Raw genomic sequence first — 115343 nt, forward strand, 5'->3', positions numbered from 1 at the left:
GCGGTCGCGTTCGACCAGGAGCCGATGAGCTGTCGGTACACCCGGCGGCGGACGGACAGGAGCGGCACTGCCTGGATCTCGAAACCCGTCTGGATATTCGAGGCAGGCATGCCGATCCGGTCCGAACATCGGGGGCGGTGCACCGGCCGGTCCGAAACCGGTGCCACGCCCCACCCGTTGCCGCCGGGGGGATTCGCTGCCGGACCCCGGCGATGAGGGGTTGCGTACCCCCTCACCACCAGCGCCGGTTCCGCCTCGCCGCAACGCCTTGCGGTGTATCCGAGGGCGGAACGGGACCAGTGCGCGGGCGATTCGCAAGCCGTGGAGAAAACTGCGGCGTGTTTTTTGCTATTTTTTGCGATTTTCGGGTAAGGTATTGATTTCGTTTGGAAGTAATTTTTCTGGCTGGGAAAAACAGAGCGGTAAGTTCTGCATTCCGATCCACAAGAATTTGACCCAGCCATCAAAAACACATCGCCGTTGCCAACCCCATGGCCATTACGCTACAGAAACCAACTGCGACGACAGTCGATGGCCACCGGCCACATTTGCGGCATAGCCATGGAGAGCCGACATTATAAAGATTATGGTATTGCTGCACAGCGCCGTCGGCACCGACTGGCAGACCCCGCCGAAAGGGGTGGGTCTGAAGACGCTCTATGAAGCCGAAGAACAGGGTTTCATCCAGATCCGCGGTGAATTCCAGAAACGCCAGTTTCGGTTGACGAGCATGGGATACGAGTATGTCGAACGGGATAAACGGCGGCTGGAAGCGCGTCGGAGCTAGTTGTCGTCGTCTTCTGGTTGCGGAGGCGACAGACCCGTCACCTGCGATTTCTAACACTTAAGCGATGCTTGAGATGTTGAAATTGCTCTCTCTGCCAGAAGGGGAGAGAGAGGGTGGGTGCCGTGCCATTCGCCCTATCTCAACGATCGTCACAAGCAGAGAAAAATTCGAGGGTGCCACGGGTTGCCTCTCCTCTTGCGGGAGAGGACGAAAAATCATGAGCTTGGCTCAGCTAAGTCATAGATTTTTCAGGTGAGGGGTGCATTCTTGCGCTGACCACACATCGAGGCACCTTTATGGCCCACCACCATCACCCGCCGCCCATAAATCGAATGCGCGCCAGAGGAATGCGAAAGGATTCGACGCGGGCGGAAAATATGCTGTGGCAGGCCCTTCGGGGTGGGAAGCTGGAAGGGTTCAAGTTCCGGCGTCAGGTGCCGATGCACACTTACATCATTGATTTCGTCTGCTTCGACGCGAAGGTGATTATCGAGGTGGACGGCGCGCAGCATGCGGAAAGCGACGCCGATAGCAGGCGCGACGCGTATTTTCGCGATGAGGGCTTTGTCACGATGCGGTTCTGGAACGATGAGATTGAGAGGAACCTGGATTTTGTCTGTCTGAGTATCTTGGATCGTTTGCGGGGGCGTCAAAGCGCGGGGCGGGACCCCTCACTTGCGATTTCTAACACTTGAGCGGTGCTCAAGATGCTGAAATTGCTTTCTCTCCCACAAGGGGAGAGATAGAGCGGATGCCGCGCCTTTTGCGCATGTTCGCGACTTCGACAGCAGACGAGATTTTCGGTGGTACGGCAGGGTTACCTCTCCCCTTGTGGGAGAGGAAGAAAAATCATGGTCTTAGCTTTGCTAAGTCATAGATTTTTCAGGTGAGGGGTGGTGTCTGGCGCTGAGGGACAGTGTGCTGTGGCTTTTAGGTTCGCGGGTGGGGCTTGGACCCCTCACTTGCAATTTCTAACACTTGAGCGGTGCTCAAGATGTTGAAATTGCTTTCTCTCCCACAAGGGGAGAGATAGGGCGGATGCCGCGCCGTTTGCGCAATTTCCTCGCCCCTTAAAGGCTGAAGAGAATTTCGATTATACAATGTGGTTTGCTAGATAACTTTAGGAACTGTGATTTCTAGAGCTGTAACTACCCGATTACTATTGCTTTTCCCGTGTTACTGAATAAGTTTTTTGAGAAACTCAGCTTTCCATTGACTATCAGATTGTCGTGCGTCATTTGTGCATAGCAGGGGGCAGGAAAGCTGCCTGTTAATGTTACGAGTAATAAATCTTCCTCTGGCGGAACCCCCAGGCGTTGAGCAGCCTGTAGTTCTTGATATTCCATATTTTCTTTTGATTTAAATTCCAACTCCAAATTTATTCTATGTATTTCAGATTTTATTAAAATTTTAGGCGTTCTCGGGGTTGCTTCAATCTCATCAACATTATTTCTGCAAATCCAATCGTTCTTTCGCATCTCAGCGATCTTATTAAAGCATATGTCGTAAATATTCATTGATAGTGTATCAAAGCCATCGTCGTCTTTTTCAAAATATATTATGTCTATTCCGCATGCCGTAAGCATAGCGTCACATTGATAGGCGTAGTTTCCTCCGCATCTAAAAACAGTGTGTTTTCTTCTCCAGTTAAACTTACCACTAACCTGGGAATGCTCCAGTATCCGCTTCATCATGATGACGCCCGCAAAGCGCAATCATTCCTTCAATTTCATGATGATTTCGTTCACGCCATGGAGGATCGAAATGATGATATTCTAGATGCGGATTGCCGCAAAGAGGGCATCCGAAGCCGACCTCCCTTCTTAGAGCTGCTTTGACAACTTTGGGTATTGTTCTTGGGGTTTTACGGTCATGCATGGGTTTGCTATCCCGTTGATTTTTTTGACCGTCAGGGACATGGCCAGCGCGAGCTCTGGCCATGTCTAATAGTTGTGAAAACCAACCTAGTACTGGCCAATCCACCTGTAAATTATTGAAAAACCGCATGCGGATTTAAATATTGGATGTAACTCTGTCCATATTGGAAACTAGAACTGGCCAACTGCGCAAGCCAAGAAAAAAGCCGGAAATTCCCGGCTCTAATTTTTCAATACTTACGGAAGGAAAGGAAAGTCTTTCACATCAAGGACGGAATAGAATTTTTTCTTCGATGCTATGAATTCCGGGAAGATGCCAGCCTCGGCCAGGCACCGCTCGATTCCTGCGGGTGTCTTGCGGTTGCGATAGGCCAGCGTGCCCGAAGATACGAAGGCTTCGATGAAGCGCGTTAACTCGTCAGGTTCTACGACAGTCTGCAAGTGCCGCTTCCATGGGTTCTTCCGTTTCACCGAGGCAAGGTGCCCATCTTCGATGAGCGCGTTGACAACCTTATGGGACGACGAGATCGCCAGCTCGACATCGCGGAGAGTTAGACAGCTATGTATGAAACCCTGCGTCTTTTTGCGAACCTCAAAAGGGTTCACGGCGATGGCGGCCAAACCTGATCTGCCTTCAATCCGTGCGATGTCGAGCTCTCCATCGAGGAGAAGACGTACGACCTCGCCATTCTTGCAGTTAGCCATCTTGGCAGCCTGGCTTACGTTTACGCAGTCTTCCATAGGTGGACACGGTGGAAGCGAGTCGAGGCGGCGACCCAACTCCTCGACGTCGGCGCGCCGGAAGCACATCGTTGCCGTTACATGAACCTTTTTGCTTGGATCTCTAACGCCTGCCACGGCGTCTTCGAGACGATGGAGAATGCCGAAGTTTACGATGCTCGCTAGCTGCGATCGTTCCGTCCCGAGCGCAGCTACCGCTTCCTTAAAGCTGAGCGCTTGTTTGACCTCTAGGCAGAACTTCTCCATTTCATCAACATCGAGGACGATCCGGTGATAAGATTTTCTTGCGCATTCGACGCCCACTTTTTTGCTCAAGATGAGTAGGTTGCGAAGACGTAGAGGCTGTAGGTCGTATTCCAAAGCGGCGGAGTGCACGGAATGCAATCTTCGGCTTGTAACCGGCCCGAGATTTTCAGCACCCTTACCCAGCGGGATGGTATTCAAGGTGACCTCGCGCATCACCTTCCGAAACGGCTCATACTCTTCCGTTGGCGTCGCCGCCGCCAGGACGTGGTACATATAGCCAAAAAGGCCTTTCCCTTTTATATCCGAATCGGTTTGCTGAAAGCGCCCAGCCAACCTCTCGAGAAACGCCTGAAAATTGGCTTCTGCGGCGTGGATCATGTCGTAACCACATGCTGCAGAAGTCGCCACTTGGAGCTCCTCCAGCTTTCCATACTGCACATTGATGCCGAACTGTTCAACGAGTCCGACGGCCTCGCAGATCCGTCCAACCACGTGGATTGGGAACCTGTCCAGCCAGCGGTCTCCTTTGGGACCTGAACGAAGACGTCCTTCGACATATCCTTGATAGGCGTCCGGTTTAAATCGAGCCTTGGTTCCGGCGAGGGCCAAAATCTCCTTGTTGAAGAACGAAAGCTTCCCAGCGAAATCGTTTTCTAGATATTGGAGGGGCTCGTCCGATCTGAACGTGGAAATTGAGCTCTCGTGCTCCCTGCAAACGCTTACCGGACCCACCAGCCATTCAATCCTGCCGAAGGCTCGGAAGCCACGACGACCAGCGGCTGCGTGTTCGTCCTCGAGAACGCAGTGAGGGCAAACTCTCAGATGGGCTCTGCGCACCATCGCGCGGCTGAAGCGCTCTCCGGAGATTGTCCAAAACGGATCCGCTCTCGTGACAAGGCCGCGTGCAAGCGACGTTTTAGACGTTCCGAGTGCTGATGCAAATCGGGCAACGGCCTCCTCGCGACCCAATGCAAGCCCGCTGAATGTGAAACCAAGTCTGGTTGTAAATACGCGAGCGTTTTCATATCCGCAGGCCGCAGCTAGACGGGAGCAGTAGCTCATAAGGGATTCCCCTTCGTTAAAGGGGAGTAACTCAGCCAGTCGGGTCATTGCGGTCGTACTCCATATCTCGTGGCATTCTTGCCTTTCGCCTTAAGACGCGCGTCTACCCAGGCCCGATCCTCTTCCCTCAGCAGCGCGAGTGAAGGCTCAAGATCCTGCCAGTTGGAGGCCGAGAAAATGTTTCTGTTCGGTCGGCACCCTGAAAAGGACGCATAGGTATCGACGAAATCCTTGAGAGAAATGGAGTCGCGTCCAGCGAGAAGCGCAAGCTCGACCGCTCCGCGGATCATCTGAATGATGGAACCGAACTCCGCTTCGCAGGAGTGCGAGAGACGCTCGCGAAAGGCTTTTTCCCTATCCTGGAGATCTATGTCCATCTTCAGTCCACCATGCTTCGTCGCCACGGTGGCGAGCAATGTACCGATGAGGTCGTCGTCCCCGGAGATGGAGAGCGGTTCGAACGGCACCACTGTACGTCGGTTGTAGAGCTGTTTGCGCGCGAGGAAGAGAGCGAGAGGCGGCACTCCTGCCAGAATAAGACGCACGGGCCAGTCGGGCATCTGCGTCAGTCCTTTCAGAGAGTTTCCGATGACGGTTTCTTCGCGCAGCGTAGCCGTCTCGATCGCGTGCTGAGCCTCGTCTATGAAGATCCACATCACCTTATGGACTTTCAGGAGCCGACGGAACTCTTCCCAAGCTTTGTGCTCAAGCAAATTGGGACTGGCGGCGATGCCCAAGGCCTTCATCCCGGTCAGCGCGACGAGCTTTGGTGTGCATGGAGAAGGGCACTCGAAGCATATCAATGGATGGATCTGGACGCCGTCTTCATCGATATAGGAGGCCGTGGCCTTCAAGCTCTGTAGGTGCTTGATGACTGCAGTTGTCTTGCCGGCACCGGAATTGCCACATACGGCGACAATCCTACGCTTGTCCGGTGCGCCGGTAATTGGCGTCGCGACGCTGGCCACCATCGCTTTCAGCGCGTCCTGCAACAGCTCGTCACGTGTGAGTGGAATATACTCGGCGTAAATCAGCGAGATGCGGTCGGCCACCGTCAGCCGCTCCTCGCCGAGCAGGCCGCGGATACGGTCGATCGCAGCCTGACTGCGTCGCGCCTCATGTTCCTTGTCAAATCTAGCCATGTTGGATGTCCTATTCGTCATCGAAGATGTCGTTGCTAATGATGCGGACGGGCGACGTCTCTTGGTCGTCATTGTCGGCAGATGATTGGTTTGAAGTCGAGTTCTCTGGAGCCATCCCAATCGCAGGGCGGCCACCCGCTTCTGCTTCCTGGCGGAGTTCCTTCATTGTCCGTGTCTTGGCGTAGACCACAGGCTCGATGCGCAAGGCCGCGAAAAGTTCGTCGGACGGATGCCACTCGCCGACCGGGCGGGGTTCACCCTTGACGGGGCTGTCCATGATGTCGAAGACATGATCCATCTTTTTCTCGAAGCGCAGATAGTCATCGTCGGTCAGAACCGGGTTGACGAGGCCGGCCTCGAGCCGTGCCATGTCCGCCTGCTGTTTGAGCCAGCCAAATGTGTCGAGCATGGTCTGCCGGGAAGCTTTCCCGTTTTCGGCGTTGAACAGCTTCAGGCGTTCGGACGCCGCCAGCCACTGCCAGATACTCACGCCTTCCAGTTCGGAATGGACACATGGGACCTCGATCCAGCCGTCCGGCGTCAAAACCGAAATGGCGCCCAGGTTATGATTGTTAACGCGCCCAAGAAGCGGGGCTTTGTTCTTCTTCCGGCGCATCTGCTGGAGCTCCTTGCTCTGGAAGTAGAGACCCGCTACCCGGTAGCCTTTCTTGGAGGCCTTGCGGGTCACGTAGGTTCCGAACAGGTGGGTGCGTAAGGTGCCGGTCGGACCCGGCTGGACGCCGTGGACACCTGCGAGCTCATACCAAGTGTTGAGCGGCGTCGCCCCGTTCAGCTCTGAATGCGGCGCGTTATGATAGGCGTCGACGCACCAGCGGATCATGCATTCGGCGACCTGATCAGCTACCATGTTTGCGTATGCTTCTGCATCGTAGTCGCCCTTCTCGTCGGAAGACGACCAGGTTCGACCATCGAAGTAATTGAACATCTGGTGACTGAATGTTTGAAACCAGCGCTCAATGAAGCCGCGCCAGGAGGCGTCGCCCGCGCGAGGCAGAAAAATTTCGATCCCGGCGTCGTTCAGGGCGACTCGATAGGGTCGGTGCGCGAAATACATCGCGCTATCCGTCGCCACGGTTTCATGGGTCCCGCCCTGGGGCCAAGCAGACTGGCAACCGAGGCGTCGGGCAATTTCGGTCTTGTCGCGTGTCGACATCTCCAGGGCGGTCATGGCCGATTTGAGGGAAGGGGGTTCGCAGGTTACGTGGAGGGCGACGATTCCCCGGCTTGCCACGCAGATCATCGCCGTAATGGTGAGGCGGAGTCGTTTGATCTTCTTTTTCTGTGCTTTAGAAAGCGTTTTCCAGATGCCGACCTTCACGAGGAGCGTCTGAAGGTCTGTCTCGTGATCGTCGCATTCTACCCGTTCAAGTGGGCGGATAACATCAAGGCCGCCGTGCTCGGGCTGCCATTCCCGACGCGCCGCCTCTTTCCCGTTGCGACCGAGATCGCGCCACATTTCCGGCTGCGCGTTGAAGCGGTTGCGGAGCGTCTCCTCGCACGGGATGCGAAGCTGGTCATTCGGTCCGCGGAACTTGTTCTCTGCCTCGATCTTCCGCTCCATCTCGCGATGGATCGCCGCCAGATCCGGTCTTGTACGCGAGCAAGCCTCGCCGATGGCTTCGCTGAGATGTACGAACTCGTCCGGTGTGAAATACTCCGGCCGGTCGCGCCTGTAGTCATTTCTGAGGCAGATGGGATTGAAGTCGTTCGTCTCCATCTCGAGAATCCAGCTCTTGACGGTGGAAGGCTTGGGCTCGAACAGAGCGAGGGTGGCTTTCGTTCGGTAGGTAAGAGCTTTCGCGCCCTTGACGCTAGTCTGCATGTCCCGCCACTCGAGGGCGATCTGCGGGATGATACGGAGGAGTGGCTCGCGCGACTTGCTCACGACGGCTGGCATCGGCATGCCGTCGATGCGGGCGAGACGCCGCTTCTCAAGAAACTCCGATCGAAGTTCGAAAAATCTGCGGACAAAGAATTCTTTGCGGAGAACGTCCTCCTGATCGTTTGGTGTCAAGGTAGACAGGCTGCTGGAGCCGGAAAGACGAGCCTTAGCCGGACTTTTTCCGAAATAGCCGAACTCGACCGTCATAGGATTGCCGGGGCGATTTAGCCTTTCATTGAGTTCGGGCTGGGTAAAGCTTACGTTCGCGTTGGTCTCGTCCGTGCGACGCAGCACTGCCCCATTACGGTCACAGTGGAGGACGTAGTACTCGATGCCGAGGTCCTTGATCCGGGCATTTTCCGGAAGCCGGACGTATGGAAGCGACGCGGGGTTGTGCTGGAGAGCGAGAAGCTGTCTTAGATCGGGTTGCATGCTTATCTCTCAGTTTTTGTGATTGAATTTGACGAAGGGGGCGTCGACGAGCATGAGATCCGGCCGGACCGGTTCGAGGATCTCGTCATGGATAAGGCACCAGACCGCGTTCCAGCCGTGGGCGGGAATTCCCCAACCCGCCAGAAGGTCGCGGATGTGGACGGTGCCATGAAAGCGCGATGCATAATCCCGCAGACGGTCGTTGTCGGTTTTGGAGGAGTGCTTGAGGGCTCGAAGGATACTCTTCGCGTTCCAGCATCGTGCGTCCGTGGCTTCCTTTTCGGTGATGATGGTAGCGCCATCGGCAAAGCCATGTGGTAAGTTCTGGTCGAGGGTACCGATCGTGAAAGCCAAGCCGTCCTTTTCGAGCATGTCGGATGGTCTAACCCCGACGACGATCACGGTTCCCGTCGACATGGTGGCCCGATAATCGACCGTGTGCTGTGAAGTGCCGTCCTCCTGCCGGATTAGGACTGCCGAAGGCTGATCTTCGACGAGCACGACGTGCTTGGACGCACACATCATGTAAGCGAGATTGCGCTCATATGTGCTCGAGAACGTGATTGCCTTCCTCGTCTTGCCGTTGACGAGACTTCCGCGGCTGTGGGACTTCGTCCGGGCTGGGTACCAGCGCGACGGCGTCGGCTCCTCGGTCGGCTTCCAGACGGTAGGAATGCTAATCAGGTCTTCGAGTCCTTCGTCGTCGACACCGGAGGCGTCGAAAGGAAGATACTGTCCCGAGACTGGTTGCGAGGCACGAAGGAACAGTGTTTCGGAAGGGATCGCTTCCAAGGTCCGGTCGTAGCCGGATTCCAGTTCCTTGATGTAACGGATGATCTGTCGAATGCGGGTCATTGCAGCTCCTTGGGCGTGCGTTTCCCCGTGCCGACCAGGAAGGATGGTCGGTTTGGGAATGTTGATGAAGGGGGAAGGCGCCGCACTTTCGGAAGGTAAGGTGGGCACCGGATGCCAGTGTCGTTTCTAGTTGGGGCGGCGACGCGCGCGGAACGCGAAGTCATGTGCCTGACCCGAGGCACCTGCGGAAATGGGGTGATGGTGGATGGAGACGAAGTTCATCGAGGGCTCCTTTCGAGCGCGCAGGTTTCCTGTCCCGGCCACGTCGTGGTCGGGTCACTGATGATTTGCAGTCAATTTTCGGAAGGCACCGCTATGATGTGCGGCGAGGCTCTTCGAAGTCTTGGTCGAGTGGCATCGTTGCCTACCGATCGGTTGCCGAAGCCTTAGGGATCACGTCGTCAAGGTCTGGAATCTCGATGCTCCGGAGTGCCGAACCAAAAGTCCGGCCATCGAACACGGCAATGTCGGCACCCAGGCTCGAACGGTATGCTGCTCCCCGTCTTTTCGATTTCTCAGCTCGGAGGTTGGTGGCGACAGCGATCTGCGCGCGTTCTACGCGGCGTCGGAACGTGCGTTCGGAAGGCAACATACCGGCGTTTCCGAACTCTTCTAGAACCGCCCGTTCCAGCCGTTGATAGTGGTAACGGACTGACTGGTGTTTCAAACCGTTTACGCAAGAGGCGACCGCAGCATCGAATTGGGACAGCGTCCCTAAGCGGCGCGCTTTGCTGGCGTGCGTCTCAAGGCGAAGGCTCGCCTGAACAAGCCTTTGGAAGATTTCCTCGACCTGGGGTTTGAAAATCGGCATGCAGAGCGTGTGGTGAGAATACTTGTTGTCCATGTTGGTCTCCTTCATCCCGCGCGCCACGCCGTAGATGTTCAACGGTTCAGCGGCTCGTTTCTCCTGCGTTCAGGGACCTTTTAGCAGCGTTCGAAACAGCAGTGCGCGACCACTTCGATTTTGTGCTTACGGAACGAAAACGGGATATTTAATTAGGTTTTTCTAATGTTGGCCATCCTTGATGGCGAACAGATCGTGAGCGCAGTGCAGCCGGCGCAGCCTTTGTCAGGCTATTATGGAGAACCTTATTCGATGAACTCTCATGCCACGAACCCGAGATGACTGGATGAAGACGCTGATTCAGTTATCTAAAAATAAGTAAAAAGTCCACAAAATTAAATTTTCTTCTATGTATTGACGCCAGTTATCAAATTTTATGAAGTATACGCGCGCGTACGTAGGCGAATTGTTCGTTTATACATTGCCGAATTGTCAACATATCTAGGGAATCAATTTCGATAATTGTCAACAATTACGAATCTTTGCTTGTGTCTTGCAAGACTCGACCGAATCCTCTCTTAAAATATTGGAGGGAAATATGGCCAAGTTCATCAGAAATCGGCTTGACGAAATACAAGATCGTCTTGGGCCCACGCTACGCCGCATTGGACATAAGCCGATCGCGCGCCGTTCAGGCACGTCGTTCGCTATCGGTCTAGTTCCGGTCAAGGGTAATGTCTTCTCGTCGCCAGTTGAGATCATCTTCGACGATAAGAGCATTTCAGGGCTGTCGGAGGCGTCGTGGAAGCATGCTCACATGAGCGAGTACGTCTACAGCAGACGCGTGCTGGGAGATACGGGGTGGGAGTCGTGGAAGTATCACAGGGAAACTCGTCATGAGATCGAGGGGGAAGGCGACGCGATGTTCGAGTGGCTCTCGGCTTTCATCGACGAGCGTGAACTGATCCCCGACGCTACAAGAGCGCCGAATTGCCTTGTAAACTCGAACTGTGGAGATGCATATCTTTCGCTCGTTCAGAATTTTTCCGACGTGGAAATCGAAAGACTTCCATTTCTCGATGGAGGGATGGTCGTCGAGGCTTTATCGTTCGAAGACCACGAAGGGCGGGAAGTGAACATAACGATGAGTGCTGGTAGTCCTTGGGCGCCGATCTATATCAATCAAGAAAAGGTCGCTGTGTTTTGGCAGAACGACTCTACCGATCTCTGCAGGGTTATCCTCGGGCAAGAACGGGAAGCCGGCTTCCCGCGGTAGGACTTCCTCAACCTGGTGCCTCTTCCGGATACGGAGAGGCCTCCCAGGCGGCGATGTCCTCAAGCTCGCGACGAAGACGTTCGGCCTCTTCATCGCGCTGCCATTCCTCCTTCACGAGAACCATTGCACGCCTGACCCCAGCTCTCCGTTTGTGATTTCGCTCCACTTCGTTGAGATACTCCCCGCGAAGGACTCGCACAGCTTTTTCATATAGATCGTCCCTAGGCAGATCGACAGGCCTTGGCCCGCGACGTCGACGAGCGTTCAGTCTCAGCGTTCCGGATCTAATGGGTTGCGGAGTGACGGCGCGTTGCGGACCTATTTTTGAAGGGTCGATTACCGGCATCTTCACCTCACTGTCGAGATCGAAGACCTCACCAGTCAGCGCGCTTCGCACGGCCAGTCCCACCATACGCGCCATGACCGGAGGTAAGGCCGCCTGGATCATAGCCAATCTTTGGTTTTGTCCCTCCGCCTGGAACTGCCATTCCGGCGGAAAGCCCTGTGCAGCCGCCAAGGCTGCGAACGTGATGCGCGGTTTGAAGCTTGTGTCCTTAACCTCATCCAGAGATGGCGGTTCTTCTACGACGCGCGGTCCCAGAAAACCGGCCTTCAACCATGATTCCGCCTCTGCTTTGCGTTTTACTTGCAGACGGCCCGCCTGGGATTTGGGCGCGTCAGTCGTTTGCTTCGATGGGATGTCAGGAAGCATCGACATGCGGTGATCGGCGCACCACCGCATTATCCAACTATTGTAGAACTCCTGCTTTTCATCATTTGGACTTTCGGTCTCGTATGGCGCGATCGTCTCGGCGAGCACTTGCCCGGTACCTTTGATGTATCCGGGCGGTGGCGCCGTATACCAAGAGTTCTTTTTGAGCCGTTCCGCTATAGTTTCAATGCTGTCCGTCATGATCTGCGGTTTCTCGAAAAGACGGGGAAAGTCCTTGTGGATACCCACGAAGAAGTGCCGGTCGGTTGAGTGAGGAAGTCCGAACTCCTTGGTGTCGAGCGGAAAGTCGGCGACGTTGTAATCGCACGCTGTCAGGGTATTTACGATTCCGGCACGAAGCAGCAGAAAAGGGTGTTTCTCTCTGGCCCCGGCGTCGCACTCTAATATGAATGCCTTCGGCGATATCATGCGAATGATATCGATCATTTCAGGATAGAGGTCAGGTCTGCGAGAGTGCTTTGCACCCGGCATACAAGGAAGGCCGGCAGCGAAAAGGTCGACATTACGGAACCTCGAAAGCTCCTTCTCGCCGAGCTCTCTCACATTGATCTTGGTGACAGGCCAGTGAGGCTGGTTATGTCTGAGAGTCTCGACAGCCGGGTTGTGTTTGTCAAAAAGCGCCACATGCTTGAATCCCGCGGCCTGAAGCCCGATCGACATCCCACCGGCACCGGCGCATAACTCCAGAACTTCCAGCCTTGAGTCAGTCCCCGCTGGGAACGCCTCGTGGGAGAGCAGCGGCGACAGCGCTTCAAGTAGAGACAGGCGACCTTCGCCGATGTCCCGCAGCAAATCCAGGCCACCACGCATACCGAACTTTCCGTCAGCCAACTGACGAAGAGCGAAATATGGTGCCGCTAGCTGCCGTGCTTCGACGTCGGACGATTCGAGGAGCGTGTGTGTGTCACCGAACACATCAGTGTACGATGCCATAGCCTCGACCGCTGCGGCAGCCAGTTTTTTGTGACAGAATGCATGCAGTTCTTCGTCTTCGTCGAATTCGCCGTGATTCCATGATTCCTGAAAAGTTTGGAGGTCAAGCGCGATGGATTCGCTTTGGCGCTCCAATCTTTCAATCTTCCGCTTTGTCACATCGGTGGAGTAAGAACTCAGCACGGCTTTTCGACTTGCCTCTGACCTCGCGCATTCCCTGTCTGCATCTCGAACATTTTTTACTTCGTCGGCACGCAGAACCTTCGATTTGTTGAGGAGGCGGATGGTTTCGCGTTGCGCGACCTCGGTAGCCTCTGCGAACTCGTTGATCGCGGCGATCGAAATGCCGCTGCCGATCAGAAGTTCTCGATGAATAGAGAAGGGAGACGATTTTGGACTTAAGATGGCTGCAGTCTTCTGTAGCTGCTCGATCTCCCGGAGGGACATATTGGCGTGCATCGACAGGAATGTCTGGACTTGCGCCGAATCCAGTCCAGCTAGGTCATCTAAACAAAGCGCGGCGTCAACGTACAGCTTCGTGATTTCTTTATTTATCGAGATCAGTTTGTTCGCCATCTTGGACAGTTTGGCTTTCTGATCGAATAGCATTTGGTTGGTGGTCATGGAGCGGCTCCGAAAGGCATGGGCGACCTGTACCATCCAAAGGTTGAACTAACCCAAAAAGCTAAAGTGAAAGAACCATGAATTGACACGATTAGCGGTGCCACCGGCACGACTTGTCATCGTACGGAAAATTAATCCCGGAGACGTCCCTTTCAGGACGAGGTTGGGCTACCAGGGGTCTACACAGACGGCTTCTATCTCGCTGAGACAGAGGTGTGGTCGGATTACATTGTTGGATCAGCTAAGGACCCTTTTATTCTGGGCAATTCGATGGGTTCAACGGATATCACTACCCATTTTCCTGTCAAAGGGTTGTAGACGCCTGGAAGGCTGAAGTAACGGTCGATCTCCGCAAAATCTCCGTCGGTCGTCACGATGGGCGTTCCGTAGGTGATTGCGACCGCTGAGATCATCAAGTCGTGACTTACCCTTTGGCGTCTTTGGGCGGGGTTGGGAAACCAAAACTTCTTGAGCGCCGGACTAGCCATCATCTGCGCAAGTATGTCTTCCGTTTCACGCCCCAACCCCAAATAGAAGAAATCCGATTGTTCAATATCCTCAATCGCCCGTAGGACACGAGCTTTTGTGTCCTCGTCTCTTGAAAGATAAAGACCGCGCTTTATCTCCATTAGAACTGGAAAGCATATGCACAGGTGGGCGACTTCGGAGGCTTCCGCCAGCCAATCTCTTAGGCCTTCAGGTGGACGCTTCCTTGCACGAGCGCTGAGGATCGTCGTGTCCAGAAGCAGCATCCGCCTATTGGATTTAGCATCCTGTTTTAGCATCGTCTTTCCAACGATCGATTTGCCGTTGTCGGCAGAAAACAGTACAATTGAACCGGCGTCAAAATATTTGGTCTCATGGGACTTTGAAGGTACCAACTCGTATGAATAAGGCGTGGACTCGGCAGCGAGCGGAAAGTGACCCGAAAGAGCTGTTCGACGCGTCGAAAGACGGTCCGCAGATCATAGAGGATGTCGATGGTCACTTCGTCCTGACGTTTAGCCCCACGGGGAAGATGCCTGTAAAGGATTGGGCAAAACTCCCAGGTACTCTGGATGACGACGACAAGTTCTAGTCTCTGGCCCCACGACGACTTGCTAGAGTTCCAGCGATGTTTAGCGCGTCTCCCTACGGGTTTCTGCACGGTGGAATTCGAAGGTGATAGGTGGGGTGTAACAGTGCGCCGATCCAACGATCAAAGACGCATCTGGCTCTACGCCGAGCAGCTCTCTGGTAACGACGTCGTTTCGTTCAACTTTTATCTTGCATCAGGGAGGAGTCCCACTCTTAAACCCTGTGAAATGTCTTCTGCGAAAGTGGTGAGTTTTGTGGTGAACCTTTGCCCTCAACCAGACGACGCGGCTTCAAACTAGAAGCGGTGGGGTAGGAAACCTCTTTCAAGCAGTCTGCGTCTCGGCCCGGCGATCACAGGCCGAGTTCTAGCTGTGAGGTTTGTCCGCCCTCGTTGCTGAGTGATGACAGTGTGACGCCGACAAGCCGGATTGGTCTTTTGAATGGAAAGACAGACGCGAGCAAAATTTCAGCGGCATCGATGAGCATCTCGACGCTTGTAATACCTGAGACCAGTGTCTTGCTTCGTGTCGCCTGGGTAAAGTCCGAATATTTGATTTTGACAGTCACCGTTTTTCCGGTGATGTCGTGTGCTTCACAATAACGCCAGACCTTTTCGGCCAAAGACTCTCCTGAAAACTGGAGGGAAGAGGGTCTCAGGTCAGATAGTATCCCCGGCAAGGAAGACGATCTCGTTGCTAATGGTCGGCTCGTAGAAGACGATTTCAGCGGTGAGAGCACCAATGTCGTCGGGTGTGGTCAGCGTGACAGCAGTGTCGTAACTGCCGAGGGCGTTGACTGTGTGCGTCTGCAGATCAACGACGCCGAAATCCGGTTCGAAGAGATAGCTCATGAACATGCCGGTGGAGATGATGACCCACTGAGTCTTGCCATGAGCGAAGAAGTTCACGAACATCAAGTTGAGCGTCGAAGACGTCCTGCGGACCGCCTCGACCAATCGCTTCGAAATCGACCGAACTGCCAGGGGAAATAGCGCGGTATACCGGACTGCAACGCCGCCTTTGCAAGCTTCATCGGTGTATTAATCCCAGCCGCATAGCCAGCGCAGCCGATGACGGTGTCGTACCTCGAGAAAAGAGACGCCAGTTCGTCGATTGAGCACTTCATCAAATCACCTTCGACGATCTCGATGCCAAGGTCTCCGATTTCAGCGATGTCGCCCTGCTTCGCCGGCACATCTGATACAACAGCACTGGCGCGCAGAAAAACGCTGCTCTTCGCGCCCTCGACGTCCTTGGCGCGAAGAGCCAAGTTGCGCAGAACGGGCATGCCGAGTTCCCCGGTCCCGAGGACAAGAATGTTCCGAGACTTCACGGTGGAGGCTGTTGTGTTCATCGATCTGAATCCTTCAAAATCCTGTGTTGCCGCTATTTGGCAAGTCAGGCCGACGAAGAAAGGAAGGTACACGGGTGATACTGCAGTTAGTCGACAATGCTGCAGATGGCGGACCCAGACGTAACAGCCATCGGAAGAAAAATCAGAAACGCATCCGGCGGCCACCGCCTGCGAACGCCTTGATGTGATCGGCGAAGGCGAAGTAGATGTCTTTCTTGAAGTCTACGATCCACGGCAGCATGTCATGCCAGTCCCAATGTCACCATCGCCAGAACAGCATATCGACCGATCTTGGCGATGGACACCAGAAGAATGAACATCGGCAGGGGTTCCTTCAACACGCCTGCCGCGATGGTTATCGGATCACCTATGATGGGAACCCAACTCGCAAGCAGCGACCACTTTCCATAGCGTTGATACCACCGCTGGGCTTTTTCAAGAGTCGCTTCAGACACCGGAAACCAGCGACGGCCACGAAACCGTTCAAGTCCACGGCCCAATGTCCAGTTGATGACCGAACCGAGAATGTTTCCGGCACCTGCGACGGCAATCAGTGCGATCACGGAATACTCGCCCGTTACCAGCAGGACGACCAGCAAGGCTTCGGACTGAGCGGGCAGGATGGTTGCGGCAATCAGAGCCGTAAAGAAAAGACCGATATATACTGTCAATGTCAGTGATGCCTGTCTTTGACGATGCGTCAATGTAGCGATAATTGTCCTTCGGCACCAAAAGAACTAGCGCAGTCGCAAATTTTCTTCTTGCACCTCTAGCAGCTAGAGGTCGTAGAACTCCTCCCAGTGATAGTGAGGATTCCGAGATGAGCGATTCGCTGCAGACGAGATTTCGCGTTGGGGGCATGGACTGCGCGTCCTGCGCATCGAAGATAGATACTGCCGTCAGGCGCATGCCGGGTGTAACAGATGTGTCCGTCTCGGTCACTGCCGGAACGATGACGGTCAAGCACGACGAGACGAGCAATCTTGACGCGATTGCGAAGAAACTGTCCGGGCTCGGATACGATGCGACAGCCATTCAGGCAAAGGCGAAGGCAGGTGCTGCCGAAACCGTCCATATCCACGGCCCAGACTGCTCGCACGACCACGATCATTCAGGTCACGACCATTCCGGCCATTCCCATGATCAAGCTGGACATGAACACGGCCAACAATCCGATCCGGTCCAGCAGCAAGAGGTCGGCACGCCCGGACCACTGCAGGCGCGCTTCCGCGTCGGCGGTATGGACTGTGCCTCGTGCGCCGCAAAGATCGACACTGCAGTCAGGAGGATAGATGATGTCGAGGACGTGTCCGTCTCCGTCACTTCCGGGACGATGACAGTCAAGCATGGTCAGTCCGCAGACTTGAAGGCTATCGAGAAACAGGTCTCCGCTCTCGGCTATTCGATTGTTCCCATCGTTAAGAAGGCAACGTCGTCGAGCCAGAGCGGCTTGCATGAGGGCCACGATCATGGCTCAAAGACCGGGGAGGCCGACATGGAAGGTCTTCACGGCCACGACCATGGTCCGTCTGAAGGTCCATGGTGGAAGAGCAAGAAGGGTCGTCTCACTATAATGGCGGGTGCCGCGCTCGTGCTTGCATACGGTGTCGGCCATCTGTTTCCTTCCATAGAAAGATACGCGTTCATAGTGGCAATGATGGTCGGTCTCGTTCCGATCGCCCGCCGCGCCTTCATGGCGGCACGGGCGGGAACACCATTCTCCATCGAGATGCTGATGACGATCGCCGCCGTAGGCGCGCTGATCATCGACGCCACCGAGGAGGCTGCGGCGGTCGTCTTCCTGTTCCTGATTGGTGAACTCCTCGAAGGCGTGGCCGCAGGCAAGGCGCGCGACAGCATCAAGTCGCTGACGGCGCTGGTGCCCAAGACCGCTCTGCTGGAGGAAAATGGGAAGACCCGCGAGGTTCCTGCCGAGACGCTTGCAGTGGGCTCGATCATCCTCGTCCGACCCGGCGACCGTATATCGGCCGACGGTGTGATCGTTGCAGGCGAGAGCTCGATCGACGAAGCTCCTGTTACGGGTGAAAGCGTTCCGGTTCGCAAGGTCATCGACGACAACGTCTTTGCAGGTACCGTCAATGGTGATGCAGCACTACGCGTCAGAGTGACAGCAGCGGCTGCCGACAACACCATTGCGCGTGTTGTCCGCCTCGTTGAGGAGGCTCAGGAGTCCAAGGCTCCGACAGAACGCTTCATCGATCGGTTTTCCCGCTACTACACGCCGGGTGTGGTTGTCGTTGCTGCTCTTGTCGCGGTCATTCCTCCGCTGCTTGGCGGCGGTGACTGGAGCGAATGGATCTACAAGGGTCTTGCCGTGCTTCTCATTGGCTGCCCATGCGCGCTCGTCATCTCGACACCAGCCGCCATTGCCGCGTCGCTGTCGTCAGGTGCACGCCGCGGTCTGCTTCTCAAGGGCGGTGCTGTTCTGGAGGGGCTTGGCAAACTCACAGCGATAGCTTTCGACAAGACGGGTACACTCACCGAAGGCAAGCCAAAGGTGACGGATATTGTGCCGTTTGGCCGCAAGGTCGATGAAATCCTACGGTATGCTGCCGCACTCGAAATGGGATCAAGCCATCCGCTTGCCTTGGCAATTCTGGACAAGGCAAACGAGGACGGTATCGATGCTCCGGTTGCGACCGATGCAAAGGCGCTCGGCGGCAAGGGTGTGACCGCGTTGATCGACGGGGTGGAGGTGTTCCTGGGCTCGCCCAAGGCCGCTGCGGAACGGGCGACGATCCCGATGGCGCACTCGAAGACGATCACCTCTCTCAACGACGAGGGGAAGACCGTCTCCGTGCTCGTGATCGGTACAGTTCTCGCTGGTGCCATCGCCATGCGCGACGAGCCGAGGGCCGATGCCGTGGCAGGCCTCAAGGCCCTGACAGACGCCGGCATCAAGACCGTGATGCTGACTGGCGACAACAATCGGACGGCGACGGCCATCGGCGCCCAGCTCGGAATCGAGGTTCGTGCTGAGTTGATGCCCGAGGACAAGCAGCGGATCGTCGGCGAGTTGAAGGCGGAAGGGTTCGTGGTCGGAAAAGTCGGCGACGGCATCAATGATGCCCCTGCGTTGGCTGCAGCCGATGTCGGGATTGCAATGGGCGGCGGGACCGATGTGGCCCTGGAGACCGCGGATGCTGCCGTCCTGCATGGCAGGGTCGGAGATGTCGCCCTCATGGTCGATCTCTCGAAGCGCACAATGCGCAACATTTTCCAGAACATCACCCTCGCGCTTGGTCTCAAGGCAGTCTTTCTGGTCACGACTATCATTGGTGTCACCGGGCTGTGGCCAGCAATTCTTGCTGACACTGGTGCGACTGTGCTTGTCACCATGAACGCGCTGCGCCTGCTTCGCCCAATTCGTTGAGGAAGCGCGTTCTCCGCTGGTATGTTGCCGGGATATCTCAAGCATAGCCGACCCCCCTCGGCCATGCTCGGCGTGAGGGGCAATCCGCTCGAACTGGTTCAAGAACGCGGGCAGTCCGCGAGAATGGAGAGGACTTATGAAGCTCAGGATCATTACTTCTGCGGCGATCGCGGCGATCTTCGCCGCGACAGGCGTTCCCGTCTCCTCCGACGCACATGACTTCAAGGCGGGCACCCTCGAACTGAAGCACCCTTGGTCAGCCAAGGCCCCTCCGGTGGCGCCCGTACTTGGGGCATATCTCGTGATCGTCAATACCGGAGCGGAAGCCGATCGGCTTGTTGGCGGCAGCACGCCTGCCGCCGAACGTCTGGAGTTGCACGAGTCGACACTGGTCGACGGGGTCGCGCGCATGCGACCCGCGAAGCAGGGCATCGAGATCCAGGCTGGGAAGACCGTGAGCCTAAGACCGGGCGGCGCGCACATCATGCTCGTGAACCCCAGGCAGCGCCCAGGCGAGGGGGAGAAATTCAAGGCTACTCTGCAGTTCGAGAAGGCCGGTCCCGTCGAGGTCGAGTTCGTGGTTCAGTCAAAGGCGCAGGCCCCGTCGGCTTCCCAAGATCATGGTGCCCACACCAAGCAGTGAATTTGCGCGAGAGCGGAGGTCGAAGGGGTCTGAAGGTGTCTCCCAGGAACAGGTCGGGCGCCTTCGTCACCTTCGAGATGTCTGGAAATTCATTGTGTCGCTAATCGGCGGATACTTGCCAAGGGCACACCTCAAGTCAAAAGCATAGCTGGAGTTTCATGATTTTCTTGGCGTGACGGGGCAAACTGGCGTTTACTCGAAAGCGGAGATGAGACAGTTCCCGCCCGTCACAGAACCAACCATGCATGATGGTCCCGTAGCCCGTCAGTAGTTGATCAGCATTTGAGGGCTGGTTTCACCTCCGAACCGGGGCTTCACATCAAGCAAGGCGGCTGTTCTCTCGATGATCTCTTTGGTCATCGGCGCTGCGGTGGAAGCCGCAGTCCTTCCTCCGTTCACACCTGTTTTCGGCGCATCGATGATTGTCAGCACGACATATCGCGGCTTGTCCATCGGAAAGCCAGCGACAAATGCGTTGAAGTTGATGTCGCTGGCATACCTGCCATTTATGACCTTGTCAGCAGTCCCGGTCTTGCCACCCACATGGAAACCTTCGACCTGAGCGCCTCGGCCAGAACCCTTGAGGCCGTTCCAGTTGTAGAGGAACCGCATGTCCGCACTGGTCTTCTCTTTGATGACGGCGCGGGAAACCAGTGCTGCATCGTCTTTCGAACGTGGAAGGAAGGTGGGGTTCATGAGGTTACCGCCGTTGATCAGAGCTGCGGCAGCGACGGCGGTCTGGAGCGGGGTGGTGGCTACGCCGTGGCCGAACGAGATCGTGACGGAATTGATCTTCTTCCACGTCCGGGGTTGGGTAGGGGTCGCTACGCCGGGCATCTCCGTTTCCATCTTGGAAAGCAGCCCCAGTCTCGTCAGGAACTCCTGATGCCCCTCTATCCCGACCCTGTCGGCAACAGCCGCAGTTCCGATGTTCGATGAATACTGAAACACCTCCGGGATCGATAGCGGTCGGTTCTTTCCCTTGAAGTCCTTGATCGTGAATCCGCCCATACGGATGGGGCGGGACGCATCCATGACGGAATTCAAGGTGATCTTCTCGGCGTCCAGACCCATGGCAAGCGTAAAGCTTTTAAACGTTGAGCCCATCTCGAATGTGGCGTTGCTGATCCGATTGAACCAGCCTTTTTCGTATTCCTTGTCGACCGAGCCATCGGGGAGGGTGCGCGACGGCTGGTTCGGATCGTAGTCGGGCACCGAGGCCATGGCGATGACCTCTCCAGTTTCCACGTCGAGGATGACGGCACCTGCCGCTTCTGCCTGATAGTTCGTCATCGCGCGCGCCGCGATTTCGCGAACGATATGCTGGACGCGGACGTCGATCGAAAGCCTCACAGGCTCGAGCCTGGTATCGTTCGTCAGGCCCGTCGCTCGAAGGTCGGCATAACCTTGCTGATCGATGTACCTCTCCATACCCGCAAGACCGAGGTTGTCGACATTGACATGGCCGACAATATGGGAGGCGGTGGCAGCACCCGGATAGAAGCGTCGCTTCTCCGGACGGAAACCTATGCCGGGAATCCCAAGCGCAAGAATATCAGACTGCTGCCGGGGCGTGAGCTGGCGGCGCAACCACTGAAAGCCGGAACCGGATCGGAGCTTCCTGTGCGTGTCGCTCCAGTCAAGGTTTGGCAGCACGGTTGCAAGTTTCTCCACAACCTCGTCAGCGTCGACAATACGTCGCGGTTCCGCATAGAGCGACACGGTGTTGATATCGGTCGCTAGAAGCTCGCCATTACGATCGAGAATGTCCGGGCGCGTTGCGACGGCATTGGCGCTAGGATGAATGGATCCCGTCACCACCGGGTCGTTCAGGCCATACTGGACGAGACGTGCGCCAACGACAATGTACATCACCGCAAAGCCTGCAATCAGGAAGGTCAGCCTTTGTCGACTATCACGCTTGCGGCGTTCGGATGTGCCGACAAAGGCTTTAGTAACAGGCTTGACTCTAGATTCCACACTGAAATGGGCGCGGCGGTTAAGCCGTACGATAAAGCCTATCATATCTAACCGTCATCTCCGAAAGCATTGACCATGAGCAGCCCAGACCGTCCGCCGATGTGTAGTTTGCACCTGGCGGGTCTGAAACCAATCGAGGATTTGGCACGACACCAACCGCAATGAAGTTTGCATTAATATACACTTAAAATTGCATAAAACTGATTAACGTTTCGTTATCCTCGCCCGTCGTGGATGTTGATACGCAGCCCGTCGCGGAGCGGGAGAGGCTGACAAACGCAACACGATGTTTTCTGAAGGACTTCCAAATCCGGTCTTCGATCTGACCGGGGAAGTGGATCATCATCAGCGAATTCAGGAAAATACCAGCGCTGAACGCACCAAAGGATATCGTCTTGCCAACGCCGTCGATTAATGCGAATGATTTGCAATTGCAATATAGCAAGGGCTATTAAGGCGAGGCGGGGCTATGGACAAACCGATCAAAGGCTGGCGGCGGACCGTGGGTGAGGCATCTCTATCGGATGTTCACCGTTCCATCGGAGTTGCTGCGGGATCAGGCACCTTCCGCAGGGCAATGGCCTTTTTCGGCCCCGGCTATCTTGTTGCAGTCGGATACATGGATCCGGGCAACTGGGCCACGTCGCTGGCTGGCGGATCGAGGTTCGGATACGCACTGCTCACTGTGGCGCTTGTCTCGAACATCATGGCGATCGTTCTGCAGTCGCTTTGCGCGCGGCTTGCCATCGGTTCCGGGCGGGATCTGGCGCAGGCGTGCCGGGACGCTTTCCCAAAGCCAGTGGCCATGGTTCTATGGCTGCTCGCCGAGATCGCCATCATCGCGACAGACATCGCCGAGGTGATCGGCACCGCGATCGGCCTCAACCTCATCTTCGGCATCCCGCTGGAACTCGGGGTCATCATCACCGCACTGGACGTTTTCCTGATCCTGTACCTACAGAAGCTCGGCTTCCGTTGGGTCGAGGCGCTCGTCATAACGCTGCTCGGCGTGATCGCTGTCTGCTTCACGATCCAGATCGTGCTTGCCGATCCGGACTGGGGCCAGGTCATTCTCGGCTTTGCGCCCACCACCGAGATCGTCACCAACCCGGACATGCTCTATCTTGCGCTTGGCATCCTCGGCGCGACGGTCATGCCGCATAATCTCTATCTCCATTCCGGAATCGTGCAGACCCGCAACTACGGCCACTCGCTTCCCGAGAAGCGCGAAGCCCTGAAGTTCGCGACGATCGACTCCACTGTCGCGCTGATGTTCGCTTTGCTCGTCAACGCTTCCATCCTCATCCTTGCCGCGGCGACTTTCCACAAGACCGGACAGACGTCCGTTGCGGAACTGGGCGAAGCCCATAATCTGCTTGCCCCACTGCTGGGCCTTGCCATAGCTCCGACGCTGTTCGGGATCGCGCTTTTGTGCTGCGGCATCAATTCGACCGTGACCGCGACCCTTGCTGGCCAGATCGTCATGGAAGGGTTCCTCAAGATACAGCTAGCGCCGTGGCTTCGCCGCCTGATCACGCGGGGGATAGCCATCATTCCCGCCGCGGGTGTCACCATCGCATTCGGAGACAGCGGCACCGGGCAGCTACTGATCCTCACCCAGGTCGTCCTCAGTCTCCAGCTTTCCTTCGCAGTATTTCCGCTCGTGATGTTCACTTCTGATCGCGCGAAGATGGGGGAACTCAAGGCACCGCTTTGGCTCACGTCGTTTGCCTGGCTTATCGCCGTGGTGATCGCCTTGCTGAACATCAAGCTCCTGTTCGATTTCGTCAGCTCCTAGCGTTCCAGTCCACCTGCAACGACAAAAGAATGGTTGTAGAAACTGAACCAGGAAGGCGGAATATGCGTTCGTGGATCAGTGATTTCAATCGGAGGATAGATATGCTCGACGAACGCGCCCGCATCATCGAGGAGCTCGGAGTGTCCCGCGACTTCGATGCCGCGACCGAAGCCGCTCGCCGCTGGGAGTTTCTCGCAGACTACCTTGAGGCGTCCTCGATGCGGGCGCTCGTTCTCGGGATCAGCGGAGGCGTGGATTCGCTCACGGCAGGAATGCTCGCGCAGCGCGCGGTGCAGCGGTTGCGGGACGGCGGATACAAGGCCGAGTTCATCGCGGTCCGGCTTCCATATGGCGAGCAGGCCGACGAAGCCGACGCGCTGAAGTCGCTTGATGTCATCCGCCCCGACCGTACGGTCACGATCGATATCAAGCCCGCCGCCGACGCCATGATGGCCGAGGTGCGGCGCGATGCCGACGATCTCGTCTCAGGTGAACGCCTTCATTTCCATCTTGGAAACATCAAGGCCCGCCAACGGATGATTGCGCAATATGCCTTGGCAGGCGGCGCCCGCGGCCTTGTCATCGGAACCGACCATGCAGCCGAGGCCCTGATGGGCTTCTTCACGAAATTCGGCGATGGCGCCGCCGACATCCTGCCGCTTTCGGGTCTCAACAAACGCCGGGTAAGGGCGATCGCGCAGCATCTCGGCGCTCCGGAGGATCTGGTTTTCAAGGTGCCGACAGCCGACCTCGAATCCGACGCACCGCTCAAGCCCGACGAGGATGTCTATGGTGTCACCTATGCGGAGATCGATGATTTTCTCGAAGGCAGGGAGATCGGCGACAACTCGCTGAAACGCATTCTTACGGCGTATAGATCCACTGCCCACAAGCGTTCCCTACCTGCGGATCCGATAGGGTGAGGCACCTTTGAGATCGAAACGGCACGCGAGGCGGCAATGGCAAGCATCCCTTCGGAGAAAATACCTGACTCGACGCTAGCGCTTATCCGCGATCCCTATCGATTCATTTCCGATGGGTGTGGGCGCCACCAATCAGACCTGTTCGAGACACGGCTTCTGCTGCAGAGGACGATCTGCATGACAGGTCCGGAAGCGGCCAGGCTTTTCTACGATCCCGACCTCTTTATACGCCAGGGCGCAATGCCCAAAGCGATCCAGAAGACGCTGCTCGGGGAGGGTGGCGTTCAGGGCCTCGACGGCAGACCGCACCGACACCGCAAGCACTTGTTCATGTCGCTGATGAGCCCCGACCAAATCCGGGAACTGTCTCGTCTTACGGCGGCGGAATGGCAGATGCGGATGGGGACATGGACATCGAGAGCCGACGTCACGCTCTATACGGAATTCCAGTATCTCCTGACACGCGCGAGCCTGGCCTGGGTCGGAGTCCCTCTGCCTGAAGCGGACGCCCAAAGACGAACACGGAATATCGTGGCCCTCTTCGACCATGCGGGATCGGTGGGTGTCCGGCATCTGTGGTCGCGGTGGTCACGCAGACGTGCCGATCGCTGGCTTGCGAACCTGGTGGAGGAAGTCCGTTCCGGGCGGCTCCAATTGTCGAAGCATTCCGCTGCCCATGCCATTGCATGGCACCGCGATCCGGATGGGGAGCTGCTCCCACCTCGCATCGCCGCCGTCGAGTTGCTCAACGTCATCCGCCCGATCGTGGCGGTCTCGGTCTACATGGTATTCGTGGCGCACGCACTGCACATGCATCCGCATGTCCGGGACAAACTCCGCTCAGGCGATGATGACTACACCCACCTGTTCGTCCAGGAAGTGCGCCGATACTATCCGTTCTTCCCCGCTGTCGCTGCACGCACGCGACAAGCCTTCGAGTGGAACGGATACCGTTTTCCAAAGGACCACCGTGTACTGCTGGATCTGTTCGGCACCAATCATGACAGACGAACCTGGGAGAGGCCGGAGAAATTCGAACCTGATCGGTTTCGCCGATGGGACGGTGGCGAGTTTAACTTCATTCCGCAGGGCGGGGGAGACCACCCGATCCACCATCGCTGTCCCGGTGAGTGGATCACCATCGAACTCATGAAGCAGGCAACGGCGATGCTGACCCGCCAGATGGCGTATGACGTGCCGCAACAGGATTTGCGGATCGAGTGGTCGCGGATGCCTGCACTGCCACGAAGCCGCTTCGTGGTCAGCAATGTCATCCTCCGTGAGCAACCATGAACGACGCGCGTTCGCGTTGTACTCCAGCTCGAACGGAGCGGCAGTGGAGCCCGTGTTGCGACATGCATCAACGGGATTGAGCTACCGAGGTCGCGAACCCTCTGCTGCCGCTTCCTTGGGCTGCAGGCCAGACGCAGCCAGCAGAATGGCCGCACCGATTGTGATCCAGACATCTGCGAGATTGAACACGAAGGGTTCCCACTCACCGATCCGCAAGCTCAGGAAGTCGGTGACCGATCCGCGCGCGGTCCGGTCGAGAAGATTTCCCAGCGCCCCTGCAAGGATGAACGACAGCCCGACCCTTTGCCATCCCCGGGAACGGTGAAGCCAGATCGCCATCACTGCCGCGATGACACCTGTCACGGCAATGAGCAGGTATCTGCCGATATCGCTGTCGGACGAGAGCAGGCTGAACGAAACACCTGTGTTAAAGGTGAGCCGCAGAGGTATCAGCGGCAAAAACTCGATCGGAGGACCGTAGGCTACCAGGCTGGCGCGTGCCCAGGCCTTGGAGCCGATGTCGAGCGCGGCACCACATGACACCAGGAAGATCGACGCGAATGCCGCCTTCAAGCCTTCGCCTCCGAGAGATCCTGCCGCGCATCCCGGATGATCGCCCAGGCCGACTGGAGAAACAGGCCCGCGACCGCGAAAGCGACAACGAGATCCGGCCACTGCGAACCGGTCCACCACACAAGCCCGGCCGCTATTATCACCGCCAGGTTTCCGACAGCATCGTTGCGTGAGAAGAGCCAGACCGCCCGCATGTTGGCGTCGCCCTTTCGGTGAGGGATGAGCACCACGGCTGAAAGGACGTTGACGACGAAGGCGATGGTTGCGAATCCAGCCATTGTCAGAGATTCTGGCTGATGCTCGACGAATACCCTGTATATCGTCGAAGCCACCACCCCGAGGCCGAGCACGCCAAGGAACAGTCCCTGCAGAAGCGCAGCCTTCGCGCGGGCGGCAAGACCCCATCCCACAGCCATCAATCCCAGAAATGAGATCAATCCGTCGCCGAGGAAGTCGAGAGAATCTGCTTGCAGGGCCTGCGAACCCGCAATGAAGCTACCAGCTATCTCGACGACCCCGTAGCTGACGTTCAAAAGCACGACGATCCAAAGCGCGCGCTTGTAGGCAGGCGTCACGTGGGACAGGTCTGGAATATGATCGTCGTCATCGTCCGCCACCTCCTCACTCGCTGAACCAATCCGGACGAGGTGGTATCCAAGCCCGGTTACGACATCCTCCATGACGGCCAGCCGGGTCGCGGGTTCGTCCACCTTGAGCGTCATGACCTGCGACGCGATGGACACTTTCACATCCTCCACGCCATCGATCTTCCTGACCGCCCCCTCGATCTTCGCGGCGCAGGAGGAACAGTCCATTCCGCCCACGCGATAGCGCACTGTTTCAGCAGACGTCATTCCGAAAGCCTCGATTTCGACATTCGTGAATGCTACAACCTGTAGCGACTACAGGAGCAAGTGGAAAATGCAGATCGGTGACCTCTCCGTGAGAAGCGGCGTGAAGATCGAAACCATCCGCTATTATGAACGCGTTGGACTTCTGCCTCGGCCTGACAGGCTCGCCAGCGGACGTCGCGTCTATGCAGAGGAGGACGTCCGGCGGCTTGGTTTCGTCCGCCACGCGCGGGACATGGGGTTCGACCTCTCTTCAGTGCGCGTTCTTCTTTCTCTCAAGGAGAAGCCGGATGAATCCTGCAGCGAGGCGATCCGCATCGCCCAGGCGCAGCTCGACGGGGTCGAGGAGCGGATGGCGCGACTGGCGGATCTCAGGACAGATCTGAAGCGGATGATCGCGGAGTGCGATGGAAGGCAGGTCGCCGACTGCCGGATAATCGGCACTATCGCGGGATAGCTGGATTTGCGCGCCGGCCGTCCGGGGCAATCAGATGTTTAGTCGTGATCCGTCGCGCACATGTCATGGTTCGCCAGCGCCCGGATCACGTAGCAGTCGCGCACCTGGTTCGACTGGCAATGGGTGGAGATACGCTCAAGTTCGGCTTCGAGCTTCTTCAACCGCTCGATCTTCTGGCGGACTGTCACGAGTTGTTCCGCGGCAATCCTGTCAGCCTCCTCGCATGGCTTCTCGGGATGCTGGCTGAGATCGATCAGCTCTCGGATCGCTTCGATCGTCAGGCCGAGATCGCGGGCATGCCGGATGAAGGAAAGCCGCTCCTGTTCGGGCCTGGAATAGCGACGCTGGTTGCCCTCGGATCGCTCCGGCGGCGACAAAAGCCCCATCTGCTCGTAGTACCGGATGGTCGGCACTTTCACGCCGGTTGTCTTCGACAGGTCTCCGATAGTCAGCATGGAACTCGTTCCTTCAGGCGGCGTGGGCGACATGCGCCGACGCGGCAAAATCCGCCCCGTCCCGCCGACTGAATCCATCAGGAACAGAACGCGACCTGGCAACTGTGACGCAGATGTGAGGATTTCTGACGACAAATCAAGTGACTTCTCAGTGCCCGGTGCAGCGGTGCCGCTCGCGGTATGCGACTAGAGGCGTGATGGCGGCTCATAGTCAAGCTTCCGCATGCGCCAGTCCCTCAGCCACAGGAAGGATTCAATTCCGATGCCGACACCCAGGGCAACGGACGCGACCGCGCCTACGGAGGCCTCAAGCAGATTGTGCCCGCCCACCCAGCAGACGAACGCGAACGCGAGCTTCATCAGGCCGAAGCCAGCCGCTGAGAACAAGGTGATCCAGCAGGCAGCGCGGGCGAAGTTCGTAACCGGGGATCTCATCAGGCGCAAACTACGGCTCTGAGAGCCGAATCGCAAGTCAAGTTGTCGTGCAGGGTTCCACCATGCTCTACGATGCATATTCTGAAACAAATCTCTTGCACCTGAAGTAACTAGAGGTCCTATGATGCCGCCGAATCGCTCACGAGTATGTGGTTTCCCGCATTTTCACCTGATCGTATAAGCCGAGTTAACGGGGAAGTAAGTCCTTCCCTAGACTTGTTGGACGCAACCCGATGGACCAGGACAGCAGAAACGCCGCATGACTTCGACATCAACCATGAGCTGGTCACCTAAAAAGGGTCGCATCAGCACGTTTCTCGGCCGCTTGGCCGCAGTCGCCCTACTTGGAGCGGCCTTGACGGGTTGCGTTGCCGCCGACATGGCACTTGACGACCTCCCCAGGGAAGCGCCCCAGATTCCGGCGAAGCTCGTTGCTGAGATGTCGAAAAAGGGAATGAAACCCGAAAGCCCTGTGCTCGTCAGGATATTCAAGCAGGAGAGTGAGCTTGAGATCTGGAAGATCAACGGGACCGGTCGTTATGCTTTGCTCAAGACCTACCCGATGTGCAGATGGTCCGGAAAGCTGGGACCAAAGACAGCCAACGGAGACCGTCAGGCACCGGAGGGGTTCTATCATGTGTCCAGAGGGATGCTGAACCCGAAATCCCAGTACTATGTGTCATTCAACCTCGGCTACCCGAACAGGCTGGAATCCGCACTCGGCTACACGGGAGAAGCGCTCATGGTCCATGGTGCCTGCTCTTCCTCCGGATGCTATGCGTTGACTGATCAGGGCGTCGGCGAGATCTACGCAGTCGTCTCCAAGGCCCTCTCGTCCGGACAGGATCGCTTCCAGGTCCAGGCCTATCCTTATCGCATGACTGCTGAAAACATGGCGCTGCACAAGGATGACGAGAACCTGCCGTTCTGGCGGACACTCAAGGAAGGCTACGATGCCTTCGAACTGACGAAGCAGCAGCCCAAGGTTTCAGTGTGCGGCCGCCGCTACATGTTCAATACCGAGTTTGTCGGGGGCGAACCGCGTGATCCTCTGGCCGCGTGCCCGGCTGTTTCGGCCCCACAGGATCCGCAGCTCGTAGCACGGATTGCAGCAGAGAAGATGAAAGTGGAAGCCGCAATGGCGGAGCGAGGATCTGCGGTATCGGCGTATGTCGACGGCGGAATGCATCCCAGCTTCCGCGCGCTTCTCAAGAAGGACGGCGCCGAGAAGCTTGCGGCCCGCATATCGGGGATAAACTATCCGGTCAGCAGGCCGGACGCAGCGCTGGCCGATCCCTTCAAGGAAATGCGGAAGCGTTCCAAGTCAGCGATGGCGACAGAGACGGGTGGAGATTGAACGTGGCCAAGCCTGATGAGCGGATGCGCAGGGTGAAACGCAACAACTGGATCATGCTCGCGATCCTTACGACATTCGTGGTGGCTGTTTTCTCCTACAGCTTCCTCCACATAGGTCGGGAGGCGAGGCCGGAGGGCACAGGCGCTTCAACCCCCGCTCGGCCGTGATCGGGTCGATGGATAGCAGCAAGGGGCTGCGAGCCGACATTCTGATCATCGGGGCAGGGCAGGCCGGGCTTGCCGCCGCCAGTGCTCTGAAGACGGCAGGGCTGAGCTTCCTGATTGTCGATGCTGGACAAGCGATCGGCGATAGCTGGAGGAACCGATATGACACCCTCACGCTCTTTACGCCGCGCCGCATCAGCGGTCTCCCTGGCATCCCCTTGATCGGTGATCCCGATGGCTATGCCGCCAAGGATGAATTCTCGGACTATCTTGAGCGGTACGCCGCGAGCAACGGCTACCCGACTATCAGGTCGACGAAGGTCGTCAGGCTCGAAAAGGTGGATGGGATATTCCTCGCTTATCTGGAGGGCGGCGGCCGCTTGATCAGTCAGGTGGTGATCGTCGCCACGGGTGCGTTTTCCACGCCCCGAACACCCGAAATCTCCTGTTCGCTCCCATCCGACATTCAACAGATGCACGTCGCGGATTTCCGCAATGCGGGCTCGATCACGAGTGGCCCCGTTCTGGTCGTTGGAGACGGCGCAAGCGGAAGGGACGTGGCGATGGAACTGGCGGCTTCGCATCGGACACTACTGGCACGCGGAAGAAAGCGGAAGCTGCTACCGGAGAAAGTTCTCGGGCGCAGTATATGGTGGTGGCTTGAGCGGCTCGGTTTTCTGCGGGCATCTGCGTACGGGCCGATCGGAAGACGGATGAGAAAAGCAGATCCATTTCCCACGCGCGGCAACGATGATGTTTCTCTCATCCGTAGCGGTGTGAGCCTCAAGTCCAGGCTCGTCGCCCTCGACGGTAGGCGGGCTAAATTCGAGGATGGGACGAGCGAGGACTTCGGTTCGATCATATGGGCGACAGGATATGCCGAAGACTTTCGCTGGATCGATATCGAAGGGGCGGTCGGCAGCCGACATGAAGCAATCAATCGCGAAGGCATTTCCCCCGTCGCGGGCCTGTACTACGTCGGGCGACCATGGCAGCGAAACCGTGCTTCCGGTCTTATCGCCGGTGTCGCAGATGATGCGGCATTCGTTGTCGACCATCTTCGCCGATTGCGTGCCCGCATGACGTAGAAAGGGCTAGGATTCGTCGACCACGTGGCCGATGACCTTCACGGCCGCTTCGCGACCATCCTCGACGGTCTCTATCTCCAGGGTGCAGTGACCGATCCCGTGCTTGTCCAAGAGCATCTTGCGCACGGCGCGCTTGACCCCGGCGATTTCTTCGAGAGACAGATCTTTGATTACGAGATGGGCTTCGAGAGCATTGTGTCCTTCGTCGACAGGCCAGATGTGGACGTGGTGCACGTCATTCACCCCGTCGACGGAGCGCATGTCCGCGACGACCTTCTTCACATCGACCCCCTCTGGTGTCGCCATCATCAGGAGGCGTATCGATCCACCGATCTCTGTGAAAGCCTGCCATAGAATGTAGCCTGCGATCATGAGGGTGATCGCCGGGTCGATCCAGGTCCAGCCATAGATGATAACGAGTGTGCCAGCGATGATGACACCCACGGATCCGAGCGCGTCCGAGACATTGTGCAGGAACGCTGCGCGGATGTTCATGCTGGTCTTCGAAAGGGCGTAGGTAAGCATGGCCGTGACCACGTCGATCACGAGTGCGATGCTCGCGATGATGACGACAGTCCATCCCTCGATCGGTTCCGGTGTAATGAACCGCAAGACGGCCTCGTAGACGAGATAGATGCCGATGACGATGAGCGTGGTGTAGTTGATCAGCGCCGCTACGATCTCTGCCCGGACGTAGCCGAACGTCATCGTGTCATCGGCAGGACGGCGTGCGATCCTGCGCGCGCCATAGGCGATCACGAGGGACGCAGCGTCGCTGAAATTGTGGATTGCATCCGCTATCAAAGACAGACTGCCGGAGACGATGCCTCCGGCTATCTGGGCAAACGTGAGAAGCACGTTCACGAGGATCGCCCACCAGATGCGCTTGTCGCCAGCGTCGGCTCCGTGATCGTGGTGATGTCCGCTCATGCGCTCAGGCTCCCATATCTCAAGTCAGGATTCAGGAACCTGTCTTGCTCGCATCGATTTCGGCCTTGACGAGGTTCAGGAGACCCTGGGGGCTGAATTCGGTAAGAGGCTTCCCGTTTACGAAGAATGTCGGTGTCTGTTTGACGTTGTTGGCTTTAACATCGGCCATGTCCTGAGCGAGAACTTTATCGACCGACGTCGATGCCGCGTCCTTGCGTCCCTGTTCGATATCCAGCCCTGCCGATGCAGCGATCTGCCACGCCTTCTCCAGATCCGGCTTTCCGTGATCAGCCCAGACAGGCTGCTGATCCAGTATTGCCTCGAGAACGGGCTGGAAGCGGTTCTGCTTGCGGGCGGCTTCGAGTATCCGCACGGCATCGTCGGATCCCTCATGGAACGCAGTGTAGCGCAACACGAGGCGGACGTCGGATCCCGTCTGCGCCATCATCTGCTTGACGATCGGATAGAAGGCCCGGCATGCCTCGCAGGACGGATCGAAGAACTCGACGATGGTGACGGGAGCGGACACCGGTCCCATGACAGGCGAATGCATCCTGACCAGGGTGTCGTTCCCCGACACGGCGACTGGTGCAGGTGCAGGAGTCGGCTCGGTGGAGTTGCCGCTATAGAGAGCAGCGCCTCCGGCGAATATGACGATAGCGGCCGAGGCCGATGCGAGGACGAGGGTGCGTCTGTTCATGCTGATGTTCTCCGGCGCACGATAAGAAGTAGGATGATGATTGCGGTGAATGCTGCAAGCGAGAGAAGGGGTATGGGAAGCGCCCCGAACAGGATCATCCCGTCGCCCGAGCAGGAGGGGCCCTGACCGCATGGTTTGATGGCGGTCGGGATGACCTTGAAATAGAGGAGATTGTGGAACGCAGCGATAAGCCATCCGATGGCGGCCAGCGGCGCTGCATAGAACCACGCCCGGCCATCCGACCGGAACGCTGCCACAGCCAGCAGGACAGCCAACGGAAACATGAAGGCGCGCTGGTGCCAGCAGAGGTCGCAAGGGGCCTGGCCCATGACTTCCCCGATGAACAGCGCACCCAAAGTCGAAGTCAGAGCGATCATCCAAGCCCCGAAGGTCGGTAGCCACGCCCTGTCTTCCGATTGCACTGTCGCCTCACGCATTCTCTGCCCTCAATGGATTCGCTCCCATTGTGAGACCTCTAGTAGCTTGAGGGTCAAGACCAGTTGCGGAAGAAACAGGTGTCCCGGCAAAAATCAAAACCTGGCTCGGTGCGTCACTTCAGCGCAGAGCCGACAAAGGATGTCAACAGGGTCTTGAACCTCAGGCTACTAGAGGGATTACGGCTTTCCCACGAATGATTCCCGATGACACGGGACGGCGGTGGGAGGTTTGATGAAAGGTGTGAGGATTTTCCGGATCGTGATCTGGTGCTTTGTCGTGGTGGTGGCAACAGGGCTGTTGATACTAGGCCGTGATCTGAATGTGCGTCCGGGTGATGTGGCGGATGCGTCGAACCCATCTTCTCCCGCCATCGGCAAGCCATTTCGCCTCGTTTCGCATAAGGGTCAGATAGTTGATAACGATGTTCTGGATGGCAAACCGTATCTGGCATTCTTCGGCTTCACGCACTGCCCGGACATCTGCCCCACGACGCTCTTCGAGCTGACCGACCTCATGGCAGAGCTCGGCTCTACTGCGGACAAGTTCAATGTCATCTTCATCAGCGTGGATCCCGAGCGTGACACCGAGACGATGCTGAATGGCTACATGACTTCTTTCGATCCGCGGATCATGGCGCTCAGGGGTACGCCCGAACAGACGGCCACCGCAGTGAAGGCATTCGCAGCCTACTCCCGCAAGGTGCCGACCGATGGCGGGAACTACACCATGGACCATACCGCGGGCGTCTATCTCATGGACGCAGACGGCAGCTTCAAAGGGACACTCGACATGCATGAGCCCCGCGAAGTCCGGCTGCAGAAGATCCGAAAACTCGTGGCGGGATCAGTCTGATCGGCCCGGATATTCACCGGGCCTACTTTCAATACTCAAAAGGATATCAAGTGCAGCCAGGAATTTTGACACGACGCGGATTCATGATGGGCGGGGCAGGGGCCGCAACGGTAGCTCTGACAGGCTGTTCCGCAACGACAGCCGAGAAGGAGCGCCCCGCAGTTGTTCCAGTCGAAAGTCCCGCTCTCGCAACGATATACGGCCCGGTGCCAGAAGAACAATTCCCGCTTCCTGCGATCCCCTACCAGAAGATCAGCAAGCGCTTCCACCGCCAGATGGTGAGCGATCCAACGGGTGAGCGGCCCGGCACACTGGTCGTCGATACGGCGAACTATTACCTGTACCTCACATACGAGGGCGCACAGGCGATGCGTTACGGTGTTGGTCTTGGTCGGCAGGGATTCGAATGGTCAGGACAGGGTGTCATCCAGTACAAGCGCCAGTGGCCGCGCTGGACGCCGCCTGACGAGATGGTCGCCCGGCAGCCTGAACTGGTGCCTTACAGCATCGCAAACGGCGGCATGGCCCCCGGCCTGAAGAATCCGCTTGGTGCGCGGGCGCTCTACATTTTCAAGAACGGCGAGGACACGCTGTACCGGATTCATGGTTCCCCAGAATGGAATAGCATCGGAAAATCCGTGTCGTCGGGTTGTGTGCGGATGATCAATCAGGATGTGGTAGACCTCTATGGCCGGGTACCGGACAAGGCTCCGATCGTCGTCACCAGTCTACCTCGGCTATCGGCGGTTTAGGTGCCGTCGAGCGGGTTCCGCACAGTCCTCACTTGACATGGCGACTCCATAACAGCCGACACAAGCCTTGAAATTTAAATGGTTATGGAATTGTTTAAATGCATGGAAGAAAAACGAGCCCTTGATGCATTTGCAGCCATCGCACAGGAAACACGGCTGCGGATCATTCGCCTGCTCGTTACGGTGGGCGCGGATGGAATGGCGGCGGGTGCGATAACGCAAGCCCTGGAGACCGCGTCGGCTCCCAGGGTTTCATTCCATCTCAACCACCTCGAACATGCTGGTCTGATTGAAAGCCGCCGCGAAGGCCGCAGCATCATCTACAGCGCGATCTTCCCGGCGCTTTCCGACCTCGTCGCATTCCTGATGAGGGATTGCTGTTCAGGTCATTGCGAAGTCTGTGATCGGGCGATCGATCTCTTCGCCAAATGCACCGGGCGACCGCAGAAGGTTGCCGAGCCCAAATCCATCGTATGCGAGTGAGAGAATGAGCGAACTGCGTGACATCCTGGAGACCCGGCAGATCGGCATCTATTTTGCAGCCGTGATTCTCGCCGCCACCGCCGCAGGCATCGTGTCCGGAACGACGTCACTGGAAGTGGCGATCAATCCCGCACTGGCCTTCATGCTCTTTGTCACCTTCCTCCAGGTTCCGCTCGCCGATCTCGGGAAGGCATTTCTACAGATACGGTTTCTAGGTGCTCTGCTCGTTACGAACTTCGTTGCCGTTCCGATCCTCGTGTTCGGTCTCATGCATTTTCTCCCGGCTGACCCGATGATCCGTATCGGGGCCCTTCTGGTGCTCCTCACACCATGCATCGACTACGTCGTGACTTTCGCGCATCTGGGACGGGCTGATGCGAGACTCCTTCTCGCTTCGACCCCGGTGCTCCTGATTGCGCAGATGGTCCTGCTTCCATTTTATCTCAAGGTATTTCTCGGCGACGAGGCTGGCAATCTCGTGCAGATCGAACCGTTCATCCACGCCCTCGTCTGGCTGATCGTGTTCCCACTGCTTGGGGCCGCGCTGATACAGTTTTCTGCTGCACGGCTCGGCTTAATGTCCAGGGTTTCGAGCGCGCTCGGACTGCTTCCCGTCCCAGCGACGGCTGCCGTGCTCTTCATCGTTGTTGCTGCAGTCGTTCCGCAGCTTGGTCTCGCTCTCGATGGAGCGCTGCAAGCATTGCCACTCTACATAGCTTTCGCGGTCATTGCCCCCTTCATCGGCTGGATGGTCGCCAGGAGTTTTCGCGTAGCGGTACCCGGTGCAAGGGCCATCGCGTTCAGTGCGTCCACCCGCAATTCGTTGGTGGTGCTTCCTCTGGCATTTGCGGTGCCGAATGCGATGCCGCTTCTGCCTGCCATCATCGTGACGCAGACGCTCGTCGAACTGGTTAGCGAGATGATCTACATCCGCGTGATCTCAAGGTTTGGATCGCAGAAGACCGAGATACAAGCCTAGAAGTTGACAGACACCAGTTACGTGCCGAGCGGTCATTTCTTCTTAAGACACGGAAACCGTGTCTCCCATCTATCCTCGTCATCACTGATCAGTTTCTCACATCCCATCGCCGCTACCCGGCGTAGCTTTGAAAATGTAGCGTTGGCACCGTGCGTCTTCATCAAGGCTGCTGCAGGAACTGTCACAGCACTGGACGTCGCTCTGGCGTCGGCCAAGAGCAAAGGCGTCTTCCGAAATGATGGAGTGTTACGGCCCGCGCTCATCCACCTGTGTTGACAAATCCAACACATCCATTATTCTGGATACATGGAAAATATTACTGCTATCGCCGCGCTTTCAGCGCTAGCCCAGAATACCCGGCTTGAGACCTTCCGCCTGCTGGTCAAACACGAACCGGAGGGCGTTCCAGCAGGTGAGCTCGCACGGCTGCTCGATGTTCCGCAGAACACCATGTCGGCCCATCTTGCAACGCTCTCTCGGGCAGGAGTGGTCATGAGCGAGAGGCAGAGCCGCTCAATTATCTACCGTGCAAATCTCGATGCTCTTCGTGACCTGACGCTGTTCCTGCTCAAGGATTGCTGCGGCGGCTCGGCCGAACTTTGCGCGCCCGTGATTGCCGAGCTGACGTCGTGCTGTAGTCCCGAGGCGAAGCCATGTTGAACCCTGTCAAACTCGAACAGGTATCGAATGACGACCGGGATCTCCACGAAGCGTTGGTCGCCGCTCATCTTCCGATCGACGACATCCGGGAGGAGGGCCGAACCTTCTACAGGGCGGTGTCTGGTTCCGCTGAGCTGGTCGGTTTCGCCGGGATTGAAGAGTGCGGGACAGATTTCCTCCTGCGTTCCATCGTCGTGCTCCCCAGCCACCGCGGTCAGAGGGTAGGACACGCCATCGTCGAGCAGACACTTAGAGATCTCAATGGCAACGGCGACATCTATCTTGCGACCACAACCGCTGCGCTCTTTTTCTCTACCATCGGGTTCGTTGAAATACCTCGGGAAAGCATCCCGCCCGGATTGCTTGCGACCCGTCAACTATCATCCATCTGCCCATCGTCGGCGACCATCATGAAGCTCAACAGGCCTCCGACCTAACACGGACAATGACCATGACTGAAAAGACCTACAACGTGCTGTTCCTCTGCACGGGCAATTCCGCTCGCTCTATTCTCGGCGAGTCCATCCTTAATCATGAAGGCAAAGGCCGTTTTCGGGCGTTTTCCGCCGGGAGCCACCCCAAGGGCGAGGTCAACCCGCATGCGCTGCGCGAACTGGAAGCGCTTGGCTATCCGTCCACGGGCTTTTCGTCGAAGAACTGGGATGTCTTCGCCGAGCCCGGCGCTCCCGAGATGGATTTCATCTTCACCGTCTGCGACAGCGCCGCAGGCGAGGCATGTCCCGTTTGGATCGGACATCCGATGACCGCGCACTGGGGTGTCGAAGACCCGGCCGCCGTCGAGGGCTCCGATATCGAGGTACAGCGCGCCTTCGCCCAGGCGGCAAGGTTTCTCAAGAACCGCATCGCCGCATTCCTCAGCCTGCCTATGGACTCGATCGACAGAATGGCGCTGGAACAGAAGCTCCATCAGATCGGTCGCATGGAAGGCTCGACCTCCACACAGGAGGAAGGTGCCTGATGTCCCTGTTCGAGCGCTACCTCACCATCTGGGTCTTCGTCTGCATCATCGTCGGCATCGCGTTGGGCCATCTGATGCCCGGCGTCTTCCAGACCATTGGTTCTGCCGAGATCGCCAAGGTCAATATTCCCGTAGCGATCCTCATCTGGCTGATGATCATTCCGATGCTACTGAAGATCGATTTCCGCTCGCTATCGAAGGTCGGTAGCTACTGGCGCGGGATCGGGGTCACCCTGTTCATCAACTGGGCCGTCAAGCCGTTCTCCATGGCGCTCCTAGGATGGCTGTTCGTCGGATGGCTGTTTCGTCCCTATCTGCCCGCCGACCAGATCGACTCCTACATCGCGGGCCTGATCATCCTTGCCGCAGCACCTTGTACTGCGATGGTGTTCGTCTGGAGCAACCTGACGAAAGGCGAACCATTGTTCACGCTATCGCAGGTCGCCCTCAACGATGCGATCATGATCGTCGCGTTCGCACCTGTCGTCGCACTGCTCCTCGGTCTCTCCGCAATCACGGTACCATGGGACACACTGGCGATTTCGGTCGCGCTCTACATCGTCGTCCCGGTCGTAATCGCGCAGGTGATCCGGGTCCGCCTAACGGCTGACAGCACAGATCGTGCGCTTGATGCTGTTCTCTCGAAACTCCAGCCGCTTTCGCTTATCGCGCTTCTGGCGACGCTGGTCCTGCTGTTCGGCTTCCAGGGTGAGCAGATCATTGCGCAACCGACGATCATCGCCCTGCTGGCCGTCCCGATCCTCATCCAGGTCTACTTCAATTCCGGGCTGGCCTACATCCTCAACAGGATGGCCGGGGAACGCCACTGCGTCGCCGGACCGTCGGCGCTGATCGGAGCCTCGAATTTCTTCGAACTGGCCGTCGCCGCCGCCATCTCGCTTTTCGGCTTCCAGTCGGGTGCTGCACTCGCGACCGTCGTCGGTGTTCTCATCGAAGTTCCGGTGATGCTCTCGGTCGTCTGGATCGTGAACCGTTCAAAGGGCTGGTACGAGGCTGCGCCAGCCGTCTCCCGAAACACCGACAAGACAAGGATTTGACCATGGATGTCACCATCTACCACAACCCCGACTGCGGGACATCACGCAACACGCTGGGCCTGATCCGCCACGCGGGGATCGAACCTGATGTCATCGAATATCTGAAGACGCCACCGTCGCGCGCGGACCTCGCGAAAATGATCTCGGATGCCGGGCTGACGGTCAGGCAGTCCATCCGTGAAAAGGGAACGCCCTACGCCGACCTTGGTCTGGACAACCCTGACCTGACTGACGACCAGTTGCTCGATGCTATGATCGAAACCCCCATCCTGATCAACCGCCCTTTCGTAATCACGCCGCTAGGCACCCGGCTTTCTCGTCCATCGGAAGTCGTGCTCGACGTCCTGCCTGCCGAGGCATTCAAAGGCCCCTTCATGAAGGAGGACGGCGAGCAGGTTCTAAACCAGGAAGGAAAGTGCATTGTCTGATACATTCCCCGCTCTTCACGATCAGCATCTTCAGTCGGTCGACATGGAATCCCTGCGACCTGCATTCTCGACGCACAAGCCCCGGATACTGATCCTCTATGGATCGCTTCGGGAGACCTCGTACAGCCGTCTCCTTGCCTTCGAAGTCCGTCGGCTTCTCGAGCGGCTGGGATGCGAAGTCCGGGTATTCGATCCGGCGGGTCTGCCGCTTCCGGACGAGGCGCCCGTCAGCCACCCGAAGGTTCAGGAACTCCGCGAAACGACCCAGTGGTCTGAAGGACACGTCTGGATCAGCCCGGAACGCCACGGTGCCTTGACCGGGATCATCAAGTCGCAGATCGACTGGATCCCGCTGGCGCTCGGTTCGGTGCGGCCGACGCAGGGCAAGACGCTGGCAGTAATGGAGGTCTCCGGCGGCAGCCAGTCTTTCAACGCCGTCAATCAGTTGCGCATCCTTGGCCGCTGGATGCGGATGATCACCATCCCCAACCAGTCGTCCGTTGCGAAGGCCTACCAGGAATTCGATGCAGAAGGCCGCATGAAGCCATCATCCTATTACGACCGCGTCGTCGATGTCTGCGAAGAGCTGGTGAAGTTCACAATCCTCACGCGCGAGGCCTCGTCCTACCTTACAAACCGCTACAGCGAACGGAAGGAGGATGCTGAGAAGCTGGAGCAGCGCGTGAGCCTCAAGTCCATATGACAGCAAGGCTTCCAATCGCGGCCATCCTGGCACTCGGTGTCACCCAGATCATCGGTTACGGCACCCTCTATTACAGCTTCAGCATCCTGGCGCCGGACATGGGTGCCAGCCTTGGCTGGTCGAAGGAGTGGGTTTTCGGCGCACTTTCAGTTGCCCTGCTGATTGGCGGGTTCACCGCGCCGTGGCTCGGCAGCCTGATTGACCGCGTCGGCGCGGGTGTGGTGATGACCATTGGCTCTGCCGTTGCCGCCGCCGCCTTGATCGCTTGCGCATATGCGCCCGGCAGAACCACCTATGTCGCCGCCCTAATTGGTATCGAGGTAGCCGCCAACCTTGTCCAGTACGGGGCCGCCTTTGCACTTTTGGTCCAGCTTCAGCCGACGGTGGCCCAGCGCAGCATCACCTATCTGACCCTGATCGCGGGTTTCGCCTCAACACTGTTCTGGCCGCTCACTTCGAGCCTGCACACGCACCTCTCGTGGCAGAACGTCTATCTGGTTTTTGCAGGACTCACTCTCCTAGTCTGCCTGCCGCTGCATGCGTGGCTGGCAACCGGGGTGACGCGTAGTCGCAAGCAGGCGATATCAACGCCGCCACAGCCGGTGATCGGCACGCTTCCACCGGATCACCGTCGCTCGGGGTTCCTGCTCATGACCACGGCCTTCGCCTTGCAATATCTCGCAGGCTCGGCCGTTCTGGTGCACATGGTGCCGCTTCTGGCCGGACTGGGGCTTGGCACTAGCGCCGCCATCGTCGGCACGCTGTTCGGCCCGTCTCAGGTCGCAAGCCGTCTGATCAACATGGTGTTCGGCACGCGACTCAATGCCCTGCATCTCGCCCTGATCTCAGCCGCGCTGATACCGGTCAGCGCGGTGATCCTGATCCTGAGTGCTCCCTCGATACCCGGTGCAATGGTTTTTGCCGTCATCTTCGGCATGGGCAACGGCCTGCTGAGCATCGTGTCGGGCACCCTGCCGCTGGCGCTGTTCGGCAGTGACGGCTACGGGAAGCTTCAGGGTAAGATGATGGCGGCCCGCCTGGTCGCTTCGGCACTAGCGCCCTTCGTGTTGGCCCTCACGATGGAGTGTTTCGGCATCCGTGTTTCGATTGGCGGGATCGTTGTCCTAGCGCTATTGGCAGTCGTTGCCTTTACAAATCTATTCCGCTTTCAACGAGAAGGTTGATCCCGCCGAAGCTAAATACTGAGTTGATGACGGCCCCAAAACGCGTACGACATCTATGTCGCCTTCGCGCCGATACTGTTGAAAAACTCCCCTGGGCATCGGTAAGGCCGCGCCTTGCCCGGATCGTCAGGTATAGTTTTCTGACTGTGCGGGAGAGATGAAACCACTTTGCGTCTGACGTGCTGGGGAGCGTGGCATGCGCAATATTATTTCAGGGGGCCCGAAGGAAAAACCGCCTGCTGGAGTTTTTCAACAGTATCCGCCAAGAGCCGTCACGTAGTAGCGGCTGCTTTGCGCCTAAAAGCGGTCATTGCGCCATTGACGGATTCCCGTGGGTTGTAGAAATAGGTCGCCGTCTTCAGCAATGCGATCTCCGTACTCCCGCTCGAGGTCCTTTGCGAGAATGAGCTCATCGCGCGTTGGATGCCAGGCGGCTCTCATCTAACTGCTTCCTCATCCAGTGCGACGGAGGTCGCAAATTCCAAACTAGGATCAAGTGGCGGCGCTTCGACCGTTGCCCGAGTCTCCGTTGCAAACATCATCGCCTGCCAGTCAATCTCCCACCCCCTCAGCGCCGACAACATCGCCAGACCCATCGCTTGCGCCACCGATGGCACGACCGCGTTTCCAATCTGGTCGGCCACTGGCCCGTGACCACCTACAAACTTCCATGTGTCCGGAAACCCCTGCAATCTCGCGCGCATGCGGTTCGTCAGCCCAGGCACGAATCCTTCACGAGAGCCTTCATCTTCCGTCGGCGCAGTCTTAGCCGGAGGAGCGTAACGAAGTCGCTGCCTTTCGGAACGAATTTTCTCTCCATGACGAGCGCTGCCCTGGTAGCCCCGGATGGTGTCTGACCGGTAGTCGCGGTCCTTCATAGACTGCAGCCAGGCTTCTGCGTCGGACCAGCCGTTTTCACCCATAAGGTCGGCGAGAACGACGCCCACGTTCGTAGTCAGCTCCGGAAACTTTCTCGGCATCCGGAAGGCGCCCACCAAATCTTTGCGCATTCCCACCATCATGATGCGGGACCGGCTCTGAGCGACGCCGTAGTCCTTCGCGTTGATCCGGTGGATTTCCGTCGAGTATCCTGCCTTCGAGAATTCGCGCAGGAGGAACGCGATGTAGTCCGCGTGGCGCGAATGCAGGATGCCCTCAACGTTCTCGAACAGGAATGCCTTGGGCGCTATCTCGCGTACAGCACGCACGCCTTCCATCATCAGGTCGTTCTCGTCGTGCCGCCCCTTCTTCTGGCCGACCGTGCTGAACGGGGTGCAGGGAAGCCCACCCGTCAGTAGGTCGATCCGCTGGTCGCGGTATTCCTTGAAGTCCACTTTGCGGATATCGGCTTGGATGACGTTCCAGTCCGGTCGATTGGCCCGCAGCGTGGCCACTGCAGTTTTGTTCATCTCGATCAGAGCGACGTGCTCGAATCCGGCGCGCTCCAAGCCAAGGGCCAGACCACCTGCACCCGCGCACAGCTCGACAACACGGGCACGGTAATGCCGCGGAGGAATTCCTGCAAACGGCTTGCGAGAAAGCCCTACGAAAGACATCCGGCTTTGCCCTGTCAAAGTCGACAGTACGCGCAATTCCATTGGCCCGATTTCATCAAGTCGACCGGCAGCTACGTCGCCAAGCATCTTGCGGGCCATCGCCATGCGATAAGACGGCGTCGCGGGTCGTAGCGAAGCGGGGGTGGGCTCCTTACCAAACAGAGTATCGCATTCAGCTTCGAGGACTTCTGCCTGATGGCGCAGGCTTGCATGAACGACAGGAGACTTCACACCGCCGGGTCGGAAATGCTGTCTTAGCTCTTCCACGAGGGAAGCGGTACGCACCTCGAAGGACGCAACCGCTGCCTTTGCCTGTCGGCGCACGGCCGCCGCGACTGCCCTCCTGTTCGCCGCTGTCAGCGCTTCGGCCGGTGTCAGCTTTGCGTCGGCCAACCGCTTCTTGATGAGGGCGACATCCTTCGTATCGATGCGAGCTCCGATCGCCATGCGCTCGAGGATTTCCTGCCGCGTGTCTTGGTCGGCGGCCACCAAGGACTTGATGACGGGAAACGACGCTCGAGACTTCCGGAGAACCTGCTCGGATCCCTTCAAGGATTTCGCGAATCCCATGTAGGTGGACAACTCGGCTGCAGGCAGATTACAGCGTGCCTTGAGGAACGCCTTCGCTTCCCCGGCGGGCACGACGTCCGTCAGCCTTTCGATCTCGACGGCCATCGCCAGCACGCGATCGGCCATCTGCTGCTGCAGCTCCGTTATCCGCCTGATCGCCGCGGAAAGCGCCTGTGCTTTCGGATCGATGTCTGCCATTGAGATGTCCCCATTTGGGACGTCCATACGACAACGAATCTTTCATCGCCGGTAATCGGATCGATAAAATGCAACCGATCTCAACGGGCTCGACGTGGTATGAACTCAAGAAATTCGAGAGGTGTCATATGGCAGTGATCGCTTACATTTAAGTGGCGGCATCAAAACCCGCGCCCCTTTTTTCAAGAAGTTGTGTCCCAAAGCGTAATCATTTCGATAATCATTTGTGATAGCGATGCCCGCGAAAGTAGAATTAGAGGCACGGTGACTGTGGCGGCATATGCAAGAGATCTGGGAACTTATGCGACGGCTGAAGAGAAGAAGTATCTCACGAAGAAAACGGTAGGCGGCGACAGCAGCAGAATTGGTTTGATATTCGAGGAGCGTGTCGCAGCGTTTAAAATCGTGGAGCAGGTGTCTCGTGTGAAAGCGAGAAGGCTGGAGGCAACCGATGTGAAGCTTTTGCTTCAGGCTAGGTCATTTGTTGACGACATCGCTTTTATCGTAAAGGATTCAGTGTTCTGGATCGAGGCTAAATCGGGCGAAGTCGGCTGGGGTTCCCTTGCTCAGGAGGTTGAAGCTGGTTCGACCACTAAACTCAAAAGGCCGAAACGAACCGTCGCTCAAAACTTTGCGAGCCAAATGCGGGTTGACGACAGCGCAGGTCGGTCGGCGCAATACGCGCTAGCCATTCCTTCTTACGAAAGGGGAGTTGAACTCGCCTCGAAGCGCACAGCTCTGGGGTTGGGAGCTGTCTGCATTTTCGTCTTGCCTAACAGCAACAATATTCAAGAAATCGAACAACTGCACCCAGGGTTCAGGGAGTGCTTGAGAAAGATCTGCCCACTCAGTGAATCGGATCGGGATCTAGAAAACGTTCTTTGGGCAATCATGACCAGTTTGCGCAAGCTTGACGCGGGGCAACTCACCGATCTCGCATCGCTCGCTGTCGATGCCGATGTCCATTTCAAAGGCGTTTTGTCGATGGGCCCTAATCGGCGCCTTCGCGAAGATGTTGAGCGTGTCCTCTACGCGATTGGTCAAAGTGAGGATTTCAAATTTGCGGTTTGCGGCTCCGTCTTACACTATGTCCACGAGGGGGACCATGGAACTGGAAAGTTTACCGTGGGGTCAGAGAGCGGTTACGCATTCGAGCAGGACGTCCTAGACATGTCATCCGCCTCGTTCGACAATTTGGTCCCGCTTCTAAGGAAAAAAAGGCGATGATGAGTGATTTCGATGAGGACGTCGAAGCTAAGCTTGCGGATCTTTGGCGGACCGGCAATGAGGCCTCACTCGGGCAGCCGTTGGCTGAACTATTCGCTGCGAAAGTCCGTTTGGCTACCGAGAGCGTTCGTGTCGTCTGTATCGCTAACGACATCCATCCTTACGGTGAGATGTTTCTGGAGAGGCTAGACCAACTAACCGAAGGCGAGGTTAGCCTTTCCTGCTATTGGAACGATTATATACCCGCTCCATCAGAGAGAAACCATTGGGGTCCAAACTTTCTTCCGGATCTTGCGCCGATCACGCATCAGTTTCACGACGAGAAGGGAATTCAAGTCGACCATATTGTAGTTTTTTCCACGGATATCGAGGAGGGGGCTACGGTCGCGGAAAATCTTTTGCGGACGCGGGAGATCGTAGACGCTGGGATGGCAACCGTGGTAGCGCTGACCGCGACGCAGGATGATCTGATCTCACTTATGGAGCAAATTCAGGCACGAGACAACGAGTTCGAACTACCGAACATACTTTTGGGCCTCAGTGATGGGCATAGAATGTCTCTCGCCTTCAGATCCTTGGCTCGTAGCTCGAATGATGAACCTCCCTATGGTGAGACTGACATCCCACAGTTTGTTGTGGAGAAGATGGAAGCCAAGACAGCTCGCCGCCTTGGCCTTTAACAGCCAGTGCGTTACCTTTCAGGCGTCAGAACGCACTACGCCGTAAAGCCAGGGAACGCCTCGACCTCGGAGCCGCCCAATGCGTCGCGAACCACAGATCAGAAGGCACCGACTGTTTGTTAAGTATTCCCCCAGCACTGCGACAAGCGGGACTGCTTCAAGCTGTCGCTTGATCTGAACAGCGACAGGCTGCAGAGTCCGACCCCTTGTCGGGCGCTCGAAATCAGCAGATCGAGGGTGCTGGCACCATGCGTGCGAAGGCGGTCCCGCCCTTTATACCACGACGCTTTTGCGATAAGATTACATCAGCGCCCCGGCAGGTAAATGCCGATGAAATTGAATTCGCTATTGACTTTCTTATTTTTGTTCATATTTTGTTCCGCATGATCAAGATGCTGAACATATCTCGAATAGGTTGAACGGGCAGGCCGCTCCGAAGCGGCGCAGGCAACGTTTATCTAATCGAGGGTGTTCATGATGAGCTATCCGCATTTTGATACGTCAGCGGCCCTGTATGCCGCTTTTGATGAAGCTTCTTCTAAACTCTTCTATCCTAAGGGCACTGTACGGTGCTCAGGCGACCCAATGTATCGGTCACGAGCAGCGAGAGACCTTGGCTGCGTTCTAGACGTCGATCCGGCTGTCGTCGCCTGGCTCTGCCTGCCATTGGAGTTCGATACTGAACTCGGCCCCCACGTTCCCGACTTTTTTGTCAACTACGAGCGCGGCAAACCCTTTCTCCTCGACGCTGTCGAGGATGAGGAAAATCCTGCGATCAAGGAAGGCGCTGCCCTTGCCGGTTACCAGTATCGGGGCATCCCGCGAAAGGAGATCGAGGCGGGTTTTCGGCTTGCCAACGCCCGTGATCTCCTTCGCTACGCCCACTCCAGGACGCCTCTGAACGACAGGATCAGAATGCTGTCCGCGCTTGACGAGGCAGGCTCCCTGACTGTCGCAGAATGCCTGCATATTTTCACTGAAGTTAAGCCGATGACAGGCATCTCTTGGATGGCCCTCCATCAATTGATCGCGCTCGATCTCGACGAGAGGATGATCGACCCCGAGACGGTCATCCGTCGCTTTCAGCGCTAAGCGAGGTTGTAATGGAAAACTTCTCGAAACGTCGCCGCACGGTGACGCTTGAGCGCATGGCCTATGCGCTCACTCTCAAGTCGGCAGCACGGCTGGGCGGTGCCTTTAAAACAAATGAGATCGGTCGGCATATCGTGATTGTCCTACGGATCCCTTCTGGATCCGTACTTGACGAATATGTCGCCGCAGCAAGCCTTCTGACGAGCACCAATGAGAGCCTTTCCAGCTTTGAAATCTCGTCACCTAAACTCGGCACCAAAGGCGGTATTGATGGTGAACTGGTCAGCGGCCAATTGAAATCCAGGCGTTCTATCCTCATCATCTGGCCGTCGGAACATGGGTTGCCAAGAGAAATCGACCTGGCGGCCGACCGAGTTGTAGACGTCGGTGCGGTAAGACCATTCCATCTGGCTGCCGCCGCGAAGGAGTTCTCGGGCCAGAATGTCGATATGGCGGATGCGCGGAAGATGCTGGAGCATCCTCTTGCAGAAGTCTTTGCTGCCTTCAGGGCAGGAAGACCTGTCTCGGACGTTCTGGCGCGACTTGCCGCACTTAAGACAGATACGCAACCGCCTGTCGTGGAAACCTCGCCACCTCTCGATCATCTTGTAGGTTACGGTGACGCGAAGACTTGGGGACTGTCTCTGGCGAGAGACATCGCTGCGTGGAGAGACGGAAAGCTTGCCTGGTCAGACCTAGACCGGGGACTGCTCCTGAGCGGAGCGCCTGGAACAGGGAAGACGATGTTCGCCAGCGCGCTCGCGCGGTCGTGCGGTGCACATCTGGTCGCGACGTCGGTCGCGCGGTGGCAGGCGGCCGGGCATCTCGACGACACTTTGAAAGCGATGCGCAGAAGTTTCGATGAGGCGAAGGCACAGAAGCCAAGCATTTTGTTGGTCGACGAGTTCGACGGTATCGGCGATAGAGATAAGGTTGTCGGAACCGAACACGAAACCTATTGGAGACAGGTGATCAACTTCTTGCTCGAGTTGATCGACGGCCACGACAGGCTCGAAGGCGTCGTCGTCATCGGCGCCACCAATCATCCGGAAGCGATCGACGCCGCTCTCCTGCGGCCGGGGCGGCTTGACCGGCATATTCGTATTCCGCTGCCGGATGCAGAGGAGCGAAAACATCTCTCGCGTACTTATTTCGGTACCCAGTTGTCAGACCGCGAGGTGGACGCGATCGCTGCGGCGACCGTTGGGTTAACCGGTGCGCATTTCCAGACAGTCGGTCGAGACGCAAAGCGGCTTGCCCGTGCAGAGGGAAGGGCTGTTTCATATGCAGACGTGATGTCGGCTTTGCCACCAGCGAGAAAGATCACCGGGGGCGAGCGGAGGACGATCGCCATTCACGAGGCGGGACATGCGGTCGTGGGGGTTCGACTGGGCGTCGGATTGTTGGACACCGTCGCCGTACCCTGGGAGGCCCATGCCGGACAACCTTTAGGGTTTGCACATTTCGAGATCGAGGAAGACCAGCTTAGGGAGCGTCAAGGATGTCTTGATCAGATCGCCTTGCTGCTTGCAGGGAGAGCGGCGGAAGAGGTCATCCTTGGCACTGCGTTCGATGGCGCGGGTGATGCCGAGGGCTGCGACCTGCACATGGCAAGTGACCTTGCCACTAGGATGGAAGTTCAACTTGGGATGGGAGAGGGGCTTGGCTACTTCAATTTGAAATCCGTCGAGCAACGCGATCGTTTCCGACGAAACAATCCTGACGTCGCCGCCCGCATCGAGCGTGGCCTCAGTCGAGAAATGGAGCGCAGCCGGGAAATCGTGACGCGTTTCCGGGACGCCATCGAAAGGATCGCCGACGTTCTGGTGGAGAAGGCAATTATCGAGGGTGACGAAGTCAGGGCGATCATTCGGGAGACTTCAAGATGAGTGAGGGGATTCGACGTCGGCGTCGAATCGCAATTACGGTGGAAGCGGAACCGTGTCGTTGTTTCGCGGAGGATTTTCTGGGCGACCATCCATCTGATCGCTCTTCTCGGCACGAGTATTACAAGCAGATTGCTTGCGGGCATCGGGACGACTAATAACTGGTGAGGCTCAAGGGGAATCTAGATTTGTACAACTTACTGATGATGGGCGATGACAGTGAGTGGAACGTTACGGTCGGAGACGTCCACGAAGCGTCGTTTCCGCTTGCTCGCTACCTCGAGTACACCGAAGCAAGCATCGAGGAGCGATTGAAGCCCATTACGGAGGAGGTCAAAGTTTTTCTCGGCCAATTGCCGGCTCTCTTCATGAGCGAACTACAGAACGACATTAGCGGTCGCTCGTACGTCAGAATTCGACTGGGTCAGGCATGGAATATCCGGATCGTCGGTGCCGACCTCATATATAATTTCTGCATAAATCAGTTGTTTGGCGAGCATACCATTGTTGACAGGAAAGCTTTTGAAAGCGTTTTTGCGTTTGGGAAGTGGGAGCTAAGTCGAACCCACTGGGCGGTGAAGGATCGAGACCTTCAAGCAACTCTCGCGATCGCCGGAGTTTCCCCTCAGGTAGGTCAGGCTGGTGGCCTGCCGATCACGACAGTTCCACCGCCGCCGCCAAGCCCGCTGTTGCCAGAAGACGAGGTGGCGCTGCCGATTATCGACAACTTGGTCGACTTCATGAACCATGTGTTGAGCCTTCCTTCGGCGCCGGATGACGAAATCTTCTATCGAGGCCACTCGGACAGACGTTACAAGCTAGTTCCCTCCCTTTTTCGCAAAAATGAAAATGGAGATTGGCGTTATAGGCATAAGGAAGAAACCATCGTCCGTGAGCTTCTTACTTCCCAGGCGACGGAGTTTGCAGCCGACGAATACATGCTCGACAAGCTTGTGAGGATGCAACACTACGGCCTGCCGACAAGGCTGCTCGACGTAACGTCGAATCCTTTGGTCGCCCTGTACTTCTGCTGCGCGGAGGATCGGCTAGATCAGCAAGGTAATCATCTCGATGGGGAAGTGATCGTGATGAGCACCAAAATTAGCGATGTCCGTTTCTTTGATTCCGATACAGTGAGCTGTGTGGCGAACATCTGCCTTCTCGCGGACAAGGAGAAGGAGCGAATGCATACCGGGGGAGACTGGGTCGCGTTCAACGAAACTGCCGAATGCAAGAAGCTCCTTCATTTCATCCGGCGCGAGAAACCGTACTTCGAAGCCAGACTTCAGCCTGCTGATCTCGAAAGGATCATGTTTGTACGAGGACGAAATACCAATGAGCGTATCACCTCGCAGTCAGGAGCCTTCTTGATGTTTGGCAAAGACTCAGTCCTTCCAGAAACTGGGTTCAGCTCCCTCGATGTCCAAAGGATAACCATTCGAAACAAGGCTGGTATCCTGCGAGACCTCGCCAAACTGAACATCAAATCCAGCACCATCTACCCTGGCATCGAGAAGACCTCAGCGGAGATTGCGAAAAAGCACGAACTCGCCATGGGCTGACCGGATCCGTATTCTGTAGGTGTGGACTTTCGAGCGTCTCTCTCTAGGTAAGAATATTTGCATAACGTCTTTGAGCTAGTGGTGGGAACTTTGGTACTACTGGTCAGATCTCGAGTCCGGAAGCTCGAAGTTGGAAGTCGTTCCTCACGGTGTCCGGGATGAAGTTTTCTCTGTTCAAGCCAGTACCAACACCGGATCGAACGGCAGGATTTCCTCCGACGCCTGGCACGGAAAAGCCATCGCTATCGATGGTGTAGTCCCACGCGAGCGATACTATTCGACACCGCTCTGACAGGGACTCGGGCAATGCAGCCGCCAGTCGCAAGGGTACGCTCTCGTGGCACGAGCCGCATAGAATGTCGAGATAGTCTCCATTATCCATTTTTTCGTCGATTGCAGTGTGGACCATACAGGACTTTATCCTGGCGATCGTGCCAATATTGCTGACGGCAAAGAGGAGTTGGTACGGTGCTAACCATTCTTCCTGACGAAAGGCTTGGTAGATCGGCGAAACCTCTCGCTGCTTCGCTTCGTTGATAACTCTGCGCTGCGGCCAGATGCAGGAATACCGAACAAGGGCTCCGTTAAGCTCGAGCTCCCTGATTACTCCGGCCGCGAAGTTGTCGAAGTCCTCGACAGCAGAAACCACATGAAATCTATCCGGTACGCTTCTCTTACGCAGGTAATGAGCGGCAACGGCTCTTCCTGAGAGCCGCGCGTGACCGGCATACTTGTCACTATCTAGGTCTGCATATACGAGTTCATCAAGCAAGTTCCTGGTTGGCTCGTCGACCCAGTCCTCTATATAGCGGCTCGCTGCCATCCACCTGCCTCCAATCGTTCGACAATCTCATTGAATTCAAAAATCTGTTCGTCGAGCATCTTGATTAGTGTATCCACTGCGCTTTCTGAGGGAATCCGATATGTTCGCATGGCACCAGCGCCTTCGATACGCAGCAACTCGCCGACAATACGACCCTTACAGTTCCAGCAGGAAACCTCCAACGCCTCCTCAAGGGCATATAGCGACGCCGCACGTTTCAAGCGAGGTATAAAGTATTCTTTTCTTTTAGAGCATTTCAGCATATAATTGACGAAGGTCTCTTCGTAACGAGTTTTCCAATACTGGTAGTGAAAGGACTCATACGCAGTTTCTTGGTCAACCAACCGGCTTGATCCAGTTACTGTGGCAAAAGCGTCGAAAATATCTTCGTTCCAATCCAGAAGCTCGTAAAATTCCTCTGAAGCGCAAAAGATTTCCGTGTCAATATCAGTGTGGCCGTCAGCCTCGACGCAGGAGTCCACGCTCCGTTTACGTTTTTCACTCTCAAGAACAATACGGTAACGCACGTCACGACCGATATTTTGGTCCATATCACGCTGGCGTTGAATGTCGTAGTTGACTTCGTACCACTCCAGGGCACCGCGTTTTAATTGCCCGAAGAAATGGTCGTAGACACCATTAAGATAGTAGTCATCAACCAAAGCAAGTGGCCTGTCCCAGAACGAGTATTTATCTAAGTCGGGTAGATCGTGGCCTTTCCGAAGCAAATCCATCAATGTCGCAACTTCGATGATAGTCCTGCACGTGCCGTATATGATCTCGTAGTCTCGCCCATCCTTATTGGCGTCAGCACCTGCGATCTTTTTCTTAAAGGTTTCGACCAAATCATCGCCACCGGAATCACGGATCATGTCAACGCTATAGTTGCCAATGTAGCTGACAGCAGGTTTACCCATTGATCGCTATTCCTCCCTTTTTGTTCTGGAGTAGCCTGCACGGAGTTAACATTGTGTTGTTCCGCCCAAACAGACCGGCCGACGAGGTGGATGCTGCCGTGACATCAATGGCGCCACGAACCGTGACGACACATGGCATCAACAGCCGCCAACGCTGGTATCTACGAGGCGATAGCAACCCACTGCTGCTAGAGTACCAAGAGAAGGACTCGATCCGTGGATTTTCGATGGTATATCCCAATGACGCTGATCCCGCGTATCGGGCTATGATCGGAAATAATGTTGCAACCCGGTCGGTTAAGTAATGGTCGGCCTCGTCCGCGCTGAAGTACCCGGTCCACACTTTGCCCGAGGTCGGGCCGACGTCAGGCGACGTGACCATTGGAAACTAAAGATACGGCTGAAACCATTTTCCTTGCTCTGTTCGGATCGCCGTCACTACCAGTTGACCTAGCCATTGAACGGCCCCAGATCCAAGATGTGTTGGCGGAGCTTATCGCAGGCTGGCGCAATTTGTGCCGCGGCGTCCCTTCCGTTCTCGAAGCGGTAGGGTATCGTAGTGATACCGCTCAGATCGCTTGGGAGCTTCACCTTCTCTTCACGTGGCTCCATAAGGATCGCGCGCTGTCGACCAAGCCGTCCCATGAACAGTCCCAGTTCGAAAACCACATTATCTCGCGGGCTCGGCCAATCCTTTCCTCTGCTTTCCGTGAGGTCGTCAGCGTGCGCGATTGCGACGGCAAAATCGGAGTCGTCGATTTCGGCTTCAAGGTTCGTCAGTGTGTAGTTCGCAACGCGAAACACCCCATCGGTCCAGATCGTGGTGATAAACGGGTCGTGTTCGAACGCGTTCCGAACAAGCCGAGCAACAGGCAGAGCTTCCGCAGAAGAAATAATGAAGACGCGGACCTTCTCGCGGAAGGTGCCGACGTGCTTATTTCTTTCGAGCAGGCGTCTCGATAGCGACCGCGCGATTTGCCGATACATGTCCGGATAAGTCTTCGCGAGGGTCGAGAACTGTTGTGCTGTAAGCTTTGCCACGACGGATCGATCCTCCGCAATCACCGTCGCCGAACGACGCTGCGTAGGTTCGATGGCAGCCATTTCGCCTACGTGCTCTCCTCTACCGCGAGCTCCAAGCCGTCGGCCATTGATATGTACGCTAAGCGAACCGGAGAAAACAAAGTAGATGTCGTCGTCTTCGCCATTCTGTTCGATGAGCGTGACGCCCGCATCAACCTCGAGCATCTCGGCGACTTCGGCCAACGCTTCGGCAAGCTGGACGTCACCGCGAACGATAGTTTGAGCGCCGAAGGATTCAATCCGCAAATCCTTCCCTTCGTCTCCCATGAAACGTTCAAGCATTTTACTCAAGTGATTGTTCTCCAGTAAGTGGTCGAATAGACCTCATCGTTCTTGTGCTGCGTCCAGTTCCATTTCTTCCAGATGCTCTCCCTGATAGGTCCAAGCTTCTGGTTGTCGTTCAATAAGTCGAAGACCCTTTTCGTGATCCATGTCGGCTGATCCGCACTCAGGGCTGTCAGCTTTGCGGCTAGGTTCGCAGCGTTCCCAATCCAGACGATGTCGTTGTCACCACGAACGCCGGTTCGGGCGGCATAGATCTCAGAAGTGTCGATACCCACGACATGCCGGATTTTGAAATCGGTGCTCCATCCCTTCGCAATCTCTGCCTGGACGATGTTCTTGATCGCGTAGTTGATCTCAAGAGCACATGAGACGGCATCATTCGTCTGGCTTGTGGAGATGAAGATCCCCATCGCTCTATCGCCATCGTAGGACACGACGGAACCGCCATGGCGGCGGATCAATCTCGAGGTGGCGTAGAGAAATGCTTTGTAGACCTCTCCCGCGAACATCCAATGCTTCTTCTCGACGAGATCAGTTGAGCCGTCGAGGTCGGCATAGAGGATCGTTGCCCGTTGGAAGTGGATGGCGTCGTTCGAAAGTCTTAGGGCAGCAGGCTCCGGAACCGTCGTTCCGTCGCGCGCCGTCCACTTCTCTCCGAACGTCGTTCTTGCATTAGCCCGGATGTCTTCTGCGATCGTCATTCGAACTCTCCGTCATCAGGGAAGATGGGAAAACGCCCAGCGGGCTACCGCCAGCGAAGGAGGAATTCCCATGACTACGAAAGCCAGAAGGACAAGTGATGCGGCCCAGTTGAATAGCTTGAACTTTCGGTGGGCTATCGAAGCGTGGATCGCGGTCTGAACGGCGAGATCGTGCAGATATGTTTGGGAGGCCGAATCCCCGTTTTGCGGCTGATATTCCTTCTCCGCCATCAAAGGATAGTCCTTCGCTCCGCTATCCTTGATGTCGCCGAAATACAAAAGGTTCTTGCGATCATCGTCGCGCTTGTAGAAATGCTTCAGAAACCTCGGTAACAGAGAAATCAGGCAGGTTGCTGCTGCAAGAAATAGTAGGACCAGGGCGACGACCAGAGCGTTGCCATAGTTGAACGGAAGTTCCTCGGTGGACTTAAGCAGATTGATGAGAGCTCCGATCCAAACCGATGAAAAGGTGAGCAAAGCTGCGTTCTTGGTCTCGGCGAATTTGACGAAATCGATCATCCGTCCGTGATTGGCGGACATCAGCTTTTCGTAGGCTTCTTGCTGGTCGTTCTTCGCCATGGCTCAGAGTGTTTCCGTTTTTGGCATGGCGAGCGGGCAATCATCCATAGTCCCGCAGCAGGTCTGATTGATCGAGCGAAGATAGTCGTAGAAAGCCCTCTCTGACCGGTTCCATCCTTCGAGGTTGATGACAAGGTCGGCCAATTCATGCTTGTGACCGCTGCATGACGCTATCGGAAGCCGTAGACTGTCAGCGGCGTCGCACTTGCACCGCTGTCGTAACGACATCACACACTTCTCGTTCTTCAGAACTGTGAAAACTCGCCGACCGTCGCGAAGAAGCGCCAACCGGTTGGATCCCCGATTTTTTACCCGAAGGCGGTCGTCCCGCAGCGTGGCGAGAAATCGCGGCCCTAGGGCAGCCGCATTCTCTTCAGCAAGAGATTGGAACCTCGCCGCTGTCGAGCCGTGTGCACGAGCATCGCCCTTACCGGGCCATCGTCGGAGAGCCGACGCCGAGCGCTGTCGCAAGATGAACGTTAAAACTTTGCCCCACCACACTTCCGCATCTCCGGCACTCGTAATACCCGAAGGTTCAAGCTCTCCCCAGTAGAGGCAGAAAGAGCCGTCGCTGTTTATATGCCGCTCGGCGCAGAAGGTTGGGAGAAGGACTGGAACACGCTCCTTCACCGTGACCGTGTCCGCAACTCTCCTAACTTCGAGAACTATTTCAGGGACCGGAGCGCCTGATGGACTGGGTGGCCGGACACCATATACGGAGACCTCGCCCGCAGATGAAATCAAACGGGCGTGGTTTGCATGGGCTAGGCTGTTGAGATGATCGATCGGCGACAAGGCAGCCTCAATCGAACTTCATGTAAGGACGGAAGGGAACCTCGGCAGCTTGGACGATCGCAGGGCTGCTTGTCGCATATACAGACGCCCGCGCAACCTTGGCGACGGCATTGTTTTCGGCAGCCAAGGATTCCAGAGCTACATCGTAGGTAAGGTTTGCGATCCGGCGCGTTGTTCCGAAAAGCTTCCGGACAGATGCGGGGCCGTCGTCGTACGCTCTCTGGCCAATCGCTGTCTGCTGCCCGTCGCAGCGTTTCTGCTCTTTTTCCGAATCAAGTACTGATCTGCCTGTCGAGCAGCGATTGCGTTTGCCCTGCATGCCCAGACGCGTAATTGCAGAAGGTCCAAACTCGAAACCCACAGCGAGGCCAAGATCATCAGTGTCGACGCCGTTTGCCTCAAGCCGTTCGAGCGCGAGATCGAAGCTGCTGCGAAGAGCGCCGGCACAGAGGACCGAGGTAGACACGGTTTCGTCGGTATCGGTGTTGTGGGCCGTTCCTTCAAGGATATGACCGTGGATGCAATCGCCGATGAAGCGAATCCGCCGGCCGGAGAAGTCCGCGCTGATGACCCTGTCCAGTTCGGCACGAATGACGTGGAGGCATCGGACCACATCCTCAGGGTCGTCGTCGATATGAGCGTTCACGTAAGCGGTGAAATTGTCGACGTCGGCATAGACGGAAACCATTTCCATCCGCCTGGAGTTGCCCGGTGTGAGAACGGAAATGTCCAGGTTCTTAAGGGGCGGCGTTGTACGCGAGAACGCGAATGCCCCAATGGGATTCGCCTTGTTGTCACTCCGCCAGTCAGCAACGATCTTATCTTTGCTGAGCCCGAGTTTCGCCGACTCCCCGCAGTCATTTATCTCCTCATCGGTCAACTTGGTTTTCGCTGGATCGTTCGCGGCATCGAGATCGATCGCTTGACGGGCCTCGTTGCTCAAATAGATTCCGACAGCCTTGTTGTTTGAAGCCAGTTTCGCAGCAATGTTTGCGGGGCGGCCAAGGAAGAGGGGCTCACGATTGCCGCCGCGGCCATTGTTCACTGCAAGCGCGTTACCAGTATCGATGCCGACCCGCACTCGCGCATTTGGGATTTTCTCGTCGTCGTCGCCTGTCTCTGCGAGGACATCGACGATGAGCTTGGCGATCGCGACAGCCCGGTTTACGCGGTCGTCGGCAGAGTCCGTGCCATAAGGTTTGGCCACAACTGCGTGGAGACGTTGATTGTGGAAGTCGACACGAATGGCATTAGCCTCGGCGAGAATCCGGTGGACGGCGCGGTAGTGCAAATTCAGAAACCGCAGCGCTCGCTTGTGACACGTCTCACCTTCGGTCTCGGTCGACCAAAGCATGTCATCGAAGTTGACGATCTCTAAGTAGACGTGAACGCCATCCACGCGATAGGCCTTGTTCGTCGGGATCGACGTCAGCGACGTATCTCGTGTGTAGTCCAGAACCGTAACGGTCTTGACGTCTTCGATGCGTGCATCGATCGCTGCCTTTGCGCGATCATGCTTCCATGTATTAGCCATTTGCGTTTCAACTCCAAACTGATCCACGGAAGATGCTAATCCACCGATGCGATTGTTTCACTGTTTGTTCCTTGAGGCATTTCCCGGGCACTTTGCAGTGCCCGGAATCAGTCGAATCCTTGAGTTGGCCAATTTCAGGATCCAAAACGGCCAGTACTAGGGTCGTTTGGCCAGTATTAGGATTCGTTTCTCAATAGTGAGTGAAAAGAGTGTCCCGATCAAGAGCAACCGCTCGTCGCACCGCACGTGTCGCATTTCTCGCACGTGCCATTCCGCACCATCGTGAAGTTCTGGCACTCGCCGCACATGTTGCCCGTATACCCCTGGGCAATCGAGCGGATGCGGCGTTCGGCTTCTTTCTTTTTGGCTTCCGTCTTGGCAGAGGCTGCGTCTGCGGCTGCCTTGTCGGAGAAGAGGGCTGTCGCGGCCTGTTCGGATTCGGTGGCGAGGCCTTCTTCGATTTCGACGGCTTCCTTGGCGCGTTCCTCGTAGTCACGCTTGAAGGCGACGACTTCGGAGGTGGAGATGGCGACGGTTGGTTCCAGCTTGCGCACCGTGTTGCCGGAGATCTGCGTGACTGTGCCGGAGGCACGGGCAGGCGCTGCGGTTGCCGAACCCTTGGGCTCGGACGAGACGCGCTCGGGGGTGTTGGAGACGAGCGTTGGCTTGTAACCGCGGGTCCAGCCGGTGGAGACGAGGTTGGTCTTGCCCTCTTCGATGCCCTTGCCGAGTGCCGTCTGCGAGAAGTCGGACGTATCCACATGGGCCAGATCGTGACGGCCGAGGTAGGAGACGGCGAGTTCGCGGAACACGTAGTCGAGGATCGACGTTGCGTTCTTGATCGCATCGTTGCCGATAACCATGCCGGCTGGCTCGAACTTGGTGAAGGTGAAGGCCTCCACATATTCTTCCAGTGGCACGCCATATTGCAGGCCAAGCGAGATGGCGATGGCGAAGTTGTTCATCATCGCACGGAAGGCAGCGCCTTCCTTGTGCATGTCGATGAAGATTTCGCCGATGCGACCGTCACCGAATTCGCCGGTGCGCAGATAGACCTTGTGTCCACCGACGGCTGCCTTCTGGGTGTAACCCTGACGGCGGTTCGGCAGTTTTTCACGCTCGCGGCTGACACGCTCGACAACACGCTCGATGATCTTCTCGGTGATGGTGACGGCCTGGGCTGCCTGTGGCTGAGCGATCAGCTCTTCCAGTGCATCTTCCGAATCATCATCCTCGACCAGCGAAGCGTTGAGTGGCTGGGACAGCTTGGAACCATCGCGGTAAAGGGCGTTGGCCTTCAGCGCCAGCTTCCAGGACAGCATGTAGGCTGCACCGCAATCTTCCACCGTTGCATCGTTGGGCATGTTGATCGTCTTGGAGATCGCGCCGGAGATGAAGGGCTGTGCCGCCGCCATCATGCGGATGTGGCTTTCGACCGAGAGGTAACGCTTGCCGATCTTGCCGCAAGGGTTGGCGCAATCGAAGACGGGCAGGTGCTCGTCCTTCAGGAATGGTGCGCCTTCCAGCGTCATCGCGCCGCAAACATGCACATTGGCCGCTTCGATGTCCTTCTTGGCAAAGCCGAGATGTTCCAAAAGGTTGAAGCTCATGTCGGAAAGCTGCTCGTCGGAGACCTTCAGCGTGTCCTTCAGGAAGTCGGCACCGAGTGTCCACTGGTTGAAGACGAACTTGATGTCGAAGGCAGACTTCAGCGCGCCGTTGACGGCTTCGATCTTCTCATCGGTAAAGCCCTTGGCTTTCAGGCTGCCGGGGTTGATGGCCGGTGCCTGGTTGAGATTGCTGTGGCCGATGGCGTAGGCTTCGATTTCGGCAATCTGGCTTTCCGAGTAACCGAGCGAACGCAGGGATTCAGGAACGGCACGGTTGATGATCTTGAAATAACCGCCACCGGCCAGCTTCTTGAACTTCACCAGTGCGAAGTCAGGCTCGATACCGGTCGTGTCGCAATCCATGACGAGGCCGATCGTGCCGGTCGGCGCAATCACGGTCGTCTGGGCGTTGCGGTAGCCGTGCTGTTCGCCAAGCTCCAGCGCCTTGTCCCATGCGGCAACGGCGTGGGTGATGAGGTCTGCATCCGTGCAATCGGCATGGATGAGCGGAACCGGGTTTACCGACAGGCCTTCGTAACCATAGGCCAGGCCCTGGGCTGCGCGGCGGTGGTTGCGGATGACCCGCAGCATGTTATCGCGGTTGGGTGCAAAACCGGGGAACGGGCCAAGCTCGCCTGCCATTTCGGCAGATGTTGCATAGGACACGCCGGTCATGATGGCGGTGAGAGCACCGGCAATCGCGCGGCCTTCGTCGCTGTCATACGGAATGCCCGACGACATCAGCAGGCCGCCGATATTGGCATAGCCGAGGCCGAGCGTGCGGTATTCGTAGGAGCGTTCGGCAATGGCCTTGGATGGGAACTGCGCCATCATGACGGAGACTTCGAGAACGACGGTCCACAGGCGAACGGCGTGTTCGTAATCGGCAATGTCGATGTTCTTGGTCTTGGCGTCCTTGAACTGAAGCAGGTTCAGCGAGGCAAGGTTGCAGGCCGTGTCATCCAGGAACATGTATTCCGAGCAGGGGTTGGATGCGCGGATGGGACCGGCGGCTGGCGATGTGTGCCAGTCGTTCATGGTGGTGTTGAAGTGCAGGCCCGGATCAGCCGATGCCCATGCGGCGTGGGAAATCTTTTCCCAAAGCGCGCGAGCCTTCAGGGTCTTCATGACCTTGCCGTCCTTGCGGGCGGTGAGGTTCCAGTCGCCGTCGTTTTCGACTGCGCGCAGGAAGTCATCCTTCAGCGACACGGAATTGTTGGAGTTCTGGCCAGACACCGTGAGGTAGGCTTCCGAATCCCAATCGGTGTCGTAGGTCTTGAATTCGATATCCTTGTAGCCCTGCTGGGCGAACTGGATGACGCGCTTGACGTAGTTTTCCGGCACCATGTCCTTCTTGGCAGCGCGGATTTCGCGCTTGAGGGCAGGGTTCTTGGCCGGGTCGAAGCAGTCGCCGTTATCCGCCTCGCAGTTGACGCAGGCCTTCATGATGGCCTTGAGGTGCTTGGCGACGATCTTGGAACCGGTCACAAGGGCCGCAACCTTCTGCTCCTCGTTCACCTTCCAGTCGATATAGGCTTCGATATCGGGGTGATCCGCATCGACAACGACCATCTTGGCGGCGCGGCGGGTCGTGCCGCCGGACTTGATGGCGCCCGCTGCGCGGTCACCGATCTTGAGGAAGCTCATGAGGCCGGAGGAGCGACCGCCGCCGGACAGCTTTTCGCCTTCGCCGCGCAGGTAGGAGAAGTTGGAGCCGGTGCCGGAGCCGTATTTGAACAGGCGCGCTTCACGCACCCAAAGATCCATGATGCCGCCTTCATTGACCAGATCGTCCTCGACGGACTGGATGAAGCAGGCATGCGGCTGCGGGTGTTCATAGGACGACTTGGATTTGGTCAGCTTGCCGGTGAAGGGATCGACGTAAAAATGGCCCTGACCCGGACCATCGATGCCATAGGCCCAATGCAGGCCGGTGTTGAACCACTGTGGAGAGTTTGGCGCAACGCGCTGCGTGGCCAGCATGTAGGCAAGCTCATCCTTGAAGGCGGACGCATCTTCTTCGGTCGAGAAATACTTGCCCTTCCAGCCCCAGTAAGCCCATGTACCGGCCAGACGGTCGAACACCTGACGTGCGTCGGTTTCAGAACCGTAACGCTCATCTTCGGGAATGTCCTTCATTGCCTTTTCGTCGGCAACGGAGCGCCAGAGGAAGGAAGGAACGTCGTTTTCCTCGACCTTCTTCAGGCGGGCAGGAACGCCTGCCTTGCGGAAATACTTCTGCGCCAGAACGTCGGTCGCGACCTGGGAGAACTGCGCGGGAACGTCGATATCCGCCAGTCTGAACACGACGGAGCCATCCGGGTTCTTGATTTCGCTGATACCCTTGCGGAAATCGATTTCCGCGTAGGCAGACTGGCCCGGCTTGGTAAAGCGGCGTTCAATGCGCATTGTTTTCGTCCTCGTCCTTTGGGCGCCCATGGGCAGGGCGCAAAAATCCGTCCTGGCTTCGCGCCTCGTACGCGCAGCCAGTTCATCGATTCGAATGGGATGTCATCCTTGGATGTAAACCCTGTATATCGTGGTGATTTCGGCTGCAAGCATACTATATATAGTATTAACAGTTTCTTGCCAACCAGATCCCGCATCATGTTTTCGGCGACGAAAGCCAGTTCACAGACAAATCCGTGCCCATCACCCCCTCATGGGTGAGAACGCAGACCAACGCGTGAACTGAAACTCAATGAATCAGAGTGGGGCACCCGATCCCGTTGCCGCTGCAACATAACAGCACCTTGGAAAAATGCAGTGATTCCGTCAAGGCCTAGTTTGAAAGGGTTTGTTAACTACCAGATATTGTGTATGAGCCTGTGGAAAACGGGGAAAGAAAAACCCTCTATAAATATCAGGCACTTGGAGGAAAGCCCTTTGTTGGCACACGTTTGTCCTTCCGTAACGTGAGGCCGGATTTCCGGGCCTTTTCAACACTGAGGCAAAAAGGCGACACTGTGAGTTTTCCACTGGCCAGGGATCAAAATACCCGAGAAAAATGAAGCCGGCACACCATCTATAGCGGCATCGCCAGTCAGGCTGGCTTTGCCTTTCTCTCCGGTAGCGTCATGGAAAAGACGCCGATGACGACAAGCACCAGGCCGATCCATGCGGTCGGCGGCAGGCTTTCGCCGAGAAAGATGACGCCGATGGCAACACCGATCGGCACACGCAAATAGGCTTGCGACGTTGTGCCGACCGAACCGAGCGTGCGGATCAACCGGTAATAGATCACGAAGGCGAGCGCCGTGGAGAAAACCGAAAGCGCCAGAAGCGCGAAGATCGACGTTGCCGATGGCGACAGCGTCCAGGGATGATCGATGATCAGGCTGAGCGGTGCCAAAAGCATGGCTCCGCATATCAGCGAACCGGCGGCAGGCATCATCGGATCGAGGTCCTTGAAGTTCTTGCCGAAGATGACTGCTCCGCCATAGCAGACGCTGGCGGCGATGACGGCAAGCTGCGCCAGAAGTTCCTTGCCGACACCGTTGAGCGCCTGCACGCCGACGATGAGCACAATGCCGCTGAAACCGGCGGCAATGCCTGCCATCTTGCGACCGCTGACGGGTTCATGGCGGATGAAAAGCACCGTCATCAGGAAGGCGAAGACCGGCGTCGTCGAGTTCAGAATGACCGCAAGGCCCGCATCTGTCGTGGTTTCGGCCCAGGCAATGAGGGTGAAGGGCACGGCGGTGTTGAGGCAGGCCTGAATGAAAAAGCGCCTCCAGGTGGTCGCATCCCTGGGCAGGCGCAGGCCGCGAATGCGCAGGACGATGAGAAGAACCGTTGCGGCCATCAGCGTTCGGGCCGCGATCAAGGTGATGGGCGGAATGGTGGCAACGCCGAGCTTGATGAAGGTGTAGGCTGAACCCCAGAGCGTGGCAAGCACGAGCAGAAGAGCCAGTTCTCTGGCGATGGTGTTGTTGGCGGTCATGCGTCTTTCCTTGCTGCACGTCTCATTGCGACCGGTATTCACCGCAACGGCTTCTCACGATGATGGAATCGATCGAGATCGTCTCATCAAAATCATGAATGGTTGGTCTTGATCTGCATCGGGCGTGCCGTGTGATGGCCACACCCACATCACGGCGCAGATGGTCTGAAAGATGCGAGACGTGTGATGGTTTTGGTCCATGACGCCAGCCAAAGCCGGACAGAGCTTTGACCAAGTCCGCGAAACGGACGTTTTTGAACGCGGTAGAAGCGGCTCGTTTTTTATTGTTTTCGTCGGCAGGCATAATCTCGTCCTTGGCTCGCAGGCATCTCTGGACGGTGCTAACCTCAAAAGCAGCATGGATGTTTCGGCCTTGGCCGAAGTGTGTGTGGCTGACAGGCGAAGACCAATCCATTAAAATGTCCGCATGACAAATTTCGCTTCCGGTACGTCCATCGCAGTCGTCGCCAGCCTTCTAGGAGACCCGGCCCGCGCCAACATGCTCTACGCCCTGATGGGTGGGCGGGCCCTGACGGCGGGCGAACTCGCTCGTCATGCGGGGGTGACGGCGCAGACGACAAGCGGCCATCTGTCGCGACTGGCGGATGCGCAGCTTCTGACGCTGGAGAAACAGGGCAGGCATCGCTACTATCGGCTGGCATCGCCAGAGGTGGCACAGGCTATCGATGCGCTGATGGTCGTCGCATCTGCCGGGCCTAAACGTCACCGTCCTGTCGGGCCTAAGGATGATGCGTTGCGCATGGCGCGAACCTGTTACGACCATATGGCCGGAAGGCTTGCCGTCAGCATTGCGGATGCGCTGTGTGAAAAGGCCTATGTCGTGCTGGCTGACGGTGCGGCGCTGGTAACGGAAGAGGGGCAGCGTTTCCTGTGCGATTTCGGCGTCTATCTGGCGTCGGGAAACGTATCAAGGCGACCACTCTGCCGAACCTGTCTCGACTGGAGCGAACGCCGCATGCATCTGGCCGGAAAGCTGGGCACGGGATTGCTCGACCGGTTGATGGCGCTGGGCTGGGTCGTGCGCATGCCGGAAACGCGTGCCTTGCGGGTGACGCAGGCGGCGGAGACGGGTTTGCGTGCCACCTTTGGGCTGTCGGCGGACTGGCGGGTGGCATCGCCCAATGAAATAAAAAATGACGGCTGAGAGAGCCGTCATTTCACGTTACTATCACATCAAAAAAATCAGCCCGGCGCGCCCTTGGCAATCGGCTCCTGATAGGTGAAGCCGAGATCCCATGGGAAATAGATCCATGTGTCTTGGCTGACTTCCGTGATGAACGTATCGATGGTGGGGACGCCTGATGGTTTGGCGTAGACGCAGGCGAAATGCGCTTTTGGCAGCATCTCACGCACTTCGAGCGCCGTCTTGCCGGTATCGGTCAGATCGTCGACGACCAGAATGCCTTGCCCGCCGTTTTCCATCAGTTCGGGCGCGATGCCCTTCAAAAGCAGCGTATCGCCCTGATTGACGTAATCATGCCGCGTGGCGATGCAGACCGTATCGATCAGACGGATGTTGAGTTCGCGCGAAATGATGGCGGCGGGTACAAGGCCACCGCGCGTGATGCAGACAATGGCTCTGAACTCCTGGTTCAGACCGGCCAGGCGCCATGCCAGTGCACGGGCATCACGGTGAAATTGATCCCAGGAAACGGGAAAGGCTTTATCGGGAAGGGACATGGGGTGTCTACCATCTGGTCAAAATTGTTGATGGCTTTGGCTAATAGCGGCAAGAATAGCTCAAAGGCAAGCTTTTCACGGTGTCTGTTGCGCGCTTTCTCGTCGTTTCGCTCAAAAGAGGCACGACGAAGTCTAAGGGTTTTTTTCGACAAACGCGCCGATGACACGGTTCCGGCCCGCGTCCTTTGCGGTGTAAAGAGCCGTATCGGCCCGGCGCAACAATTGCTGCAAACGTTCGTCTGTACCGGCTTGAATGACGCCGAAGCTGCAGGTGATACGACCGTGGGGCAATGGGTCGACATAGCTGGACTGAAAGGCCGCGCGCAGACGTTCCGCTATGCCAAGGGCCGCTTCGCCCGATGTGCGCGGCAGGACGATGCAGAATTCCTCGCCGCCGACCCGAGCCGCCAGATCATAGGGGCGCAACTGGTCTTTGACGATCTCGCCGACATTCATCAGGACGTTATCGCCGACATCGTGACCGAAATTGTCGTTGATGTTCTTGAATTTATCGAGATCGAACAGGATGATGGACAGCGGTTCATTGGAGCGCGCGGCCTGAGCCTGCAAGGCGGGCATCTGTTCGGTGAGCCAACGACGGTTGCCAAGGCCTGTCAGAAAGTCAGTGGTCGCCTGATGTTTGAGCTTCTTGGTCAGTTCCTCGACCTGCAACAGCATGGATTTCGTGGCTGCTGTTACGGTCGCGATCTCGTCATTTCCAGCGGAACAGAGCTTGAAGACACTCTTGTCCTGCGGGTATTTCTGGAGCGCTTCTGCCAGATGATGCAGAGGACGAATGAAGCGCCAGATGGCAAACAGGCAAAGAGCTGTTCCGAACAGCGTCGCACCCAGAATAAGACAGAAAATAGGCCATGCCGATGTGTCGAAGCCACTGACCAGGTGAACGATCAATGCGATCAACGGGACGTGCACGCTCAAAAATGAGACCAAAAAGATTTTCGCAATAAGGGAACGTCGAAGTCGGGTCATCGTCTGGCGTCTCTCAAGCTTCATCCTTCACCTGTGTTTGACGTCGGATCATTCATCGGGCGAGAATGAACCAACCGTAAAAAAAAGCAATAAAAAGGCAGTGTCATCTTATATTCGAATTTTATGGAGATATCGTTCAATTCAAAGTGTTACGAGCGCCCGTTCAGCTTGGATTTCCTGTTTTGCTGTCTCGACCTGTGTGACACTTCGTGTGTCAGTTCTGTAAAACGCGCATCAGCGGCCCCCGTTTCCCGGCGCTTTCGAATTATTGCGGCAAGAAAGGGCGCGTCAGGACTGAATTCCTCCGGTAGCCCTTCATGTTTTGGGGTGAGAACCACGCCCGGTGCCGCATATGGATCTAAATAAGTCTCTGTTTTGGCTGTGTATTTCATAATCTCTCAGTGCTTTCAACGAGGCTGTCATTTTTTTGTCAAAAGGCGCATTTTCCTGCTTGCGGTATCGAAAAGCTCTGACTATAAGGGCGCCACACGACATGTGTACGCGCCCTTCGTCTATCGGTTAGGACGTCAGATTTTCATTCTGAAAAGAGGGGTTCGACTCCCCTAGGGCGTACCATTCCACCTCAAGCTCCTTTATATTTCCCCTTATGAAATTGATGTGCGATTTCCGTGTTTGTTGTATTCGCATGGGGAGAAAATATGACTGCACGGATCATTCTGCTGGGCGGTGCGTCGCATGTGGGAAAATCCACGCTGGCGACCGACATGGCCCGGCATCTTGGCTGGCGCAAACTTTCCACCGATAGTCTTGCGAGGCATCCCGGTCGCCCCTGGCAGACCGCGCCGCACGTCGTGCCACCACATGTTGTCGAGCATTACCGCGATCTGAACATGGAAGCATTGATGCAATCGGTTCTGCGCCATTACCGCTCGATGTGGGGGACACATGTTCTGCCGTTGATCAAGCGGGAGGAAGGACTCGTCATGGAAGGTTCGGCCCTGCTGCCAGAGAGGATCGCGCCGATCGTTTCCACCCGTGTCCGGGCAGCATGGCTTGTGGCGTCCGATAGGGTGATCGAGCAGCGGATGAAAGTCGAGAGCGACTATGCGGCCCGCGACGAAGATGCACGGTTGCTGATCGATAAATTTCTGGCACGTGCCTTGGCATTCAATCGGTTCATCGCAGCCGAGGTCAACAGGTTCGATCTCGCGAAGATCGATGTCGATCTGGACACAGATGGTGAAGAGCTGTCGCTGCGGGTGCTCGAAACGCTTGATATCTCCGCCTGATTTATCGCTGGATACGGGTTTAGTCTCGCAGTTGACGGGGCTGTCGATCCGGGGATGGTAGGTCGGACATCTTGGAGGAGATATCCGTGACATCAGGCATACCGTTTTCTCTCGTCGGCATCGACCACGTCGTTCTGCTGGTCGATGATATGGACAAGGCGCTGCGCTTCTATCATGACGTCATGGGATGCCGTGCGGGCTATACGTATCCGGCGCTGGGCATGGAGCAGGTGTGGTGCGGGGCGTCGCTCATCGTCTTATGGGATACGACGCATCCCGGTGGACAGAAGGCAGCACCGCCGGTGGCGGGAGGGCGCAATGTCGACCACATCTGCATCGCGACCGGTCCTTTCGAGCACGATGCGTTGCGCGCGCATCTTGAACGCCACGGCGTTGCCATTCACCGCGAGGCGATGCATGGCGGGGCGAGGGGCATGGGCCACTCTTTCTATATATACGACCCCTTCGGCAACATGCTGGAGATCAAGGGACCGGCGGAATATCCCGATGGGCGATCTGCAACGGGGTGAGCGGGTAGGCCTACACGGTTTCATGATCAGGGGCGGATGCAACCGGCAAGCTCAACAGGCGTTGTTCTGCACAACAGAGTTAACGGAGCATTAACCATGACCAGTTTCCTACGCCCGCTTGCTGCCACCCTTGCCTTTTGCGGGCTCAGCGCCTGCCTCATCGAAGAGGCGAAAGCCGAGACAGCGGTGGTGCCGACACAGATGTCGCATTATCAGGGCAAATGGCTGGAAATCGGTCGCACGCCGATGCGGCTGACGGATGGCTGCGTCGCAGGCTTCACGATCTACACCAAGGGTGATGCACCCAACCAGGTGAAGGTTGAGGATGGATGCTACGAAGGAACACCGCAGGGTGAGTTGAAGACCATCGAAGGTATCGGCACTCTGACCGATTACAAGGACACGAATGCCAAGCTGCGGGTTCGGTACCCGTTGTTGATCACCTTCAATTATTGGGTCCGCTACCAGGCGCCCGACCGAAGCTGGTTCATCAGCTCCAACCCGGACATGAGCAAACTCTGGATTTACGCACGCAGCGTCCCATCCAAAAGCAAGCTGGCGGTGATGGTGAAGAAGGCACAAGAGCTTGGCTACGATACGAACAAGCTCGAATTTCCAGAATTCTGATATTGACATCGATGTGAAAAAGCCCGCGGAGACGCGGGTTTTTTTGTGGGTGGTCGTCAGGGAAATCGCTCAAACGAAAATGCCCGCGTTTCCGCGGGCATCTGCTTCTGCTGAGATCTGAGCCTTATTCGATGATGGTTTTGCGGCGGCGATCCGTGTGGGCGGCACCGATGTTGCCACCGAAGAGGGCGGCGACGGCGCCGATCAGGAGCGCACCAAAGGCGACATAGGAGCCTGTGGAGACCGCAGTTGCCGTGGTCTGGGCTGCTTCGGTTGCGCGCTGCTTGGCCTGTTCAACGGCCTGCTTGTACTGTGCCTCATACTCCGTTACCTGCTGGCGAGCCTGGTCGACGGGGATACCCTGAGCACGGGCCAGAGCATCGGCGGCGCGGTTGCGGGCATCTTCGGCCTGCGCCTGGTCGCCAGTCAGTGCGGCGCGAACGGCGCTGACGGCTGCATCGCGCAGAGCCTGTGGGTCGTTACCGCCGCTGGCTTCACGAATCCGCTGTTCAATCGTGGCAACGGGATCTGTCGCACCGGCAAGCGATGGAGCGGCTGTCGAGGCCGCCGTCGCCAGAGTGGAACCTGCGCCGGAGAAGATGCTGGTGACGCCGGTGAATGCACCACCCAGCAGCGCGCCCACAGATGTCGTCAGCAGGTAAAAGACGACGAGCGTGGTGACGGCCCAGGATGTGAGACCGTGCAGAGCGCCGGTGGAGCGGACCGTGCGACCTGATAGGCGGCTGGCGACATAGGCACCCACGAAGGCTGCGATGATACCACTGACGATGACCCAGATGAGCGAGCCGGTGGAGAGCGATGTGGCGGTGGGAGTATCACTGTATGCGGGATCAATGACGCCCGCACCGATGGCCAGACCCAGGAGGTTGAGCAGCAGGTGAAGCGACAGGGCGATTGCCACGCCTGCGAAGACGCCGCCCCAGGACATATTCGATGTTGATTCCTGCAAGACAGGGGCGTGTACGCCCACTGCGGGTGCCGCGTATCTGGTCTGATCAGTCATTCTACTCTCCTGTAACACACGCGGTTGTCGCGTTCTGCCACTGAAACGGACAGATTATGTGTTGGTTCCGTGCTGAAACAGGAAAAGCTAATTGTTTTTTCAATAATTCATGAATTGGTTATAACGCAATAATTTCAACTATTTGTCGTTATTTTTGCTGTGACTTCATGATGCGTGAAAAAAAGCTTAGCGCGCAATGGATATTCGCAGCCGTCCGGCTGCATCCTGAATGTACTGCCAGGCGACGCGACCGGACCTGCCGCCGCGCGTCGTTGCCCATGCCAGAGCCTCATGGTGGAGTGTTTCCCGGGGCAGTCCGAGATCGAAATGGTCGGCATAGCCATCGATCATCGCGAGGTAATCGTCCTGGCTGCATTTGTGGAAACCGAGCCAAAGGCCGAAGCGATCCGAGAGCGATACTTTTTCCTCGACGGCCTCGGAAGGGTTGATGGCGGTGGATTGCTCGTTCTCCATCATGTGGCGGGGCAGGAGGTGGCGGCGGTTGGATGTGGCGTAGAACAGCACGTTGTCTGGCCTTCCTTCGATGCCGCCATCCAGCGCCGCTTTCAGCGATTTATAAGCAGTATCGTCATGGTCGAAGGAGAGGTCGTCGCAGAACAGGATGATGCGAACATCTGCGGTCTTCAAGATCTCCATGAGAGCCGGGAGCGTGTGGATATCCTCGCGGTGGACTTCGACCAGCTTGAGGGTGCCGCCGCTCGATGACTGCACGTCTTCGTGAACAGCTTTGACCAGCGACGACTTTCCCATGCCGCGCGCGCCCCACAGAAGAACATTGTTGGCGGCAAAGCCCTGCGCAAAACGCAGCGTGTTATCGTGAAGAATATCGCGCACGTGGTCGACGCCACGGATGAGCTGAAGTGCGACGCGGTTGGGTTTGGCGACCGGCTGGAGCCAGGCATTGGCGGGCACCCAGACGAAGCAATCGGCGCTGCCAAAGTCGTTGACGGCGGGGGCGGGGCCTGCGAGCCGCTCCAGCGCATCGGCCAGACGGCGGACTTCCGACAGCAACGCTGCATTTGTTTCTTCCGGTGTCATCTTGAAGTCTCCAGCGAAGGATTGTGCCTGCCATTGCCGTTGTATGGAGGCCGCACAACAGTAGAATTTCTGCGAGGTAGCATGGTGTTTATCGCACTGAAAGGTTATGAGGCGTGGAAACGGTACGGCGCAGCGTCTGTGTCTGTTGCATTCTAGGGGATCGCAACTATATTCCGGCGGCTTGAAAAGCCGGCGAGTGGCCAAGACTGCGCCTGATAATCTGAGGAGTTTTTAATGTTCATTACCCAAGCCTTTGCCCAGGATGCGGCTGGCACACCGTCTGCATTCGGGTCTGGCCTTGAAATGCTTTTTCTGTTCGCTCCGCTGATGGTGGTCTGGTACTTCTTCCTGATCCGTCCGCAGCGCGCGCAGTTGAAGAAGCGTCAGGAAACACTGACGGCTATTCGTCGTGGCGATCAGGTCGTTCTGGGCGGTGGTATCGTTGGCAAGGTGACCAAGGTCATCGACGACAACGAACTGGAAGTCGAAATTGCCGAAGGCGTCAAGGTTCGCGCATCGCGTACATACATCGCTGAAGTGCGCGTCAAGGGCGAGCCGGTCAAGACCGAAGCGCCTGCGAACGCGAAGTAAGTCCAAGACTGCGCAGTCCATAATAAGCAGGCTGCGGCTAACGCAGCCTGGGTTCTGACACCCAACCCTGACCGAGACCTCAATGCTTCATTTTTCCCGCTGGAAAACAGCCTTTATCTGGCTGGCCGTGCTGCTAAGCGTGTTTATCGCTTCTCCAAACCTGTTTACCGACAAGCAGCTGGAGGGCATGCCATCCTGGTACAAGGACAATAAGGTAACGCTCGGTCTCGACCTTCAGGGCGGTTCCCACATCATGCTCAAGATCGAGCGTTCCGACATTGTGAAGGAACGTCTCGAAACCATCGTGGGCGATGTGCGCACCCAGCTGCGTGATGCCAACATTCGCTACTCGGGCCTGACCGGCAACGGCCAGCTGGTGCAGGTTCGCATCACCGACCCGGCTCAGTACGAAGCCGCAAAAACCGCATTGCGCGATCTGACCTTGCCGATTTCGTCCGGCACGCTGGTCGGCACATCGATCACGGAAGTGACGACCAGCGACGCTGGCGACAACGTGCTGCGTCTCAACCTGACCGATGACGGCATCAATTACCGCATGTCATCGGCTGTTTCCCAGTCCATCGAAGTCGTTCGTCGCCGCGTGGATGAAGTCGGCACGACCGAACCCCTCATCCAGCGTCAGGGCACCGACCGCATCATCGTGCAGGTTCCTGGCTTGCAGGACCCGCAGCGCTTGAAGTCGCTGTTGAACCAGACCGCGAAGCTGTCATTCCGCATGGTCGATACGTCCATGCCGGTTCAGGAAGCGATGAACGGTCGCCCGCCTGCGACATCTGAAATTTTGTATTCGCAGGACGATCCACCGGTTCCCTATCTTGTCGAGCGTCGCGCTCTCGTATCCGGCGACAACCTTGTCGATTCGCAGGCGAGCTTCAACCAGCAGAACAACGAACCGGTCGTAACCTTCCGCTTCGATAGCCGTGGCGCACAGCGTTTCGCGCAGGCGACACAGCAGAACGTCGGCAAGCCGTTCGCCATCATTCTTGACAATCAGGTCATTTCCGCACCCGTCATCCGCGAGCCGATCATCGGCGGGTCGGGTCAGATCTCCGGCAATTTCTCGGTTCAGGGCGCAAACGACCTTGCTGTTCTGTTGCGCGCAGGCGCACTTCCGGCGACGCTGACCGTCGTTGAAGAACGCACCGTCGGCCCGAGCCTCGGCAGCGATTCCATCAATGCCGGACTGATAGCCAGTGGCATCGGTGGAGCGGCCGTCATCATCTTCATGTTCATCTTCTACGGCTTCTTCGGCCTGCTGGCGAACATAGCGCTCGTCGTCAATATCGTCATGCTGCTGGCGGTGCTCAGCGTGATCGGCTCGACGCTGACCTTGCCGGGTATTGCGGGTATCGTTCTGACCATCGGTATGGCGGTCGATTCCAACGTGCTGATCTATGAGCGAATTCGTGAAGAGGTGAGAAGCGGGAAACCGCTGATTTCTTCGCTGGAAGGCGGGTTTACGCGCGCTTTTGCCACGATCATGGATGCAAACGTCACAACGCTGATCGTCGCGGGCGTTCTGTTCTACATGGGAACGGGCCCGGTCAAGGGCTTTGCCGTGACGCTGGCCGTCGGTATCATCACCACCGTCTTCACGGCCTATACGCTGACGGCATGGATGTTCGGCGTCTGGGTTCGCCGCAGCCGTCCCAAGGCCTTGCCCAAGGGAATTCGCACGGCTGTTTTCGATGGCAAAGACATTCCCTTCATGCGCTACCGTCGCTATGTCTTTATCCTGAGCGGTCTGGTGATGCTGCTATGCGTCGGCGGTTTCGTGACCAAGGGCCTCAACCTTGGCATCGACTTCCAGGGCGGCTCCGTCATCGAGGTCAGGGCCAAGCAGGGTGATGCCGATATCGCCGACATCCGCGATCGCCTCAGCCAGTTGAACCTCGGTGAAATCCAGGCGCAGGGCTTTGGCACACCGCAGGACGTTCTGATCCGCATTCAGGCGCAGGACGGCGGCGAAAATGCCGAACAGTCCGCCATCACGCTGGTGCGTGGCGAACTTGAGGACCGGTACGATTTCCGCCGCGTGGAAGTGGTCGGTCCTGCCGTATCAGGCGATCTGACCTTTACGTCCACCATCGGTATCGCGCTCGCCATGGTCGCGATCATGGCCTACATATGGGTGCGGTTCGAATGGCAGTTCGCGCTGGGTGCCATTATTTCGATGGTGCATGACGTGGTCTTTACAATCGGTCTGTTCGTGTTCCTTGGCATCGAGTTCAATCTGACCAGTATCGCGGCGATCCTGACGATCATCGGCTACTCGCTCAACGATACGGTGGTCATCTACGACCGTATTCGCGAGAACCTGCGGCGATACAAGAAGATGCCGCTCTCGATGATCATCGACGTGTCGCTGAACCAGACGCTGTCGCGCACGATCCTGACGGGTCTGACCGTCATGCTGGCGCTTCTGTCGCTTTACCTGTTCGGCGGCGAAGTTATCCGGTCCTTCACCTTCGCGATGCTCTTCGGTGTTGGTATCGGCGTCTTCTCGTCGGTCTATATCGCAGCGCCGGTTCTGATCGCCTTCAAGCTTCGTCCCGGTGGCAATGACGCCGAAGACGAGAAGGCGGATGCCAAGGCCAACGCCATTGGCGGCAAGCCGGCCGTCTGATGGCCGCCGGTATCGAAATACGCCCGGCCCATTTTCCCGGCCGGGCGCCCATCGACGCTTATGGCAATGGCGGCTTTCGGTTTGCCGATATGTCGCATCGGGGCTCGCTGCTTTGCATTCCGTCCGGTATTCATGGTTGGGCTGTGGATGATCCGGCCAAGTTGAGCGTCGAGCACTTTTCCCAGATCATTGCCCAGGCCAGCGAAATCGAGTGCCTGCTCATCGGCACAGGCGATACGATGCGTGTCATTCCGAAAGAGCTGAAAGCGGCTTTGAGAGCGGCTGGCATCACCGTCGATCCGATGAGCACAGGAGCTGCGGTGCGAACCTACAACATCATGCTGTCGGAATCGCGTGCCGTGGCAGCGGCGCTGATTGCCGTGGAAGGCTGAAAGACCGAGATCGATGACAGAGCGGATGACAGATACGGACGCGTGCATGGCGATGTTGCGCGATACCGATCGTGATCGGTATCTGGCCTGCCTGTTGTCACCTGAGGACAAGCGCCCGGCGCTCGGCGCACTCTACGCCTTCAATGCCGAAATTGCCCGTATTCGCGATTCTGTGCGCGACCCTCTGCCCGGCGAGGTTCGGATGCAATGGTGGCGTGACCTTCTGGAAGGCAAGCCGCATGGTGAAAGCCTCGCCAACCCGGTTGCCGCAGCGCTGTTAAGTACCATCGACACGCACAAGCTGCCGCGCCAGACGTTGATCGACCTGATCGAAGCGCGGATATTCGATCTTTACGACGATCCTTTTGCGGATCGCAATGCGCTGGAAGGCTATGCCGGGGAAACGGCCTCGGCGCTGATCCAGCTTGCCAGCATCATTCTGTCTCCGTCCGATTCCGCCGAAGGTGCGCAGGCCGCCGGTCATGCCGGTGTGGCGCAGGCCATGGCGGGCATGTTGCTTCTGATGCCGCTGCATTTGAGGCGCGGGCAGGTCTATATACCCACCGATATGCTCTCGGCTGCAGGTCTCGACCGCGAGACGTTTCTGGAGGGAAAGGACACGGCGCGCATCGGCGCCGCTATCGAGATCTTTTGCGTGCACGCGCAAGATCATCTCGAAAAGGCGCGCCAGGAGCAGGTACCCAAAGCGGTCTTCCCAGCCTTCATCCCCGTTGGATTGGCCGGTGGCGCGATTGCCCGGGCGCGCAAGGCCGGGGCCGATCTGTTTGATCGCGACATCCAGCCATCACAGCTTCGCCGTCAGTGGCAGCTTGGCAAGGCGTCGTTTACCCGGCGCTTCTGATACCTGTCCATATTCGCGCAAGGCTTGGTGTCTATGCACCGGCATTGATTATAGGATGAGCCGGGACTCGCAAACAGGAGTGGCCGCATGGAGAGACATCGATGAACCCTGCACTCTGGATCGTCATTCTCTTTCCGCTTGGCATGCTGGGCTATTACCTGTTGCGCCTGAGACGCGATACCGATCGGGACGATGACCACGATACGGGCCAGGCGATCCTCGATTTTGCGCGCGCCTTTCCGACGGAAGCCATCCGCAGTCTGCATATGACCGCCGATGGCAATACCGTTTTCGTGCGTTTGCACGATAACAAGGCTGGCTTCATGCGCAACATGGGCAAGCACCACGCCTGCATGTTGATCAATCCCGAACGCATTACAGTCGAGCATCTGGAAACCGGCGACGGTTTCGTGGTGACCTTCCTCGACACGCCCAAATATAGCGGCGCCTACCGGTTCAAGACGGTGGGCGAGGCGGCGGAGGTGTCGCTGTGGCTGCTGGGAAGCTATCTGGAGGCAGCCGACATAGAACCGGCGGCAACTGTGCCGGATCAGGCCGCCGACGCATCCGGGACCAACGCATCGCCATCTGCCTCGACCTGAGCGAAGACAGGGGCGGGAACACCGAGCCACGATGCGCAATCGGTCAGGGCACGCCTGGCCATGAGATGCCGCTTCATGATCGTCTTGTCCTTGCCACGGAAACGCTTGACGCCTTCCGGCTTGACGATGGAGCCCGGTTCCAGTTCAGGGAAAAGCCCGAAATTGATGTTCATTGGCTGGAAAGAGCGCTTGCCCGCTTCCTCATCGGTCGACAGATGCCCGCCGGTGATGTGGTTGAGGAGCGACCCCAGTGCCGTCGTTGCTGGCGGCAGGCTGACCGGTTCACCCTTGCGCTCGGCACTGGCGAACCGGCCGGTCAGAAGACCGATGGACGCGCTTTCCACATAGCCTTCGCAGCCCGTGATCTGTCCTGCAAAACGCACCGAAGGGCGCGACTTCAGCCGTAGCGACGGATCGAGCAGGCGTGGCGAATCGATATAGGTGTTGCGGTGCAGGCCGCCCAGACGGGCAAATTCCGCATTTTCGAGGCCGGGGATCATGCGGAAGATATCGGCCTGCGTTCCGTATTTCAGCTTCGTCTGGAAGCCGACCATATTGTAGAGCGTGCCGAGCGCATTGTCCTGCCGAAGCTGGACGACGGCATAGGCCTTGACGGTGGGGTTGTGGGCGTTGGTGAGACCCATGGGCTTCATCGGGCCGTGGCGCAGCGTCTCGCGACCGCGCTCGGCCATGATCTCGATGGGCAGGCAGCCGTCGAAATAGGGCGTGCCCTCCCATTCCTTGAAGCCGACCGTATCGCCCGCGACGAGCGCATCGATGAAGGCGTTGTACTGGTCCTCATCCATCGGGCAGTTGATATAATCCTTGCCGTTGCCGCCGGGGCCGACCTTGTCGTAGCGCGACTGGTACCAGCAGACATCCATGTTGATGCTGTCGCGGTGAAGGATAGGCGCGATGGCATCGAAGAAGGCGAGCGCGTCCTCGCCTGTTTCCGCCTGAATGGAGGCGGCAAGTGCCGGCGAGGTGAGAGGGCCGGTGGCGATGATGGTGTTGTCCCATTCCTTCGGCGGCAGCCCGACGATTTCCTCGCGGATGATGGTGATCAGCGGGTGAGCCTCAAGCGCTGCCGTTACGGCTGCGGCAAAACCATCGCGGTCGACGGCGAGCGCGCTACCGGCCGGGACCTTGTGCTTGTCGGCGCAGGCGATGATGAGGGATCCCGCAAGGCGCATTTCCGCGTGGATGACACCGACGGCATTGGCTGTCGCGTCGTCCGAGCGGAATGAGTTCGAGCAGACGAGCTCGGCCAGCGAATCGCCCTTGTGGGCATCGGTGCCGCGCACGCCACGCATTTCGTGCAGGATGACGGGGACGCCCGCCTGCGCGATCTGCCATGCGGCCTCCGACCCGGCCAGGCCGCCGCCGATGATGTGAATGGGAGAAAAGGTCTTGTCTTGCATGGCGCACCCGCACCGCCATGCGGCACGCGGGTGCGCCAGGCGGACATATGTGTTTGATGTGGGAGCCTCAGATATTCTGGAGGCGAATTTGGTGCTGCAGTACCATGATAGGAGATCGCCGCCAAACTTTTTCGATCATGACGGGGGAGCGATGGGCGCTAAGCCCGGATAAGCGAAACCCGCCGAAACGTCGGCGGGTTGTAACTGTCTCTCTAAAATGCGATGCGTTCGCGCCCATGTCGTTTCGTCAGGAAACCTGATGTCCCAGACCTGCATCTCGCCCGGACGACAGGGCGGGGGTGGATTTTATCAAGACAGCGGACGGTCTTCCGCAAAACTTGCTTCGGAAACCTGCCCACTGGCCAGCGCAACAATTGCCAGCACGGCGTGTTTCCGATCCCAGCCAGCTCCCTCTGCCTTTTCAAGCAGGCCATTGATAGACGGCTCCAAGGCAAACTGGCACTCGGCCTGATAATCCATCGTATCGACCGAGAGCGACGGAGAATTGATCAAAGCGCGCATTCAGCACTCCATTTCTCGCTTAGCCCTGAGTATCATGTCAGGCTAGGCGTGCATTCACCAAATACGCCTGTCATCAGAATGACAACAGAACGTAATACGCAACGAATCCCCCAGCGCGGCGTAAACTCGTTTATATGCGTGAAGCTGTCAAGTTATACAGCTCGGTATAAGCGACATAACTTGGGGTGGTGAACTCAGCGTTGAATCTTCTGTTTTCAACGCATTGAGGCTGCTCAATCAGCGGAAATCCCGCTTCGGCTTCCGCCGCCAGATGAGCATCGCCATCAGAAACAGTGAAAACATGATGAACCAGGTCAGTGGAAACGCCAGGAACAGGGCGGCGTATCCACAGTTTTCTTCAACACACGCACCCAGAGCGCCCGCTTCCGCCATCATCGTGACGGTGAAGCCAGCGGCCAGACCTGTGGCGACAACCCCTGCAACAAGAATCAATATGTTCGTTACAACTCTCATCTGTCTCATTAAGTCGTAAAATGAGACGGCTTTACGGAGTAAACAAGATAAAGCTGATGTTTCGAAGAGGTGTTGCCAGTTTGCGACGCAGGACGCGAACCATAACGAATATGGATTGATGTGACATATTTTAAGGAGAATGGTGGGTGATGTAGGGCTCGAACCTACGACCCGCTGATTAAGAGTCAGCTGCTCTACCAACTGAGCTAATCACCCGCCGCCGCCGTGTCTGGCGGTGTGATTGGCCGTATAAAGAGGAACATTCTGATTGTCCAGCATGGAAATGAAATTTCTTCGATTTTCATCTTCGAAAAATCACGGCCATGCCGGAAAAGGCTGGAAACGCAGCTTTTTCAATCAGATTGTCTTTTTTCTCTCAGCGCCGGAAAGCTCTCGCGATGGCGATAAGAATGCACGCGCCGACAAAACCGGCGATGAGATATCCGATCCAGCCCGTCAGGACCACGCCGAAGACCGCAAGGATCGCGTTTGCGACGATGGCGCCGACGATCCCCAGAATGATGTTCATGAAAACACCCATATTGCTCTTCATGAACTGTTCGGCGAGCCAACCGGCGATGCCACCGATGATGATTGCGGCTATCCAGCCAATACCAGCAGATTCCATAATTTCCTCCTCGGTTACTGCATTAGCATATTTGGCGATTCTAATGGTTTCTTCAAGGTGCGCGACCGACGGCATTTTGAAAGGCGAGACGCTTGAAACCTTCGAGACGCCAATTACGTTGGCGCAGTGATTCGGAAAGAGTGAAGGGCATTCACAGATGATATTCTCCAGAGGGTCTGGGCGTTTACTGCCTGTCCTGTTTGCATTCATGGCGTTGTGGGCGCTTCCGGCACAAATCGTTTCGGCGCAAACGCCGCAGGCTGCCAGCGAAGACGCCGCATTGTCGGTTGCGCAGAAGGCAGAGGCACGCCTCGTCAAAGACAAGGCGACCCTGGCCGACATCACCGAGCAGATCGACAACAAGGGCAACGACGATATGAAGCTCGTCGACCTGAAGGGTAAGGCCGATGATCTGGCAGGCAACGCTGCCGCGACCGTCGGCCACCTGCGCGCCAGGCTGGACGAAATCAGCACGCGTATCACGTCGCTCGGGGAGCCGCCCAAGGAGGGCCAGCCGCCCGAAGCCAGCGTCGTGACCGACGAGCGCAACAAGCTGACTGCGGAAAAAGCGCAGATCAACGCCGTTCTGGGTGATGCTGAGAGCGTCTCGACCAGTGCCTCGCGACTTTCCAATACCATCACCAATCTTCGCCGTGAGCTTTTTGCCGCGACACTGTTCAAGCGCACGGAAATATCGCTGCCCGTTCTGGCGGAAGCGGGCACGGAGTTCGTCGGCGAAATTTCGTCACTCAGCAGTTCTCTGACCGGCTGGGCCATCTTCGTTTGGAACTACAAGCGGGTGTCGATGTTCGGCGCCGTTTCTCTTTCCGTCTTGGCTGCCTTGTTGTTTATGGTCGGCGGCTACCGCTTTCTGGGGCATCGGATGGAGCGGCGCGCGTTTTCGGGTGCGCCGACCTATCTGCGACGTCTGTCGGTTGCGTTTTGGTCTACCGTGGTGCAGTCGATGTCGGTGTTCCTGTTCGTATCGGTATCGGCATTCCTTCTCGATAATTTCGGGGTCTTGCGACCCGACATCGCGCCGATCGTCTTCGTGGCGATGTCAGTGGTCGCCTTCGTCTATTTCGTCTCAAGGCTGACCTACGCGATCTTTTCGCCGACGCAGCCCGAGTGGCGGCTGCTCAAGGTATCGACCCGGGGGGCGCATATTCTGTCGTCGGCCATGCTTGTCATGGCCCTGGTCAACGGCCTCGACTACCTGTTCAGCACGATCAGCGAGACGCTGAATTCGCCGCTCATTCTCACTGTCGCCAAAAGCTTCGTCGCCTCCATCATCATCGGCATCATTCTGTTTGCCCTGTCATTCGTGAAACCGTTGGCCAGCACGGATATCGAAGGAGACGGTCGCGATAAACGCATGCCGCGCTGGCTTTCGAGCCTGCTGCGCGTCGGCGGCCTTTTGCTGATCGGCGCGTGTCTCACCGGCTATGTCGGGCTTGCCCGGTTCCTGGCGACGCAGATCGTTTCGACGGGTGCCGTCCTGGCGACGGTGTATATCGGTATCCTCTCCGGCCGCGCCATTTCCAAGCAGGGCATCTTTGCCGAAACGCTGGTCGGGCGCTATCTGGGCAGACGTTTTGGCCTTGGACCCGTGCCGCTGGATCAGGCCGGTCTGGCTGCCGGGCTCGGCATCTATTGCGCGGCTCTGGCGTTCGGCGTTCCGCTGGTGCTGTTTTCCTGGGGCTTCCAGCCTGGCGATATCGAAAGCTGGGCCTACCGGTTGCTGACGGGCTTCTCCATCGGCAAGACCTCCATCTCGCTGATCAGCATCATCACCGGCATTCTCGTCTTCGTCGTCGGTTATGCCGTGACCCGCTGGTTCCAGAAATGGCTCGACAGAAACGTCATGGCGCGCGGCCAGGTGGACGCCGGTGTGCGCAACTCGGTTGGTACCGGCATCGGCTATCTGGGCGTCGTCGTCGCCGCGATCTTTGGTATCTCATCGGCCGGTCTCGATCTCTCCAGCCTCGCGCTCGTTGCCTCGGCCCTGTCGGTCGGTATCGGTTTCGGCCTCCAGAACATCGTGTCGAATTTCGTGTCCGGCCTCATTCTGCTGGTTGAGCGTCCGTTCAAGGTGGGTGACTGGGTGGTGACGGGGACGGTCGAGGGAACGGTCAAGCGTCTGTCCGTGCGTGCAACCGAGATCGAAACCTTCCGCGGTCAGTCGATCATCGTCCCCAACTCGGAATTCATCAATTCCTCGGTGGGTAACTGGACGCATAGAAACCGCATCCAGCGCGGGGAAATTCCGGTTTCCGTTTCCTACGACACTGACCCACAACGGGTGATGGATATTCTGCTGGAGCTGGTGAAGAAACAAACTCCCGTCCTGCGCAATCCGGAGCCGCATGTGGAATTTCTGCGGTTCGGAGAGTTTTCACTGGACTTCGAGCTGCGTTTCCATCTCTCCGATCTCAACCATGGCCTGACAGTCAAGAACAATCTTCGCATGGAGATTTTGAAGCGGTTCCACCAGGAAGGAATCAGCATTCCCATGAGGCAGCGCAATGTAAATATTCATGTCGATGGTGACGCCAATTTGCACGCGCTGGACGCCCTGGCAGAAGAAGACGGCAACAAGATGCTTGTGTCCAAAACCGCAGCTGCCGCGACGCCGCAGCAGGAAATGCCCAAGCCCGATGATCGGGATAAACCAACCAAGGACGTGGAAAACGAGACACCAAGAGCCTCTGCGCGTAACCGCAGATCCTGACTCTCCCGAAGCCTGGAAATTGGCAAAAGGCTCGCCGTCGCGGCGAGCCTTTTGCATGTCGTAATCAGGCGTTTGGGTAGCGGTGCGACATTGCATAGTCTTGCCCATACTGGTTCGATGACGCCTGCGAAAACGCGGGTGAGTTGCCTCAAGGGGAATATGCATCATGAAGACACATGCACGGGCGGTGGTGATCGGTGGCGGCGTCGTCGGTGTTTCGACGCTCTATCATCTGGCCAAAAAGGGCTGGAACGACGTCGTCCTGATCGAGCGCAAGGAGCTGACATCGGGCTCCACCTGGCACGCTGCGGGCCTGCTGCCATTGTTCAACATGAGCTACTCCGTCGGCCAGATCCACAAATATTCGGTGAAGTTCTACGAGGAGCTTCAGGAAGAAACCGGCATGAATGTCGGGTTCTCCAAGGTTTCCAATATTCGTCTCGCCCGCACCAAAGACCGCTGGGACGAGTATATGTATTATTCCGGCATTGCCGAAACCATCGGCGTCAACGTCAAGATGCTGACGCCGGAAGAGGTCAAGGAGGTCTGGCCGCTGTGCGAGACAGAGGGGCTGCTCGGTGCGATCCAGCATCCTGATGACGGCTATATCCAGCCCGCAGACCTCACACAGGCGCTGGCCAAGGGCGCGCGCGACCGTGGGGCCACCATCTACCGAAACACCACCGTCACCGCGCTGGAGCAGCTTGAGGACGGTCACTGGAAGGTGACGACCGACAAGGGTGAGATCATTGCCGAGCATGTGATCTCCTGCACCGGCAATTTTGCCCGCAAGACCGGCGAAATGGTGGGCATCAATATCCCGGTCATTCCAGTCGAGCACCAATACATCGTGACCGAACCGCACCCGGCCATTCTGGAACGCCGCAAACAGGGCCTGCCGGAAATGGGGGTCTTACGCGAATCCGACAGCGCCTGGTACATGCGCGAGGAGGCAGGCGGTCTCATTCTCGGTCCGTACGAGGTCGGCGCACCCGTCTGTTATGTCGACGGCCCATCGGACCAGAGCGAGTACGAACTGTTTCAGGAAGAGCTCGATCGGCTCATGCCGCATATCGAAGCGGCCATTGCGCGCGTTCCGGCCTTCGGTGAAGTTGGCATCAAGAAGGTCTATAATGGTGCCATTGCCTACACGCCGGACGGCAACCCGATTGTCGGACCTGCACCGGGGCTGAAGAACTTCTGGCTGAACGAGGGCCACTCCTTCGGCATCACTGCGGCCGGTGGTGCGGGCTGGCAGTTGGCGGAATGGATTGTCGATGGCGAGCCGACGCTCGATCTGATGGGTGTCGATCCGCGCCGTTTCGGGCCTTACGCGACTGAAGGCTACCTCATTGCCAAGAACGAGGAGGCCTATGCCAACGTCTTCACCATGCACTATCCGGACGAAGAGCGCAGCGCTGCCCGTCCCCTGAAGACAACGCCGATCTATGATCGCCTCAAGAAACTCGGCGGCGTGTTCGGCAGCGTCTACGGCTGGGAGCGCGCCAACTGGTTTGTGCCGGACGGTTACGCGCTGAAGCCGGAGGAGTTGGGGGTTGGCGCGGATGTTCTGACCAACCACAACCACGCACCTGCGCTGGACGATGGCCGTATCGTTGAGAAGTGGTCGTTCCGTCGTTCGAATTACTTCGAGCATGTGGGGAATGAGGTAAAGCACGTCAACCAGCATGTCGGTGTGCTGGATATGTCGGCCTTTGCCAAGATGGAGGTGTCTGGCTCCGGTGCGCGTGCTTGGCTGGACAGCATTCTTGCCAACGCCATTCCTAAGAAACGCGGCCGTATCGCGCTGACGCATCTTTTGACCAAGGATGGCGGGGTGAAAGCAGAATTCACCGTCTATGAATGGGCGCCGGGCCGATTCTATTTGGTCTCTGCCGGTGGTCTGGAAAGCCACGACCATGACGTGCTGCGCCGTTTAGCGCCGACGGATGGCTCGGTCATTCTCCAGCCCATCACCCAGAAGTATGGCGTTCTGGCCTTGGCTGGTCCGAAGTCGCGTGAGGTGCTGAAGAAGCTGACCCGCACCAGCCTGGATAACAAGGATTTTCCGTGGCTGACGGCCAAGGAGATTTCGGTTGGCGTGGCGACGGCGCATGCGCTTCGCGTCAATTTCGTGGGCGAGTTGGGCTGGGAACTTCACCACCCCATCGAAATGCAGACCTATATCTTCGACCGTTTGATGGAGGCGGGTGCCGAATTCGGGATCAAGCCTTTCGGCATCCGTGCGATGGTGTCGATGTCGCTGGAAAAATCCTACCGTAACATGGGCCGTGAGCTGTCGGTCGAATACAATGCCTACACGTCGGGCCTAGACCGCTTCATCAAGCCCGAAAAGCAGTTCATTGGTCGTGACGCCGTGGTCGCGGGCAAGGAAAAGGGCCTCAAGTGGATTTTCGCGACGCTTGTGGTCACGGGCAACACAACGGTGGACGCACGTGGGTCTGAAGCGATCTACAACGATGCGGGCGAGGTCGTTGGTCGCGCCACATCCGGCGGCTTTGGCTGGCGCATTGGCAAATCGCTTGCGCTTGCCATGCTGTCACCTGACCATTCGGCCGTTGGAACCAAGCTGAAGATCAAGATTCTCGGTGATCTCTACGATGCCGAAGTCGTGGTTGAAAGTCCGTTCGATCCTGACAATGCGATGCTGCGCGGATAGTCTTCCTCGTCTTTTATCCGCCGCTCAAAGAAAAACCCGCCGAAGATATCGGCGGGTCAGACTGCTGACAAACCCCTGGTCACATCGGGGGGGTTATGATTCATTGGGACATGTTGAAGAAACCTGCTCCCGAACAGACGGCTCTCGAGATGGTAACGCTCGACAGCCTGGTCCCGAAGGATCACCTGCTTCGTAAGATCGATGCGGTGATCGACTTCTCCTTCATCCATGACCGCGTTGTCGGCCTTTACTGCGCCGACAATGGCCGCCCGCCGCTGGACCCGACGTTGATGTTCAAGGCGCTGTTCATTGGCTACCTGTTCGGGGTGCGCTCGGAACGGCAGTTGGTGCGCGAGATCGAGGTGAACGTCGCCTATCGGTGGTTCTTGCGCATGAAGCTGGCCGACCCAGTCTTCGATGCCTCGACGCTTTCCCAGAACCGCCGCCGCCGCTTCAACGACACGTCGGTGGCGCAGGACATCTTCGATGCCATCGTTGAACAGGCGATCCGCCACGGCCTGGTGGATGGCACGGTGCTCTACACGGATTCGACCCATCTGAAGGCCAATGCCAACAAGGGCAAGTACGACTTGGAGATGCTGAAGAAATCGCGGGCCGACTACTGGGCCGACCTCGACCGGGCGATCGAGATGGAGCGCACAGCGCATGGCCAGAAGCCGCTGAAGGAGAAAGAGCGCGAGCCGGAGGTAAAGGAAACCAAGGTGTCACGTACCGATCCGGACAGCGGTTATATGGTACGCGACGGCAAGCCCAAGGGCTTCTTCTATCTCGATCATCGCACGGTCGATGGCCGCCATGCCATCATCACCGATACCCATGTGACGCCGGCGAATGTGCATGATAGTATCGTCTATCTGGAGCGGCTCGACCGGCAACGGACACGCTTCGAGTTGAATGTCGGTGCTGTCGGGCTCGATGCGGGCTACGCTACGGCAGGCATCGCCAAGGGGCTGGAGGACAGGCAAATCCTCGGCGTGACCGGCTATCGCAGGCCGACCCCGCCCAGAGAGGGGATGGTCGCCAAATCGAAGTTCGTCTACGAGCCCGAGGCCGATGGCTATCGTTGTCCTGAAGGCCAGTTGCTCCTTTACGCCACCACCGACCGCAACGGCTACAAGCACTACCGCTCGGACCCGTCAGTGTGCCGCGACTGCCCGCTTCTGGCATCGTGCACGAGCAACGCCAAGGCTGAGCGGATCATCACCCGGCACGTCTGGCAGCATGCCCGCGAGCGCACCGACATGAACCGCAAGACACCGTGGGGCAAGGCGATTTATAAACGGCGGAAGGAGACGGTCGAGCGTTCCTTCGCCGATGCCAAACAACTCCACGGGCACCGCTATGCCCGCTTCCGCGGCCTCATCAAGGTCAGGTGGCAATGCCTGCTGGCAGCCGCCGCGCAGAACATCAAGAAGATCGCAATGGCGATGACGAAAGCCCCTAAACCAGCCTGGGGATGAGGGGCTCACCCCTCGCCGGATTGCGCCATCCAGCTCGCGAAAACACCACCTGAACGAGAAGCCCAAAAACGCAAAAACCCACCGACAAAAATCGGCGGGTTTGTCAGCAGTCTGAACCCGCCGAAGATATCGGCGGGTTTTTCGCTTTCAGACGGCCTAAATCATGCGGCCTGTTTTGGCAGGCTGTTCATGTCGATGACGAAGCGGTAGCGCACATCGCTCTTGATCATGCGCTCATAGGCTTCATTGATCTGATCGATATTGATCATCTCGATTTCGGCAGTGATGCCCTTCTCAGCGCAGAAATCCAGCATTTCCTGTGTTTCTGCAATGCCGCCGATCATGGAACCGGCAAAGGTCTTGCGGCCCGGAATGAGGCTGAAGGCGTGGACGGAGAGTGGCTTTTCGGGCGCGCCGACCTGTACCAACGCACCATCGCGCTTCAACAGGGCCAGATAGGAGTCGATGTTATGGTCTGCGGCCACGGCGTCGATGATGAGGTCGAGGCTTGCGGTCGCCTTTTTCATCTGCTCCGGATCTTTCGACACGATGACCTCGTCTGCGCCCAGCTTCTTGGCGTCATCCGCCTTGCCGGGGGAGGTGGTGATCATGACGACCGTTGCACCCATGGCGCTGGCGATCTTGACGGCCATGTGGCCGAGACCACCCAGACCGACGACGCCGACACGTGTGCCGGGACCGGCATTCCAGTGGCGAAGCGGGGAGTAGGTGGTGATGCCAGCGCATAGCAGCGGGGCTGCTGCTGCTGCATCGAGACCTTCGGGGATGTTCAGCACGTAACGGTCATCAACGACCACATGCGAGGAATAACCACCGAGCGTGTGGGCGCCATCGCCCATGGGCTTATCCGGCGAGTTGTAGGTGCCGGTCATGCCGTTTTCGCAATATTGCTCGAGACCTTCGGCACAGCTGTCACAGCCGCGGCAGCTATCCACGATGCAGCCAACGCCGACACGGTCGCCGGTCTTGAACTTGGTGACGTCAGAACCGACACGGCCAACGCGGCCGACGATTTCGTGTCCCGGGACACACGGGAAAAGCGAGCCTGGCCATTCTGCGCGGGCCGTGTGAATATCCGAGTGGCAAACGCCGCAAAATTCGATTTCGATCTCTACGTCGCGCGGGCCGGGATCACGGCGCTTGATGGTCGCGAGTTTCAGCGGGGATGAGCCATCATCGCAGGCGTAGGCTGATGTTGTGAACATGAAATGTCACCTGTCTAAGGTTTATCGGATGGGAGCAGGCAGCCGGCTATGTCCAGCGCTGCGTGTTGCAAACGTCGGTCGATACAGAAGGTTGCGACGGGGCCTCAGCCGGTCAGTCGCGTCGCTTCATTTTCCGTTGCGCCGAAGACCTCTTCGAAGGACTGGCGCAAGAGAACATCGACATCTCCCATCATAACCAGCAATCCCAGATCGACAAGACTTGTCACGCCATATTGCGTGATGCCGCAGGGAACGATGCCGGTAAAATGCGACAGGTCGGGATCGACGTTGATCGACAGTCCGTGGAAGCTCACCCATTTCCGCAGGCGAATGCCGAGAGCCGCGATTTTGTCCTCGCTGACGGTACCGTCCGGCAATGGCAGCTTTTCGGGACGACGCACCCACACACCGACCCGGTCTTCACGACGTTCGCCACGCACATTCATCTTGTCGAGCGTGCGGATGATGACGTCTTCCAGCGCAGCCACATAGGCGCGCACATCCTGTTTTCGGCGCTTGAGATCCAGCATCACGTAGACGACACGCTGGCCGGGGCCGTGATAGGTGTATTCTCCGCCGCGACCTGTGGCGTACACCGGAAAACGGTCAGGCTGTATGAGGTCTGCTGCGTTGGCGCTGGTGCCTGCGGTGTAAAGGGGCGGGTGCTCCAGCAGCCAGGCAAGTTCGCTGGCTTCACCTGCCGCAATGGCGGCGACCTCACGCTCCATCTCAGCGCTTGCCTCTTCGTAGGGCACTGGAATATCGGAGATTCGCCAGCGGATGGGTGGAGACCCCGCAACAGCGAACATATCTGTCTGGATATCGGTGCGTGTCAGCATGAAAAGTCCTTTCCACAGCCTTCTCGCAGAATGATTTCAAGGCCGCAAGCCCGGCATTTGCGGGCTTCTTTCCTATAGGATGGATGTGCCTGATTTTTAATTTCAAAAATCTGTCATGACGCTCTTGTGCACCCAAAGTGCTTTTGGTACATGCACCTTCGTCGGCGCAAGTCGGCTCTACCACGATGCGGTCGTGGCGGAATTGGTAGACGCGCAGCGTTGAGGTCGCTGTGGGGCAACCCGTGGAAGTTCGAGTCTTCTCGACCGCACCAAAGAAACCCGCTTCGGCGGGTTTTTTCTTTTCTCGCAATATGTTCGGCACGTTTGTTCATGTGAAGACGCAAGCGCTTACCGCTTGGTGATGCCGATCAGCGCTGGCGACTTCTGGCTGCGGCTGTGCGGCGTTTGCTGACCTGTTTCTTGGCGACGCGGGTCTTCCTGTCGCCCAAAGCTGCCTTGAGAACACGACCGACAATGCCGCCACCGAGCGATGTACTGGCTTTCGCCCGACGCTTCGTGCGGCGTGTCTGCCGGACACCGGTTTTCTTGAGGATCTCGGACATTGCGCCTTTAATGACGCCACTGATCAATTGGTCAACGATTTTCGACAACTGCGCCTCTCATGCCTATAAAATGTCATCATTTACAATATAGGTGCGACGCCCGACGTATCAAGCGATCTTTCGGGGTTGCCCGTTTTAGGATTGCTTTTCATGGCGAAGGTCTCGTCGCGACTCGTCTTTTATTTTCCCGGTTTCGACCCTCTCGACGCAGCAGCGCATCAGCGGCGCTATGAGCGCAGTGCAGCGCAATCCGGAAAGACTTTTGGGGTCGATTACACCGTGAACGGCATCAGCCAGACGACCTGCGGTAGCCGTATGGATATCACAGCGGACCATGACGGGCATGCCACGCAATCCACCATCTTCATTCACGACCACAACGACCTGATCTCAAAGCTGCGTGCCGCATCTGTCTGGAAACAGATCGGACTTGGTTTCAAGGCTGGAGCAGGGATCATCCGAGAAGGTGGCGCTCTTGCCTATTTCCGCCATGCCTGGCGCTTCGGTCTGTTTTTTCTGTTCCCGTTTCTCTTCATCTCGCTGGGTATCGTCGCCGCTCTCCTGATTGCGGCGCTGCCGCTGCTCGCAGGTATGTCCATACTTTTCTGCCTTCTTACCGTTCCTCTTGGTTACCTCCTCTTTGCAAGAGGCGTCATGCCGTTTTCGGAGCGGTTTCACACGCTGCATCTGTTTGCCGACTGGCGTTTTGCATTGGCGTTGGGGCGTGACGAGCCGATTGCGCGGGACTGGATCGAAGGCAAGGCACGGGACGTGCTGACGGCGTTGGAGCAGGGCGCAGACGAGGTTCTGTTCGTTTCCCATAGCATGGGGGCAAGTCTGGCGCTGGCCGTTGCAGGCCGGGTACTGGAGCTGAAACCGGATGCCTTCGATAATCGCCATGTCTCGTTCGTGACGCTGGGTGGTGCGGCGCTTCAATGCGGCCTGCTCTCCAGTGCATCACGGCTGCGCCACAGCATTGGCGTCATGGCGCGGCATGCGCATGTGAACTGGTTCGATATCCAGTGCCTGACCGATCCCATCCATCTCTATAAGTGCCACACAGCGAAGCTGACGGGGCACGGCGAGGCGGACCAGCCGAAGATCGTGCCGATCCGTTTCAAGCATTCTCTCTCTGAAGACCGCTACAAAAAGAACAAAACCAATTTCTTGCGCATGCACCGCCAGTATGTGCTGGGTTCCGACCGCAAATCCGGTTTTGACTTCACACTGCTGACAGCGGGGCCGTTGCCTGCGGCATCCTTTGCGAACCTGCGCTCCGACAAGCCGCCTCGCATGTAAAAGGCCCGCGCGAGGGTCTCGCGCAGGCCTTTGATTTCGAAAACGGCCGTTGGTTATTCCGGTGCTGAGGTCTGAAGTGCCAGAGCATGCAGAACGCCGCCCATATTGCCCTTCAGCGCGTCATAGACCATCTGGTGCTGCTGCACCCGCGTCTTTCCCTTGAAGGCTTCCGCCACGACTTCTGCCGCGTAGTGATCGCCGTCACCGGCCAGATCACGGATGGTTACCTTCGAGCCGGGAATACCGGCCTTAATCATGTCCTCAATGTCGCCGGGCTTCATGGGCATAGTCTGTCTCCTCGATTATTCTGCAGCGGCGAGAAACTCGCCATCCATGAACTGAGGGAACCATGATTCATGGGCATTGCGCAATTCATTAATCTCGACTGCGCGCGCCTTACCCAGCTTTACGGATGAGCCGCCGGTCTTGCCGATTATCGCGAGCGAAACACCCGCCGACGCCGCACGGGTTTTCACGGTTTCCAGATTGTCCTGACTGACGGTCAGGACGTAGCGGCCCTGATCTTCGCCGTAGAAGGTCAGAACCGGATTGTGATGCTCGACCGCATCGATGGTCGCACCGATGTCGGATGCCATTGCCATTTCGGCTACAGCAAGCGCGAGGCCGCCGGATGAGCAATCGTGGACAGCTGTCGTCAGACCTTCGGTGATGGCGGAGCGAACGAAATCGCCCGTTTTCTTTTCATGGGTGAGGTCGACGTGTGGGGCAGGGCCATCGGTGCGGTCGTGAATGTCGCGCATATAGACGGATTGGGCGATATGAAGGCCAAGACCCTCCGGTGCGCCGGCGAGAAGAATGACCTCATCGCTGGCTGCGAAGCGAATGCGCGCCATCTTTGCCCAGTCGCCCAGCAAGCCGACGCCGCCGATGGTTGGGGTGGGCAGGATCGCCTGTCCGTTGGTCTCGTTGTAAAGCGAGACATTGCCGGACACGATGGGGAACTCCAGCGCAATGCAGGCTTCACCGATGCCCTTGATGGCATGAACGAGCTGGCTCATGATTTCGGGCTTTTCCGGGTTGCCAAAGTTGAGATTATCGGTGGCCGCCAGCGGCAACGCACCGGTGGCCGTGATGTTGCGCCAGCATTCGGCAACCGCCTGCTTGCCGCCTTCGAAGGCGTCTGCCTCCACATAGCGCGGGGTCACGTCAGACGAGAAGGCGAGTGCCTTGGTGGCATGACCGTCGACGCGCACCACACCGGCATCACCGCCGGGCAGCTGCAGGGAGTTGCCCTGGATAAGCGTGTCGTACTGCTCGTATACCCAGCGGCGCGAAGAGTTGTTGGCGGAACCGACGAGCTTGAGGAGAGCGTCTGCAATATCGGCGTCTGGAACATCGTTCTCAGCCAGCGGTGCAGGCACCTTGGCAGGCGTCCACGGGCGATCATATTCCGGGGCTTCGTCGCCCAGTTCCTTAATCGGCAGGTTGGCGACTTCCTCGCCATTGTGCAGAACGCGGAAGCGCAGGTCGTCCGTTGTCTTGCCGACGATGGCGAAGTCCAGACCCCATTTGACGAAGATCGCCTTGGCGACCTCTTCCTTGGATGGCTCCAGAACCATAAGCATGCGCTCCTGGCTTTCCGACAGCATCATTTCATAAGCGGTCATGCGCTCTTCGCGAACCGGAACCTGATCGAGGTTCAGCTCGATGCCGAGGTCGCCCTTGGCGCCCATTTCAACCGCAGAGCAGGTGAGGCCAGCGGCACCCATATCCTGAATGGCGATGACGGCGCCTGTCTTCATCAGTTCAAGGCAGGCTTCCAGCAGGCACTTTTCGGTGAAGGGGTCACCGACCTGAACGGTGGGGCGCTTTTCCTCGATGGATTCGTCGAATTCGGCAGAGGCCATTGTGGCACCGCCGACGCCATCGCGGCCCGTCTTTGCGCCGAGATAGACGACCGGCAGGCCGACGCCCTTGGCTTCCGACAGGAAGATGGCGTCGGACTTGGCCAGACCAGCCGCGAATGCGTTGACAAGGATGTTGCCGTTATAGCGCGCGTCGAACTCGACTTCGCCGCCAACCGTTGGGACGCCGAAGGAGTTGCCGTAACCGCCGACACCCGCGACGACACCAGCCACCAGGTGGCGGGTTTTTGGATGGTCAGGTGCGCCGAAGCGCAGCGCATTCATGGCGGCGATGGGGCGTGCGCCCATGGTAAAGACGTCGCGAAGAATGCCGCCGACGCCGGTGGCCGCGCCCTGATAGGGCTCGATGTACGACGGATGGTTGTGGCTTTCCATCTTGAAAACGACGACATCGCCATCATCGATATCGACGACGCCAGCGTTTTCGCCGGGACCCTGAATGACGCGCGGACCGGTGGTCGGCAGTGTCTTCAGCCATTTCTTGGAAGACTTGTAAGAGCAATGCTCGTTCCACATCGCGGAGAAGATACCGAGTTCGGTAAAGCTCGGTTCGCGTCCGATGAGGTCGAGAATGCGCTGGTATTCGTCGGGCTTCAGCCCATGGGATGCAATGAGTTCCGGGGTGATCTGGATATGATTTGGAAGTGTCATAGGTCTCACGGGGTTCGAGCCGGTACGGGAGTTTTCGGTTGTTTACCGCAAGAGGCGGCAAGGTGCGACAGGAAAATGCCCTGAGGTCATCGCAAAAGCTGAGTTCACCCCTATTTTCGTTGACGGCTGCCGTCTCAGGCTACGCCTTCGTAGCCTGCGGAGCCGTTGTCCAGCAGTTGACGCAGAATATCGAAAGCGTCAGTCAGCTCGCGCCGGGTTCTGGGTGCCGAAAAGCTGATGCGGACGCGATGAAAGACTTTTTCCGAACGTCCAGCTTTGAACTCATCCTCGTCATCGATAAGGATGCCTTCCTTCATCGCGGCGCTGCGGAAGGTGCCAGACAACCATGGCTCCGGCAGCTTGAGCCAAAGAAAGGGAATATCCGGCAGGGAGTTGAACTCGAAGTCGGAGAAACTACGTCGGGCGATCTGCTCACGCGCGTTGATTTCGGCGGTGCAGTCTTTGAGAATGTCGTGTGCATCGCCGCTATTGACGAGGCGTGCGCAAAGTTCCGCCAACAGGAACGGGAGGCCGCCCGTCATCATGGCGTGGGAAATGCGAATGCGCGACGCGAAATTTGACGGGCAGGCAACCCAGCCGCCGCGCACGCCGGCCGAAACCGATTTCGACAGACCGCCGACGACGAAGGTGAGATCCGGCGCGAACTGTGCGATCATTGGCGGCTGATCAGTGACCAAGGCGCCGTAGAGATTGTCTTCGATGATCCAGACATTGTAACGGCGGGCGATATCGGCAACGGCGCGGCGACGCTCGGCGGGCAGAATGGCGCAGGTCGGGTTCTGGCCCGTTGGCATGAGAAAGACCATTTTCGGGTGCTGTTGCGCACAGACCCGCTCGAAGTCTTCGGGAATGATACCCTCCTCGTCACTGTCCACGACGGATGCACGGCGACCGGCCAAAATGGCGGCCCTTGCAATCTGGGAATAGGTCGCCGCCTCGAAAACAATGCGGTCTCCGGGCGAGGTCATGGCGGTGATGACGCCCATGATGGCCGCATGCGCGCCAAGTGTCGGCACGATGTTGTCTGCCGTCGGCGACCAATCTCCCTGTGACAGCCAGCGAACCCCGGCCTGCGACCATTCCTGCGGAAACGCTCTCGCATAATCGGTGATCTGGAAGGAGCATTCCTGAACGATATTCGAAATATGGCGATCGATCAGCACGTTCTGTCCGACATCGGGTGCGGCTGTCGTGTTCAGGCGATATCGATTGGGCGTGTCCGAGGTTGGCCGCGTGCCGCCGAAGGAGGCGACTGCGCGTTCCAGTTTGGCCGTAGGGCTTGGCGTGATGCTCGTGTTCACATAGGTGCCTCGCCCCACCTCACCACTGACAAGGCCACGCTCATGGATGAGTGCGTAGGCGCGGCTGATGGTGCCGATCGTCACGCCCAGATCAAAGGCGAGATTTCTCTGGGGCGGCAGCTTTGCGCCAGCGGGCAAGGTCCCGTCGGAGATCGCAGCTTCGATGCTATCTGCGAGCTTGATGTAAAGCGGGCCTGTGCCGTTGGAGAGGTCTGGTGTCCAATTTGTCATGGTGACAATATATGCATTGTATTCATTATTATGTCAATTGTATCTGTAGTGAAACGGATGAATGAAGGCGCGTTTGCGTTGAGAGGTACAATATGCTCAAGATGGATCAATACAATCAGGCAATAGATACAATGTATCCGGATGGGTACCAGCGCGAACGGATGTTTCGCGATAGTGGCGATATGGTCGATCCGAAATCGGCTGTCGTTGCGCAGGGCGTGTTTGGGCGATTGATCGCGGTGATTGGCTCCTGGCAGAGCAAACGGTCGGGCAGACTGGCGCTTCGGGAATTGGCGAACGAGCAATTGCATGACATTGGCGTAACACGTGAGCAGGCGTTGAGGGAGGCTCAAAAAGCGTTGTTTTCGTCCTGGCTCACACCGCCACGTTGAACCCGCCTACTTTTCTGCCGCAAGCATCGCCAAATTCCCCCTGGCGCTGCACACCATTGTCGGCAGAGCCCGCCATGCGCCAGTCCCAACCGGCGCGGGCGGGTTTTCTGTTTACGAGCAGCCCTTGCCGCCGTTCGCCCAACGCTTGACGTCGGTGGAGATGCGGGCCGAATGCGGTTCGTTCATGGCAGGGCCGAAAGCGTCGATCTTGGCAGGGTTACCTTCCGCCTGCACGACGAGCATGGGGCGCGATTCCGGGCTGTTGCGCGGCACCAGCAGAATGCGGGGGCGGCCGGAGAAGGAATTGAGCTCAGGCGCGAGGCGGTAGGCCTTGAACGCCGGGTCGCCTGACTTGAACCAGCAGGCATTGGCACCCAGTGCGACGCGCTCCATGACCGGGAGTGCTGCTTGCGATGTGGATGCGGAGGTGGCCGGTTTTCTGTCGGACTGGCAAGCAGCGACAGAGAGAGCCACCAGGCCAAGGCCTGCAATGTTCAATGCGCTACGAAGGGGCAGGCGGTTCATCGCTTCAATCCATGTAAGTGAAATACAACAAAGCCGGTGTAACCCGGCTTTGTTAATATTTACGCTGCGATGACGCCAAGGGCGGAAGCAAAAATGCCGCGCCCGTCATTACCGCCATGGGCGGCTTCGATAAGATTTTCCGGGTGCGGCATCATGCCGAGCACGTTGCCTTGGGCATTGATGATGCCGGCGATATCGTTGAGCGAGCCGTTGGGGTTGGTGCCATCGGCGTAGCGGAACACGACCTGACCCTTGTCTTCCAAAGACTTGAGCTGTTCCGGTTCCACGAAGTAATTGCCATCATGATGGGCGACCGGAGAGCGAATGATCTGGCCCTTGTCGTAGGCGCGGGTGAATTCGGTGTCGCTGTTGACGACTTCCAGCTTCACTTCACGACAGACGAATTTGAGCGAAGAATTGCGCATCAATGCGCCGGGCAGCATACCTGCTTCGACCAGGATCTGGAAGCCGTTGCAGACGCCGAGAACCTTGACGCCTTTGTCAGCCTTTTCCCTGATAGCCTGCATGACGGGCATCCGTGCGGCGATGGCGCCGCAGCGCAGGTAATCGCCATAGGAGAAGCCACCGGGAATGACGATGAGGTCGACATCGGGAATGTCGGTTTCCGTCTGCCAGATGGTGACAGGTGCCTTGCCGGAAATCCGTGTCAAAGCCGCGATCATGTCACGGTCACGATTGAGGCCCGGAAGCTGGACGACTGCGGATTTCATGGGACGGCTCCTGAGCGTCAGAGAATAGCGATAGAGTAGTTTTCAATCACCGTGTTGGCGAGGAGCTTTTCGCACATCGCTTTCAGGTCGGCCTCGGCTTTCGCCCGATCGGCCACGTTCAGTTCAAGATCGAAGACCTTGCCCTGACGAACATGACCAACACCATCGAAACCGAGGCTACCGAGAGCGCCTTCGATTGCCTTACCCTGCGGATCGAGAACGCCGTTTTTCAGCGTAACAGTCACCCGTGCCTTGATCACCTGATACTCTCCTGAATTCACTTGACCAGAACCGGGCCCGTGCCGCGGATCGGTTCATTTTCGTTGATGATGCCGAGACGGCGCGCGACTTCCGAATAGGCTTCCAGAAGCCCACCCATATCGCGGCGAAAACGGTCCTTGTCCATTTTTTCCTGCGTCTCGATATCCCACAGACGGCAGCTATCTGGGGAAATCTCGTCGGCCAGAATGATGCGCATCATATCGCCTTCGTAAAGGCGGCCGCATTCGATCTTGAAATCGACGAGCTGAATGCCGACGCCGAGGAAAAGACCGGACAGGAAGTCGTTGACGCGAATGGCAAGCGCCATGATGTCATCAAGCTCCGCCGGGTTTGCCCAGCCGAATGCGGTGATGTGCTCTTCGGAGACCATCGGGTCTTCGAGCGCGTCGGACTTGTAATAGAACTCGATGATGGAGCGCGGCAGAACCACGCCTTCATCGATACCCAACCGTTTGGAAAGAGAGCCGGCGGCAACATTTCGCACGACGATCTCGAGCGGGATCATCTCCACTTCCTTGATCAACTGCTCGCGCATGTTGAGGCGGCGGATGAAGTGCGTGGGAATGCCGATCTTGTTGAGGTGCGTGAAAAGATATTCCGAAATACGATTGTTCAGAACACCCTTGCCGTCGATGACCTCGTGCTTTTTCTTGTTGAAGGCGGTTGCGTCGTCCTTGAAGAACTGGATGAGAGTTCCTGGCTCTGGACCTTCGTAAAGGATCTTGGCCTTGCCTTCGTAAATACGGCGGCGACGGTTCATATTAACAAATCTCTTGGTTGGCGCCGGATGGGCGGCGTTCGTTTCGTGTATTGAAGCGGTCCCATAACGGAAAAGAAGCCATTCGACAATGAGGCAGGGGCTGCGTTCGCTTCGATTGTGGCCCTAGCCTGCTGCTTCTACGAGACTGTCGTCCCGCCGTTGGGCCTTTTCAACAGGTTTATTTCTGCCAAAAACGATTTGGGCAGAGTGTGCGACAATAACAAGCAGTAAAACACGGCCAAATTTATGCCGATGCTGAAAATGTACAAAATATGCATGGCAGATGACAGGTGTTCGCAACGCAGTCAGCGGGTATTCGATTGCCTTCTTCGCGTGGCCAACTTTGGCCATAGCTGTGTTGTCCACATGCGGTCTTCATTTGGGCAGTGCCGCTGCGTGTTCCATGGCCCGTGACGATCGCTGAATGGCGAAGGGTGCGGTTCTCCAGCCCTCGTTTGTGACAAAGGTGCGGACCTCATCTGCCGGAAGCGGGCGACACAGGGCGTATCCCTGAAGCGAATCGCAGTTCAGGTGTTGAAGGATGCGAATATGGTCTGCGGTCTCCACCCCTTCGGCGATGACCTTGATGCCGAGAGAGTGACCGATATCGATGATGGAGCCCAGAAGCTTTCGCTGCTCGATGGATTGGGACGCAAGCTTCACGAGCTCACGGTCAACCTTGAGCGTGGTGGGGTTGACCTTCAACAGGCTGATGATCGAGGCGTGGCCAGTACCGAAGTCATCGATTTCGATATCGATGCCAAGCGTCCGCAGCTTCTGCAGGTTCGAAAGGGCGATCTCGTTGCTCTCGTCCAGAAAGATCGATTCCAGCAACTCGAAGGACAATGTGCCCGGCTCCATCTTGAGCCCATCCAGTGTTTTGGTCAGCAGCGGATCATGCAGGCGCCGTGCCGAGACGTTGACCGACACCTTTGGTATGGGCAGACCAGTCGAACGCCAACGTTTGAAGTCGATGATCGCCTTTTCCAGAATGACGCCATCGATGGTGGAGACCACGTCGAGGTCTTCTGCAATATCCAGGAATTTGTCCGGGGAAAGGATCCCCTCTACCGGGTGGTTCCAGCGTGCCAGCGTTTCGACACCGGAGATGTCCAGCGTATGGGTATCGAACTGGAACTGGTAGTAGGGAACGAACTCGTCTCGCTCCAGTGCCATCAGAATTTCGTCTGAGACCCGTTTTGTGTTGATCAGCCAGTCCTGCGTATCGGACGAGAAGAACTCATAGCGATTGCGTCCGCTTTTTTTCGCATTGTACAAGGCCATATCCGCATTGAGCAGAAGCTGCTTGTAATCGAAATTCGGGTCCATGCCGCAGGCGATGCCGATGCTGGCACCGAAGCGGCACTCCTGCCCATCATACAGGACAGGCTTTCGCAGTTCCTTCACCAGTCTGTCTGCGATGGACGCAATCTTGCGGGTGTTGCCATTGAAGGGTGACAGAAGCACGAATTCGTCGCCGCCGATGCGGGCTATGAACTCGTTGGTCTTCAAGTTTTTGCGCAGCATGTCCGCGACGTGCCTGAGCATCCCATCGCCGGCGCGGTGGCCCAGCGTGTCATTGATCTGCTTGAAACGGTCGAGCCCGATATGCAGGACGGCGATGCCAGGGCCGGTTCTATCGGCTGCCTGGGTTCGGCGTTCCAGAATGGTGTCGAGATAGCGGCGGTTTGGCAAATCGGTCAGATAATCGTGCATCGCATTGTGCTCGATGCTCAGCTTGGCCGCCTCCAGTTCGCAGGCGCGCGCTTCTGCCAGCATGCGGGCGCGTTCCAGGTCATTGCGCAGTTGCACATCCGCTGTCACATCCCAGTTCACACCGATCATCTTCTTGCGGCCATCCTCATCGATGAAAGGAAGCGAACGCGCACGCACATAGCGGAGCGAGCCATCCGCCCTGACGATCCGATACTCTTCCGAGAAGGGCTGAAGCTCCTTGATCTTGTTTGACACGTTGGTGTCGACGCGTGCCAAATCATCGGGGTGAACACGGGTTTCCCACAAGCCGCCGATTTTCACGGGCGTGGCGGGGTCAACCTCGTATATCTCACACATGCGGTCGTCCCAGATCGTCTCACCAGCCTCAAAATCGACCTCGAAAACGCCGACCTGCGAGGCCTCGAGCGCGACTTTCAGATGGCGCGATATGCGCTCCATCTCGCTTTCCGTCGCCTTGCGTTCCGACACGTCGGTATCCGTGCCCACGATCCGCACGGCCTTGCCGTATTCGTCACGCTCGATACAGGCCCCGCGACATTCGATCCATACCCAGTGGCCATCCTTGTGCCGCTCGCGATACTGGAATGCTGTATAGGCCGGGTCGCCTGCGTTCTGCCTCTCGATGCAGTGCAATGTGTGTTCGCGATCATCGGGGTGGACCAAGTCGACCCAGCGCTCGAAATCCGTCTCGATCTCATCCTCTGCCGTCATGCCCCGAATAGCGCGCCATGTTTCCGAGCCGTACATCTCGCCGGTGACGAAGTTCTGGTCCCAGACGCCCGATAGCGAACTGACCAGTGCGCTATTCCAGCGGCTTTCGCGCTGCGCTATCTCCTGTTCGCGCAACCTCTGAGGCGTGACATCGGTAAACTGGACAAGCACGGTTTTAAGGTCGCCTGCCTGGAAAAAGGAGAAAGACAGGAGCGCATATCGGGGGGCAGACGGTATGCCCACAAGTTGCGCCTCCAACGTTACAGGTGATCGACCTGCAAGAGAATGGAGCGCTTCTGCCACGCGCACTCTGTCATCTGCGTGGATGAAATCCAGAAGATGCGCAGGGTTACTGCAATGGGGCAGAGAGGGGGCGTTAGGCGGCAGGTAGGCGATGTCACCGCCGGGCCAAATCTGGATGGAGGGAACAGGCAGGGCGTCGAGTATATCTTTCAGCAAGAGATCTGGGTTCACACGATCCTGCCATCGTTAAAACGATTAAAACGCACGTGAACGCGCGCTGCCTATTTTACAGGTTATTGTTGCAGACTTAAGCCGTGGTTAAAAGGGAGGTGTGGAAAATTCTGTGTTACAAGTGATAATCGCGGTTTTGCGCGACCATTCAACAAAGTCAGTCGTGAAATGCGGCAGGCGGTTTCAGCTTGCTGAGAAACTGCGCGAACACCATCGTGCCCTCTGGCCAGGGGCCGTGACCCGATTCGGCATTGATGTGGCCTGACATGCCCGCATCGATCAATGTCGAGCCCCAGGCATTGGCAATATCGCCCGCATGCTCGTAGGTGCCGAATGGGTCGTTCTGGCTGGCAATGGTGATTGTGGGAAAGGGCAGGGGATCGCGCGGATAGGGCCCAAACGTCATCAGGTGCTTGGGGCGGATATCCGGGTTTGCAACATCAGGCGGGGCAACGAACATCGCACCGGCAATCTTGTCTTTGATTTGGGGCAGGGCATGCATAACGGTTGGCACACCGAGCGAATGCGCCACCAGCACCACGGGCTTGGTGCAGGCATTCACCTCCGCGACCAGCTTGGCCACCCAATCCTCCCTGACCGGCTTGGACCATTCTGCCTGCTCCACGCGGCGTGCCGTGGAGAGTTTCTCCTGCCAGCGGCTTTGCCAGTGTTCTGGACCGGAATTGGTGTAGCCGGGAACGATGAGGATATCTGCTTCGGATGCTTTCATGCCGCATATCTCGGTGTCATCGTGGTTTCAATCAAGGTGGTGGTTTGTGTCGTTTCGGTAAATCCTCTCTCCGTCATCCTCGGGACAAGCCCGAGGATGACGGAGAAGGGAGGAAAGTCTTTCGACCTCATGCCTTGCCGAAGACGCGATTGAAAATCGTGTCGACGTGCTTGGTGTGATAGCCCAGATCGAACTTCTCGCGGATTTTGTCTTCAGGCAGCGCGGCGCGCACTTCTTCGTCGGCGAGCAGCTCTTCCAGAAAGTCCTTGCCTTCTTCCCAAACGCGCATGGCGTTGCGCTGGACTAGACGATAGCTGTCTTCACGAGAGACACCGGCTTGCGTCAGTGCCAGAAGAACGCGCTGTGAGTGAACGAGACCACGGAACTTGTTCATGTTCTTGAGCATGTTGTCCGGGTAAATCACCAGCTTTTCGACAACGCCCGCCAGACGGTTCAGTGCGAAATCCAGCGTGATCGTCGTGTCGGGGCCGATGGCGCGCTCGACGGAGGAGTGGCTGATATCGCGCTCGTGCCACAGGGCAACGTTTTCCATTGCGGGCACCACCGACATGCGCACGAGACGAGCAAGGCCCGTCAGGTTCTCGGTCAGCACCGGGTTGCGCTTGTGCGGCATGGCGGACGAGCCCTTCTGGCCCGGAGAGAAGAACTCTTCGGCTTCCAAAACCTCGGTGCGCTGCATGTGGCGGATTTCGATGGCTACGTTTTCGATGGATGATGCGATAACGCCAAGCGTTGCGAAGAACATGGCGTGGCGGTCCCGTGGAATCACCTGTGTGGAGACGGGCTCTGGAGTGAGGCCAAGCGCCTTGCAGACATGCTCTTCGACCGATGGGTCGATATTGGCGAAGGTACCGACAGCGCCGGAGATGGCACCGGTTGCGATTTCAGCCCGGGCTGCGACGAGGCGGGCGCGGTTGCGGTCCATCTCGGCATAGAAGCGGGCAAAGGTCAGGCCCATCGTCGTCGGCTCGGCATGGATGCCGTGGCTGCGACCGATGCGGACGGTGTCCTTATGTTCGAAGGCGCGGGTCTTCAGCGCGTTCAGAACGCGGTCCATATCCGCAATCAAAAGATCGGCAGCGCGCACCAACTGGATATTGAGCGTCGTGTCGAGAACGTCGGACGATGTCATGCCCTGGTGGATGAAACGGCTGTCGGGGCCAACGAATTCGGCCAAGTGCGTCAGGAAGGCGATGACGTCATGCTTTGTGACGGCCTCGATCTCATCGATCCGCGCAACGTCGAACACGGCAGCGCCGCCCTTTTCCCAAATGGTCTTTGCGGCTTCCTTGGGGATGACGCAGATGTCTGCAAGTGCATCACACGCATGTGCCTCGATTTCGAACCAGATCCGGAACTTGGTTTCCGGCGACCAGATTGCGACCATTTCCGGCCGGGAATAACGAGGGATCATGGCAATGACTTTCTCTCAGGAAGGAACATGTCTGCCCCTTTAGCAAAGTGTTCCGGCAATCTCAACGCATTCGAGGGCAAGGAACGATGTGGCGAGGGGCAGATGTATGGAGGGATGAGCCGCTTAGCTGCGACCCTGTTCGGCGGATGCGCGCACGGCGCTGACCATGGTGCGGTAATCATCCACGCCGTCACCTTTGAAGATCGCAGAACCCGCAACCAGTACGTTGGCACCGGCGGCAATGACACTTCCGGCTGTCGCTATGGTAATGCCGCCATCGACTTCCAGTTCGATTGGCCTGTTGCCGATCAGTGACTTGGCGGCGCGGATCTTGTCCAGCATGGCGGGAATGAATTTCTGGCCGCCGAAGCCGGGGTTGACGCTCATGATGAGAATGAGATCGACATCATCCAGCACGTTTTCCAGAACCGATAGAGGTGTGGCGGGATTGAGCGTCACACCGACCTTCTTGCCGAGCGAGCGGATGGTTTGCAACGAACGGTGCAAATGCGGACCTGCCTCGGCGTGAACCGTGATGCCATCACAGCCGGCCTTGGCGAAGGCTTCGAGATAGGGGTCGGCGGGCGCAATCATCAGATGGCAATCGAAGAACGCCTGACTGTACGGACGCAGCGCCTTGATGACATCCGGCCCGAACGAGATGTTCGGAACGAAGTGACCGTCCATGATGTCGAGATGAATCCAGTCGGCACCGGCTGCCGTTACATCGGCCACTTCCTGTCCAAGTTTTGCGAAATTGGCGGCGAGGATGGAGGGGGCAATCCGCACGGGAAGAGGCATCTGCAAAGCTCCTAGAATAAACATGTGAGACGCTGACGGAGTTTGGAAAGTGTCCTTCGTCACCGATCCCTTATTGTGCGCATTTAGCACCGATACGTCGCATCAACAATCACGGCTGAGGCAATTGCGCTGAACGCTCGGCACGTTCCACAGGTACGAAAGCCGTTCCGTTCCACTGTTGGAGGCGGTAAGGGTTGGTCTGCAGCTCATGGCGATCGTTGAAAACGATGGGACCGATTACGGTCTCGAATGTGGTGCCAACCAGAAGCGTGGGGGCTGGCTTGCCTTCCGACTGTGTGAGCTCGACCAGTTTTGCCGCGATCTGGGTCACGGCAAAGGCGGGCAGGGTGTACCCCTCCGGCTCCACATTGGCGGCGCGCAACGCGCTCACAGCATCGGCAGCCGATGGCAGCGTTGAGACATCCGGCAATGTAACGGCGAGCACGCCTGTGGGCATGGGGACCGGGATGTTGGCCGCCCGCATCGTATCGCCCGAGAGAATGGTCAGCGGAGCATTTTCCGCTGCGGCATCGCGCGCAATGATGGCGACATCATTCCGCTCGGCGCCGATGAAGACGTGGGTGATACCGGTGCGGGCCAGCCGCCGCACCAATGCGACCTGCTGCTCCTGCGCGGGACGCATCGTGTCGGTGAATGTCGGCTTGAGACCAGATTCTTCCAGCTTGGCGCGGATTTTATCCACCAGTTCGCGGCTGTAGATGGTGCCGTCATCGATCAAACCGAAGGAGTGCCCCTTCCAATCGCGCAATATAGCGGCGATTACGGCCTCCGATTCATCGTTTTCGGATGGTGCCAGACGAAACAGCGGCCAGCCGCTCTTGAGCGTGTCTTCCATCAGGCCTGAGGCGCGGCTGGACAGGGTCATCGCGGGAATGGCCGCGTTTTTCAGCGTTGGCAACGCGTCCGGCAGGGTTTCAGTGCACAGGAAGCCGACGACGATACTGACCTTGGCAGCCACCAACCCGTCGGCAATGGCCCCGCCGCTTCCCTCTTCGCAGCTTTCGTGAATTTCCATGACATCGAGGCCAACTTTCGCCGCTGCAATTTTAACGCCCTGGCGAATTTGCAGGCCGAGCATCTCGTAAGGTCCGCTCTGCGGCGCGACGACACCGATTGTCGCGGCACTCGCTGTACCTGCCAGAGAGAGGCTGGCCGCAATGGTGAGCAGGCGAATAAAATGCATGGCGCGGGGATTTTCCTCTAGCTGTCATGCGATGTTTATCGACACCGGACGGTTTGCAAAAGAGGCAATGCCTTTTAAACGTCCATCCAGCAGAAGTTTTCGCGTATTTTCAGCACTATAGGCTCTTCAGTCCGGTTCACGCCTTGCGATCGCGTAGATGCCGGAAGGCATCGCGGGCAAAAAGGGAGAGGGGCTGAGGAAGATCGTCCATCCCGAACCACCCCATATCCGACAACTTGTCGGGTTCGGTCAGGCTGGGTTCACCCTGGATATCGTCGGCCAGATAGATAAGCGACAACCAGTGTTGTCCGTCCGCGGGAATGATCTGCTCGCTGGCGCAAAGGAAGCGCACGTCACCGATCGTCAGGCCGGTTTCTTCCTCGGCCTCGCGTTTTGCAGCGATGTGTGCGGTTTCCATGTGGTCGACCTTGCCGCCCACAATGCTCCAATGCCCTGCCTCAGGCGGCTTCACGCGCTTGTAGAGAAGCACCTTGCCATCGCGTTCGATGACGAGGCCGGCGCCGACACCTGGGAAATCGATGCCGGGCTTCATGGTCAGGCTTTTGCGGTCGCGACGATCAGCATGAAAGCAGGAATGTCGTCGCCGAAACCGACCGGTGTCGGGCCGTCATCGTGATCGCGGTAGTGCCGGCGGCGATTGTCATCGTTGGCAGGTGGCGAAGAATTGTGGTTACGCTCGAAATTGCGCGGTGCTCTTTCGTGCTTGCGTTCTGCCTTCAACTTGTCGCCTCCATTGGCTGCGATCTCTACGATGGCAGCTGGCTGAATGATCTTTTCTTCGATGTCCGGCTGCGGTGCTGCAGCCTGAACCTGGGGAGCGGCATCGCGACGGTTTCTGTCACGGCCACGACCGCGTTCACGATCTTTTTCCTTGCCGCGGCGCGGACGCTCCGAGGCGAAGCTTTCCATCGGTTCCGGCAAGGCGGTCAGGTCACCATTCAACCATTCGATCTTCTCGTTGATGAGCTTTTCGATGGCGTCGAGATACTTCGTGTCGCGGCGGTTGACGAGCGTGAACGCAGCGCCGGAGCGGCCTGCGCGACCCGTACGACCGATGCGGTGGACATAGTCTTCCGCGTGGATCGGAACATCGAAGTTGAAGACGTGGCTGACATCAGGGATATCGAGGCCACGAGCCGCGACGTCGGAAGCGACGAGCAGGGTAATCTGGTTATCCTTGAAACCCGCGAGCATTTTCGTGCGCGAGTTCTGGTCCATATCGCCATGCAGAGCGCCGACCGAGAAGCCGTGACGTTCCAGCGAGCGGAACAGGTCGGCGACGTCCTTTTTACGGTTGCAGAAAATGATGGCGTTCTTCAGGTCCGTCTGGGCATTGATGAGGTCGCGCAGAATGGCGCGCTTCTCGTAATCCTTGTCATGCGTGGCGACGATGCGCTGCGTGACGGTTTTTGCCGTGGACGATGGCTTTGCGACTTCGATGCGAACCGGGTTCTGCAGGAAGCGGTCGGCCAGTTTCTGGATTTCCGGCGGCATGGTGGCCGAGAAGAACAGCGTCTGACGGGTGAAAGGAATCATCTTTGCGATGCGTTCGATATCGGGAATGAACCCCATGTCCAGCATGCGGTCCGCTTCATCGATCACGAGGATTTCGACACCGGTCATCAGAAGCTTGCCGCGTTCGCAATGATCGAGCAGGCGGCCTGGGGTGCAGATCAGAACGTCTGCGCCGCGCTCCAGCTTGCGGTCCTGCTCATCGAAGGACACGCCGCCGATGAGAAGGGCCACGTTGAGCTTATGGTTCTTGCCGTATTTTTCGAAGTTCTCGGCCACCTGTGCGGCGAGTTCGCGTGTCGGCTCAAGGATGAGGGTTCGCGGCATTCTTGCGCGCGCACGGCCTTTCTCCAGAAGGGTCAGCATCGGCAGCACGAAGGATGCGGTCTTGCCCGTACCCGTCTGTGCGATGCCGCAAATGTCGCGTCGTTCCAACGCTGGCGGAATCGCGCCTTCTTGAATAGGTGTCGGTATCGTGTAGCCGGCACTTTCGATAGCAGAAAGAACTTTTTGGCTCAGGCCAAGATCAGAGAATGTTGTCAAAGGAAAAACTGTTTCCGTGTTGGTTCGAAAAGAACACTTAGCTGTCATAACGGCGACGCCGCAGACTGTAGCGGCGAAATAGGCCGAATTAGCCAGAAAGTCAAGGAAACAGGGATTTATCCCAAAATAAGACAGGTTGCCGCACTGTTTGCAGTGGGGCCGGCAATTGTATTGTCATCAATAACCACGACGGCATCGCGCCGACTGTTCTATTGAAGATAGGTTTTCAGTTCGGTTCCGGCAACCAGAAAACGGGCGGGATCGACCGGATTGTCATTCAGGCGCACTTCGTAATGGACATGCGGGCCGGTCGAGCGACCCGTGCTGCCGGCCTTGCCAATGACTTCGCCGAGCGCGAGCTTGTCGCCTTCCTTGACGAGAATTTGCGACAGGTGACCGTAGCGTGTGGTGATGCCCTTGCCGTGATCGACTTCGACCATATTGCCGTAACCGCCCGAAAATCCAGCGCTCACTACTGTTCCGGCACCTGTCGTGTGCACGTCAGCGCCGGTTTCAGCGACAAAATCGATACCGGCATGCAATGCCAGACGACCCAGAAACGGGTCCATGCGGTTTCCGAAACGGCTGGAAATTTCACGTCCGGGGGCGGGGTTTCCGAAGGGCAGCGACACGGCGGCACCGCGCACGGTCTCCAGCCGGTTGAGTGCCGTATCGAGGTTGCCGAGCTGTTCTTCAAACGTGGCAGCGCTTGATGTCATCGGCTCCACGAAGGGGCCCCCAATATTCTGGGAGGCCGAATCTTCGATCTTGATGCCGGTTCGGCGGATGATGTCGGCCATGGCGTCCGCCTTGGTCTCGGCGCCTGTCGTCAGCGAGGCGATTCGCGTCAGTTGTTCGTTCTCGACCTTGCTGAGCGAGGCGATCATCATCGACAGGCTGCGATCTGACAGTTTTTCGCTTTTGGAGGCGTAGCCGATACTACCCTTCAGGCTGGTCGAGGGCGACGACAGGACGGCGTCGATTGCCTTCGAGGCGCCGGAGAGGCCGGCTCTTTTGTCTGGTGAATAGGCGTTGACCGGTGCTGCCTGATCAAGCGTGTCGGATACGCCCGATTTTTCGGCGCGCTCCAGAAGCTCGCTCATGCGGCCATGACGGGAGGTGAGGTCCTTTTGCTGTGCCAGCAGCTTTTCGACCTTGCGCTCCACGGCCTGCTGGTCGAGCATCTGCTTGGAGGTGACGCGGTCGACCTGCGCACGCAGGGCGGAGATGCGGGCCTCATATTCGGTCTGCATGCGGGACTGGCGGGCGATGGTGGCCCCGACCAGATCGTCGCGCAAGATGAGATAGGCCGTTGCGCCGATATAGCCGACACTCAAAAGGCCAGCGAGACAAAGGCCGGTGGCCGCGAGCCATGGCCGGATGGTGAAGTGGCGCAGTGTGTCGCCACTTGCGAGAATCAAGACGTGCTGCTGGCGTTTTTTGCCAAATGCCAGGTTTTTACCCGCTCCCGTCAAAATCCATCCTCCAGCCGATTGTCGTTCGGCTGGATAGTAATTTGTTAAGGTTAACGAAGTTTTGACGTTGCCGCGTCGAGCAAACCCTAGGACGCTTTGATGGTGTCGAGCACGGCCCTGGCGTGACCCGGAACTTTCACCTTGTTCCAGATCTGGGCGATCTTGCCGTCTGGTGACACGAGGTAGGTCGTGCGCTCAACACCCATATATTTCTTGCCATACATGCTTTTTTCCTTCCAGACGCCATAGGCTTCCAGAACCTTGCGCTCCTCGTCGGACGCCAGCATCACCGACAGGGAGTGTTTCGCGGCAAATTTGTCGTGGCTTTTGACCGAATCAGGCGAGATTCCGATCACAACGGCATTGGCAGCCTCGAATTCGCCGCCCATAGCGCTGAAGTCGATAGCCTGCGCTGTGCAGCCCGACGTGTCGTCCTTGGGGTAGAAGTAGAGCACCACGGCTTTGCCTTTGAGGCTCGAGAGCGCGATGTCTCCACTGCCGTTTCTGGGGAGGGTAAAATCCGGTGCATTATCGCCAATTTTCAAATCTGTCATGGGTGACCTTTCTTTCGCCGGATTGTTGAGTAAATGGGCCATTATTCGATATATACCGAATAAGCGCTTCGTCCAGTCTTGTGGCGAGTCAGACGGTGTGATTGGTTGAGCCGTCACTCCGAACAGGTCTTGATGGTGATTTCAGGGCCGTGGCAATTCCGGGAGCAGGCACGGCGAATGGCGGAAATTCGTGGCGAGAAGGTAAGTTTCAACAAGCGCGACATCCAGCCGCTGCATGCGATGCCCTCTGCCCAGATTGAAGATCCCATCATCGTTCATTGTCCGGCGCCGCGTTCCATGATGCGATCGCTCCTGAAAGTTTTCGCAGCGCTGTTCATTCTGGCCTTCATCTCCATCGGTGGCATCATTTTATCCATCGAGACGGGCTCCGTCGACAATGCGCTCTCGACGCAGGCCAAGCAGGCGCTGGAGCATGCGCTGGGCTCACGTTACGAAGCGCGTATCGGCTCCACATCGGTTCGGTTTGCATCGGGCTTCCAGCTCGCACTGGTGGCGCAGGATGTCGATATCATCGAGCAGGCGACCGGCCAGCACATGAGCCGCGCCCGTGCGATCGGTATGGCGCTCGATCCTCTGGCTCTTCTGACAGGGCGCGTCTCTGTTCAAAGCATCGAAGCGACCGGCATGGAACTCGACACAGCCTTGTTGCCGAAAGGGCAGGGCATCGACATGGCGAAACTGCGTGTCGATGCGGTGCCTGACTATCTGAACATGGCTTTCAAGGCGCTGGATACCTTTGCCCAGACGTTCAAAAGCAGCGGCACGGACGAGATCGATCTGTCGGATATTTCGATCCTTCTTCCACCGAAACAGGACGGTGGTGCACGCACCATCGTGCTGCAGGAGCTTTCTCTGGTGCCAGACGGTGAAGGTGGTTATGCGCTGGACGGCAGTGTCGCGTTCAACGGTGAGGTTGCCACGCTTGCGCTGGCAGCGAAAGGTGCCAATGGCGGCATCGACAATTTCAGCGCCAGGCTCGATGGATTCGATATTGGACCTCTTGTGGAGCTGCACGATCCTGAAGGATTGATGCATCAGGGCCTCAACGTAAAAGCTGGCCTCAACATTCTCGGCAGCCGTGAGCGCGCTGACGCGAAGCCCGCACTGTCGGTGTCGGCAGGCATTGGCGATGGAAAGTTGTATATTGGAGGCGACGCGCAACCCGTGACGGGTGGCAGCATCAATGCGCACTACGATTTCGACAGCAATGTCATTGCTCTGGAAAATTCTGGTTTCACCTTCGGCCAATCCGTTTTACCGCTTCGTGCAAACATCAAGGATAATTCTGAAGGTTTCGATCTCTCACTGAAACTGGAAGGTGCCCAGGCCGTGGCCGAGGCGGGCGGTGAGCCACCCGTACCATTCGATCTGACGGCGGATGGCACCTTCAACAAAACGACGCGCCGCCTGGATTTTCCTGGGCTCTATGTCAAAAGCCCGCTCGGCGATATGGCCGGCTCGTTGAAGGTGACGTTCGGGGTCGGTTCGCCCGAAATCAGTTTCGGCGGTCAGATTGCGCAGATGGAAGCAACGGCTGTGAAGCAGCTGTGGCCGTTCTGGATGGCGCGAAAGGCCCGACCCTGGGTCATTTCGAACCTGTATGGCGGCACCGTTCGCAATGGCTCGATCTCCGTGTTCATACCCCAGGGAAAGATGTGTGGCCCCGGTTGTCCGATGGAGCTTTCCGGCGACGAGTTGCAGATCAAGTTCGATGTGGAAAATACCCGTCTCAGTGTCGCAGGCGATATTCCCCCTTTGCGCGATGCCTCCGCCCATTTCGAGCTGAAGGGCGAAACGATTGATGTCGATATCATCAGGGCGATGTCGTTCTCTCCCTCCAACCGAACGGTGACGCTCGAAAACAGCACGTTCAAGATACAGTCGGTCTATGAGAAGCCGTTGATGGCCGATCTTGATCTCAACCTCTCCGGTGCTGCGGATGCCGTAGCCGAGATGGCGACGTTCCGGCCGATCAATGCCTTGAAGGATTCCGAGTTCAAACCCGGAGACTTTGCCGGGCAGGTGAAAGCCAATGTCAAACTGACAGTGGGTCTGCTGAACAGCCAGAACCCACCACCGCCAGTATGGTCTGCGCACCTCGATCTCGAAGATGTAGCGCTGACACGCCCCTTTGCCGGTCGCACCGTGACGGGTGTCAACGGGCCGCTGACGATCGACCAGCAGGCCCTGCATTTGAAGGGGAAGGGGCGGATCGACGATGTGGCAATGGATATCGATCTTGTTCAGCCGGTCGGAAAGTCCAGCACGATTGCCCGCCAACTGATGCTCAAAGCCACGCTCGAATCGGCGCAGATCGCTAAACTCGCACCGGAGCTGCGAAAGGTTATTAGCGGCACGGCGCTGCTGGAAATCAACGGTAGCGACCCGAAGCGTCAGAGCGTGAAACTTGATCTGTCCAATGCCTCACTTGTTCTGCCCGGTCTAGGCTGGACAAAGGGTCCGGGTATTCCGGCGACGGCATCCCTTGCGGTCGAAGTGGTGGATGGCCGCACCAACATCAGCGATTTCTCCTTGAAGGGCGACGGTTTCGGCGCCAACGGCGAGCTCTCCTTTGACAAGAGCGGGTTGATCTCCGCGAATTTCTCGCGCTTCCAACTATCACCGCAGGATAATTTCGCAGTGGCTGTGTCCTCTTCACGCAAGAACTACACCATCAGTGCCAATGGCAAATCCATCGATTTGAAGCCGCTCATCGCCAAGCTTCGAAACCCTGCGCCAAGTGGCGGTGGCGGTGGGGGTAGCGGATCAGGCTCCGGTGATGGCGATTTCGGCTCTTTCTCGATCAAGGCACAGATCGACAAGGTCTATGGCTTCAACGACGAGGTGATGAGCAACGTCGATGCCGATGTCAATCTGCGCAACGGCAAGCTGCGAACCATCGATCTCAAGGGCGTTACCAGCCGTGGGCAGGCCCTCGTAGCGCAGACCATCAACCGCGGCGACGGCGGGACGATCAACGTGACGACCAGCGATGCCGGATCATTCGTGCGGTTCGCCAACCTTTATTCGCGCCTTCGTGGTGGCCTGCTGAACCTTGCACTGACGACGGCCAACGGAAACGACTGGAGTGGGTCTCTCGACATGCGCAATTTTGCCGTCGTCAACGAGGCCAAGCTTCAGGATATCGTCGCCACACCGACAGGGCAGGATGGACGCAGCCTCAACACCGCCGTTCGGCGCAACATCGATGTCAGCTCGGAGAAATTCCAACGCGGATTTGCGCGGGTTGTCTATGTCAACGGCACGCTTGCGCTGGAAAACGGAGTTGTTCGTGGCGAGCAGATCGGCGCGACGTTCCAGGGCATCGTCAAAGACCAAAACGGCAATATGGATATGACCGGCACCTTCATGCCGGCCTATGGTCTCAACCGGCTGTTTGGTGAGTTGCCCTTCATCGGCATCTTCCTTGGCAACGGCCAGGACCGCGGCCTGCTCGGCATCACCTTCAAGCTGACCGGGCAGACAGACACGCCGCGTCTGGTGATCAATCCGCTATCGCTGATCGCACCCGGTGTGTTCCGCCAGATTTTCGAGTTCTAAAGTTGAAGGCAGCCCGGCGTCATTGATCGCGCAGTCTCAGTTCGTCCGTCTGCATTTGAAGCGAGCCAAGCGTGGACAGGAACGTCATGCCCAGCAGGCTCTGGTCGAGCTGGCCTTCCTGGGCAACGAGGCCTTCCACGTTGCGCCTGACAATCGGGCCGATGGCGAGTTGTCGCAAGCTGACGGGAGCGGCGGATGTGCGGCCATTGGCCGTCATGACCGAGACGGAATAATCCAGACTTTCAACGTTGATGCCAACTGCTTGTGCGTCTTCGCTCGACAGGACCACCGAACTTGCACCGGTATCGACAAGCATGTGGATGCTGGTGTCGTTGACCCGCGCGTCGGTTTCGAAATGGCCGTTCATGGATTTGTTGATGATGACCTCTTGCCCACCACCTTGCGTGGTGACGACAACGGCGCGGCCGGGAATAAGCCCGGCCAGCACCCTTTCTCCAACACGCTGGAAATCGTAGCGGTAGAGATAGAGTACGACGAGGCCGAGAATGATCACAAGCCAGATCGCCATTTGCCGGATGGCTGTGCCGAAGCCACCCCGATTGCCCTGCAAGATGCCGACCGATAGAAGGGCCGCGATTGGCGCCAGATAGAGCGCATGGGCAAAATCGTCGTTGGCGATACCGAATGTACGGCCGCTATCATGATTGAAGATGAGCAGAGCAAGACCGATGCCCAGGATCAGAAAAACAAAGGTCAGCCTGTTCATACGGTCTCGGTCTCCCCGGTGTTTTGAGCGTCGCGGCTCGAGATGCGGTTCGGCAACTCGATCATGATGGCACTGCGTCTTGCATCCCCATAACCTGACCAACCCATGATCTCGTCAATCGTGCGATAACAGCCCACGCAAAGGCCATCATCGGGATCGAGCGAGCAGACGTTTATGCAAGGCGTTTCCATTGGGTTATATCTTCACATCAAACGATCAGGGCAAGTGCAGAAAGCATCACGATCTCCGTGATCTGCTGGGTTGCACCGATGGTGTCACCGGTATGCCCCTGAATTTTGCGGTTACAGTAGCGATTAAAGAGATACGTGGCCGCCAGAGGCGCTGCGAGGGCAAGGATGAAGGGAAACGGCGTATAATAATTCATGGCGATCACGCCCGCGACACCGAATCCGTAGCCAAGTGCGCGCGTTCGCTCTGTCGCCCCTGGCTGCCCCGCCGATGCCGCAACGCCGCTTGGCCGAGCAGGTGCAAGCGCTTGCCAATGCCAGACCATGGCACCCCGGCTGAGACAGGCAACGGCAATGAGACTGATGGCAATGCCCAATGCAGATAGGTCTCTCATCAGCGCGGCAAGGGCTGCCACCCTCAGCAAGAAGGAGAGGATGAGGGCGATGGCGCCGTAGGTGCCGATACGACTATCCTTCATGATCTCCAGCGCGCGTTCTTTCGAACTCCCACCGCCGAAACCGTCTGCCGTATCGGCAAGGCCATCTTCATGCAGCGCGCCGGTGATCAGAGTTGCGATGGTCAGTACGATGACTGCCGACAGAACCGGGTCTGCGTCATTTGCGACGAGAATTGCTGCTACGCAGGCGGACGGGATGGCGATGAGAATGCCAGCCAACGGGAAGACGCGTGACGACTCCGCCATTGAGCGGTGTTCATCTGCAAAGAAGACATCGTGCACGGGGATGCGGCTGAGAAAGCCCAGCGATCGCATGATATCCGTCAGATAATCGCCTGTCCGCAACCGTCTCTCCAGCCAGTGAGGAGATGCCGATCGTATTTGAGGTTGTTCCTCTGCGCATCCCCGATTATGAGAAGCGCAACAAAGACCGATTTGCCGGAAAATACAAGCGTCCGGCGCGACCAGAAAGACCTGTCACATGAGCATGAGCGGATTGCCTTTTGATGATTTTCGTACGCTGCTGCGCGATTTGCCGGGGCCTGATACCTTCGCGCTGGTTGCCGCCAAGGAGCGCAATGCGCAATTGACCAAGCCCGCCGGTTCGCTGGGACGTCTTGAGGAAATCGCGATGTGGCTGGCGGCGTGGTCAGGGCGCGCGCCCGCCGTGAACCGCCCGCTGGTGGCGATCTTCGCCGGAAACCATGGCGTGACCCGTCACGGCGTCACGCCTTATCCATCCTCTGTCACGCAGCAGATGGTGGAAAACTTCGCCGCCGGTGGCGCCGCCATCAACCAGATTTGCGTTACCCACGATCTTGGTTTGAAGATTTTCGATCTGGCGCTGGATTATCCGACGGGTGACATCACCTGCGAACCAGCGCTTTCCGAGCGCGACTGTGCCGCCACGATGGCGTTTGGCATGGAAGCGATTGCCGGTGGCACCGATCTTCTGTGTATCGGCGAAATGGGCATCGGTAACACCACGATTGCCGCTGCGATCAATCTGGCTCTTTATGGCGGCACCGCCGAGGAGTGGACTGGTCCCGGCACAGGTTCGGAAGGCGATGTCATGGCGCGCAAGATTGCCGCCGTCAAAGCGGCCGTCGAATTCCACAGGGATCATCTGTCCGACCCGCTGGAAATCATGCGCCGTCTGGGTGGTCGCGAAATCGCTGCGATGGCGGGTGCCATTCTGGCGGCCCGGGTAGAGAAAATCCCGGTTCTGATCGATGGTTATGTCGCAACGGCGGCAGCGGCACTGCTCAAGGCTGCCAATCCGGCAGCACTCGACCATTGTCTGATCGGCCATGTATCAGGTGAGCCGGGGCATCTTGCCGCTGTCGAGAAGCTCGGCAAGACGCCGCTTCTGGCGCTCGGCATGCGCTTGGGCGAGGGCACGGGTGCAGCACTGGCCGCCGGTATCGTCAAATCTGCGGCAGCGTGTCATTCCGGCATGGCGACCTTTGCAGCGGCGGGTGTCGATACCCGCACCGACCACTGAGATCACGATGGACAAACTCAACATCCCGCCTCCGACAGAACCGGTCTTTCAAAAAGAGACCGGCTTCAGACACCTATTTGCCGCCGCACGTTATTCAGCCCAAGGGCTTGCGCGCCTATGGCAGGAGGCTGCGTTTCGCCATGAGGTGCTGGCCTTCGGGGGAGGGCTGGTGCTGTTGAGTGTCATCGATGCGCCGCTTGCGCATTACATGGTTTTCGCAGGACTGACGCTGGTTCTGTTTGCCGTAGAAGCGCTCAATACGGCCATCGAGGAGATCGTTGACCGAGTGTCGCCGGAGTTCTCGTCTGCGGCCCGGCATGCCAAGGATCTCGGTTCCTTTGCAGTCTTCTGCATGCTGCTGGCCAATGGCGGCTTCCTGCTCTATTCGCTCGTGGACACGTTCTTCCTGTCCATCGTTCTGCTTTAAGCGAAAGAACGTCTGCGCGGCTGGACGACGGGAACGTCCTCGACAGCGGGAATGCTTTGAAGCACCCGTTTGGCCGGCAGGATTGCGATGACCTCGGTGCCCTCGCGCAGTCTGGACTTCAGCACGAACTGGCCGTCATGCTTGGACAGAATGGCCTGAACGATGGGAAGGCCAAGGCCCGTTCCCTGTTCGGCGCTCTTGATGGCGATCGAACCCTGTCCAAAGGCTGACAGGACAACAGGAATCTCATCTTCGGGAATGCCGGGACCATTGTCCTTGATGGACACATATTGGCCACCGCTGGCTGTCCAGCCCGCCTTGATCGAGATTTCACCGCCCTGCGGGGTGAACTTCACGGCGTTCGACAGCAGGTTCAAAATCACCTGGCGCATGGCCTTCTCGTCTGCCCAGACATGGGGCAGGGTGTTTTCGAAGTGCTGGGAAATGCGGATGTTCTTGGCGCGAGCGCGCAACTGGATCATGCCCACGCAATCCTCCGCAATCTCCAGAATCCCTATTGCCTCTTCTTGCAGGTCGTAACGGCCGGCTTCGATGCGGGACAGATCGAGGATCTCGTTGATCAGGTCGAGAAGATGCTGGCCGGAGCGGTGGATATCGCCGGAATATTCCTTGTAGAGCGGATTGTTTAGCGGCCCCAGGACTTCCGACGCCATTACTTCGGAAAACCCGAGGATGGCGTTGAGCGGTGTGCGCAGTTCATGCGACATGGACGCCAGAAAGCGCGACTTTGCCATGTTGGCTTCTTCGGCGCGACGGCGGGCCTCGTCTGACATGGACTTGGCCACTTCCAGCTCCGCAATCAGATCGTCCTTTTCGGACTGGTAGGACAGCAGCTTCAGGTTGGAAAGATAGAGCCGTTTGGTCACGTGGTGGCAAAACAGCATGGCCATGGAAAACATCAGTGCAAGGCCGATTTCCATCGGATTTCGCGAGATTGCTGCCGTTACGCCCAGTGCAACGAGCACCGGTAGAAAGGTCATCAGCATCGAGCGGCGCAACAGAGAGCTCGACATCGAAGTGATCGATAAAGCGATCAACAGGGTCGATCCCTTGTAGAACATGATGAGCGAGGGGTCGCCGGGCGCGATTTTCTGAAGCGCAAACAAAACCCACATCAGGCCGATCATGATCTGCGTGGCGAGGAAAATGTTGTGCCAGGTGTTCAGGTTTGTGGGGTTGAGATCCTGGCGCGACGCTTTTCGCGCAAAGAACAGCGCCAGCGCGTGGGCAGACAAGGCAAGCACAGCCCAGCCAACAATTTGCGGATCGCGACTGATATAGATGCCGACGCCTGTTGCCAGCACGATGAAAAGAGGCATGATCGTTGCGCTTTGCAACGTTTCGACCACGTGCATCTGCAGCATGTCGCGCTCGAAGACACTTGTGCCTACAGGGCCATATTGCAAGCGCTCACGCGTCAACCTGACCGTGTCGAACACAGCCTTGTTGCGCCGCGTCCGGGACCGGTCGACGATATTCTTGTCGGCAGTGGTGCTAGCGCTCTTACTCATTGTACACAACGCGGATAATGCATGGACTTGCAGGCTAGACGGAAAATCTTAAGAAGATGCTGCTGCTAAAGGATTTGTTTGCCATTTATAAAAAGGGTTTGTTCTTACATGAGACGAAAGTCAGGCCGCGGTTTCAGGCCCATCAGGGACGGGCTGATCTTCATTCTCATGATGGTGCTGGGCATCCTGATTGCTGCGCGGCTGGACGGCGCGAACGACGAACGGTTCGCCGGTCGCTTCTATGCTGTCGATGGGGACACTCTTGGGCTCGGTGACAAACGGTTTCGGCTGCTTGGTATCGACGCGCCCGAGATGCGCCAAAGCTGCCAGAGCGAGAAGGGCGAGTGGGACTGCGGTCGGGAAGCCAAGGCCTATCTCACTGCTGT

Annotated in this window: 109 protein-coding genes, 3 tRNA genes and 1 pseudogene (1 of these 113 only partly in view); 50 read left to right on the top strand and 63 right to left on the bottom strand. The window is 57.5% G+C overall.

The window, feature by feature from the left end; all coding sequences use genetic code 11:
- Positions 1-586: 586 nt before the first annotated feature.
- Positions 587-787 carry a hypothetical protein gene (locus EKM04_RS03765; protein ID WP_183897230.1) on the top strand — a complete coding sequence of 67 codons (201 nt, stop codon included), beginning with the start codon at positions 587-589 and terminating at the stop codon, positions 785-787.
- A 332-nt stretch (positions 788-1119) separates the two neighbouring features.
- Complete coding sequence (locus tag EKM04_RS03770) at positions 1120-1482, top strand: endonuclease domain-containing protein (protein ID WP_327786366.1); 363 nt, start codon at positions 1120-1122, stop codon at positions 1480-1482.
- Between the two features lie 453 nt (positions 1483-1935).
- Here the strand turns inward: EKM04_RS03770 and EKM04_RS03775 are convergent, their stop codons facing one another.
- The 6 genes from EKM04_RS03775 to EKM04_RS03800 form a co-directional block, all read right to left on the bottom strand.
- A complete protein-coding gene (locus EKM04_RS03775; RefSeq protein WP_183897232.1) occupies positions 1936-2481 on the bottom strand; it encodes a hypothetical protein in 546 nt (181 codons plus the stop codon).
- 420 nt (positions 2482-2901) lie between these two features.
- The gene (locus EKM04_RS03780) at positions 2902-4761 is read right to left on the bottom strand and encodes a TniQ family protein (RefSeq protein ID WP_183897233.1); all 1860 of its coding nucleotides are present in this window, start codon (positions 4759-4761) and stop codon (positions 2902-2904) included.
- Positions 4758-5855: an ATP-binding protein gene (locus EKM04_RS03785; protein ID WP_162734008.1), complete on the bottom strand. Its 1098-nt coding sequence runs from the start codon at positions 5853-5855 to the stop codon at positions 4758-4760. Before EKM04_RS03785 ends, EKM04_RS03780 begins: the two co-directional genes overlap by 4 nt.
- A 10-nt stretch (positions 5856-5865) precedes the next feature.
- Positions 5866-8190 (bottom strand): TnsB C-terminal domain-containing protein, encoded by a 2325-nt coding sequence (locus EKM04_RS03790; RefSeq protein WP_113169851.1) that lies wholly within the window; start codon positions 8188-8190, stop codon positions 5866-5868.
- 9 nt (positions 8191-8199) lie between these two features.
- Positions 8200-9045 carry a hypothetical protein gene (locus EKM04_RS03795; protein ID WP_113169850.1) on the bottom strand — a complete coding sequence of 282 codons (846 nt, stop codon included), beginning with the start codon at positions 9043-9045 and terminating at the stop codon, positions 8200-8202.
- Positions 9046-9409: 364 nt separating this feature from the next.
- Entirely contained in the window at positions 9410-9931 is a 522-nt protein-coding gene (locus EKM04_RS03800) for a hypothetical protein (protein ID WP_113169849.1), read from the bottom strand.
- 496 nt (positions 9932-10427) lie between these two features.
- Here EKM04_RS03800 and EKM04_RS03805 point away from each other — a divergent pair, with 496 nt between their 5' ends.
- Positions 10428-11105: a hypothetical protein gene (locus EKM04_RS03805; protein ID WP_113169848.1), complete on the top strand. Its 678-nt coding sequence runs from the start codon at positions 10428-10430 to the stop codon at positions 11103-11105.
- 7 nt (positions 11106-11112) lie between these two features.
- Here the strand turns inward: EKM04_RS03805 and EKM04_RS03810 are convergent, their stop codons facing one another.
- The gene (locus EKM04_RS03810) at positions 11113-13395 is read right to left on the bottom strand and encodes a DNA cytosine methyltransferase (RefSeq protein ID WP_162734007.1); all 2283 of its coding nucleotides are present in this window, start codon (positions 13393-13395) and stop codon (positions 11113-11115) included.
- Between the two features lie 224 nt (positions 13396-13619).
- A complete protein-coding gene (locus EKM04_RS03815; protein WP_113169846.1) occupies positions 13620-14180 on the bottom strand; it encodes a type II toxin-antitoxin system VapC family toxin in 561 nt (186 codons plus the stop codon).
- A gap of 101 nt (positions 14181-14281) precedes the next feature.
- On the opposite strand from EKM04_RS03815, the gene EKM04_RS03820 reads away from it, so the two are divergent.
- The gene (locus EKM04_RS03820; protein ID WP_113169845.1) at positions 14282-14473 is read left to right on the top strand and encodes a hypothetical protein; all 192 of its coding nucleotides are present in this window, start codon (positions 14282-14284) and stop codon (positions 14471-14473) included.
- A 350-nt stretch (positions 14474-14823) separates the two neighbouring features.
- Here EKM04_RS03820 and EKM04_RS03830 read toward each other — a convergent pair.
- The 4 genes and pseudogenes from EKM04_RS03830 to EKM04_RS03845 all read right to left on the bottom strand — a co-directional run.
- Positions 14824-15093 (bottom strand): annotated as a pseudogene (locus EKM04_RS03830) (DinB/UmuC family translesion DNA polymerase); the annotation flags it as partial.
- A gap of 37 nt (positions 15094-15130) precedes the next feature.
- Positions 15131-15388: a Rossmann-fold NAD(P)-binding domain-containing protein gene (locus EKM04_RS03835; protein ID WP_234911004.1), complete on the bottom strand. Its 258-nt coding sequence runs from the start codon at positions 15386-15388 to the stop codon at positions 15131-15133.
- The gene (locus EKM04_RS03840; RefSeq protein WP_234911005.1) at positions 15385-15825 is read right to left on the bottom strand and encodes an NmrA family NAD(P)-binding protein; all 441 of its coding nucleotides are present in this window, start codon (positions 15823-15825) and stop codon (positions 15385-15387) included. Before EKM04_RS03840 ends, EKM04_RS03835 begins: the two co-directional genes overlap by 4 nt.
- A gap of 242 nt (positions 15826-16067) precedes the next feature.
- Positions 16068-16502 (bottom strand): YqaA family protein, encoded by a 435-nt coding sequence (locus EKM04_RS03845; protein WP_113169962.1) that lies wholly within the window; start codon positions 16500-16502, stop codon positions 16068-16070.
- A gap of 143 nt (positions 16503-16645) precedes the next feature.
- Between EKM04_RS03845 and EKM04_RS03850 the strand changes: the two genes are divergently transcribed.
- Positions 16646-19219: a heavy metal translocating P-type ATPase gene (locus EKM04_RS03850; protein WP_183897234.1), complete on the top strand. Its 2574-nt coding sequence runs from the start codon at positions 16646-16648 to the stop codon at positions 19217-19219.
- Positions 19220-19355: 136 nt separating this feature from the next.
- Entirely contained in the window at positions 19356-19862 is a 507-nt protein-coding gene (locus EKM04_RS03855) for a copper chaperone PCu(A)C (RefSeq protein ID WP_183897235.1), read from the top strand.
- A 264-nt stretch (positions 19863-20126) separates the two neighbouring features.
- On the opposite strand, the gene EKM04_RS03860 is transcribed toward EKM04_RS03855, so the two are convergent.
- On the bottom strand, positions 20127-21887 hold the full coding sequence (locus EKM04_RS03860; protein ID WP_183897236.1) for a peptidoglycan D,D-transpeptidase FtsI family protein: 1761 nt from the start codon (positions 21885-21887) through the stop codon (positions 20127-20129).
- A gap of 424 nt (positions 21888-22311) precedes the next feature.
- Between EKM04_RS03860 and EKM04_RS03865 the strand changes: the two genes are divergently transcribed.
- The 3 genes from EKM04_RS03865 (at position 22312) to EKM04_RS03875 (ending at position 25856) form a co-directional block, all read left to right on the top strand.
- Positions 22312-23640 carry an Nramp family divalent metal transporter gene (locus EKM04_RS03865; RefSeq protein WP_183897237.1) on the top strand — a complete coding sequence of 443 codons (1329 nt, stop codon included), beginning with the start codon at positions 22312-22314 and terminating at the stop codon, positions 23638-23640.
- A 101-nt stretch (positions 23641-23741) separates the two neighbouring features.
- On the top strand, positions 23742-24563 hold the full coding sequence (gene nadE, locus EKM04_RS03870; protein ID WP_183897238.1) for an NAD(+) synthase: 822 nt from the start codon (positions 23742-23744) through the stop codon (positions 24561-24563).
- Positions 24564-24599: 36 nt separating this feature from the next.
- Positions 24600-25856 (top strand): cytochrome P450, encoded by a 1257-nt coding sequence (locus tag EKM04_RS03875; RefSeq protein ID WP_183897239.1) that lies wholly within the window; start codon positions 24600-24602, stop codon positions 25854-25856.
- Between the two features lie 81 nt (positions 25857-25937).
- Here EKM04_RS03875 and lspA read toward each other — a convergent pair whose 3' ends face one another.
- Both lspA and EKM04_RS03885 read right to left on the bottom strand, forming a co-directional pair.
- A complete protein-coding gene (gene lspA / locus EKM04_RS03880) occupies positions 25938-26429 on the bottom strand; it encodes a signal peptidase II (protein ID WP_183897240.1) in 492 nt (163 codons plus the stop codon).
- Positions 26426-27283, bottom strand: a complete 858-nt coding sequence (locus EKM04_RS03885; protein WP_234911007.1) for a cation diffusion facilitator family transporter — start codon at positions 27281-27283, stop codon at positions 26426-26428. The genes lspA and EKM04_RS03885 overlap by 4 nt, the downstream gene beginning before the upstream one ends.
- Before the next feature lie 67 nt (positions 27284-27350).
- Between EKM04_RS03885 and EKM04_RS03890 the strand changes: the two genes are divergently transcribed.
- Positions 27351-27737: a MerR family transcriptional regulator gene (locus EKM04_RS03890; RefSeq protein WP_046801827.1), complete on the top strand. Its 387-nt coding sequence runs from the start codon at positions 27351-27353 to the stop codon at positions 27735-27737.
- A gap of 38 nt (positions 27738-27775) precedes the next feature.
- On the opposite strand, the gene EKM04_RS03895 is transcribed toward EKM04_RS03890, so the two are convergent.
- Positions 27776-28192, bottom strand: a complete 417-nt coding sequence (locus EKM04_RS03895) for a MerR family transcriptional regulator (RefSeq protein ID WP_046801826.1) — start codon at positions 28190-28192, stop codon at positions 27776-27778.
- Between the two features lie 186 nt (positions 28193-28378).
- Positions 28379-28627 carry a hypothetical protein gene (locus EKM04_RS03900; RefSeq protein ID WP_113169833.1) on the bottom strand — a complete coding sequence of 83 codons (249 nt, stop codon included), beginning with the start codon at positions 28625-28627 and terminating at the stop codon, positions 28379-28381.
- Between the two features lie 277 nt (positions 28628-28904).
- On the opposite strand from EKM04_RS03900, the gene EKM04_RS03905 reads away from it, so the two are divergent.
- From EKM04_RS03905 to EKM04_RS03915, 3 genes are read left to right on the top strand one after another with little or no spacing between them, the layout of a single operon-like run.
- Positions 28905-29984: a L,D-transpeptidase family protein gene (locus EKM04_RS03905; RefSeq protein ID WP_183897271.1), complete on the top strand. Its 1080-nt coding sequence runs from the start codon at positions 28905-28907 to the stop codon at positions 29982-29984.
- Between the two features lie 2 nt (positions 29985-29986).
- Complete coding sequence (locus tag EKM04_RS03910; protein WP_183897241.1) at positions 29987-30151, top strand: hypothetical protein; 165 nt, start codon at positions 29987-29989, stop codon at positions 30149-30151.
- A gap of 8 nt (positions 30152-30159) precedes the next feature.
- On the top strand, positions 30160-31236 hold the full coding sequence (locus tag EKM04_RS03915; protein ID WP_183897242.1) for a flavin-containing monooxygenase: 1077 nt from the start codon (positions 30160-30162) through the stop codon (positions 31234-31236).
- Between the two features lie 6 nt (positions 31237-31242).
- On the opposite strand, the gene EKM04_RS03920 is transcribed toward EKM04_RS03915, so the two are convergent.
- Genes EKM04_RS03920 through EKM04_RS03930 form a run of 3 tightly spaced genes read right to left on the bottom strand, consistent with a single transcriptional unit; the run spans position 31243 to position 33303 of the window.
- Positions 31243-32166: a cation diffusion facilitator family transporter gene (locus tag EKM04_RS03920; RefSeq protein WP_183897243.1), complete on the bottom strand. Its 924-nt coding sequence runs from the start codon at positions 32164-32166 to the stop codon at positions 31243-31245.
- Positions 32167-32197: 31 nt separating this feature from the next.
- On the bottom strand, positions 32198-32866 hold the full coding sequence (locus tag EKM04_RS03925; RefSeq protein ID WP_183897244.1) for a DsbA family protein: 669 nt from the start codon (positions 32864-32866) through the stop codon (positions 32198-32200).
- Entirely contained in the window at positions 32863-33303 is a 441-nt protein-coding gene (locus tag EKM04_RS03930) for a disulfide bond formation protein B (RefSeq protein WP_183897245.1), read from the bottom strand. Before EKM04_RS03930 ends, EKM04_RS03925 begins: the two co-directional genes overlap by 4 nt.
- Before the next feature lie 232 nt (positions 33304-33535).
- Here EKM04_RS03930 and EKM04_RS03935 point away from each other — a divergent pair, with 232 nt between their 5' ends.
- The 11 genes from EKM04_RS03935 (at position 33536) to arsK (ending at position 41382) form a co-directional block, all read left to right on the top strand.
- Positions 33536-34156, top strand: coding sequence for an SCO family protein (locus tag EKM04_RS03935; protein WP_183897246.1), 621 nt, complete (start codon positions 33536-33538; stop codon positions 34154-34156).
- An 83-nt stretch (positions 34157-34239) separates the two neighbouring features.
- Complete coding sequence (locus tag EKM04_RS03940) at positions 34240-34908, top strand: L,D-transpeptidase (RefSeq protein WP_183897272.1); 669 nt, start codon at positions 34240-34242, stop codon at positions 34906-34908.
- A gap of 102 nt (positions 34909-35010) precedes the next feature.
- Positions 35011-35391, top strand: a complete 381-nt coding sequence (locus tag EKM04_RS03945; RefSeq protein ID WP_183897247.1) for an ArsR/SmtB family transcription factor — start codon at positions 35011-35013, stop codon at positions 35389-35391.
- Between the two features lie 4 nt (positions 35392-35395).
- Positions 35396-36370, top strand: coding sequence for an arsenic resistance protein (locus EKM04_RS03950; RefSeq protein ID WP_183897248.1), 975 nt, complete (start codon positions 35396-35398; stop codon positions 36368-36370).
- A 306-nt stretch (positions 36371-36676) separates the two neighbouring features.
- Positions 36677-37030, top strand: coding sequence for an ArsR/SmtB family transcription factor (locus tag EKM04_RS03955; protein ID WP_113169825.1), 354 nt, complete (start codon positions 36677-36679; stop codon positions 37028-37030).
- The gene (arsN2, locus tag EKM04_RS03960) at positions 37024-37467 is read left to right on the top strand and encodes an arsenic resistance N-acetyltransferase ArsN2 (RefSeq protein WP_113169824.1); all 444 of its coding nucleotides are present in this window, start codon (positions 37024-37026) and stop codon (positions 37465-37467) included. Before EKM04_RS03955 ends, arsN2 begins: the two co-directional genes overlap by 7 nt.
- Before the next feature lie 14 nt (positions 37468-37481).
- A complete protein-coding gene (locus EKM04_RS03965; protein ID WP_113169958.1) occupies positions 37482-38009 on the top strand; it encodes an arsenate reductase ArsC in 528 nt (175 codons plus the stop codon).
- Positions 38009-39067, top strand: coding sequence for an ACR3 family arsenite efflux transporter (gene arsB / locus EKM04_RS03970; protein ID WP_113169823.1), 1059 nt, complete (start codon positions 38009-38011; stop codon positions 39065-39067). Before EKM04_RS03965 ends, arsB begins: the two co-directional genes overlap by 1 nt.
- 2 nt (positions 39068-39069) lie before the next feature.
- Positions 39070-39495: an arsenate reductase (glutaredoxin) gene (arsC, locus tag EKM04_RS03975; RefSeq protein WP_113169822.1), complete on the top strand. Its 426-nt coding sequence runs from the start codon at positions 39070-39072 to the stop codon at positions 39493-39495.
- Positions 39488-40198: an arsenical resistance protein ArsH gene (gene arsH, locus EKM04_RS03980; RefSeq protein WP_113169821.1), complete on the top strand. Its 711-nt coding sequence runs from the start codon at positions 39488-39490 to the stop codon at positions 40196-40198. Before arsC ends, arsH begins: the two co-directional genes overlap by 8 nt.
- Positions 40195-41382: an arsenite efflux MFS transporter ArsK gene (arsK, locus tag EKM04_RS03985; protein ID WP_113169820.1), complete on the top strand. Its 1188-nt coding sequence runs from the start codon at positions 40195-40197 to the stop codon at positions 41380-41382. The genes arsH and arsK overlap by 4 nt, the downstream gene beginning before the upstream one ends.
- A 437-nt stretch (positions 41383-41819) precedes the next feature.
- Here arsK and EKM04_RS03990 read toward each other — a convergent pair whose 3' ends face one another.
- Positions 41820-43706, bottom strand: coding sequence for a DNA cytosine methyltransferase (locus EKM04_RS03990; protein WP_162734003.1), 1887 nt, complete (start codon positions 43704-43706; stop codon positions 41820-41822).
- A gap of 264 nt (positions 43707-43970) precedes the next feature.
- Here EKM04_RS03990 and EKM04_RS03995 point away from each other — a divergent pair, with 264 nt between their 5' ends.
- The 5 genes from EKM04_RS03995 to EKM04_RS04015 all read left to right on the top strand — a co-directional run bounded on the left by EKM04_RS03995 (position 43971) and on the right by EKM04_RS04015 (position 50153).
- Positions 43971-44933, top strand: a complete 963-nt coding sequence (locus EKM04_RS03995; protein ID WP_162734002.1) for a hypothetical protein — start codon at positions 43971-43973, stop codon at positions 44931-44933.
- Positions 44933-45613, top strand: a complete 681-nt coding sequence (locus EKM04_RS04000; protein WP_183897249.1) for a hypothetical protein — start codon at positions 44933-44935, stop codon at positions 45611-45613. Before EKM04_RS03995 ends, EKM04_RS04000 begins: the two co-directional genes overlap by 1 nt.
- Before the next feature lie 585 nt (positions 45614-46198).
- Entirely contained in the window at positions 46199-46705 is a 507-nt protein-coding gene (locus EKM04_RS04005; RefSeq protein ID WP_234911009.1) for a hypothetical protein, read from the top strand.
- 11 nt (positions 46706-46716) lie between these two features.
- Positions 46717-48594: an AAA family ATPase gene (locus EKM04_RS04010; RefSeq protein WP_113169815.1), complete on the top strand. Its 1878-nt coding sequence runs from the start codon at positions 46717-46719 to the stop codon at positions 48592-48594.
- 185 nt (positions 48595-48779) lie between these two features.
- On the top strand, positions 48780-50153 hold the full coding sequence (locus EKM04_RS04015; protein ID WP_234911010.1) for an FRG domain-containing protein: 1374 nt from the start codon (positions 48780-48782) through the stop codon (positions 50151-50153).
- Positions 50154-50256: 103 nt separating this feature from the next.
- Here the strand turns inward: EKM04_RS04015 and EKM04_RS04020 are convergent, their stop codons facing one another.
- From EKM04_RS04020 to EKM04_RS04055, 9 genes are all read right to left on the bottom strand, one after another.
- On the bottom strand, positions 50257-50976 hold the full coding sequence (locus EKM04_RS04020; protein WP_113169814.1) for a hypothetical protein: 720 nt from the start codon (positions 50974-50976) through the stop codon (positions 50257-50259).
- Positions 50955-51893, bottom strand: coding sequence for a hypothetical protein (locus EKM04_RS04025; protein WP_113169813.1), 939 nt, complete (start codon positions 51891-51893; stop codon positions 50955-50957). The genes EKM04_RS04020 and EKM04_RS04025 overlap by 22 nt, the downstream gene beginning before the upstream one ends.
- Positions 51894-52343: 450 nt before the next feature.
- Positions 52344-53258, bottom strand: a complete 915-nt coding sequence (locus EKM04_RS04030) for a TIR domain-containing protein (RefSeq protein WP_113169811.1) — start codon at positions 53256-53258, stop codon at positions 52344-52346.
- Positions 53259-53263: 5 nt separating this feature from the next.
- Complete coding sequence (locus tag EKM04_RS04035; RefSeq protein WP_113169810.1) at positions 53264-53962, bottom strand: adenylate/guanylate cyclase domain-containing protein; 699 nt, start codon at positions 53960-53962, stop codon at positions 53264-53266.
- A gap of 15 nt (positions 53963-53977) precedes the next feature.
- Positions 53978-54541 (bottom strand): Pycsar system effector family protein, encoded by a 564-nt coding sequence (locus tag EKM04_RS04040; protein ID WP_113169809.1) that lies wholly within the window; start codon positions 54539-54541, stop codon positions 53978-53980.
- A gap of 3 nt (positions 54542-54544) precedes the next feature.
- Positions 54545-55336, bottom strand: a complete 792-nt coding sequence (locus EKM04_RS23010; protein ID WP_350310104.1) for an E2 domain-associated cysteine-rich protein — start codon at positions 55334-55336, stop codon at positions 54545-54547.
- Between the two features lie 7 nt (positions 55337-55343).
- Positions 55344-56735, bottom strand: coding sequence for an adenylate/guanylate cyclase domain-containing protein (locus EKM04_RS04045; RefSeq protein WP_252094039.1), 1392 nt, complete (start codon positions 56733-56735; stop codon positions 55344-55346).
- A gap of 353 nt (positions 56736-57088) precedes the next feature.
- Entirely contained in the window at positions 57089-60889 is a 3801-nt protein-coding gene (locus EKM04_RS04050) for a vitamin B12-dependent ribonucleotide reductase (protein WP_183897251.1), read from the bottom strand.
- A 634-nt stretch (positions 60890-61523) separates the two neighbouring features.
- Entirely contained in the window at positions 61524-62423 is a 900-nt protein-coding gene (locus EKM04_RS04055) for a DMT family transporter (RefSeq protein ID WP_183897252.1), read from the bottom strand.
- A gap of 199 nt (positions 62424-62622) precedes the next feature.
- Between EKM04_RS04055 and EKM04_RS04060 the strand changes: the two genes are divergently transcribed.
- Complete coding sequence (locus EKM04_RS04060; protein WP_210290160.1) at positions 62623-62841, top strand: hypothetical protein; 219 nt, start codon at positions 62623-62625, stop codon at positions 62839-62841.
- A 9-nt stretch (positions 62842-62850) separates the two neighbouring features.
- Positions 62851-63588, top strand: coding sequence for an ArsR/SmtB family transcription factor (locus EKM04_RS04065; protein WP_183897253.1), 738 nt, complete (start codon positions 62851-62853; stop codon positions 63586-63588).
- 38 nt (positions 63589-63626) lie between these two features.
- On the opposite strand, the gene gpt is transcribed toward EKM04_RS04065, so the two are convergent.
- Both gpt and EKM04_RS04075 read right to left on the bottom strand, forming a co-directional pair.
- Positions 63627-64124: a xanthine phosphoribosyltransferase gene (gene gpt / locus EKM04_RS04070; protein ID WP_183897254.1), complete on the bottom strand. Its 498-nt coding sequence runs from the start codon at positions 64122-64124 to the stop codon at positions 63627-63629.
- Positions 64125-64256: 132 nt separating this feature from the next.
- Positions 64257-65057, bottom strand: coding sequence for a GGDEF domain-containing protein (locus EKM04_RS04075; RefSeq protein ID WP_252094045.1), 801 nt, complete (start codon positions 65055-65057; stop codon positions 64257-64259).
- Positions 65058-65615: 558 nt separating this feature from the next.
- Between EKM04_RS04075 and EKM04_RS04080 the strand changes: the two genes are divergently transcribed.
- From EKM04_RS04080 to EKM04_RS04095, 4 genes are all read left to right on the top strand, one after another.
- Positions 65616-65690: transfer RNA gene (locus tag EKM04_RS04080), tRNA-Glu, on the top strand.
- A gap of 83 nt (positions 65691-65773) precedes the next feature.
- Positions 65774-66364, top strand: a complete 591-nt coding sequence (locus tag EKM04_RS04085; protein ID WP_183897256.1) for a hypothetical protein — start codon at positions 65774-65776, stop codon at positions 66362-66364.
- 86 nt (positions 66365-66450) lie between these two features.
- Positions 66451-66894, top strand: a complete 444-nt coding sequence (locus tag EKM04_RS04090) for a VOC family protein (RefSeq protein WP_252094040.1) — start codon at positions 66451-66453, stop codon at positions 66892-66894.
- A gap of 96 nt (positions 66895-66990) precedes the next feature.
- Positions 66991-67521: a lipocalin family protein gene (locus tag EKM04_RS04095; protein ID WP_183897257.1), complete on the top strand. Its 531-nt coding sequence runs from the start codon at positions 66991-66993 to the stop codon at positions 67519-67521.
- A 124-nt stretch (positions 67522-67645) separates the two neighbouring features.
- On the opposite strand, the gene EKM04_RS04100 is transcribed toward EKM04_RS04095, so the two are convergent.
- On the bottom strand, positions 67646-68545 hold the full coding sequence (locus EKM04_RS04100; protein ID WP_183897258.1) for a BAR domain-containing protein: 900 nt from the start codon (positions 68543-68545) through the stop codon (positions 67646-67648).
- A 186-nt stretch (positions 68546-68731) separates the two neighbouring features.
- Positions 68732-69604 carry an ATP-binding protein gene (locus EKM04_RS04105; protein ID WP_183897259.1) on the bottom strand — a complete coding sequence of 291 codons (873 nt, stop codon included), beginning with the start codon at positions 69602-69604 and terminating at the stop codon, positions 68732-68734.
- 234 nt (positions 69605-69838) lie between these two features.
- On the opposite strand from EKM04_RS04105, the gene yajC reads away from it, so the two are divergent.
- The 5 genes from yajC to EKM04_RS04130 all read left to right on the top strand — a co-directional run bounded on the left by yajC (position 69839) and on the right by EKM04_RS04130 (position 74698).
- Positions 69839-70195: a preprotein translocase subunit YajC gene (gene yajC, locus EKM04_RS04110; RefSeq protein ID WP_045230287.1), complete on the top strand. Its 357-nt coding sequence runs from the start codon at positions 69839-69841 to the stop codon at positions 70193-70195.
- 82 nt (positions 70196-70277) lie between these two features.
- Positions 70278-72842, top strand: coding sequence for a protein translocase subunit SecDF (gene secDF / locus EKM04_RS04115; protein ID WP_174153052.1), 2565 nt, complete (start codon positions 70278-70280; stop codon positions 72840-72842).
- Positions 72842-73234, top strand: coding sequence for an Mth938-like domain-containing protein (locus EKM04_RS04120; RefSeq protein ID WP_174153053.1), 393 nt, complete (start codon positions 72842-72844; stop codon positions 73232-73234). The genes secDF and EKM04_RS04120 overlap by 1 nt, the downstream gene beginning before the upstream one ends.
- A gap of 25 nt (positions 73235-73259) precedes the next feature.
- The gene (locus EKM04_RS04125) at positions 73260-74096 is read left to right on the top strand and encodes a phytoene/squalene synthase family protein (RefSeq protein ID WP_234911012.1); all 837 of its coding nucleotides are present in this window, start codon (positions 73260-73262) and stop codon (positions 74094-74096) included.
- A gap of 101 nt (positions 74097-74197) precedes the next feature.
- Entirely contained in the window at positions 74198-74698 is a 501-nt protein-coding gene (locus EKM04_RS04130) for a hypothetical protein (protein WP_234911013.1), read from the top strand.
- Here EKM04_RS04130 and trmFO read toward each other — a convergent pair.
- From trmFO to EKM04_RS04155, 5 genes are all read right to left on the bottom strand, one after another.
- Positions 74647-76119, bottom strand: a complete 1473-nt coding sequence (gene trmFO / locus EKM04_RS04135; protein ID WP_183897261.1) for a methylenetetrahydrofolate--tRNA-(uracil(54)-C(5))-methyltransferase (FADH(2)-oxidizing) TrmFO — start codon at positions 76117-76119, stop codon at positions 74647-74649. The two genes, EKM04_RS04130 and trmFO, sit on opposite strands and share 52 nt — an antisense overlap.
- A gap of 309 nt (positions 76120-76428) precedes the next feature.
- Positions 76429-76641, bottom strand: coding sequence for a hypothetical protein (locus EKM04_RS04140; protein WP_174153056.1), 213 nt, complete (start codon positions 76639-76641; stop codon positions 76429-76431).
- Positions 76642-76878: 237 nt separating this feature from the next.
- Positions 76879-77115, bottom strand: coding sequence for a hypothetical protein (locus EKM04_RS04145; protein WP_183897262.1), 237 nt, complete (start codon positions 77113-77115; stop codon positions 76879-76881).
- Positions 77116-77255: 140 nt separating this feature from the next.
- Positions 77256-77331, bottom strand: a tRNA-Lys gene (locus EKM04_RS04150).
- Between the two features lie 160 nt (positions 77332-77491).
- Positions 77492-77743 (bottom strand): GlsB/YeaQ/YmgE family stress response membrane protein, encoded by a 252-nt coding sequence (locus EKM04_RS04155; RefSeq protein WP_045230352.1) that lies wholly within the window; start codon positions 77741-77743, stop codon positions 77492-77494.
- Positions 77744-77900: 157 nt separating this feature from the next.
- On the opposite strand from EKM04_RS04155, the gene EKM04_RS04160 reads away from it, so the two are divergent.
- The 3 genes from EKM04_RS04160 to EKM04_RS04170 all read left to right on the top strand — a co-directional run bounded on the left by EKM04_RS04160 (position 77901) and on the right by EKM04_RS04170 (position 84635).
- On the top strand, positions 77901-80474 hold the full coding sequence (locus EKM04_RS04160) for a mechanosensitive ion channel family protein (RefSeq protein WP_183897263.1): 2574 nt from the start codon (positions 77901-77903) through the stop codon (positions 80472-80474).
- A gap of 166 nt (positions 80475-80640) precedes the next feature.
- On the top strand, positions 80641-83154 hold the full coding sequence (locus EKM04_RS04165) for a GcvT family protein (RefSeq protein ID WP_183897264.1): 2514 nt from the start codon (positions 80641-80643) through the stop codon (positions 83152-83154).
- Between the two features lie 110 nt (positions 83155-83264).
- Positions 83265-84635, top strand: coding sequence for an IS1182 family transposase (locus EKM04_RS04170; RefSeq protein WP_183897999.1), 1371 nt, complete (start codon positions 83265-83267; stop codon positions 84633-84635).
- 161 nt (positions 84636-84796) lie between these two features.
- Here EKM04_RS04170 and EKM04_RS04175 read toward each other — a convergent pair whose 3' ends face one another.
- Both EKM04_RS04175 and lipB read right to left on the bottom strand, forming a co-directional pair.
- Entirely contained in the window at positions 84797-85861 is a 1065-nt protein-coding gene (locus tag EKM04_RS04175; RefSeq protein WP_183897449.1) for an NAD(P)-dependent alcohol dehydrogenase, read from the bottom strand.
- Positions 85862-85965: 104 nt separating this feature from the next.
- On the bottom strand, positions 85966-86700 hold the full coding sequence (gene lipB, locus EKM04_RS04180) for a lipoyl(octanoyl) transferase LipB (RefSeq protein ID WP_183897448.1): 735 nt from the start codon (positions 86698-86700) through the stop codon (positions 85966-85968).
- 187 nt (positions 86701-86887) lie between these two features.
- Here lipB and EKM04_RS04185 point away from each other — a divergent pair.
- Positions 86888-86972: transfer RNA gene (locus EKM04_RS04185), tRNA-Leu, on the top strand.
- A 96-nt stretch (positions 86973-87068) separates the two neighbouring features.
- Here EKM04_RS04185 and EKM04_RS04190 read toward each other — a convergent pair.
- Positions 87069-87311, bottom strand: a complete 243-nt coding sequence (locus tag EKM04_RS04190; RefSeq protein ID WP_174153062.1) for a hypothetical protein — start codon at positions 87309-87311, stop codon at positions 87069-87071.
- Between the two features lie 102 nt (positions 87312-87413).
- Between EKM04_RS04190 and EKM04_RS04195 the strand changes: the two genes are divergently transcribed.
- On the top strand, positions 87414-88562 hold the full coding sequence (locus EKM04_RS04195) for a hypothetical protein (RefSeq protein WP_183897447.1): 1149 nt from the start codon (positions 87414-87416) through the stop codon (positions 88560-88562).
- Positions 88563-88615: 53 nt separating this feature from the next.
- Here the strand turns inward: EKM04_RS04195 and EKM04_RS04200 are convergent, their stop codons facing one another.
- The 3 genes from EKM04_RS04200 to EKM04_RS04210 form a co-directional block, all read right to left on the bottom strand.
- On the bottom strand, positions 88616-88849 hold the full coding sequence (locus EKM04_RS04200; RefSeq protein ID WP_174153064.1) for a BolA/IbaG family iron-sulfur metabolism protein: 234 nt from the start codon (positions 88847-88849) through the stop codon (positions 88616-88618).
- Between the two features lie 15 nt (positions 88850-88864).
- A complete protein-coding gene (gene purL, locus EKM04_RS04205; protein WP_183897446.1) occupies positions 88865-91099 on the bottom strand; it encodes a phosphoribosylformylglycinamidine synthase subunit PurL in 2235 nt (744 codons plus the stop codon).
- A 134-nt stretch (positions 91100-91233) separates the two neighbouring features.
- Positions 91234-92652, bottom strand: a complete 1419-nt coding sequence (locus EKM04_RS04210; protein WP_183897445.1) for an aminotransferase-like domain-containing protein — start codon at positions 92650-92652, stop codon at positions 91234-91236.
- A 92-nt stretch (positions 92653-92744) separates the two neighbouring features.
- Between EKM04_RS04210 and EKM04_RS04215 the strand changes: the two genes are divergently transcribed.
- Entirely contained in the window at positions 92745-93044 is a 300-nt protein-coding gene (locus tag EKM04_RS04215) for a DUF1127 domain-containing protein (protein WP_174153067.1), read from the top strand.
- Between the two features lie 111 nt (positions 93045-93155).
- On the opposite strand, the gene EKM04_RS04220 is transcribed toward EKM04_RS04215, so the two are convergent.
- The 14 genes from EKM04_RS04220 to bcp all read right to left on the bottom strand — a co-directional run bounded on the left by EKM04_RS04220 (position 93156) and on the right by bcp (position 106539).
- On the bottom strand, positions 93156-93569 hold the full coding sequence (locus tag EKM04_RS04220) for a hypothetical protein (protein WP_174153068.1): 414 nt from the start codon (positions 93567-93569) through the stop codon (positions 93156-93158).
- A gap of 59 nt (positions 93570-93628) precedes the next feature.
- A complete protein-coding gene (purQ, locus tag EKM04_RS04225) occupies positions 93629-94300 on the bottom strand; it encodes a phosphoribosylformylglycinamidine synthase subunit PurQ (RefSeq protein ID WP_183897444.1) in 672 nt (223 codons plus the stop codon).
- Positions 94301-94317: 17 nt separating this feature from the next.
- Complete coding sequence (gene purS, locus EKM04_RS04230; protein ID WP_174153070.1) at positions 94318-94560, bottom strand: phosphoribosylformylglycinamidine synthase subunit PurS; 243 nt, start codon at positions 94558-94560, stop codon at positions 94318-94320.
- Positions 94561-94577: 17 nt separating this feature from the next.
- Positions 94578-95342: a phosphoribosylaminoimidazolesuccinocarboxamide synthase gene (gene purC, locus EKM04_RS04235; RefSeq protein WP_045230303.1), complete on the bottom strand. Its 765-nt coding sequence runs from the start codon at positions 95340-95342 to the stop codon at positions 94578-94580.
- A gap of 123 nt (positions 95343-95465) precedes the next feature.
- Complete coding sequence (locus tag EKM04_RS04240; protein WP_183897443.1) at positions 95466-95693, bottom strand: hypothetical protein; 228 nt, start codon at positions 95691-95693, stop codon at positions 95466-95468.
- A gap of 24 nt (positions 95694-95717) precedes the next feature.
- On the bottom strand, positions 95718-98264 hold the full coding sequence (locus EKM04_RS04245) for a sensor domain-containing protein (RefSeq protein ID WP_252094041.1): 2547 nt from the start codon (positions 98262-98264) through the stop codon (positions 95718-95720).
- Between the two features lie 157 nt (positions 98265-98421).
- The gene (locus tag EKM04_RS04250; protein ID WP_183897442.1) at positions 98422-98994 is read right to left on the bottom strand and encodes an RBBP9/YdeN family alpha/beta hydrolase; all 573 of its coding nucleotides are present in this window, start codon (positions 98992-98994) and stop codon (positions 98422-98424) included.
- Between the two features lie 127 nt (positions 98995-99121).
- Positions 99122-100429 (bottom strand): adenylosuccinate lyase, encoded by a 1308-nt coding sequence (purB, locus tag EKM04_RS04255; RefSeq protein ID WP_183897441.1) that lies wholly within the window; start codon positions 100427-100429, stop codon positions 99122-99124.
- A gap of 123 nt (positions 100430-100552) precedes the next feature.
- Positions 100553-101230, bottom strand: a complete 678-nt coding sequence (rpe, locus tag EKM04_RS04260) for a ribulose-phosphate 3-epimerase (RefSeq protein ID WP_183897440.1) — start codon at positions 101228-101230, stop codon at positions 100553-100555.
- A gap of 109 nt (positions 101231-101339) precedes the next feature.
- Positions 101340-102434 (bottom strand): branched-chain amino acid ABC transporter substrate-binding protein, encoded by a 1095-nt coding sequence (locus EKM04_RS04265; RefSeq protein WP_183897439.1) that lies wholly within the window; start codon positions 102432-102434, stop codon positions 101340-101342.
- A 136-nt stretch (positions 102435-102570) separates the two neighbouring features.
- On the bottom strand, positions 102571-102987 hold the full coding sequence (locus tag EKM04_RS04270; protein ID WP_183897438.1) for an NUDIX domain-containing protein: 417 nt from the start codon (positions 102985-102987) through the stop codon (positions 102571-102573).
- 2 nt (positions 102988-102989) lie between these two features.
- Positions 102990-104558, bottom strand: coding sequence for a DEAD/DEAH box helicase (locus tag EKM04_RS04275; RefSeq protein WP_491074745.1), 1569 nt, complete (start codon positions 104556-104558; stop codon positions 102990-102992).
- Positions 104559-104719: 161 nt separating this feature from the next.
- Positions 104720-105985 carry a M23 family metallopeptidase gene (locus EKM04_RS04280; RefSeq protein ID WP_234911028.1) on the bottom strand — a complete coding sequence of 422 codons (1266 nt, stop codon included), beginning with the start codon at positions 105983-105985 and terminating at the stop codon, positions 104720-104722.
- A gap of 86 nt (positions 105986-106071) precedes the next feature.
- Positions 106072-106539, bottom strand: coding sequence for a thioredoxin-dependent thiol peroxidase (bcp, locus tag EKM04_RS04285; protein ID WP_183897436.1), 468 nt, complete (start codon positions 106537-106539; stop codon positions 106072-106074).
- Positions 106540-106716: 177 nt separating this feature from the next.
- Between bcp and EKM04_RS04290 the strand changes: the two genes are divergently transcribed.
- A complete protein-coding gene (locus EKM04_RS04290; RefSeq protein WP_183897435.1) occupies positions 106717-110121 on the top strand; it encodes a YhdP family protein in 3405 nt (1134 codons plus the stop codon).
- Positions 110122-110140: 19 nt separating this feature from the next.
- On the opposite strand, the gene EKM04_RS04295 is transcribed toward EKM04_RS04290, so the two are convergent.
- From EKM04_RS04295 to EKM04_RS04305, 3 genes are read right to left on the bottom strand one after another with little or no spacing between them, the layout of a single operon-like run.
- A complete protein-coding gene (locus EKM04_RS04295; RefSeq protein WP_183897434.1) occupies positions 110141-110848 on the bottom strand; it encodes a TIGR02281 family clan AA aspartic protease in 708 nt (235 codons plus the stop codon).
- Positions 110845-111039, bottom strand: coding sequence for a DUF1289 domain-containing protein (locus EKM04_RS04300; protein WP_183897433.1), 195 nt, complete (start codon positions 111037-111039; stop codon positions 110845-110847). The genes EKM04_RS04295 and EKM04_RS04300 overlap by 4 nt, the downstream gene beginning before the upstream one ends.
- A 17-nt stretch (positions 111040-111056) precedes the next feature.
- Complete coding sequence (locus EKM04_RS04305) at positions 111057-111839, bottom strand: adenosylcobinamide-GDP ribazoletransferase (RefSeq protein ID WP_183897432.1); 783 nt, start codon at positions 111837-111839, stop codon at positions 111057-111059.
- 136 nt (positions 111840-111975) lie between these two features.
- Between EKM04_RS04305 and cobT the strand changes: the two genes are divergently transcribed.
- Positions 111976-112998, top strand: a complete 1023-nt coding sequence (gene cobT / locus EKM04_RS04310; protein WP_174153084.1) for a nicotinate-nucleotide--dimethylbenzimidazole phosphoribosyltransferase — start codon at positions 111976-111978, stop codon at positions 112996-112998.
- A gap of 7 nt (positions 112999-113005) precedes the next feature.
- Positions 113006-113425 (top strand): diacylglycerol kinase, encoded by a 420-nt coding sequence (locus EKM04_RS04315; protein WP_183897431.1) that lies wholly within the window; start codon positions 113006-113008, stop codon positions 113423-113425.
- Here EKM04_RS04315 and EKM04_RS04320 read toward each other — a convergent pair.
- Positions 113422-114957: a sensor histidine kinase gene (locus tag EKM04_RS04320; protein ID WP_183897430.1), complete on the bottom strand. Its 1536-nt coding sequence runs from the start codon at positions 114955-114957 to the stop codon at positions 113422-113424. The genes EKM04_RS04315 and EKM04_RS04320 overlap by 4 nt on opposite strands.
- 108 nt (positions 114958-115065) lie before the next feature.
- On the opposite strand from EKM04_RS04320, the gene EKM04_RS04325 reads away from it, so the two are divergent.
- Positions 115066-115343, top strand: the 5' portion of a protein-coding gene (locus EKM04_RS04325; protein ID WP_183897429.1) for a thermonuclease family protein. 301 nt of this gene lie beyond the right edge of the window; only the first 278 of its 579 coding nucleotides appear in the window; the start codon lies at positions 115066-115068; its stop codon lies off the right edge, out of view.

The sequence above is a fragment of the Rhizobium skierniewicense Ch11 genome (assembly GCF_023757665.1).
GTDB classification, from domain to species: Bacteria; Pseudomonadota; Alphaproteobacteria; order Rhizobiales; family Rhizobiaceae; genus Agrobacterium; species Agrobacterium skierniewicense.

Excerpts from the sequence above, each read along its gene's own strand:
- EKM04_RS03765 (WP_183897230.1), top strand. The coding sequence starts at position 587 with ATGGTATTGCTGCACAGCGCCGTCGGCACCGACTGGCAGACCCCGCCG.
- EKM04_RS03770 (WP_327786366.1), top strand. The coding sequence starts at position 1,120 with ATGCGCGCCAGAGGAATGCGAAAGGATTCGACGCGGGCGGAAAATATG.
- EKM04_RS03775 (WP_183897232.1), bottom strand. The coding sequence starts at position 2,481 with ATGATGAAGCGGATACTGGAGCATTCCCAGGTTAGTGGTAAGTTTAAC.
- EKM04_RS03780 (WP_183897233.1), bottom strand. The coding sequence starts at position 4,761 with ATGACCCGACTGGCTGAGTTACTCCCCTTTAACGAAGGGGAATCCCTT.
- EKM04_RS03785 (WP_162734008.1), bottom strand. The coding sequence starts at position 5,855 with ATGGCTAGATTTGACAAGGAACATGAGGCGCGACGCAGTCAGGCTGCG.
- EKM04_RS03790 (WP_113169851.1), bottom strand. The coding sequence starts at position 8,190 with ATGCAACCCGATCTAAGACAGCTTCTCGCTCTCCAGCACAACCCCGCG.
- EKM04_RS03795 (WP_113169850.1), bottom strand. The coding sequence starts at position 9,045 with ATGACCCGCATTCGACAGATCATCCGTTACATCAAGGAACTGGAATCC.
- EKM04_RS03805 (WP_113169848.1), top strand. The coding sequence starts at position 10,428 with ATGGCCAAGTTCATCAGAAATCGGCTTGACGAAATACAAGATCGTCTT.
- EKM04_RS03810 (WP_162734007.1), bottom strand. The coding sequence starts at position 13,395 with ATGACCACCAACCAAATGCTATTCGATCAGAAAGCCAAACTGTCCAAG.
- EKM04_RS03815 (WP_113169846.1), bottom strand. The coding sequence starts at position 14,180 with ATGCTAAAACAGGATGCTAAATCCAATAGGCGGATGCTGCTTCTGGAC.
- EKM04_RS03820 (WP_113169845.1), top strand. The coding sequence starts at position 14,282 with ATGAATAAGGCGTGGACTCGGCAGCGAGCGGAAAGTGACCCGAAAGAG.
- EKM04_RS03840 (WP_234911005.1), bottom strand. The coding sequence starts at position 15,825 with ATGAACACAACAGCCTCCACCGTGAAGTCTCGGAACATTCTTGTCCTC.
- EKM04_RS03850 (WP_183897234.1), top strand. The coding sequence starts at position 16,646 with ATGAGCGATTCGCTGCAGACGAGATTTCGCGTTGGGGGCATGGACTGC.
- EKM04_RS03855 (WP_183897235.1), top strand. The coding sequence starts at position 19,356 with ATGAAGCTCAGGATCATTACTTCTGCGGCGATCGCGGCGATCTTCGCC.
- EKM04_RS03860 (WP_183897236.1), bottom strand. The coding sequence starts at position 21,887 with ATGATAGGCTTTATCGTACGGCTTAACCGCCGCGCCCATTTCAGTGTG.
- EKM04_RS03865 (WP_183897237.1), top strand. The coding sequence starts at position 22,312 with ATGGACAAACCGATCAAAGGCTGGCGGCGGACCGTGGGTGAGGCATCT.
- nadE (WP_183897238.1), top strand. The coding sequence starts at position 23,742 with ATGCTCGACGAACGCGCCCGCATCATCGAGGAGCTCGGAGTGTCCCGC.
- EKM04_RS03875 (WP_183897239.1), top strand. The coding sequence starts at position 24,600 with ATGGCAAGCATCCCTTCGGAGAAAATACCTGACTCGACGCTAGCGCTT.
- EKM04_RS03885 (WP_234911007.1), bottom strand. The coding sequence starts at position 27,283 with ATGACGTCTGCTGAAACAGTGCGCTATCGCGTGGGCGGAATGGACTGT.
- EKM04_RS03890 (WP_046801827.1), top strand. The coding sequence starts at position 27,351 with ATGCAGATCGGTGACCTCTCCGTGAGAAGCGGCGTGAAGATCGAAACC.
- EKM04_RS03895 (WP_046801826.1), bottom strand. The coding sequence starts at position 28,192 with ATGCTGACTATCGGAGACCTGTCGAAGACAACCGGCGTGAAAGTGCCG.
- EKM04_RS03900 (WP_113169833.1), bottom strand. The coding sequence starts at position 28,627 with ATGAGATCCCCGGTTACGAACTTCGCCCGCGCTGCCTGCTGGATCACC.
- EKM04_RS03905 (WP_183897271.1), top strand. The coding sequence starts at position 28,905 with ATGAGCTGGTCACCTAAAAAGGGTCGCATCAGCACGTTTCTCGGCCGC.
- EKM04_RS03915 (WP_183897242.1), top strand. The coding sequence starts at position 30,160 with ATGGATAGCAGCAAGGGGCTGCGAGCCGACATTCTGATCATCGGGGCA.
- EKM04_RS03920 (WP_183897243.1), bottom strand. The coding sequence starts at position 32,166 with ATGAGCGGACATCACCACGATCACGGAGCCGACGCTGGCGACAAGCGC.
- EKM04_RS03925 (WP_183897244.1), bottom strand. The coding sequence starts at position 32,866 with ATGAACAGACGCACCCTCGTCCTCGCATCGGCCTCGGCCGCTATCGTC.
- EKM04_RS03930 (WP_183897245.1), bottom strand. The coding sequence starts at position 33,303 with ATGCGTGAGGCGACAGTGCAATCGGAAGACAGGGCGTGGCTACCGACC.
- EKM04_RS03935 (WP_183897246.1), top strand. The coding sequence starts at position 33,536 with ATGAAAGGTGTGAGGATTTTCCGGATCGTGATCTGGTGCTTTGTCGTG.
- EKM04_RS03940 (WP_183897272.1), top strand. The coding sequence starts at position 34,240 with ATGATGGGCGGGGCAGGGGCCGCAACGGTAGCTCTGACAGGCTGTTCC.
- EKM04_RS03945 (WP_183897247.1), top strand. The coding sequence starts at position 35,011 with ATGGAAGAAAAACGAGCCCTTGATGCATTTGCAGCCATCGCACAGGAA.
- EKM04_RS03950 (WP_183897248.1), top strand. The coding sequence starts at position 35,396 with ATGAGCGAACTGCGTGACATCCTGGAGACCCGGCAGATCGGCATCTAT.
- EKM04_RS03955 (WP_113169825.1), top strand. The coding sequence starts at position 36,677 with ATGGAAAATATTACTGCTATCGCCGCGCTTTCAGCGCTAGCCCAGAAT.
- arsN2 (WP_113169824.1), top strand. The coding sequence starts at position 37,024 with ATGTTGAACCCTGTCAAACTCGAACAGGTATCGAATGACGACCGGGAT.
- EKM04_RS03965 (WP_113169958.1), top strand. The coding sequence starts at position 37,482 with ATGACTGAAAAGACCTACAACGTGCTGTTCCTCTGCACGGGCAATTCC.
- arsB (WP_113169823.1), top strand. The coding sequence starts at position 38,009 with ATGTCCCTGTTCGAGCGCTACCTCACCATCTGGGTCTTCGTCTGCATC.
- arsC (WP_113169822.1), top strand. The coding sequence starts at position 39,070 with ATGGATGTCACCATCTACCACAACCCCGACTGCGGGACATCACGCAAC.
- arsK (WP_113169820.1), top strand. The coding sequence starts at position 40,195 with ATGACAGCAAGGCTTCCAATCGCGGCCATCCTGGCACTCGGTGTCACC.
- EKM04_RS03990 (WP_162734003.1), bottom strand. The coding sequence starts at position 43,706 with ATGGCAGACATCGATCCGAAAGCACAGGCGCTTTCCGCGGCGATCAGG.
- EKM04_RS04000 (WP_183897249.1), top strand. The coding sequence starts at position 44,933 with ATGAGTGATTTCGATGAGGACGTCGAAGCTAAGCTTGCGGATCTTTGG.
- EKM04_RS04005 (WP_234911009.1), top strand. The coding sequence starts at position 46,199 with ATGTATCGGTCACGAGCAGCGAGAGACCTTGGCTGCGTTCTAGACGTC.
- EKM04_RS04010 (WP_113169815.1), top strand. The coding sequence starts at position 46,717 with ATGGAAAACTTCTCGAAACGTCGCCGCACGGTGACGCTTGAGCGCATG.
- EKM04_RS04020 (WP_113169814.1), bottom strand. The coding sequence starts at position 50,976 with ATGGCAGCGAGCCGCTATATAGAGGACTGGGTCGACGAGCCAACCAGG.
- EKM04_RS04025 (WP_113169813.1), bottom strand. The coding sequence starts at position 51,893 with ATGGGTAAACCTGCTGTCAGCTACATTGGCAACTATAGCGTTGACATG.
- EKM04_RS04030 (WP_113169811.1), bottom strand. The coding sequence starts at position 53,258 with ATGCTTGAACGTTTCATGGGAGACGAAGGGAAGGATTTGCGGATTGAA.
- EKM04_RS04035 (WP_113169810.1), bottom strand. The coding sequence starts at position 53,962 with ATGACGATCGCAGAAGACATCCGGGCTAATGCAAGAACGACGTTCGGA.
- EKM04_RS04040 (WP_113169809.1), bottom strand. The coding sequence starts at position 54,541 with ATGGCGAAGAACGACCAGCAAGAAGCCTACGAAAAGCTGATGTCCGCC.
- EKM04_RS04050 (WP_183897251.1), bottom strand. The coding sequence starts at position 60,889 with ATGCGCATTGAACGCCGCTTTACCAAGCCGGGCCAGTCTGCCTACGCG.
- EKM04_RS04055 (WP_183897252.1), bottom strand. The coding sequence starts at position 62,423 with ATGACCGCCAACAACACCATCGCCAGAGAACTGGCTCTTCTGCTCGTG.
- EKM04_RS04060 (WP_210290160.1), top strand. The coding sequence starts at position 62,623 with ATGACGCCAGCCAAAGCCGGACAGAGCTTTGACCAAGTCCGCGAAACG.
- EKM04_RS04065 (WP_183897253.1), top strand. The coding sequence starts at position 62,851 with ATGACAAATTTCGCTTCCGGTACGTCCATCGCAGTCGTCGCCAGCCTT.
- gpt (WP_183897254.1), bottom strand. The coding sequence starts at position 64,124 with ATGTCCCTTCCCGATAAAGCCTTTCCCGTTTCCTGGGATCAATTTCAC.
- EKM04_RS04085 (WP_183897256.1), top strand. The coding sequence starts at position 65,774 with ATGACTGCACGGATCATTCTGCTGGGCGGTGCGTCGCATGTGGGAAAA.
- EKM04_RS04095 (WP_183897257.1), top strand. The coding sequence starts at position 66,991 with ATGACCAGTTTCCTACGCCCGCTTGCTGCCACCCTTGCCTTTTGCGGG.
- EKM04_RS04100 (WP_183897258.1), bottom strand. The coding sequence starts at position 68,545 with ATGACTGATCAGACCAGATACGCGGCACCCGCAGTGGGCGTACACGCC.
- EKM04_RS04105 (WP_183897259.1), bottom strand. The coding sequence starts at position 69,604 with ATGACACCGGAAGAAACAAATGCAGCGTTGCTGTCGGAAGTCCGCCGT.
- yajC (WP_045230287.1), top strand. The coding sequence starts at position 69,839 with ATGTTCATTACCCAAGCCTTTGCCCAGGATGCGGCTGGCACACCGTCT.
- secDF (WP_174153052.1), top strand. The coding sequence starts at position 70,278 with ATGCTTCATTTTTCCCGCTGGAAAACAGCCTTTATCTGGCTGGCCGTG.
- EKM04_RS04120 (WP_174153053.1), top strand. The coding sequence starts at position 72,842 with ATGGCCGCCGGTATCGAAATACGCCCGGCCCATTTTCCCGGCCGGGCG.
- EKM04_RS04125 (WP_234911012.1), top strand. The coding sequence starts at position 73,260 with ATGACAGATACGGACGCGTGCATGGCGATGTTGCGCGATACCGATCGT.
- EKM04_RS04130 (WP_234911013.1), top strand. The coding sequence starts at position 74,198 with ATGAACCCTGCACTCTGGATCGTCATTCTCTTTCCGCTTGGCATGCTG.
- trmFO (WP_183897261.1), bottom strand. The coding sequence starts at position 76,119 with ATGCAAGACAAGACCTTTTCTCCCATTCACATCATCGGCGGCGGCCTG.
- EKM04_RS04140 (WP_174153056.1), bottom strand. The coding sequence starts at position 76,641 with ATGCGCGCTTTGATCAATTCTCCGTCGCTCTCGGTCGATACGATGGAT.
- EKM04_RS04145 (WP_183897262.1), bottom strand. The coding sequence starts at position 77,115 with ATGAGAGTTGTAACGAACATATTGATTCTTGTTGCAGGGGTTGTCGCC.
- EKM04_RS04155 (WP_045230352.1), bottom strand. The coding sequence starts at position 77,743 with ATGGAATCTGCTGGTATTGGCTGGATAGCCGCAATCATCATCGGTGGC.
- EKM04_RS04160 (WP_183897263.1), top strand. The coding sequence starts at position 77,901 with ATGATATTCTCCAGAGGGTCTGGGCGTTTACTGCCTGTCCTGTTTGCA.
- EKM04_RS04165 (WP_183897264.1), top strand. The coding sequence starts at position 80,641 with ATGAAGACACATGCACGGGCGGTGGTGATCGGTGGCGGCGTCGTCGGT.
- EKM04_RS04170 (WP_183897999.1), top strand. The coding sequence starts at position 83,265 with ATGTTGAAGAAACCTGCTCCCGAACAGACGGCTCTCGAGATGGTAACG.
- EKM04_RS04175 (WP_183897449.1), bottom strand. The coding sequence starts at position 85,861 with ATGTTCACAACATCAGCCTACGCCTGCGATGATGGCTCATCCCCGCTG.
- lipB (WP_183897448.1), bottom strand. The coding sequence starts at position 86,700 with ATGCTGACACGCACCGATATCCAGACAGATATGTTCGCTGTTGCGGGG.
- EKM04_RS04195 (WP_183897447.1), top strand. The coding sequence starts at position 87,414 with ATGGCGAAGGTCTCGTCGCGACTCGTCTTTTATTTTCCCGGTTTCGAC.
- EKM04_RS04200 (WP_174153064.1), bottom strand. The coding sequence starts at position 88,849 with ATGCCCATGAAGCCCGGCGACATTGAGGACATGATTAAGGCCGGTATT.
- purL (WP_183897446.1), bottom strand. The coding sequence starts at position 91,099 with ATGACACTTCCAAATCATATCCAGATCACCCCGGAACTCATTGCATCC.
- EKM04_RS04210 (WP_183897445.1), bottom strand. The coding sequence starts at position 92,652 with ATGACAAATTGGACACCAGACCTCTCCAACGGCACAGGCCCGCTTTAC.
- EKM04_RS04215 (WP_174153067.1), top strand. The coding sequence starts at position 92,745 with ATGCTCAAGATGGATCAATACAATCAGGCAATAGATACAATGTATCCG.
- EKM04_RS04220 (WP_174153068.1), bottom strand. The coding sequence starts at position 93,569 with ATGAACCGCCTGCCCCTTCGTAGCGCATTGAACATTGCAGGCCTTGGC.
- purQ (WP_183897444.1), bottom strand. The coding sequence starts at position 94,300 with ATGAAATCCGCAGTCGTCCAGCTTCCGGGCCTCAATCGTGACCGTGAC.
- purC (WP_045230303.1), bottom strand. The coding sequence starts at position 95,342 with ATGAACCGTCGCCGCCGTATTTACGAAGGCAAGGCCAAGATCCTTTAC.
- EKM04_RS04240 (WP_183897443.1), bottom strand. The coding sequence starts at position 95,693 with ATGGCCAAAGTTGGCCACGCGAAGAAGGCAATCGAATACCCGCTGACT.
- EKM04_RS04250 (WP_183897442.1), bottom strand. The coding sequence starts at position 98,994 with ATGAAAGCATCCGAAGCAGATATCCTCATCGTTCCCGGCTACACCAAT.
- purB (WP_183897441.1), bottom strand. The coding sequence starts at position 100,429 with ATGATCCCTCGTTATTCCCGGCCGGAAATGGTCGCAATCTGGTCGCCG.
- rpe (WP_183897440.1), bottom strand. The coding sequence starts at position 101,230 with ATGCCTCTTCCCGTGCGGATTGCCCCCTCCATCCTCGCCGCCAATTTC.
- EKM04_RS04265 (WP_183897439.1), bottom strand. The coding sequence starts at position 102,434 with ATGCATTTTATTCGCCTGCTCACCATTGCGGCCAGCCTCTCTCTGGCA.
- EKM04_RS04270 (WP_183897438.1), bottom strand. The coding sequence starts at position 102,987 with ATGAAGCCCGGCATCGATTTCCCAGGTGTCGGCGCCGGCCTCGTCATC.
- EKM04_RS04275 (WP_491074745.1), bottom strand. The coding sequence starts at position 104,558 with ATGACAGCTAAGTGTTCTTTTCGAACCAACACGGAAACAGTTTTTCCT.
- bcp (WP_183897436.1), bottom strand. The coding sequence starts at position 106,539 with ATGACAGATTTGAAAATTGGCGATAATGCACCGGATTTTACCCTCCCC.
- EKM04_RS04290 (WP_183897435.1), top strand. The coding sequence starts at position 106,717 with ATGGCGGAAATTCGTGGCGAGAAGGTAAGTTTCAACAAGCGCGACATC.
- EKM04_RS04295 (WP_183897434.1), bottom strand. The coding sequence starts at position 110,848 with ATGAACAGGCTGACCTTTGTTTTTCTGATCCTGGGCATCGGTCTTGCT.
- EKM04_RS04300 (WP_183897433.1), bottom strand. The coding sequence starts at position 111,039 with ATGGAAACGCCTTGCATAAACGTCTGCTCGCTCGATCCCGATGATGGC.
- cobT (WP_174153084.1), top strand. The coding sequence starts at position 111,976 with ATGAGCATGAGCGGATTGCCTTTTGATGATTTTCGTACGCTGCTGCGC.
- EKM04_RS04315 (WP_183897431.1), top strand. The coding sequence starts at position 113,006 with ATGGACAAACTCAACATCCCGCCTCCGACAGAACCGGTCTTTCAAAAA.
- EKM04_RS04320 (WP_183897430.1), bottom strand. The coding sequence starts at position 114,957 with ATGAGTAAGAGCGCTAGCACCACTGCCGACAAGAATATCGTCGACCGG.